A 114619-nucleotide genomic window follows, 5' to 3' on the forward strand; every position below is an offset into this window, starting at 1 on the left:
CCGCGGCGCCAGCGGTTGGTGATCGGCAGGCGGCGGTCCCGGCCGAAGTTCTTGGCCGAGATCTTCGGGCCCGGCGGGTACTGGCGCCGCTTGTACTCGGCGGTGTCGACCAGCCGGACCACCCGGTCCACCAGGGCCGGGTCGAAGCCGGCCGCCACGATCGCGTCCCGGCCCTCGTCGCCCTCGATGTAGCGGGTCAGCAGGCTGTCCAGCAGGTCGTAGTCGGGCAGCGAGTCGGTGTCCACCTGGTCCGGCCGCAGCTCGGCGGACGGCGGCTTGGTGATGGTGTGCTCCGGGATCGGCGGCACCTCGCCGCGCCGCCCGGCCTCCTCGTTGCGCCAGCGCGCCAGCCGGAAGACCAGCGACTTGTAGACGTCCTTGACGGGCCCGTAGGCGCCCACCGAGTCGCCGTACAGGGTCGAGTAGCCGACCGCCAGCTCGCTCTTGTTGCCGGGCGCGAGCACCAGGTGCCCCTCCTGGTTGGAGATCGCCATCAGCAGGGTGCCGCGCAGCCGGGACTGGAGGTTCTCCTCGGCCAGGCCGGTCAGCTCGACGGCGCCCAGGTAGGCGTCGAACATCGGGGCGATGGAGACGGTCCGGAAGCGCAGCCCGGTCCGGCGGGCCAGTTCGGCCGCGTCGTCCCGGGAGTGCTGGGAGGAGTAGCGGCTGGGCATCGAGACGCAGTGCACGTTCGGCGCGCCGACGGCGTCCACCGCGATCGCGGCCACCAGTGCCGAGTCGATGCCGCCGGACAGGCCGATCAGCACGGAGTCGAAGCCGTTCTTGGCCACGTACGCCCGGGTGCCGGAGACCAGCGCGGCCCAGATCTCGGCCTCGTCGGACAGCCGCGGCGCCACCCCGGCGGTGAGCGGTTCGGCGGGCGCGGCCTGCGGCTCGCCGCCCAGCTCGGTACGGACCAGGTGCAGCCCGTCGCTGAGCAGCAGGCCGTCGGTGTCGTCGCCGGCGGCGGCCGGCAGGTCGAGGTCCAGCACCAGCAGGTGCTCCTCGAACTGCGGGGCGCGGGCCAGGACTTCACCGTCCGCGCCGACCACGATCGAGTCGCCGTCGAAGACCAGCTCGTCCTGGCCGCCGACCATGTTGACGTACGCCAGGGCGCAGCCCGCCTCGGCGGCCCGGCGCCGCACCAGCTCCAGCCGCTGGTCGTCCTTGTTCCGCTCGTACGGGGAGCCGTTGACCACCAGGAGCAGCCCGGCGCCGGCCTCGCGGGCGGCGGTGACCCGGCCGCCGTCCTGCCAGATGTCCTCGCAGATCGCCAGCGCGACGTCCACCCCGTGCAGCCGCAGCACCGGCAGCTGGTCGCCCGGGACGAACCAGCGGAACTCGTCGAACACGCCGTAGTTGGGCAGGTGGTGCTTGGCGAAGCGGGTCACCACCTCGCCCCGGTGCAGCACGGCGGCGCAGTTCTGCGGGGAGCCGGCCGGGCGGTTGGAGCGCGGCGAGGCGTGCTCGGAGCGCCCGAGGTAGCCGACCACCACCGGGACCCCGCCCAGCCCCTCCGCCGCCAGCCGGGCGGCCAGGGCGACCAGCGCGGCGCGGGAGGCCTCGACGAAGGAGTGGCGCAGGGCGAGGTCCTCCACCGGGTACCCGGTGAGGGCCATCTCGGGGAAGGCGACCAGCTGCGCGCCGGCCTCCGCGGCCTGCTTGGTCAGGCGCACCACCTCGTCGCCGTTGCGGGCGAGGTCACCGACCCAGGGGTCGGTCTGGCACAGGGCGAGACGGAGATTGGGCATGCCCCGAGTGTAATCGTCTAACTGACGCAATGTCCTGGGCAGGGGTCGGCGGCGGGGGTCGGCACTGCCGGGCCGGGCGGGGATCGGCCATGATGGGGGCAACCGCTTTACGAGGTCTTTCCACGGCCTCCGGGGCGTAACACGAGCGTAAAGAGCAGAGGTGAGACTGTCCCCATGGGCAAGCAGCAGCAGTTCGTGCTTCGGACGCTCGAAGAGCGTGACATCCGGTTCGTCCGGCTGTGGTTCACCGACGTGCTCGGCTTCCTGAAGTCGGTCGCGGTGGCGCCGGCCGAGCTGGAGCAGGCCTTCGAGGAGGGCATCGGGTTCGACGGCTCGGCGATCGAGGGGTTCGCCCGGGTGTACGAGTCCGACATGATCGCCAAGCCGGATCCGACCACCTTCCAGATCCTGCCGTGGCGCTCGGAGACCCCGGGCACCGCCCGGATGTTCTGCGACATCCTGATGCCGGACGGCTCGCCCTCCTTCGCCGACCCCCGGTTCGTGCTCAAGCGCACCCTGGAGAAGGCCTCCGAGCAGGGCTTCACCTTCTACACACACCCGGAGATCGAGTTCTTCCTGCTGAAGAACCTGCCCGGCGACGGCACCCCGCCGATCCCCGCCGACCAGTCCGGCTACTTCGACCACACCCCGCGCGGGGTGGGCCACGACTTCCGCCGCCAGGCGATCACCATGCTGGAGTCGATGGGCATCTCGGTCGAGTTCTCGCACCACGAGGGCGCCCCCGGCCAGCAGGAGATCGACCTGCGCTACGCCGACGCGCTCTCCACCGCCGACAACATCATGACCTTCCGGCTGGTCATGAAGGAGGTCGCGCTGGAGCAGGGCGTGCACGCGAGCTTCATGCCCAAGCCGTTCTCCGAGCACCCCGGCAGCGGCATGCACACCCACGTCTCGCTGTTCGAGGGCGACCGCAACGCCTTCCACGAGTCCGGCGCCGAGTACCAGCTCTCCAAGGTCGGCCGGTCCTTCATCGCCGGGCTGCTGAAGCACGCCGCCGAGACGGCCGCCGTCACCAACCAGTGGGTGAACTCCTACAAGCGGATCTGGGGCGGCTCCCAGCGCACCGCCGGGGCCGGCGGCGAGGCGCCCTCGTACATCTGCTGGGGCCACAACAACCGCTCGGCGCTGATCCGGGTGCCGATGTACAAGCCGGGCAAGCAGGGCTCCACCCGGATCGAGGTCCGCTCCCTGGACACCGGCTGCAACCCGTACCTCGCCTACGCCGTCACCCTCGCGGCCGGCCTGAAGGGCATCGAGGAGGGCTACGAGCTCCCGCCCGGCGCCGACGACGACGTGTGGGCGCTGACCGACTCCGAGCGCCGGGCCCTCGGCATCCAGCCGATGCCGCAGAACCTCGGCGAGGCCATCGACCTGATGCAGCGCAGCGAGCTCGTCGCCGAGACCCTCGGCGAGCACGTCTTCGACTTCTTCCTGCGCAACAAGCACAAGGAGTGGGAGGAGTACCGCTCCGAGGTCACCCCGTTCGAGCTGCGGAAGAACCTCCAGGTGCTGTGAGCGGCTGACGGCCGCTCAAACCGTTTCCGGCCCGCTGTCGCCCGAAGGGACGACGGCGGGCCGTCCTATGGAGTGGATCTGCGACGGATCGCCGGTCGCGGTGGCGGAATGTGAAGCTTGTATGACCGGGTGTCATGGTCCGATGGGGCCTGAATGTCCGTTTCATCCTGAAAGAGGATCACATGACCTCCTCCGTCAGTCGCGCCGCCGCCACCCGACTGCTCGTCCGCCGGACCTGCGTCGTGGGTGCCGCCGTGGCCGCCGTCGCGGGCCAGCTGCTGGCCGTCCCGACCGTCGCCGACGCCCGCGGTTCGGGTACGGGCACCGGTGCGAACGCGGGTGCGCAGTACCCGCAGAACTCGCAGAACTCGCAGGCCCCGCAGAACTCGCAGAACTCGCAGGCCCCACAGAGCTCGCAGAGCCCGCAGAACTCGCAGAGCCCGCAGAGCCCGCAGAGCTCGCAGCTCCCGCAGCTCCCGCTGCACCCGAAGAACCCGCTGGAGCTGCTGCAGTCGTTGCAGTCGAAGAACCCGCTCCAGTCGTTCCAGGCGCTGCAGTCGCCGCAGCCGCACCGCCCGCAGCAGCGGGCCACCACGATCGCCGAGAACCAGCTGCCGTTCACCACCCGCTTCGAGGGCGACTTCCACGGCTCCATCACCCGGATCAGCAACTCGCTGATGACCTGCGACGAGACGAAGGCGCCGCTCGACCCGGAGCAGCCGCCCTGCGAGGACGCCCGCAAGGGCCTCGGCTCCCGGCCGATCAACAACAAGTACGAGATGAAGTACATCAACATCGACCCGGGCTCGGTCGGTCCGCTCGGCGACGGGATCTACTCCGCCAGCTCCGCCGACCTGGGCCTGATCGACGGCTCCCGGGTCAAGTACGCCCGGCTGTACTGGGGCGGCACCCGCGGCATCGACGACGTCGTGCTTCCGGAGAACCAGATCGACGAGGTGTACCTGAAGGTCCCGGGTGAGGGCCAGTACCGCAACATCGCCAACGACCAGCCCTCGATCGGCTACATCACCACCGACGTGGAGAGCAGCTACCAGGCCTCCGCCGACATCACCGACCTGGTCCGGCAGGCCGGCAACGGCACCTACACCGTCGCCAACATGGACTCGGTGGTGAAGCCGCACAGCTGGGGCGGCTGGACGATCGTGGTCGCGTACGAGAACGACTGCAAGCCGTACCGGCACATCCACCTGTGGGACGGCTTCCGGGTCGAGCTGCCGGACAGCCCGCCGCGCGAGTTCGACCTCACCGGGCTGCAGACCCCCGCCGCCGGCCCGGTCGCGGGCAAGCTCGGCTTCGTCGTCTACGACGGCGACCTCAAGTGGACCGGCGACACCCTCGCCATCAAGTCCACCAACGGCCCGCAGGCGCTCTTCTCGGACCTCAACCACGCCTCCAACGACGCGTTCAACTCCACCATCGAGGAGCTGACCCCGGCCGACCAGTTCATCCGCACCCCGTACAACCGCAACAACTTCGGCTACGACTCCAACCGTTGGGACATCTCGCCGTTCCTGCGCAACGGGGACACCGACATCAAGGTGCTGTTCGACACCGACAAGGACGGCTACGACCTGGGCGTCTTCTACGCCTACGTCAACCTGGACGGCTCCACCGAGGGCTGATCCGCCGAGGGCTGATCCACCGTCCGGCCACGGCGCCGCTGCCGCACCACCCGCACCGCGCGGGGCGGCAGCGGCGCCGCCGCGTCCCGGCCCCGCGGGGCACCGCGCAGCAGCCGCTCGCAGGGGCGCTCCACCCAGCGGTACAGGGCCCCCGCGGCCACCAGCGAGCCGCCCGCCAGCAGCAGCCAGACGCCGAGCGTCGCGGCCCCCGGCGCCGGGCGGCCCTGGACGGCCAGCCAGCAGCGGACGCCGATCTCGTGCACCAGGTACCAGGCGTACGACCACTCGCCGAGCCGCACGGCCGTCCGGCCCGCCAGCAGCCGGGGCGGGGCCCCGGCGGCGTCCCGCCGGGCGGCGGCCGCCAGCAGGGCGGCGAACAGCGGTGCGGACAGCAACTGGGAGGCGCTGTACGGGCCGTACCAGGAGGAGTCCGGGACGGCGGCGTGCCAGGGGACCAGCAGGACGTGGAAGAGCAGCACGGCGGCGGCCGCCGGGAGGAGCCCCGGCCGCAGGAGGCGCACCCGGGGGAGCACGCCGTGCCGCACGGCCAGGCCGGTGACCACGCCCAGGACGAACTGCGGGGTCCGGGCCGGCGGCAGGTAGTCCAGCAGCCAGCCGCGCACCGTCGGGTCGGCGGGCAGCAGGGCGCCGGCCGCCCACAGCACCGGGCCGAGCACGGCGCACAGGGCCGCGAGCGGCAGCCAGGCGCGCCGGCGCGGGGCCAGCAGGCGCAGCAGCGGCGGGAACAGCAGGTAGAACCAGGCCTCGGCGCCCAGCGACCAGGAGGCCGGGTTGCCGCCGTACAGGGTGGGCAGCGCCCACGGGTGCACCAGCGCCAGCGACCAGAGCGCCGCCGCCACCGGCAGCACCGCGCCGATCGCCGCGTCCGCGCCCAGGGACAGCGCGGTGGTCAGCACGTGCAGCGGCCAGATCCGGGCGAACCGGCGGCGGGCGAAGACCCACGGCCGGGCGGGCGAGGCCCCGTACGTCCAGGCCAGCACGAAACCGGAGAGCACGAAGAAGAACGTCACGCCCGAACGGCCGTACCAGGCGAGCGGGCTGAGCAGCGGCAGCTCGCCCACCTTGCGGGAGAGGTGGTAGAGCACCACCAGCAGGGCGGCCCAGAAGCGCAGCCCGGTGAGCGAGGGCAGGCGGCTGGGGCCGGTCGTGGGCATCGGCGCTCCGGGGACGGGGGCGGGGGACGGGGGCGGCGCCCGGGTGAACGAGCACGGCGGGGCCGAGGTCACGCCGACGGCGGCGGGCGGTCGCGTCCGGCGACCGGGTGCCGGGGCGCGTAACCTGCTAGGGCCCGGACGGACCTGCCAGGCCCGGACGGGCCCCTGGACGGACGGATGGAGGGGCCGATGGCGGTGGAGGAGCAGCGGGCCGGGAGCCGGGTCAGCCGGCCGGAGAACCGGCTGGTCCGGCGCGGGTTCACCGACCCGGCGCGGGCGGTGCGGCTGTTGGAGGGCCCCGGGCTGGAGGGCCTGGCCGACGACCCCGTGCTGCTGGACGCGCTCGGCGCCACCGCCGACCCCGACCTCGCGCTGCTCGGCCTGTCCCGGCTGCTGGAGGCCGCCGACGAGGCCGACCGGCACACCCTGCGCGACACCCTCACCACCTCCAAGCCGCTGCGCGACCGGCTGCTCGGCGTGCTCGGCGTCTCCACCGCGCTCGGCGACCACCTGGCCCGGCACCCGCACGACTGGCACGTGCTGGTCACCTTCGAACTGCGCGACATGCACCCCGGCCCGGAGGACTTCCGCCGCTCCCTCGCCGAGGGCGTCCGGGACGACACCCTCGGCCCCGCGAACGCGCTGCGCGTCGCCTACCGCCGCTGCCTGCTCGCCATCGCCGCCCGCGACCTCACCGGCACCACCGACCTCGCGCAGACCGCCGCCGAACTCGCCGACCTGGCCGGCGCCACCCTCCAGACCGCCCTGGACCTCGCCGCCGAGCAGGACCCGGAGGCGGCCGCGGCCTGCCGGCTCGCCGTGATCGGCATGGGCAAGTGCGGCGGCCGCGAGCTCAACTACGTCTCGGACGTGGACGTGGTCTTCGTCGCCGAGCCGCGCGAGGGCGTGGACGAGCACGAGGCGCTCAAGGCCGCCACCCGGCTGGCCGCCGCCCTCACCCGGCTGTGCGCGGACACCACCGGCGAGGGCACCATCTGGCCGGTGGACGCCAACCTGCGCCCCGAGGGCCGCAACGGCCCGCTGGTGCGCACCCTGGCCAGCCACCTCGCCTACTACCAGCGCTGGGCCAAGACCTGGGAGTTCCAGGCGCTGCTCAAGGCCCGCCCGGTCGCCGGGGACGCCGAGCTCGGCGCCGCGTACGTGGCGGCGCTCGCCCCGATGGTCTGGCAGGCCGCCGCCCGGGAGAACTTCGTCGCCGACGTGCAGCAGATGCGCCGCCGGGTGATCGACTCCATCCCGGCCACCGAGCTGGACCGCCAGCTCAAGCTCGGCCCGGGCGGGCTGCGCGACGTCGAGTTCTCCGTCCAACTGCTCCAGCTGGTGCACGGCCGCACCGACCCGGCGCTGCGCAGCGGCAACACCCTGGAGGCGCTGGCCGCGCTCTCCCGGGGCGGCTACGTCGGCCGGGCGGACGCCGCCTCGCTGGACGCCGCGTACCGCTTCCTGCGCTCGCTGGAGCACCGCATCCAGCTGTACCGGCTGCGCCGCACCCACCTGATGCCCACCGGGGCCGAGGACCTGCGCCGGCTGGCCCGCTCGCTGGCGGCGCTGATCAACGACGACACCCGCGCCGACCCGGTGGCCGCGCTGCAGCGCGAGTGGAAGCGGCACGCGATGGAGGTCCGGCGGCTGCACGAGAAGCTGTTCTACCGGCCGCTGCTCGACGCCGTCGCCGAACTTCCGCCGGGCGCCACCGGGCTCAGCCCGGAGGCGGCCCGGGCCCGGCTGGAGGCGCTGGGCTACGCGGACCCGGCCGCCGCGCTGCGGCACCTCAGCGCGCTCGCCTCCGGGGTGAGCCGCAAGGCGGCGATCCAGCGCACCCTGCTGCCGGTGCTGCTCGGCTGGTTCGCCGAGTCCGCGGACCCGGACGCCGGGCTGCTCAACTTCCGCCAGGTCTCCGACGCGCTCGGCCGCACCCCCTGGTACCTGAGGCTGCTGCGCGACGAGAGCGCCGCCGCAGAACAGCTGGCCCGGGTGCTGTCGGCCGGTCGGCTCGCCCCCGACCTGCTGCTGCGCGCCCCCGAGGCGGTGGCCATGCTGGGCGACCCGCACGGCCTGGAACCGCGCGGCCGGGCGGCGCTGCAGTCGGAGATACTGGCCGCCGTCGGCCGGGCCGGGTCCACCCACGCCGCGGTGGCCGCCGCCCGCTCGGTGCGCCGCCGCGAGCTGTTCCGCACCGCCGCCGCGGACGTGCTCGGGCGGCTCGGGGAGGACCCGGCCGAGGCGCTGGACACCGCGGGGGAGGCGCTCACCGCGCTCAACGCCGCCACCCTGGGCGGCGCGCTGCGCGCCTGCGTGGCCGGCTGGGAGGCCGAGCACGGGGACCTGCCGACCCGGATCGCGGTGATCGCGATGGGCCGCTTCGGCGGCCACGAGCTGGGCTACGGCTCGGACGCGGACGTGCTCTTCGTCCACGAGCCGCTGCTCGGCTCGCTGGAGGAGGCGGCCGCCCGGGCCGCCCAGGCGGTCTGCCACGAGCTGCGCGCCCAGCTGGGCGCGCCGTCCACCGAGCCGCCGCTGCTGGTCGACGCCGACCTGCGGCCGGAGGGCCGCAGCGGCCCGCTGGTGCGCACCCTGGCCTCGTACGCGGCGTACTACCGGCGCTGGTCGCACGCCTGGGAGAGCCAGGCGCTGCTGCGGGCCGAACCGGTGGCCGGGGACGAGGAGCTGGGCGCGCGGTTCCGGCAGCTGATCGACCCGCTGCGCTACCCCGGCGGCGGGGTGCCGGAGCGGGACCTGGTGGAGATCCGCCGGATCAAGGCGCGGATCGAGGCCGAGCGGCTGCCGCGCGGGGCCGACCCGACCACCCACACCAAGATCGGCCGGGGCGGGCTGGCGGACGTCGAGTGGACGGTGCAGCTGCTGCAGCTCCGGCACGGGTACGAGCTGCCGGCCCTGCGCACCACCCGGACCAGGGCGGCGCTGGCCGCGGCCGCGGAGGCCGGGCTGGTCGAGCCGGAGGACGCCGAGGTGCTGGACACGGCCTGGGTGCTGGCCTCCCGGGTGCGGGCGGCGGTGATGCTGGTGCGCGGGCGGCCCGGGGACAGCTTCCCGGGGGAGGCCCGGGAGCTGGCGGGGGTGGCCCGCTACCTCGGGTACGGCTCCGGGCACAGCGGCGAGCTGCTGGACGACTACCGGCGGACCACCCGGCGGGCCCGGGCGGTGGTGGACCGGCTGTTCTACGGCGCCGACTGACCGGTGCCGCGCACGGGGACGGCCCGCCCCGGGTACGCGAAAGGGGCCCCGGTCGGGGCCCCTTCGAAGACAGGCGCTAGCGGCGCGCGCTGCTGACCGCGGGCTCGCTCCACTGCTCCGGGACGGTGATCGGCCGGTCGGCCGGCGTCTCCCGGGCGGGCACCTTCGGCAGCCGGTAGACCCACTCGTGGTACATCCAGCGGGCGGTGAGGAAGCCCACCATCAGGCAGAGCTCGCCGCCGACGGCGTCCATCCAGAAGTGGTTGGCGGTGGAGACGATCACCACCAGGGTGGCGGCCGGGTACATCAGGCCGAGCACCCTGACCCAGGTGCGGCGGGCCAGGAAGAAGATCGCCAGACCGCACCACATCGACCAGCCGATGTGCATCGAGGGCATGGCCGCGTACTGGTTGGAGACGTGCGCGGCGGGCCCGGAGGCCATCGAGCCCCAGGTGCCGTGGACCTTCACGGTGTCGATGAAGCCGCCGTCGGTCATCAGCCGGGGCGGGGCCAGCGGGAAGAAGTAGAAGCCGACCAGGGCGATCCCGGTGGTCACGAACAGCACCGTGCGGGCCGCGACGTAGCGCCCGGGGTGGCTGCGGTAGAGCCAGACCAGCACGCCTATCGTGATCACGAAGTGCAAGGTCGCGTAGTAGTAGTTCATCCCCGTGATGAGCCACCCGACGCTGTCCACGGCGTGGTTGATCGAGCGCTCGACGGCGATGCCGAGGTGGTTCTCCAGGTCCCAGATCCAGCTCGCGTGCTTCTGGGCTATCGCTTCCTGTTCGGGAACCGCGTTGCGCACGATCGAGTAGACCCAGTAGCTGATCCCGATCAGCGCCAGCTCGAACCAGATCCGCGGCCTGGCCGGTGAGCGGCGCTGGGCGCTGATGCGGCTGCGCAGGGCGGCGGTACGGGACTGGGCGGCACGGGTGGCTCCATCGGGCAGGCGGCCGGGGACGGCCTTCGCTGCTTCGGAACCGCCACCGCTGGCCGCGTCGGCGCGCCGGGCGTCGCCTCGCTGGATCTCGGTCGGTTCCCCCATGGACGGCAAGTCTGCCAGACCGCTCGTAGCCGTCTGCTCATCCTCTGGAAGTGGATTCTTCACCGGCTGTCCCCCTTGAGGGGTAGGGGCCGGCGCCCACCGGGGTAGGGGGTGCTCGGGGGTTGGGTGCATACCGGTGGGACGGACATACGTCCCATTGTCACGCGCGTCGCTCCAGGGGAGTAATCGGGGTGGTCGGAGACGGTCCTCCACCTGGAACTTCCGGCGACGAAACGATTTCTGCATCTTGCTGAAACATATTGCAGGCCGCTAGCTTCCTGGGAAATCGATCGCCCCTTCCCCCTAAGGGAGCCCTCAGTGGCCGATGCCCCGCTCCGCCCCCGACGGAGCACTGCCGAACGAACCCCTGGCCGCCGCAGACCCCCGGGCCGCACGGCCGTCCTGCTGGCCGCGGCCCTGACCGCCGCCACCCTCGGCGGCGCCCCCGCGGCCCTCGCCGCCGCCCCGCCTGCCCCGCCCTCGGACGCCGCGCTGGCGGCCACCGCCGGGCGGCACGACCTCACCCGGGAGCAGTTCTACTTCGTCCTGCCCGACCGCTTCGCCAACGGCGACACCGCCAACGACACCGGAGGCATTACCGGGGGGCGGCTGGAGAACGGCTTCGACCCCGCGGACAAGGGCTTCTACCACGGCGGCGACCTGGCCGGGCTGATCCAGCGGCTCGACTACGTCCAGGACCTCGGCACCACCGCGATCTGGCTGGCCCCGATCTTCAAGAACAAGCCGGTGCAGGGCAGCGGGGCCGATGCCTCGGCCGGCTACCACGGCTACTGGATCACCGACTTCACCCAGGTCGACCCGCACTTCGGCACCAACGAGCAGCTCAAGGAGCTGATAGCCAAGGCGCACGCCCGCGGCATCAAGGTCTTCTTCGACGTCATCACCAACCACACCGCCGACGTCATCGACTACGCCGAGAAGCAGTACGGCTACCGCTCCGCCGGCGCCTACCCGACGCTCGACGCGGACGGGAACCCGGTGGACGAGACCGCCGTCGCCGACGCGGGCGCCCCCTGGCCGCGGACCACCAAGGACTCCTTCCCCTACACCCCGGTCTTCCGCACCCCGGCCGACGCCACGGCCAAGACCCCGTCCTGGCTCAACGACCCGGCGCTCTACCACAACCGGGGCGACTCGACCTTCGTCGGCGAGTCCGCCACCGAGGGCGACTTCAGCGGCCTGGACGACCTCGACACCCAGAACCCCAAGGTGGTGAAGGGCTTCGAGAAGGTCTACCAGCAGTGGGTCAAGGACGCCGGCGTGGACGGCTTCCGGATCGACACCGTCAAGCACGTCAACATGGCGTTCTGGCAGCAGTGGGCCCCCGCGCTCAAGGACTTCGCCGCCAAGCAGGGCAACAAGAAGTTCTTCATGTTCGGCGAGGTCTACTCCGGCGACCCGGCGGTCACCTCGCCGTACGTCACCAAGGGCAGGCTCCAGGCCACCCTGGACTTCCCGTTCCAGGGCGCGGCCCGCTCCTACGTCTCGCAGGGCGGCTCGGCGCGCGGCCTCGCCGACGTCTACGCCCAGGACTACCGCTACACCAGCGCCGACACCGACGCGTACGAGCTGCCCACCTTCCTCGGCAACCACGACATGGGCCGCTTCGGCTCCTTCCTGCTCGCCGACAACCCGGGCGCCGACGACGCCACCCTGCTCAGGAAGGACCGGCTCGGCAACGAGCTGCAGTTCCTCACCCGCGGCCAGCCCGTCGTCTACTACGGCGACGAGCAGGGCTTCACCGGCGCGGGCGGCGACAAGGACGCCCGGCAGGACCTGTTCGCCTCGAAGACGGCCTCCTACAACGGCGACCGGGTGCTCGGCGGCCCCTCCGGCCCGGCCGACCGGTACGGGCAGGGCGGCGAGCTCTACCAGGGCATCGCCGGGCTGGCCAAGCTGCGCCGCGACAACCCGGCCCTGGCCGACGGCGCCCAGATCGAGCGGTACGCCGCCGACGGCGCCGGCGTGTACGCCTTCTCCCGGATCGACGCCGGGCAGCAGGTCGAGTACCTGGTCGCGGTCAACAACGCCGCCGAGGCGAAGACCGTCACCCTGGACACCTTCTCGGCGGGGATGGGCTTCGACCCGGTCTACCCGGCGGCGGGCGCCCGCGTCACCAGCGGCGCCGACCGCAAGGTGACGGTCACCGTGCCCGCGCTGTCCTCGCTCGTCCTCAAGGCGGGCGGCCGGCTCGCGCCGGTGGCCGCCGCGCCGCAGCTCTCGGTGCAGCCGCCCGCGGACGGCTCGACCGGGCTCGTCACGGTCGGCGCCACCACGGACGGCGGCTTCAACCGGGTGAGCTTCGCCGCCCAGATCGGCAACGGGCCCTGGCAGACCCTGGGCACCGCCGACAACGGCGGGTACAAGGTCACCCAGGACCTGGCCGCCGTCGCCCCCGGCACGGTGGTCCGCTACAAGGCCGTCGTCCGGGACTCCAGCGGCCACCTGCGCTCCGCCACCGCGAGCTTCACCACCGGCACCCCCGCGCCCAAGCCCGCGCCCACCGCCGGCTCCCGCCCGTACGCCGTCGTCCACTACAACCGGCCGGACGGCGACTACGACGGCTGGAACCTCTACGCCTGGGGCGACCTCGCCGACGGCGAGGCCACCCCGTGGCCGGCCGGGCACGCCTTCACCGGGCGGGACGCGTACGGCGCCTTCGCGTACGTGAAGCTCAAGCCCGGCGCCTCGGACGTCGGCTTCATCGTGGAGAAGGACGGCGTCAAGGACGTCGACGCCGACCGGCACCTCGACGTCGGCAGCACCGGCGAGGTGTGGCTGAAGCAGGGGGACGCGACCGTCCGCACGGCGAACCCGGGGCCGCCGGCTGGGTCGACCGGTCCTGGCCAGCCGGCGAACACCGCCGTCATCCACTACAACCGGGCCGACGGCGACTACGACGGCTGGGGCCTGCACGACTGGACCGGCGCCGCCACCCCGACCGACTGGGGCAAGCCGCTGGCCCCGGCCCGCCGCGACGCCTTCGGTGCCGTCTTCGAGGTGCCGCTCGCCCCCGGGGCGACCAGCCTCAGCTACATCCTGCACAAGGGCAACGACAAGGACCTGCCCGCCGACCAGTCGCTGGACCTCGCCGTCAACGGCAGGGAGGTCTGGGTGCTCGGCGGCCGCGAGGGCTACCTGCTGCCGCAGAACCCGGCCGCCTCCTCGCAGATCGACCTCACCGGCGCCAAGGCCCAGTGGATCGACGCGAGGACCGTCGTCGTCCCGGCGAACTACGGCGCGGGCGACGACGCCCTGGCCGGCGGCACCAGTGCCCAGCTGGTCTACGACCCCGAGGGCGGCATCCGGGCGGACAAGGGCGCGCTGACCAAGCCCGGCAAGTGGCTGCGGCTCACCCCGGCCAAGGGCGGGCTGACCGACGCGCAGAAGGCCGAGTACCCGCACCTGGCGGGCTACCGGGCCTTCACCGTGGACCCCAGGGACGCCGCCCGCGTCCCGGCCGCGCTCCGCGGCCAGCTGCTGTTCACCGAACACCTGCCCAGCGGCGCCGTCCTGGCCGGCACCGGGGTGCAGACCCCGGGCGTGCTGGACGACCTGTACGCCGGGCGGACCGGCAAGGTCGACTTCGGCCCGGCCTACTACAACGGCAAGGTGGCGCTGTCGCTCTGGGCGCCGACCGCGCAGGAGGTCTCCGTCCAGGTCTTCGACAGCGCCACCGGGGGCACCCCGAGGACGCTGCCGCTGAAGCTCGACGACGAGACCGGCGTCTGGGAAGTCGTCCGCGACAAGGGCGAGTTGGACGGCAGGTACTACCTGTACCAGGTGAAGGTCTGGGCGCCGTCCACCCAGCAGCTGGTGGTCAACACCGTCACCGACCCGTACTCGGTGGCGCTGTCCACCGACTCCCGGCGCAGCCTGGTCGCCGACCTCGACGCCAAGGCGCTCAAGCCCGCGGGCTGGGACGACCACGCCCGCCCGCAGGCCGTCCCGCCGGCGCAGCAGCAGATCCAGGAACTGCACGTCCGGGACTTCTCGGTGGAGGACCCCACCGTTCCGGCCGCCGAGCGCGGCACCTACCTGGCGTTCACCGAGTCGGACTCGGCCGGCATGCGGCACCTGCGGGACCTGGCCAAGGCCGGGGTGACCACGGTCCACCTGCTGCCGACCTTCGACATCGCCACCGTCCGGGAGAACCGGGCCGACCAGAAGCTGCCGGCCTGCGACCTGAAGTCCCTTCCGGCGGACGGCCCGAAGCAGCAGGAGTGCGTGGCGGCCGTGGCCGCCGACGACGCGTACAACTGGGGCTACGACCCGCTGCACTACAACGTGCCGGAGGGCTCGTACGCCACCGACCCGAACGGGGTCGCCCGCACGGTGCAGTTCCGGCAGATGGTGCAGGCGATGCACGCGGCCGGGCTGCGGGTGGTGCTCGACGTGGTCTACAACCACACCGCCGCCAGCGGCCAGGCCGAGCACTCGGTGCTGGACAAGGTGGTTCCCGGCTACTACCAGCGGCTGGACGCCGACGGCAAGGTGACGGCGGACAGCTGCTGCGCCGACACCGCGCCCGAGCACGCCATGATGAACCGGCTGGTGGTCGACTCGGTGACGCTGTGGGCCCGCGAGTACAAGGTGGACGGCTTCCGCTTCGACCTGATGGGCCTGGACCCGAAGTCCACCATGCTGGACGTGCAGGCCGCGCTGCGGAAGATGACGCCGGACTCGGACGGCGTGGACGGGAAGAACGTGTTCCTCTACGGCGAGGGCTGGAACTTCGGCGCCGTCGCGAACAACGCCCGGTTCGAGCAGGCCACCCAGCAGAACATGGCCGGCACCGGCATCGCCACCTTCGACGACCGGATCCGGGACGCCGCCCGCGGCGGCAACTTCATGCTGAACTCCGCCCCGCAGCAGGGCTTCGCCTCGGGCCTGTACACCGACCCGAACGGCTCGGCCGCGAACGGCACCCCGGAGGAGCAGAAGGCCCGGCTGCTGCACCAGATGGACCAGCTGAAGGTCGGGCTGACCGGCAACCTGGCCGGCTACTCCTTCACCGACAGCTCCGGAAAGCCCGTCACCGGCGCCCAGGTCGACTACAACGGCGCCCCGACCGGGTACGCGGCCAAGCCCGGCGAGGCGGTGGAGTACGTGGACGCCCACGACAACACCGACCTCTTCGACGCGCTCGCGTACAAGCTGCCGACCGGCACCGCGCCCGCCGACCGGGCCCGGATGCAGGCGCTCGGGCTCTCGCTGACCGCGCTCACCCAGGGCGCGGGCTTCGCCCAGGCCGGCAGCGACCTGCTGCGCTCCAAGTCGCTCGACTCCAACTCCTACGACTCGGGGGACTGGTTCAACGCGATCCACTGGGACCCGGCCCAGGGCAACGGCTGGGGCCGCGGCCTGCCGATGGCGAAGGACAACCAGGAGCAGTGGCCGGCCGCCCGGTCCCTGCTGGCGAACCCGGAGCTGACCGTCGGCGCGGCCGACATCCGGTCGGCCTCGGCGCAGTACCAGGAGTTCCTGCGGATCAAGCAGTCCTCGCCGCTGTTCTCGCTGCCGAGCCTGGCCGCCGTCCAGCAGCGGCTCTCCTACCCGCTCTCCGGCACCGCCGGTGAGACGCCCGGGGTGATCACCCTGCACCTGGACGGCACCGGGCTGCCGGGGGCGGAGAAGGGCGTCACGGTGGTCTTCAACGCCACGCCCACGGCGCAGGCGCAGACCGTGCCGGCGCTGAAGGGCACCGGCCAGGCGCTGCACCCCGTCCAGGCGGGCGGGGCGGACCGGGTGGTGCAGCGGTCCGGCTTCGACGCCGCGACCGGCACCTTCACCGTGCCGGGCCGCACCGTGGCGGTGTTCGTCCAGCGCTGACCCGCCGTCGCCGACCGGTCGGCACCGGTTCGTTCCGGCGCCGACCCGTCCGACACTGATTCGTACACCCCGACAACTCCCGGGCCCCGTACCACTGTTCAGGTGGCGCGGGGCCCGGTCGCGGTCGGCGGGGGCACGGTTGCGTTCCGGACGCACGATGGCCGGAAACCGTTGATGGCACGGCCGGAACTGTGACGTGCCGGGTCTGCCGGGCGCTGTCGGCCACCCGCCGGGGCCGGAACCGGCCCTGAGTGCTGGTCACCGACTGCCGGTGGTGATCGAACTTTGTCCGGGGCCATGAAAACCGTGTTCACGAGTTCGTCGTGGGGTAACACAACTGACGGAGCGCCCTCCATACGGTTTCGGTAATGAATCGGCCAATCCGTGGCATGCATCTGTCATTAACGGCTCGTTTGCTGCCACGATTCCCCCGGCTGTAGACGAGGGGACCCCACCCCCCGGTGCAGCTGTTCCAGTTCAGGTGCAGCGCGTCCGACCCTGCAACGAGTTGTGAGCACCGCATCCGCACTCCCGTCGCACCCGGCGGGGGCCCCCACTGCGCCGCGACCCCGCGGCTCAGGTTTCTCTCCACCGTGCGCGACCCAGCGCCGGTCGGAAAAGGAGTCCGCATGTCCCGTTACGCTCACGCACGGAAGGCGGCGGTTGTCATGGCCGCCTCCACCGCGCTGCTGGTCACCGGCATACCGGTGATCGCCCAGGCGGCCACGCCGGACGCGCCGGCCGCCGTCGCGGCCCAGCAGGCGAACCGCGCCCAGCTGATCTCCGCCGCGAACCAGCAGACCACCAGCCTCGCCCAGAGCCTCGGGCTGAGCGGTGAGGAGAAGCTGGTCACCAAGGACGTCTTCCAGGACGCGGACGGCACCCGCCACCTGCGGTACGAGCGCACCCTCAACGGACTGCCCGTCCTGGGTGGGGACCTGGTGGTGCACCAGGCGCCCACCGGTGCGACCAAGAGCGTTGACCGGGCCAGCACCGCCCCGCTGAGCGGTGTCAGCACCACGCCGAAGCTGGCCGCCCCGGCCGCGCAGACCGCCGCGCTCGCCGCCGAGCAGGGCACCGCGGTCGACACCGCGCCGCGCCTGGTGGTCTGGGCCGCGGACAACAGCCCCCGGCTGGCCTGGGAGACCGTCGTCTCCTCGACCAAGTCCGACGGCACCCCGAGCAAGATGCACGTCGTCACCGACGCCACCAGCGGCCAGGTCATCCAGCAGTGGGACGGCATCGAGACCGGCTCCGGCAAGGGCGTCTTCGTCGGCAACGTCACCATCGGCACCACCCAGTCGGGTTCGTCGTACCAGCTGAAGGACGGCACCCGCGGTGGGATGTACACCACCAACCTGAACCACGGGACCTCGGGCACCGGCACGCTGTACAGCAAGTCCACCGACACCTGGGGCGACGGCACCGTCAACAACGGCGAGTCCGCCGCGGTCGACGCCCACTACGGCGTCGCGGCCACCTGGGACTACTACAAGAACACCTTCGGCCGCAACGGCATCCGCAACGACGGTGTCGGCGCCTACAGCCGCGTCCACTACGGCAACAACTACGTGAACGCGTTCTGGGACGACTCCTGCTTCTGCATGACGTACGGCGACGGCAGCAACAACACCGCGCCGCTGACCGAGCTGGACGTCGCGGGCCACGAGATGAGCCACGGCGTCACCGCGGCCACCGCCAACCTGACCTACTCCGGCGAGTCCGGCGGCCTCAACGAGGCCACCTCGGACATCTTCGGCACGATGGTCGAGTTCTACGCCAACATCCCGACCGACAACCCCGACTACCTGATCGGTGAGTTGATCAACATCAACGGGGACGGCACCCCGCTGCGCTACATGGACAAGCCGTCCAAGGACGGTGCCTCGGCCGACTACTGGTCCTCCACCGTCGGCAACAAGGACGTCCACTACTCGTCCGGTGTCGCCAACCACTTCTTCTACCTGCTGTCCGAGGGCAGCGGCGCGAAGACCATCAACGGCGTCAACTACGACTCGCCGACCCAGGGCAACATCGCGGTCACCGGCATCGGCCGGGACAAGGCGGCGGCCGTCTGGTACCGCGCGCTGACCACCTACATGACCTCCAGCACCAACTACGCCGCGGCGCGCACCGCGACGGAGAAGGCGGCCACCGACCTGTACGGGGCCGGCAGCGCCGAGCTGGCCGCGGTCGGCACCGCCTGGGCGGGCGTCAACGTCGGCACGGCGCCCAACCCGGGCGGCGTCACCGTCACCAACCCGGGCAACCAGTCCACCGCCGTCGGCGGCGCGGTCAACCTGGCGATCAAGGCCACCGGTGGCACCGCCCCGCTGACCTACTCGGCCACCGGCCTGCCCACCGGCCTGTCGATCAACGCCTCCACCGGCGCGATCACCGGCACCGCCTCCACCGCGGGCACCTACAACGTGACCGTCACGGCGAAGGACTCGGCCGGCAAGACCGGTACGACCAGCTTCACCTGGACCGTCTCCACCGGTGGCGGCGGCTGCACCCCGGCCCAGCTGCTGGGCAACGAGGGCTTCGAGTCGGGCACGGCCACGCCGTGGACCGCGTCGAGCGGCGTGGTGGACAGCAGCGCCTCGCAGGCGGCCCACAGCGGCTCCTGGAAGGCGTGGCTGAACGGCTACGGCTCCACCCACTCGGACTCGCTGTCGCAGACGGTGAGCATCCCGGCCGGCTGCAAGGCGACGCTGAGCTTCTGGCTGCACATCGACACCGCCGAGTCGGGCACCACCGCGTACGACAAGCTGACCGTCTCGGTGAACGGCACCGCGCTGAAGACCTACTCCAACGTGGACGCCGCGGCCGGCTACCAGCAGCGCACCTTCGACCTGTCGGCCTACGCGGGCCAGACGGTCACCGTGAAGTTCGCCGGGACCGAGGACGCCTCGCTCCAGACCAGCTTCGTGATCGACGACACCTCCATCCAGACCGGCTGAGCCCGGGCCGGCTCCTGACGGGCCGGTGAACCAGGACAGGTGAGGGGCCCGGCGGCTACGGCTGCCGGGCCCTTGTCGTGCCCGCTCCTCCTGGCCCGGCCCCGGCTCGTCCTCGGCTTCTCCTCGGCTCCTCCCGGGTCTGCTCCCGGGCTCGCTCCCCGGCTTCTCCCGGGCTTTCGACCAAGGTCTTGACGGCCCCCGCGGGTGCCTCTAGGTTCGGCGCTGCAAGTTTCCGGCAAGTTGCAGAAACTTCCTGCAGTTCCCCTGCGGCCCTTCCGCAGGCTCCCCCTCCGGCTGCCCCACCCCAGCCACCCCCAGGAGACGACGTGGTCACCACCGCCCCCGCCCGCCGGCCCGCCCGCGCGGCCGGTGCGCTCGCCGCCTCGGCGGCGCTCGCCCTCTCGCTCGGCACCTCCCTCGGTGCCCCCGCCGCCCAGGCCGCCCCGCCCGCCAACAACGGCAAGGACGTCACCGCCACCCTCTTCGAGTGGCGCTTCGACTCCGTCGCCCAGGCCTGCACCTCCACCCTCGGGCCCAAGGGCTACGGCTTCGTCGAGGTCTCCCCGCCGCAGGAGCACATCCAGGGCGCGCAGTGGTGGACCTCCTACCAGCCGGTCAGCTACAGGATCGCCGGACGGCTCGGCGACCGCACGTCCTTCAAGAACATGGTCGCCACCTGCCACGCGGCCGGGGTCAAGGTGATAGCCGACGCGGTGGTCAACCACATGTCGGCGGGCTCCGGCACCGGCACCGGCGGCACCGCGTACACCAAGTACAACTACCCCGGCACGTACCAGGACCAGGACTTCCACGGCTGCCGCCAGCCGATCACCAACTACCAGGACCGCGGCAACGTCCAGAACTGCGAACTGGAGAACCTCTCCGACCTGGACACCGGCAGCGCCTACGTCCAGACCACCATCGCGCACTACCTGGACGACCTGGCCTCGCTCGGCGTCGACGGCTACCGGATCGACGCCGCCAAGCACATCGCCGCCGCCGACCTCGCCGCGATCAAGGCCAGGATGGCCAACCCCAAGGCGTACTGGGTCCAGGAGGTCATCTACGGCGCCGGCGAGCCGGTCCAGCCCACCGAGTACACCGGCACCGGCGACCTGGACGAGTTCCGGGCCGGCACCGACCTCAAGCGGATGTTCACCACCGACAAGCTCGCCAACCTCAGCGGCTGGGGCGCCTCCTGGGGCTACCTGCCGAGCGGCCAGGCGCGCACCTTCGTCGACAACTGGGACACCGAGCGCAACGGCTCCACCCTCAACTCCACCTACGGCAACACCTACACGCTCGCCAACGTCTTCCTGCTGGCCTCGCCGTACGGCGCCCCCAACGTCCACTCCGGCTACTCCTTCGCCAACAAGGACGACGGCCCGCCGAACGGCGGCACCGTCAACGCCTGCTACCAGGACGGCTGGAACTGCACCCACGCCTGGCGGCAGATCGCCAACATGGTCGGCTTCCGCAACGCGGTGGCGGGCACCGGGGTGAGCAACTGGTGGTCCAACGGCGGCAACGCGATCGCCTTCGGCCGCGGCGGCAAGGGCTACGTCGCGATCAACCACGAGGGCGCCGCGATCACCCGGACCTTCCAGACCGGGCTGCCGGCCGGCACCTACTGCGACGTCCAGCACGGCGACCCGCAGGCCGGCGGCGGCTGCACCGGCCCGACGTACCAGGTGGGCGCCGACGGGCAGTTCACCGCGACGGTCGGCGCGGGCGACGCGGTCGCGCTGTACGTCCAGCCCGGCGCGAGCGTCTCCGGCGCCTCGTTCAACGTCAACGCGACCACCACGCCCGGGCAGAACATCTACCTGGTCGGCGACGCCGCGGCGCTCGGCGGCTGGGACCCGACGAAGGCGCTGCCGCTCTCCTCGGCGGGCTACCCGGTCTGGTCGCTGGCGCTGTCGCTGCCGGCCGGCACGTCCTTCCAGTACAAGTACGTCCGTAAGGACGCGAGCGGCGCGGTGACCTGGGAGTCCGGCGCCAACCGGACGGCGACGGTGCCCTCGGGCGGGACGGTCACGCTGAACGACACCTGGCGGCCGTGAGGCCGGAGCGGACCGGGGCCCCGTCGGCATCGACCGACGGGGCCCCTCCCGCGGCCCTCCGGGCCGGGGTTCAGCCCCGCCCGATGTAGGGCATGGCCGTCGCCATCACGGTGGCGAACTGCACGTTGGCCTCCAGCGGCAGCCCGGCCATGTGCCGTACGGTGCGTGCCACGTCGGCCACGTCCATGGTCGGCTCGGGGGCGATCCGGCCGTCCGCCTGTCGCACGCCCGCGCCCATCGCCGCCGTCATGTCGGTCGCCGCGTTGCCGATGTCGATCTGCCCGCAGGCGATCCGGTACGGGCGGCCGTCCAGCGACAGCGACCTGGTCAGGCCGGTCACGGCGTGCTTGGTCGCGGTGTAGGCGATCGAGTGCGGGCGCGGGACGTGCGCGGAGATCGAGCCGTTGTTGATGATCCGGCCGCCCCGCGGGTCCTGCTCCTTCATCCGCCGGAACGCGGCCCGGGCGCAGAGGAAGGCGCCGGTCAGGTTGAGGTCGACCACGGCCCGCCAGTCCTCGACCGCCAGCTCGTCCACCGGGACGGCCGGGCCGAAGGCGCCGGCGTTGTTGAACAGCAGGTCCACCCGGCCGTGGCGCTCGGCGGCCGCGGCGAACAGCGCGTCCACCGCGGCCGGGTCGGTGACGTCGGTCGGCACCACGTCGGCCGGGCCGGCGCAGAGCGCGGCGGTCTCCCGCAGCGGTCCGGACCGGCGGCCGGCCAGCACCGTCCGCCAGCCGTCCGCGGCCAGTTCCACCGCCACGGCCCGGCCGACGCCGCTCCCGGCTCCGGTGACGACGGCGATCCGCTGGTTCATGGCACCCTCCTCGATGACTGTTCCCGGTCGGCCCCGGCCTGGGCGTGCCCTGGGCATGGCCTGGGCACAGCCTGGGCAAGGCCTGGGCGTGCCCCGGAGATCTTCGCGGATCCGGGGGCCGCCGTCACTGGTCGAAGCCGCCGAGGAGCTGGTCGAATCACCAGAATCCGGACGATTCGACGGGGCTCCGACGGCCACCCCCGCCGACCGGCCCCCGCCGACCGGGGGGACGGGTGAAGGCTTTTACCTGATCGCGAACAAACATTGGATTTCCGGTGGCCACCGCGCAACCGGGCCACCCCGGCCTACGTCATAAGATCGCAGGAAGGCGCACCCCCGCGAAGGGGCGGCGCGCCATCACTCCGGGGGACGCGCCAGCGCTGTGCCCTCGGGCATGTCCGGCCCCACCGGGGGGCCGCCGCCCGGTCACGGACCGGGCGCGACATCGGTCGGAGAGTCCTCACCGTGCTTAGGCAGTCGTCCCGTTCCCGCGCCGTCCTGTCCGGCGCCGCCGTGCTCGCCCTGGCCGCCTCGCTCGCGGCCTGCGGGAGTTCCGGCGGTGGGAAGGGGGACAGCGCCACGGCGAGCGCCGGCGCGACCGGCGGCAGCTCGTCGGGCAGCCCGAGCACCACCGGCACCGGCCAGCCCGCGACCGGCAGCGCGACCCCGGCCGCCGCCTCCGGCAAGGTACTGATGCCCACCGGGCCCGCCGCCGCCCTCAGCAAGTCCCGGGACACCGGCGCCGGCCCGATCATGATGACCAAGGTGACCGGCGCGAAGTCCGGCGTCACCGGCCAGGTCTGGGTCTGGCTGCCGCCCGAGTACAACGACCCCAAGTTCGCCAAGACCGGCTTCCCGGTGCTCACCCTGTTCGCGGGCGGCCAGAGCAACGGCTACAACACCTGGACCGACAACCAGCTGCCGATCCAGGAGGAGAACGAGCGGCTGGTCAAGGAGGGCAAGTCCCACCCGTTCATCATGATCATGCCGGTGCAGAACTTCAACGGCGACGAGAAGAACGCGCTGGACTGCTCCGACATCCCGGGCCAGGCCAAGATGGCCACCTGGATGGCCGAGGACCTCCCGGACTTCGTCCGCGCCAACTTCCGCACCGTGAAGGGCCGCGACGGCTGGGGCGTGATGGGCGCCTCCACCGGCGGCTTCTGCAGCGCCAAGCTCGCCCTCCAGTACCCGCAGGTCTACAAGGCCGCGGTGCCGATCGACGGCTACTTCATACCGGACTCGGGGCTGTGGAAGGGCCACGACGCGGAGAAGGCCGCCAACAACCCGGACGTGCTGGTCACCCAGGGCAAGGCGGACGTGAGCATGCTGGTCACCGCGGGCGGTGCCAACCCGTACGAGACCAAGGTGGTCAAGAGCTGGGTGGAGAAGGCGGTGCCGCCGGTGAACCTCCAGTACCACGAGCAGCCCGGCGGCAAGCACCTGACCTCGGACTTCAAGAAGATGATCCCGGACACCCTGGTGTGGCTCACCGCCCACCTGGCGGGGCCGGCGGCCGACTGAGGCCCCTGCTCCGACCTGTTTCCCACCTGCTCCCACCGCTGCCGCCGGTGCCGGGACGCGTTCGCGCTCCCGGCACCGGCGGTTCTGCTTCCGGAGGGTCTGTGCGCGGGCCTTCCCCGGGTCTTCCGGCGGCTTCCCCGGCGGGCCCGCCGGGAGGGGTCCCGGTGCGGTTCCGCCGCCCGTCGGCAGCCCCGTGACCTGCGCGTCAATCGGACATTGATTCGCTTCTGATCGACTGCGAGCACCTTGGCTGGGGCGGTCCTCACCGGCCGCCGCCACCCGTCGTGCCCCAAGCAGTGAAGAGAGTCCCATGCCGATCCACCTGGTGCCCCAGCCCGTCCACACCGTGCCCGCCCAGGGCCAGTCCGGAGCCGACTCGCTGGGCGGGGACGCGTACGCGTACGGGCAGGTCGTGGACGACGAGCCGGCCACCCCGCGGTTCGCCGGCCTGCGCCTGGTGCACGCCGCGCTGCGCCGGGACCTCGCCCGGCTGCCCAACGCGCTGCGGCTGCTCCAGCCCGACGAGGACGACAAGGGCGAGGCGCTGCTGCGGCACTGGAACTTCATCACCGCCATGCTCACCTGCCACCACGAGCAGCAGGACACCCGGCTCTGGCCGATCGTGCGCCGCTTCGCGCCCGAGCTGCGGCTGCTGCTCAACTGGCTGGAGGACGACCACCACAACCTGGACCACTCCTTCACCCGGGTCACCACGCTGGTGCGGATAGCGAGCCGGGACACCGGCAGCGCCTGGCCGGTCGCGTACGCGATGGAGGACCTGGCGGCCCGGCTGGAGACCCACCTGCGGATCGAGGAGCGGCAGCTGCTGCCCCGGATGGAGCGGGTGGTCGCCGACGGCTCCCGGCTCGGCGGGCTGGGCGAGCTGCTGGACCTGCTGCGGCTGGCCGACGGCCCGGGCGTCGCGGACGCGCTGGCCTGGCTGCTGGAGGGCGTGGAGCCCGCGCTGGTCGAACGGCTGCTGGCCGAGTGCGACGACGACGTGGCCCGCAACTGGCCGCACTGGCACGCGACCTACCAGCGCTGCACCTCGCCGCTGTGGGGGCCGGTGGACGGTCCGGTCGGCGGTGCCGGCACGGGCACCGGCACCGGCACGGGCGCCGGCTTTGGCCTCGGCCCCGGCTTCGGCGGGCTGGGGAGCGTCGCCGACTGACCCCGGGGCCTCTTCTCGGGCCGTTGATCTACGCGCGTGGCATGGGCCTCCGGTACGGGCCTCCGGCATATGCCTGACGGCTCTCGAGGGCTGGCTGATATTCCAACTCTCCGTATTTCAAGGGGGATTGGGCCTATCGGCATCGGGTGCCGGCCGTCCTGCCCGCCGCTCCGGCCGCTTACTCCGGCAGGCGGTTGAGCCACTCCAGCGGTGCGACCCGGATCGCCGTGTGCGGCGAGCCGTCCCACTCCGCCGTCAGCCCGACGGCCTCCAGCGCGGCGACCACCGTCCGCCCGACCTCCGCCGTCCGGCGCTCCGAGACCTCGGTCGTCTCCTCCCCGGCGCGGAACCCGCCGTAGCGCAGCATCAGCCCCCGGCCGGCGGCCGCCGCCTCGGTGTCCTGCTGGTGGAAGAAGACGAAGCCGACCGAGCCCTCCCCGGCCTCGCCGCCGATCTCCGCGTAGCCGCAGCCCGCGCAGCAGGTGAAGTCCATCGCCGCGACGATGCCCTGGTCCTCCAGCGCGTCGAAGGCGTCCGCCAGCCGGTCCACGTCGGTGGTCTCCGGCCAGGCCGCCTGCTCGGCCAGCCGCGCGGCCCACAGCGGAGCGACGATCCGCTCCGCCTCCTCCTGCGTCAGCCCCTGGTCGTCGAGGTCCTCGACCAGGGACTCGGCTATCTCGTCCGGCTCCTGGAAGCCGCACCGGATCAACTCGCTTGCCCGCTCCTGTACTTCGCGCAGCACGTCGGGGGTGAGAACCGTCTCCTCGGTCATGCCCGCATCCTCGCACCCGCCACTGACACCGACGGCCGGGCGCGGGGGCGGGGACCGGCGCTTCGCCGCGGGCCGCCGTCCTGCTACCGTCCCGCCGGTGACCTCCCTGCTGCAACCACCGCTGCTCACCCGGCTGCTGGCCGCCGAGCGCATCCTGATCGCCGGAGCCGGCGGCGGGTTCGACGTGTACGCCGGGCTGCCGATCGCCCTCGCCCTGCGGGCCGCGGGAAAGGAGGTGCACCTGGCCAACCTCTCCTTCTCCCACCTCTACGGCCTGCCGCTCGACGTCTGGGCGGAGTCCGACGTGGCCCGGATCGGACCGGACACCGCCGCCCCCGAGGGCTACTTCCCGGAGCGCACCCTGGCCCGCTGGCTGAACCGGCACGGCATGCCCGACACCGTGTGGGCCTTCCCGTCGGTGGGTGTGCAGCCGCTGCGCGAGGCCTACCGCGCGCTGGTCGGCCGCCTGGGCGTGGACGCGGTCCTGCTGGTGGACGGCGGCACCGACATCCTGATGCGCGGCGACGAGGCCGGACTCGGCACCCCGGAGGAGGACATGGCGAGCCTGGGCGCGGTGGCCGGCCTGGACGAGGTGCCCGAGCGGCTGGTCGCCTGCCTCGGCTTCGGCATCGACGCCCACCACGGCGTCAACCACTCCCTGGTGCTGGAGAACCTCGCCGCGATCGACCGGGCCGGCGGCTACCTCGGCGCCTTCTCCGTCCCGCGCGACAGCCGGGAGGGGGTGCTCTACCTGGACGCCGTCGAGCACGCCCGGGCCGCCTTCCCGGAACACCCCAGCATCGTCAACGGCTCGGTGGCGGCGGCGCTGCGCGGCGAGTTCGGCGACGTCCGTTTCACCGAGCGGACCAAGGGCGAGCAGCTCTTCATCAATCCGCTGATGACGCTCTACTTCGGCGTCACGGTCGAGGCGCTGGCCGCCGAGCACCGGTACCTGGACCGGCTGGAGAACACCGTGGTGACCCGCCAGATCGCCACCGTCATCGCGGAGTTCCAGGACGAGCTGCCGCGTCAGCGGCCGCCCCGGCAGTTCCCGCACTGACCCGGGGCGCCTGGGCGGGCGGGGCCGGGGGTGGGCCGGTCAGAGCGGGGCGAGCCGGAACTCCAGGTTCCCGAACCGCACCTGGTCGCCGGGCCGGACCCGGACGCCGCCCGCTATCCGGCGCCCGTTCACATGGGTGCCGTTGGTCGAGCCGAGGTCGTACAGCATCCAGCCGTCCGGCTCGTGCCGCAGTTCGGCGTGGTTCCGGGACACCGAGGGGTCGTGCAGCCGCAGCCCCGAGCCGGGGAGCCGGCCGATCGTCAACTTCCCGGCCCCGGACTGCGGCAGGCTCAGCCCCGGCAGCCGCTCGGTGCGCCAGGCCTTGCCCAGCCGGTCGCCGAAGGCGGAGATCCGCCCGACCGTCCGCAGCACGAACCGCTCGACCGGCCCGCCGGTCGGCAGTCCGGCCACCGCCGCGTCCAACTCGCCGCGGCTGGTGGCCCGGAGGACGATGTCCATCCGGCCGAGGAAGGTGTCGTGCGAGAGCCGCCCGCTGCCCGCGCCGTCCCGCAGCACCCCGAGCGCCTCCTCCCGCTCGGCGTCGGAGGGCCGGACCGCGCCGGTCGGCCCGGCCGTGCCGGCGGGGAGCTCAGGAGGCGTCATGGCCACATTGTCCGCGCGGCCGATTCCGGCTGTCCAGATCACGCCGGGCGCGGGCGCGGGGTTCGTACGTCACGGCAGTCCAGACGCCCTTTCCGGCCGGGCGGTTCCGCGCGTTTCCGGTGTGCCGTACGGGCCGTTCCGGGACGCCGTACCGACGGCCCCCGGCCGCCGTCCGGGCCGTCCCCGGCTGTCGTCCGGGCCGTCAGGCCTTGCGGGCGGCGGCCAGGATCTTCTCCGTGGTGTGCAGGAACCGGGAGGTGACCGCGCCCCGGTAGGCCTTGCCGAACATCTCCTTGGTGACCCACTTGCCGTCCCGGAGGTGGACCACCACGTAGGCGGCCCCCGGACCGGCGCCGACCACCTCGACGTCGCCCTTCGGCGAGCGGTGGGGGAGGGCGAGTTCGGCGGGCAGCGGCTCGGAGAGGAAGGCGATGACCAGCCGGACGTCCGGCGTCACCTCGACGCCCCGGAACGGCTCGGCGGCCAGCAGGTCGGCCACCTCGTCCACCGTCCGCAGCAGCACCGGCACCGGGTACCCGAGCGCCTGCTCCAGGTGCTCCTCGATCCGCCCGGTCAGCGCGGCGCGGTCCGGCTCGGCGGTGGTGAAGAAGACGTTGCCGCTCTGGATGTAGGAGCGGACGTTCCCCAGCCCGAGCTCGGCGAAGAGCGCCCGCAGCCGCTCCATCCGCACCGTCCGGCCGCCGACGTTGATGGCCCGCAGGAAGGCGATGTACGTGGTCGTGGTGGTCACCCGGCCAGTCTGGCACCGGCCACCGACAGCGGCCCGGCGCTCCCGGCCCGCCGCCCCCGACCGGCCCGCCGCCCCTTCCCCGCATCCGCCCGACCGCCCCTGCCCGTCCGGTTGTCCGCGTCCGGCAGTTGTCGGTGCCGGGTGCCAGACTGGCGCCATGGCTACCTGGCAGGATTTCGAGCACGAGGCCCCCGACCTGGCGCCCCTGGTCCGGGCCCGGTTCGAGGCGAACAAGCACCACGTCCTGGCGACGCTGCGCAAGGACGGATCGCCCCGGGTGAGCGGGACGGAGGTCGAATTCGTCGGCGCCGACCTGTGGATCGGGTCGATGTACGGCGCGGTCAAGGCGCGTGAGCTCCAGCGCGACGCCCGCTTCGCGCTGCACGCGCACCCGGGGGACGAGACCATGGCCGGCGGGGACTCCAAGGTCTCGGGTCGGGCGGTGGAGGTCACCGACGAGACCGAACTCGCCGCCTTCGCCGCCGATCTGCCCGAGCCGCCGCCCACCCCGTTCCACGCCTTCCGGCTGGAGCTCGACCAGGTGGTGCACACTGCCCTGGAGGGCGACCACCTGCTCGTCTTCAACTGGCACCCCGGCCGGCCGGTGGAGCGGATCCAGATCCACTGACCGGCCGACCCGGCCGACCCGGATGAGTCGGCCGGGTGGGCCGGGTGGGCCGGGTTGGGCGCAACCGCCCTACGGCAGAACGGACTTGAGGGCGTCCGGGGTGCGGGCCACGACGGCGTGCCCGTCGTCCGCGGTGATGATCGGGCGCTGGATCAGGATCGGGTGCTCGGCCATCGCCGCGATCCAGCGGTCGCGCGAACCCTCCTCCCGGGGCCAGCCCTTCATCCCCAGGTCCTTCGCGGCCTGCTCGTCGGTGCGGGTGATGTCCCACGGCTCCAGGCCCAGGCGCTCCAGCACCCGCACCAGCTCGGCCGCGGTCGGCGGATCCTCCAGGTAGCGCCGCACGGTGTACTCGACCCCGGCGCCGTCCAGCTCGCCGAGCGCGGTCCGGCACTTGCCGCACCGGGGGTTGATCCAGATCTCCATGCCGGCCACCCTACCGAGCCGCCCGCGTCCGCCCCGGCAGCCGCCGCGCGCGATGTCGCCCCTGCCCCGGCGCGCGCTGTCCTCCCGGTCCGCCGCGCGCGATCCGTTCCGTACGGGAACTCCGCCCCGCCCACCGGTGGTTGACCGGTCAGGAAGTGTGAGCTCGGGAGGGGAGCACCGGATGGACGGCGCGGCGATCATCGAACAGCTGATGACCACGGAGGTCAGGACCGATCCGTACCCGCTGTACGCGAGGGCCCGCGAGCTGGGCCCGGTGGCCCCGGCCGGGGACGGCATGTTCGTGGTGACCGGCTACGCGGCGGTCAACAAGGTGCTGCGCACGCCCGCCTTCGGCGTCGCGACCGCCGAGATGATGGCCGGCTTGGCCCCCGAGTACGCCGTGCACTCCTCGCTCGCGCTGCTCGGCCGCTCGATCCTCCAGCGCAACGCCCCCGACCAGCCGCGGGTCCGCTCGCTGATCGCCTCGGTGTTCACCGCCCGCCGGGTCGCCGCGCTGCGCCCGGCCGTGGAGGCGGCGGTCGACCGGCTGCTGGACGGGATGGCCGAGCAGGGCGCCGACGGTTCGCCGGTGGACTTCATGGACGCCTTCGCCTTCCGGCTGCCGGTCGGGGTGATCTGCGAGCTGCTCGGCGTCCCCGAGCAGGACCGCTACCGCTTCCGCGGCCTCGCCTCCGACCTGACCATCGCGCTGGAGATCATCCAGGACCTGGACGAGCTGGCCGCCGCCGACGAGGCCGCCGACGAGCTGGCCGGCTACTTCACCGAGCTGGCCGCCGAGCGCCTGGCCCGCCCGCAGGACGACCTGGTCACCGACCTGGCCCGGATCGCCGCCGCCGACGACGAGCGGCTCTCCGCCCGGGAGCTGCTGGCCAACCTGGTGCTGCTGCTGGTGGCCGGCTTCGAGACCACCACCAACCTGCTCGGCAACGGCCTGGCCCTGCTGTTCCGCCACCCCGAGGCGGCCGCCGGGCTGCGCAGCGGCGCGATCACCCCGGCCGGGTTCACCGACGAGGTGCTGCGGTTCGACTCCCCGGTCCAGGCCACCGGGCGGGTCGCGCTGGAGTCGGGCCTGGCCGTCGAGGGCCTGCCGATCCCGCCCGGCAGCGGGCTGACCCTGCTGATCGGCTCGGCCAACCACGACCCGGACCGCTACGAGCGTCCCGAGGTGTTCGACCCGACCCGCACCGACAGCCAGCCGCTCAGCTTCGGCGGCGGCACCCACTTCTGCCTGGGCTCCCAGCTGGCCCGGATGGAGGCCGAGGTCGCGGTGCCCGCCCTGCTCGACCGCTTCCCCCGGCTCGCCCCGGGCGGCGTCCCGACCCGGCGCGACCGCCTGGTGCTGCGCGGCTACGAGACGCTGCCGGTGACCGTCCGCTGACGCTCCGCTCCCGGGGGCCGGGGATTTGGCTCCTCCGGCCCCGGGGGCCGGGACGTTCGGCCATTCGTGGCAGGGCCGTCCGTGGGAGAGCATGGAGGGACCAAACCGGCCAATCCGGGCGGATCGCCCGGAGCGGCCGCCTGCCAGGAGGTCCCGCCGTGCGCACAGCACCCCGCCCGCCGCGTCCCGCGGCGCTGGAGCCCAAGGCGCCGCGGTGGGTGCCCTGGCTGCCGGTGCTCCTGCTGGTGCTGGACCTGGTCGCCGAGGCCGTCGTCCCGGACGCCGTCGCCGCCGGCTTCCTGCTGACCGCGCTGCCCGTGGTGGCCGCGTTCAGCTACGGCCCGGTGCTGACCGCCGTCACCACGGCCGGCTCCCTGGGCCTCCAGCTCGTCCTGGCGCTGCGCGCGGACCACGTCGACGAGCAGCACCACGTCTGGGTCTACATCGCCACCCTGCTCTCCGGCGTCATGGGCACCGCCCTGTCCTGGCAGCGCACCCGGCAGAACCGCAACCTGCTCCAGGCCCGTACGGTCGCCGAGACCCTGCAGCGCACCGTGCTGCGCCCGGTGCCCGAGCGGGCCGGCGGGCTGCGGGTGGCCGGCCTCTACCGCCCGGCCCAGGCCGACGTCCTGGTCGGCGGCGACCTGTACGAGGTGTGCGACACCCGCTTCGGCGTGCGGGTGCTGCTCGGCGACGTCCGGGGCAAGGGCCTGGCCGCGGTCCGCACCGTCGCCGACGTCCTCGGCGCGTTCCGGGCGGCCGCGTACGACACCCCCGGGCTGGTCGACCTCGCCGACCAGCTGGACCGCGCGGTGCTGCGCGACGCCGCCGACCGCGGCGACGACGAACTGTTCGCCACCGCCGTCCTGCTCCAGTACCGGCCCGGCTCGGACTGCGTGGAGATCGTCAACCGCGGCCACACCACCCCGCTGCTCCTCGGCGGCGGGGGCATATCCCCGGTGTCCTGCGCCGACGAGCTCCCGCTCGGCCTCGGCCACCTCGGCCCCGCCGACGAGCGCAGCAAGGCGATCGCCGTCGCGCTGCCCCCGGGCCACACCGTCCTGCTCTACACCGACGGCGTCAGCGAGGCCCGCGACACCACCGGCGCCTTCTATCCGCTGGCCCCCCGCCTCGCCGCCCTCGGCACCACCGCCCCCGACCGCGTGGTCTCCTTCCTGGCCCAGGACGTCCACCGCTACGCCGGCCTCCTCGCCGACGACCTCGCCGTCCTCGCCCTCACCCCGGACACCCCGTAGCCCCGTCCCACTCCCAGAGGTTCGCGAACAGCTCCGCCTGCTCCCGGGCGTCGTCCAGCGCGTGGTGCGTATGGGGCAGGTCCGGCAGCAGCCCCGGCGGCATCGACCGCTTCCCGATCCCGGCGAACGGCACCCCGGCCCGCGCCGCGTACAGCGTCTTCAGGTCCAGGCAGCCGGAGTGCCCGAACGGGCTGGAGCCGGTGAACCGCACCAGGTACCAGTAGAGGAACTGCCAGTCGTACACGGCGGGGTAGCCCACCATCACCGGCCGGTACCGCTGCCCGCCCGGCCCGCCCCACACCCCCTCCACCCAGCGGCCGAACTCCCGCATCGCCGCCGCCGGATCGGCCCCGTCCGCCTCCAGCGCCGCCCGCTCCAGCCCCGACACCGCCAGCGCCTCCGGGACGTACTCCGCGCTGATCGGCCGCAGCTCCCGGTAGAACGCCGCCCCGCCCGCCCCCGCCCGCCGGAACCCCTCCCCGTCGTGCCACCCGGCCACCACCGCCCCGAAGCTCACCATCGAGTACGGCCCCGGGATCGGCCCGTCCGCCTCCACGTCCACCGACACGTACACCGTCGGCGTCACCTTCACCCTGCGTCCCATCCCCCCATCCAACCCACCCCCGCAACCCCGTTTCCCACCCACCGGCCGCCCCCTCACAACCGAAAGGGACCGGCGCCGCCCGGCACCGGTCCCTGTTCCGCACCCGAGGGCCGACGAGGGTCCTACAGGTCGTAGTAGAGCTCGAACTCGTGGGGGTGGGGGCGGAGGGCGATCGGGGCGATCTCGTTGGTGCGCTTGTAGTCGATCCAGGTCTCGATGAGGTCCGGGGTGAAGACGTTGCCGGCGAGGAGGTACTCGTGGTCGGCTTCGAGGGCCTCCAGGACGGCGGGGAGGGAGGAGGGGACCTGGGGGACGTTGGCGTGCTCCTCGGGGGCCAGCTCGTAGAGGTCCTTGTCGACGGGCTCCAGCGGCTCGATCTTGTTGCGGATGCCGTCGAGGCCGGCCATCAGCATGGCGGCGAAGGCCAGGTAGGGGTTGGAGGCCGGGTCCGGGGCGCGGAACTCGATGCGCTTGGCCTTGGCGTTGGAGCCGGTGATCGGGATGCGGATCGCGGCGGAGCGGTTGCGCTGCGAGTAGACCAGGTTGACCGGTGCCTCGAAGCCCGGCACCAGGCGGTGGTAGGAGTTCACCGAGGGGTTGGTGAAGGCCAGCAGCGAGGGGGCGTGCCGCAGCAGGCCGCCGATGTAGTAGCGGGCGGTGTCGGAGAGTCCGGCGTAGCCCTGCTCGTCGTAGAAGAGCGGCGAGCCCTCGGTCCACAGGGACTGGTGGACGTGCATGCCGGAGCCGTTGTCGCCGAAGATCGGCTTCGGCATGAAGGTGGCGGTCTTGCCGTTCCGCCAGGCGACGTTCTTGATGATGTACTTGAACAGCATCAGGTCGTCGGCGGCGTGCAGCAGGGTGTTGAACTTGTAGTTGATCTCGGCCTGGCCGGCGGTGCCGACCTCGTGGTGCTGGCGCTCGACCTCCAGTCCGGCCTTGGCGAGCTCCAGCGACATCTCGGCGCGCAGGTCGGCGAAGTGGTCGACCGGCGGCACGGGGAAGTAGCCGCCCTTGTACTTGACCTTGTAGCCGCGCACGTCGCCCTCGGCGGCGCCGCTGTTCCAGGCGCCGGCCTCCGAGTCGATGTGGTAGAAGGACGCGTTGGCGCTGGTCTCGAAGCGGACCGAGTCGAAGACGTAGAACTCGGCCTCGGGCCCGAAGTACGCGGTGTCGGCGATGCCGGAGGAGGCCAGGTAGGCCTCGGCCTTCCTGGCGACGTTGCGCGGGTCGCGGCTGTAGGCCTCGCCGGTGACCGGGTCCTGGATGAAGAAGTTGATGTTGAGGTGCTTCTCGGCCCGGAAGGGGTCGAGGCGGGCGGTGGCGAGGTCCGGCACCAGGGCCATGTCGGACTCGTGGATGGCCTGGAAGCCGCGGATCGACGAGCCGTCGAACATCAGGATCTCGGACGGGTCGAAGGTCGCCGCAGGTACGGAGAAGTGCTGCAAGACGCCCGGCAGGTCGCAGAACCGGACGTCGACGAACTTCACGTCGTTGTCCTGGATGTACTGCTTCACTTCGGCGGCGTTGTTGAACATCCATCCTCCTCGGCGTGCGAATTGGGCTCACCATAGGAATGGGTCGTTTCCAGCCGGTGACCCGCTCGTTTCCTAGATGTTAACCACGGTCGCCTCGCGGGCGGCAAAGATGTACGGGACGGTACAAATCGCCCCGCCCAGCTGCGCACCCTTCCGCAAGTGGTCTGGACCATTTGGAAAGGCGCCGGGATGACGATTCACCCGGTCGGGGGTGATGCCCCGGCCGGAGGGGAGCCGGTGGCGGTGCGACCCGTCAGCCCGGTTAGTGTGGATTCGTGGACACCAGAGAAGCGTTGGGATCGTGGATCGACGGCCCCCGGGCGGCCGCCGAGAAGATGGGCGCCGACTTCGGCCACCGCGGCGAGCGCCTCGGGCTGCCCAAGGAGGGCCCCGGCTCGATCGCTGGCCCCGGCCGCCGGATCGGCGCGCTGTTCGTGGACGGCTGGCTCGTCGCCCTGATCTCGTACGGGCTGATCGCCCGCGGCGACCAGGCCGAGGCCAACCTGTGGACCAGCCCGCTGTACTTCCTCGTCGCGGCCCTGATGCTGTCCACCACCGGCACGACGGTCGGCAAGCGGCTGTTCGGCCTCCGGGTGGTCCGGCTGGACGGCCGCCGCGCGACCATCCCGCAGGTCCTGCTGCGCACCCTGCTGCTCTGCCTGGTGGTGCCGCCGCTGGTCTGGGACCGCGACACCCGCGGCCTGCACGACAAGGCGGTCGGCACGGTCGAGGTCCGGATCTAGCACGGTCCGGACAAGCCCGGCAGCAGATGCCGGACGACGCCGAAACGGCCCCGCTGAGGATTCAGCGGGGCCGTTCTCGTGTCGTGAGGGGCGGGGGAGGGGTCAGCGGGCCTGGCCGCCCTTGGGCATCCGGGCGCCCTTCGGCATCGGACCCTTGGGGATCGGCGCCTTGGAGAGCAGGTCGCCCAGCGCGCGCAGGCGGTCGTTGGTCTCGGTGACCTGGGCGGCGGTGATGGCGCGGGGCAGGCGCATCAGGTGGATCTGGAGCTTCTTCAGCGGGATCTCGCCCTCGCCGTTGCCCACCACGATGTCGTGCACCGGCACGTCGCCGACCACACGGGCCATCTTCTTCTTCTCGGAGGCCAGCAGCTGGCGGACCCGGTTCGGGTTGCCCTCGCCGATCAGCGCGATGCCGGCCCGGCCCACGGCGCGGTAGACCGCGTCCTGGCTACGGGTGACCGCGACCGGGGTGCTGTTGGAGCTCCAGCCGCGCCGGATGTTGTTCAGCACCGCCGCGACGGCGCCCGGCTGCCCCTCCATCTGCCCGAACGCGGCGCGCTCGGCCCGGCGCCCGAAGACGATCGCCATGGCCAGCACGGCCACGATGAAGCCCAGGATGCCCAGGTAGACGGGATGCTCGATCGCGAAGCCGATGGCGAGGAACACGCCGAAGGTCAGCAGGCCGACGCCGGCGATGATCAGGCCGATCTTGGTGTCGACCTTCTTGGTCATGGTGTACGCCAGACGGATCTGCTTCAGCCGTCCGGGGTTCTCGGATGTTTCCCTCGCCATAACGCTCATGGTACGTGGCACGGGTACGGGATATCCAAGCCCGGGTACCCGTTCGCCCCAACCGTGACCCGTGCGCCGGTGCACCGTCGCGCACAGCGACGCCGGGGGCTCACTTCCGTGGCGTGGAACGGGTCCGTGGCGCGGGACGGCCCGGGGGCGTGGAGAGGGGCTGCGGCGTGGTCCGGGCGGCCTCCGCGTCGTCGTGCCGGCGGTCCGCCGCGTACCGGCGGTTCTCGCACACCGCCGCCCACGCGTTGCGGCGCGCGTGCTGTTGGCCGGGGGCCAGCAGGACGCTCTCGGCGTACCGCAGTGCCACTCCGACCGATCGGATCCGCATCCGCATGCCGAACAGCTCCTCTCCGGGCTGATGGGGGCCGAGCCGGCCGAGCCGGGTGAGACGGCCGTGGTGGCCGTGGTGACCGAGCCGGCCGTGGTGGCCGAGGTGGCCGAGAAGAATCGAACGCTCACCAGGCGTCCAGCGTCCCCACCCCGTGTTACCAGCCCGTGACCAGGCCGTCAAAGCGTGGTGAAACCGAAAGGGCGGAGCCGAAGCTCCGCCCTTTCCCTGGCTTGAACAGCACGGCCGGACCGAACGGTCCGACCGGCCCGATCGGACCGTTCCGGTCAGGAGACCGTCAGACCGCGGCCTGCTCGCGCCGCTCCAGCGCCTGCCGGTACAGCCGGCCGGCCCGGTACGAGGACCGCACCAGCGGGCCCGACATGACGCCCGCGAAGCCCAGCTCCTCGGCCTCCTGCTGGAGCTCGACGAACTCCTGCGGCTTCACCCAACGCTCCACCGGGTGGTGGCGCAGCGAGGGGCGCAGGTACTGGGTGATGGTGATCAGCTCGCAGCCGGCGCCGACCAGGTCGGCCAGCGCCTGGCTGACCTCCTCGCGGGTCTCGCCCATGCCGAGGATCAGGTTGGACTTGGTCACCAGCCCGGCCGCGCGGGCCTGGGTGATGACGTCCAGCGAGCGCTCGTAGCGGAAGGCCGGGCGGATCCGCTTGAAGATCCGCGGCACCGTCTCGACGTTGTGCGCGAGCACCTCGGGGCGGGAGGAGAAGACCTCGGCCAGCTGCTCGGGCACCGCGTTGAAGTCGGGGATGAGCAGCTCGACGCCGGTGCGGCCGGCCGCGCGGTCGGCGGTCATCGCGTGCACCTGGCGCACGGTCTCGGCGTACAGCCAGGCGCCGCCGTCCTCCAGGTCGTCGCGGGCGACGCCGGTGATGGTGGCGTAGTTGAGGTCCATGGTGACGATGGACTCGGCGACCCGGCGCGGCTCGTCGCGGTCGAACTCGGCGGGCTTGCCGGTGTCGATCTGACAGAAGTCGCAGCGGCGGGTGCACTGGTCACCGCCGATGAGGAAGGTCGCCTCGCGGTCCTCCCAGCACTCGAAGATGTTGGGGCAGCCGGCCTCCTGGCAGACCGTGTGCAGCCCCTCCTTCTTCACCAGCGACTGGAGGGCGTTGTACTCCGGGCCCATCTTCGCGCGGGTCTTGATCCACTCGGGCTTCCGCTCGATGGGGGTCTCGCTGTTGCGGACCTCCAGGCGGAGCAGCTTCCTGCCGTCGGGCGCGACAGCGGACACGTGCGACTCCTAGAACTAGACGGGGTACCCCCAGGGTACGCCTGTGGTTGTACGGCCTTCGTCGGGCCTGTTGCCCTGCAATCGCAGGGCAACATGGCTACCGGTCGGTAGATTCCCAGCGGTCGCCGGGATTTCCGACGGCCGTCAGGACAGCGGGGCGGACGGCTGCCGGGGCGGACGGCCGTCAGGGCACATCAGGTTGGGTGTCCGGCGGTGCGCCGGAGCCGGGCGGCGGGGCTCAGCGGCTGAGCGCCGGCTCCGGCAGCTCGGCGAGGACGGCCGCCAGGTGCCGCTCGACCACCGGTGCCGCCTCGGCGGCGGACAGCCCGCGCCGCAGCTCGCCGGTGAGCGAGGCGACGCCCGCGTCCCGGATGCCGCACGGCACGATCTTGTCGAACCAGGTCATGTCCGGGTCGCAGTTGAGCGCGAAGCCGTGCATGGTGACCCCGCGGGCGACCCGCACGCCGATCGCGGCGAGCTTGCGGTCGTCCCCGCGCTGGCCGGCGTTGGAGGGCGCGTACTCGGGGCCGGCCAGGCGCGGGTCGATGCCGAGCGGCAGGCCCATCCGCAGGGTCAGCTTGCCGATGTCCACGACCTGCGCCGGGTCCACCACGGCGTCCGGGATGGACTCGCCCAGCACCCAGACCCCGCTGCGGCCCTCGACCCGGGTGGAGTCGATGCCGAACTCGCCGGCGGTGCGGATCAGCGCCTCCTCCAGCCGGCGGACGTAGGCGATGACGTCGATCGGGTCGGGCAGCTTGACGATCGGGTAGCCGACCAGCTGGCCGGGGCCGTGCCAGGTGATCTCCCCGCCGCGGTTGACCTCGACCACCGGGGTGCCGTCCAGCGGCAGGTCGGCGGGGTTGGTGCGCTTGCCCATGGTGTACACCGACTGGTGCTCCAGGAGCAGGACGGTGTCGGGGATCTCGTCCGCGACCCGCAGCGTGTGCAGCCGCTGCTGCTCCTCCCAGGCCTCCTGGTAGGGCACGGTCCGCTCACCTATGCCCATGCGAACAAAACGCACGTTCTCGCTCACCGCTGCCGCTCCTTGCCAGGCGTTCGAGACCAACCTCGCCACTGTACGCCCAGCCCGTCCGAACCCCTTCAGCCGCCTGCGGGCAGCGGCCCCGGCGTGAGCAGCCGCCCCGCCCAGCCGCCCCGCCCCCGCTCAGCCCCCCGCGAGCAGCTGCAGCCGCAGCGCGAGCTGGAGCTCCAGCGACCGCTCCGGCTGGTTCCAGTCCCGCCCGAGCAGCGCCTCGACCCGGTCCAGCCGCTGGACCACGGTGTTCACGTGGACGTGCAGCTCGTCCTTGGCCCTGGTCAGGCTGCCGCCGCAGTCGAAGTAGGCGCGCAGGGTGCGGACCAGCTCGGTGCCGCGCCGGGCGTCGTAGGCCAGCAGCGGGCCGAGCGTCGCGCCGACGAAGCCGTCCACGTCGTGGCCGTCGCCGAGCAGCACGCCGAGGAAGCCGAGCGCCCGGGCGGAGGCGCCCTCCCCGGCCCGGCCGAGCACCCGCAGGGCCCGGAGGCAGCGCAGGCCCTCGCCGTAGGAGGCGGCCAGCGCGGACGGCCCGGCGGCCGGGCGGCCCGCGCCGACGGTGACCGGGAACCCGGCCAGCCGGGCCAGCCGTTCGGCGGCCTGCCGGGCGGTCTCCTCGGGATCGCCGGCGCCGACCGCGCCGCCGCTGCCGCCGCTGCCGCCGCTGCCGCTCTCGACGGGCGTCAGCAGCACCACCGTCTCGGCGTGCTCGGCGCTGACGCCCCGGGAGCCGAACAGGTAGCGCCGGGCCGCGCCGGCCAGCCGTCCGCGCTCGTCGGTCTTCCCGTCGGCCGGCTCCGCGACCAGCACCAGGTGCGGCCGGGCGAGGTCGACGCCGAGCCGGCGGCCGCGGGCGGTGAGCCCGGCCGGGTCGCGCTCGGGGGCGGTCAGCAGGTCGGTGAGCAGGTCGCCGCGGATCCGGTTCTCGGTCTCGGCGACCGAGCGGCGCAGCAGCAGGAGCAGGGCGGTGACCACGCTGGCCCGCTCGAACAGTCGCCGGTCGGCGTCGTCGAGGTCGGGGCGGCCGCGCAGCACCATGGTGCCGAGCGCGTCGTGCCCGGCCAGCACCGCGCAGACCCACTGCTCGCGGTGGCGTACGGACCGGCCCTCGGCGCGGGAGGCGGCGACCGCCTCGGCGAGTTCGGCGGCGGGGGCGGAGCGTCCGGCCAGCGGCTCGCCCTCGGCGTCCAGGACCGCTATCTCCCCGCCCAGCAGGGCGGCGACGGCGGCGGCGACGTCCGGTACCTCGGCGCCGCGCAGCACCAGGTCGGTGAGCCGGTCGTGGGCCTGCTCGGCGCGCTGGACAGCGGCGGAGTGGGCCCGGACCAGCTCGTTGGCGGCGTTCAGCTCGGCGAGCGCGGCCCGGGTGTCGGCCAGCGACTTGGCGGTGTCCAGGGCGATCGCGGCGTGCGCGGCCAGCGAGCAGAGCAGCGCGACCTCGTCGGGGGAGAAGGCGCGCGGCGAGCGGTCGGCGGCGAACAGGACGCCGATGACCTGCCCGCCGAGCAGCAGCGGCACCCCGATGATCGCCACCAGGCCCTCGTCCAGCACGCCCGCGTCGATCGTGCCGGTGTGGTGGAAGCGCTCGTCGGTGCGGTAGTCGGGGGTGGCGTACGGGCGGGCGGTCTGGGCGACCAGCCCGCCCAGGCCGTGGCCGAGGCTGAGCCGCAGGGTCTGGAACAGGACGGAGACCGAGCCGTCGGTGACCCGCATGTAGGTGTCGCCGGCGGCCTCGTCCGGCAGGGTCAGGTAGGCGGTGTCGGTGCCGAGCAGCATCCGGGCCCGGCGGACGATCGCCTGGAGCACGGTGTCCAGGTCCCGGGAGGCGGCGAGGTCCCCGGCGGTGTCGAACAGGGCGGTCAACTCGGCTTCGCGGCGCCGGTGTTGACGCAGGGTGCGGTGGACCCGCAGGGCCTGCCAGGTGGCGTCGTCGATCTCGGCGAGGACGGCGGCCGGCGCCCCGCGGCGGCGGGCGTCGGCCAGCACGTCGGCGAAGTCCTCGGTGGCGGCGCCGGAGGCGAGCAGGTCGAGCAGTCGCCGCAGCGCGGGCGCGGCGCTTTCCTGAGGGTGGTTCATGGTGCGTGCTGCCAATCGGCGTCGGTTCCGTCGGTTCCGAGAAAGCGCGATCGTACCGGCTCGGCCCTCAGACGACGGCGGGCCTTCCGGCCGCGGCGGCGTCCGGCTCCGGGCCGTCCTGGCCGGCCTGCCCCTCGACCTCCGCGAGGTCCAGGCCCCTGGTCTCCCGGCCGCAGAGCACCGCCAGGACGGTGACCGCCGCCGCGATGGCGACGTACACCGCGATGGGGGTGGCGCTGCCGTAGTCCTTGAGCAGTGCGGTGGCGATCAGCGGCGCCGGGGCGCCGGCCGCCACGGAGGAGAACTGGGCCCCGATCGAGGCGCCCGAGTACCGCATTCGGGTCGCGAACAGCTCGGAGAAGAAGGCGGCCTGGGGCGCGTACATGGCGCTGTGGAAGAGCAGTCCGACGGTCACGGCGGCGAGCAGCGAGCCGAAGGACCTCGTGTCGACCAGGCCGAAGAAGACGAAGGCCCAGGCGCCCACCCCGACCGCGCCCACCAGGTAGACCGGCCTGCGCCCGACCCGGTCGGACAGCGCGCCGAACAGCGGGATCAGCGCGAACTGGATCGCGGAGGCGATCAGCACGGCGTTCAGCGCGGTCTGCTTGGAGAAGTGGGCGTGGTTGACGGCGTACACGAGCACGAACGTCGTCATCACGTAATAGGAGATGTTCTCCGCCATCCGCGCGCCCATGGCCACCAGCACCTCCCGCCAGTGGTTCCGCAACACCTCGACCAGCGGCGGCCGTTCGGGAGCCCTCCGGGACTGCTGCGCCGCCAGCGCCTGCTTGAACAGCGGCGACTCGTCCACCGCGAGCCGGATCCACATCCCGACCGCGACCAGCACCGCCGACAGCAGGAACGGCACCCGCCAGCCCCAGGCCAGGAACGCCGCGTCCGACTGCACCGCCGTCATCAGCGACAGCACCCCGGCCGCCAGCAGGTTCCCGGCCGGCGCCCCGCCCTGCGGCCAGGACGCCCAGAAGCCCCGCCGCCGCTGGTCCCCGTGCTCCGACACCAGCAGCACCGCGCCGCCCCACTCGCCGCCGAGCGCGAAGCCCTGCACCAGCCGCAGCACCGTCAGCAGCACCGGCGCCGCGACCCCGATCGAGTCGTAGGTCGGCAGCAGCCCGATCGCCGTGGTCGACCCGCCCATCAGCAGCAGGCTCACCACCAGCAGTTTCTTCCGCCCCACCCGGTCCCCGAAGTGCCCGAACACCAGCGCCCCGAGCGGCCGCGCCGCGAAGCCGATCGCGTAGGTCAGGAAGGACAGCAGCGTCCCGGTCAGCGGATCGCTGTGCGGGAAGAACAGCTTCCCGAACACCAGGGCCGCCGCCGTTCCGTACAGGAAGTAGTCGTACCACTCGATCGTCGTGCCGATCAGGCTCGCAGCCACCACTCTCGGGAGTGAACTGCTCGCCGCCGTACCTCGTGCGGAGGTGCTCATGGCCACCACTTCCAGAACCAGGGGGGAGACGATGTCGCCACAAGGTAGGAAGCGGCCGACCCCGGGACTATGTGGGCGGCCCACACAGTCCCGGGGTCGAATGTGCCCGCTCTCCCTATGAGAGGGATGGCCGGACCACGGAGCGCCCGCCGCTCAGTGCGCCGTCCAGCCGCCGTCGACGGGGAGGCTGGCGCCGGTGATGTAGGAGGAGGCGGGGGAGCAGAGCCAGAGGGCGAGCTGGGCGACCTCGTCGGGTTCGATGAGGCGCTTCACGGCGGTGCGGTCGAGCATGATCCGCTCGACCACCTCGTCCTCGGGGATGCCGTGGGCGAGTGCCTGGGCGGCGATCTGCTTCTCCACCAGGGGGGTCCGGACGTAGCCCGGGTTGACGCAGTTGCTGGTGACGCCGTACGGCGCGCCCTCCAGGGCGACGGTCTTGCTCAGGCCCTCCAGCGCGTGCTTCGCGGTGACGTACGCGGACTTGAACGCGCTGGCGCGCAGGCCGTGGACGGAGGAGATGTTGACGACCCGGCCCCACCCCTGCTCGTACATGTGCGGCAGGGTGCGGCGCAGGATGCGGAAGGGGGCCTCGACCATGACGCGCTGGATGAGGGTGAAGCGGTCGGGCGGGAACTCGTGCACGGGGGCGACGTGCTGGAGGCCCGCGTTGTTGACGACGATGTCGGCGTCGTCCGGGAGGGCGTCCACGGCCCCGGGGTCGGCGAGGTCGGTGACGATCGCGCGGCCGCCGATCCGCTCGGCGAGCTCCTCGGCCGGGCCGGCCGCGAGGTCGACGACGTAGACCCGGGCGCCGGCCCCGGCGAAGGCCTCGGCGCAGGCCCGGCCGATGCCCGAGGCGGCCCCGGTGACCATGGCCGTGCGCCCGGCGAGCGGGCGGGCAGTAGAGGTGTCCATGGCCCAGAACGGTAGGAATCCGGCGGCCCCGCTCCCATGTGGCGGACCGCCACAGCATCCCGCCAGGTTGTGGCGTCGTCCGCCATGACGGCGACCCGCGGCCCGAACGGCGGATCGACCCTCGGAGAGGTCCTCGGGGAGGCCCCCGGAACCACCGACGGTTCGGCTACGGAAGACCAAACCCCTCCCGGCTCCGCTTCCCCACAATGGGCGCGGTTGCTTCACCCGTTCGGTGGATTGCTCGGTCAGATCCACCCATAGCGCCCGAATGCTCGCTACATTCACGCCGATTCCCGACAGGGGGCGCCGCCCCAGGCCGCCGAAGTGCTGGTGAGGCCCGGTGCGACGTCCGAGAGGTGTTGACAGACATGCCCCAACGGCCTGCAACCGACAGCCCGGCGTACGGACCGCTCGACCCGCTCGGCCAGCACCGAGGTCCGGTCGGCCGGACCCTTCCGGACGCCCCCGACGCCCTGACCGCCGACGCCATGACCGCCGACACGCTGACGGCCGACGCCATGACCGCCGACGCGTCGACCACCGACACGTTGACCGCCGACGCCCCGGACGCCGACGACCTGCGGCTGCCGGTGCAGGCCACACCCGACCGGCACGAGAACCCCGTCGCGCCCGCCCCGGCCCGCGGCGCCGGCCACTCCGGCCCGGCCCCGCAGAACGGCCAGCTCGCGGCGCTGATCGAGGAGGCCGGCTTCTCGCACGCGGGCCTGGCCCGCCGGGTCGACCAGCTCGGCCTGGAGCACGGCCTCGACCTGCGCTACGACAAGACCTCGGTCACCCGCTGGCTGCGCGGCCAGCAGCCGCGCGGGGCCACCCCGGCGCTGATCGCCGAGGTCTTCACCCGTCGGCTCGGCCGTCGCCTCACCGCCCAGGACCTCGGCCTGGACGCCTGCGCCCCGGTCTACGCGGGCCTGGAGTTCGCCGAGACGCCGCAGGAGGCGGTGGACATCGTGGCGAGCATGTGGCGCAAGGACAACGGCCCGCAGTCCGAGCTGCGCCGGATCGCCTTCACCCCGGCCGGCCTGGTCGTCCCCAGCCGGGACTGGCTGATCGGCCGCACCGACGAGCGGGTCGCCCGGGACGGCTCCACCCTGGCCCGGCCGGACACCGCCACCGGTCCACCTTCCGGCAGCGCCACCTCCGCGGCCATCACCGGCGCCCCGGTGCCGGGTGCGCCCGGCGCGTCCCCCGGGAGCCCGTTGCGCGGCCCGGCCCCCGGCGTCCCCGGGGCCCCCACCGCGCGCAGTACCGCCGGGACGACCGGCACCGCCCCCACCATCGGCCGGGTGCCGATCCAGAGCCGCCGGCCGCCGGTCGCCGTCGAGCCGCCGTACACCGACCCGGCCCGCGAGTCCCGCCCCACCCTGCGGGTCGGCCGCGGCGACATCGCCGCCATCCGCGCCGTCGGCGACCTCTTCCGCGCGCTCGACCACGCCTACGGCGGCGGCCACGCCCGCCAGGCGCTGGTCCGCTACCTGGAGAGCGAGGCCGAGCCGATGCTGCGCGGCCGCTACGGCGAGCAGATCGGCCGGGCCCTGTTCGGCGCCGTCGCCGACCTCACCAGGCTGGCCGGCTGGACGTCCTTCGACATCGCCGCGCACGGCCTCGCCCAGCGCTACTTCGTCCAGGCGCTGCGCCTCTCCCAGGCCGCCGGGGACCGCGCGCTCGGCGGCTACGTGCTGGTGACGATGAGCCAGCAGGCCGTCCACCTCGGCCACGGCCGGGAGGCGGTCCAGCTCGCCAGGGTCGCCCAGCAGGGCGTGGGCACCGCCGTGCCGCCGGTCGTCCAGTCGCTGATGCACGCCGCCGAGGCGCGCGGGCACGGCCTGCTGGGCGACGTCCGGTCCTGCACCACCGCCCTGGTGCGCGCCGAGCGCGCCCTGGCGGCGGCCCGGACGGGCGACGAACTGCCCTCCTGGGCGCGGTACTTCGACGAGGCCCAGCTCTCCGACGAGTTCGCCCACTGCTACCGCGACCTCCAGCAGTGGCGGACGGCCGCGCAGCACGCCGAGAAGTCGCTGCGGCTGCGCTCGCCCGCCTACGCCCGCAGCCGGATCTTCTGCCGCCTGGTGCTGGCCACCGCCCGGCTCGGCATGGGGGACCTCGACGAGGCGTGCACCATGGCCACCGACGCGCTGCGGGCGGCGGGGGAGATGCGCTCGGCCCGCTCGCTGGAGTACGTCCGGGACTTCCACCGCCGCCTCACCCCCTACCGCGGCAGCCCGGTGGCCCGCGCCTTCGAGGAGACGGCCCGGCAGGCGGGAGTGATCTGAGCGCGGAGGTGAACTGACCGACGGAGTGCGTGGGGACGGGCCTCACGCACCCGGCGTACGGAGGCCCGGGCCTACCAGCTCTCGGCCCGGACCCTCGGCTGATCCGCGTCGGCCGCCACCGGCGGCCGCGCGCCGCCGCGCACCCGCTGCGCCGCCAGCGGGAACACCAGCACCGACAGCATCCCGGCGCCGACCAGCGCCGCCGCGGTGGAGGACGGCAGGTGCCCGGCGTCCACCTCGATGGTGGTGATCACCACGACCAGCGGCAGCGCCGTCGCCCCGTACAGCGCGAGCGCCGCGCGGTCGCGCAGGCCGAGCCCGGCCGGGGCGAGCAGCGCGGCGGGCAGCCCCCGCACGGCCAGGAAGAGCAGCAGGAACACCGGGACCAGCAGCAGCGTGCCCGGGTCGTCCAGCAGGGCGTCCAGGTCGAAGTTCATCCCGCTGACCACGAAGAACACCGGCACCAGGAAGCCGAAGCCGATGCCCTCCAGCTTGGCCTCGATCACCTCCTCCTCGGCCTGCCGGACGCCGGCCAGCAGCAGCCGGGAGACGATCCCGGCGACGAAGGCCCCGAGCAGCATGTCGAGGTCCAGCCAGAGCGCGGCGGCGACCATGGCGGCCAGCACCAGGATCACCGCGCGGATCGCGAACTGCCCGGAGGTGTGCAGGGTCCGTTCGATCAGCCGGGTGGTCCAGGCCGGGCGGGGCCGGCGCGCGCCGAACACGGCGAGCACGGTGATCACCGCGAAGGCCCCGAGGATGACCGCCGTGCGGGCCGGGGAGTTGCCGCTGAGCAGGGCGGCGATCGCGATGATCGGCCCGAACTCGCCGACCGCCCCGGTGGCCATCACCAGGGAGCCGAAGGGCGTGGGCAGTTCACCGGAGTCGCGGAGGATGGGCAGGATGGTGCCGAGCGCCGTGGTGGTGAGCACCAGCCCGGCGAAGGCGCCGTCCAGCGGGTCCCGGTTGACCAGCGCGCCCACGCCGAGCCCGACGGCCACCGAGACCAGCCACGCGGTGCCCGCCCGTTTCAGCGGGCCGCCGCGCAGCTTGGCGAAGTCGATCTCGTAGCCGGCCAGGAACATCAGCATGGCCAGGCCGAACTGGGAGAGCGCGTCGACCAGGCCGTCGACGTGCGCCCAGCCCAGGACGTCCGGGCCGATCAGGACGCCGAGCACGATCTCGAACACGACGGTCGGGACGGCGATCCACCGCAGCAGCCGGTCGGCGAGCAGCGGGGCGGCCACGGCTGCGGCGGGGATCAGGATCAGGGTCAGCGGCTGGGCGGCGGCGCTCACCGCGCAACCGGCCGAACGGTCGAAACCATCCGATGAACGGTCAGAGCAGGCACCCCGGCATCCTGGCACGCCGTCGGTCTGTCACCCCGGCAGACCGCTGGTGTGTCCCGGTGCCCCGATGCGCTCCGGTGGTGGCAACGGCCGCCCCTGCCGCCCCGCCGCTCGGACCGCCCCGACGGCCACCCGTGCCGCCGTCAGGCCGCCGCCTCCGCCTCCCGGGCGTCCGCCGGGACGCCGAGGTCGCCCAGGACCGCCTGCGCCGCCCGCCGCCCGGAGACCAGCGCGCCCTGCACGGTGCTGGTGTCCCGGTGGTCCCCGGCGACGTACAGCCCGGCCAGCAGCCGCACCGGGCGGCGGGGGTTGTGCGGCGGCGGCATCGCGGGCAGCGCGTCCGGGACGTGCCGTACGCCGAGGAACTGCCAGCCCGAGGTCGGGACGTCGTACAGCTCGGTCAGCCGGGCCCGGACGGCCGGCTCCAGCCCGGCCGGGCCGCCCACGTCGAAGGCGCGCCGCCCGAGCACGGTGGTGGCGATCAGCGCCTGGCCGGCCGGGGCGTAGGACGGGTGCAGCTCGCTGAGCACCAGCGAGTGCGAGACCAGTGGCGGGTGCCCGTTCGGCCGGTCGCCGTCGAGCAGCAGGACGGCCTCGCCCAGCGGGGCGGTGTCGGCCGCGTGGTAGAAGGTCGTGACGGGGTGGAAGTCCGGCAGCCGCAGCCCGGGCAGCAGTCCGGCGGCGGAGCGGGCGTCGGTGGCGACGATGACGGCCTGGGCGCCGATCCGTCCGTGCGCGAGGGTCTCGACGCCGTCCGCGGCGATCGAGGTGACCTGCACCCGGGTGCGGACGGTTCCGGCGGGCAGAGCGGCGGCCAGCTGGGCCGGTACCGCCGCGATCCCGCCGGCGGGCAGACAGAGCCGCCCGCGCGCGTACGAGCGCAGCACCAGGTCGGCGATCCGGCTGCTGGTGCCGAGGGCCGGATCGGAGAGCAGCGCGCTGAGCAGCGGGCGCAGGAAGCCGTCCACGGTGCGCTGGGCGAGGCCGTGGCCAGCCAGTGCGCGGGCGGCGGTGGTCTCCGGGCGGGCCTGGAGCCGGCCGACCGGGGTGGTGGCGAGCCGGCCGAGCCGGCCGGCCAGCCGGGCCTTGTCCAGCGGGCTGCCGAGCGGGGCCCGGGCGGCGGCCTGCCGGGCGACGGCGAGCTGGGGGTCCCCGGCGCGGTACCGGCGGCCGGCGCTGTGCACCAGCACGCCGGGCGCGAGCGGGCGCAGGTCGAGGCGGTCGAGGTCGAGCGTGCGGCGCAGCTCGGGGAAGGCGGTGTTCAGCAGGTGACTGCCGTCGTCGAGCCGGAATCCGTCCTGCTCGCGGGTGGCCATCCGGCCGCCGATCCGGTCGGTGGTCTCCAGGACCTGGACGTCGAGGCCGTGGCCGGTGAGCGCGCGGGCGGCGGCCAGGCCCGCGAGTCCGGCGCCGACCACGACGACGTCCGGGTCGGACGGCCGGCGGGCGCGGCGGGTGAAGTCGTACGTGGGCACTGGGGTGCTCCCTCCCTGGTCCCGGGGCTCCGGCCGACGCAGGCAGCGGGGTGCCGGGACACGGTCCGTGGAGGGTGATGCCCAGTCAGTACGAGCATCAGACAAGCGCATCGGGCCGGATCCGAGGGCCGGGGAGGGTTGTGCGGCACCGGGCGGGGGCGCGGTCACGGACAGTGCGCCGTGGCGGCCGGGTTCGGGGGTCGGCGGGCGCGTACGGTCACCGGGGGCGTGCGACGCGCCCACCATGTGCTCCCGTGCGCCCCCTCCTCGGGCCCCCTCGGGCCCGGCCCGGCATATGCCGCTGGCCAGGGTGGATGCCGCGGTCGGAGTACGCACGGCTCCGCACGCCCCGCGCGCACACCCACGCGTCACATGCCCGCGCGCACGCCCACGCGTCACATGCCCGCGCGCACACCCATCCGTCACACCGCCGCGCGCACGCCCAGGCGTCGCGCCCCCGCGCGCACGCCCACCGGTCACATCGCCGCGAGCACCGCCACACGCACGCCGGCCCGTCACATCGCCGCGAGCACCGCCGAGTACACGTCCGGGTGGGTGAAGCGGAAGCCCGCGTCCAGCAGCCGCCGCGGCACCACCCGGTGGCTGCCGACCACCTCGACCGCCAGCTCGCCCAGCACCGCCTTGAGCACCGCCTCCGGCACCGGGAACGGCGTCGGCCGCCGCAGCGCCCGCCCGAGCGCGGTGGTCAGCTCGGCGTTGGTCGCCGGGTTCGGCGCGGTGAGGTTGAAGGCGCCGGAGAGGCCGTCGTGGTCGATCAGGAACCGCAGCGCGGCCACCTCGTCGTGCAGCGAGATGAAGCTCCAGTACTGCCGCCCGTTGCCGAGCCGCCCGCCGAGGCCCAGCTTGAAGAGCGGGAAGAGCCGTCCGCCCGCCCCGCCGGCCGCGGACAGCACCATCCCGGTGCGGGGGTGGACGACCCGGATCCCGGCCCGTTCGGCCGGCCTGGCGGCGTCCTCCCACTCCCGGCAGACCTCGGCCAGGAAGTCGTCCCCGGCGGGGGAGTCCTCGTCGATCACCCGGTCGCCGGTCTGTCCGTACCAGCCGACCGCGGAGGCGCTCACCAGGACCTGCGGCGGCGCCTTGAGCGCGGCCAGGGCGACGGCCAGCGTCTCGGTGCCGTACGCCCGGCTCTCCCGGATCTCCCGCTTGTAGGAGTCCGTCCAGCGGCGGTCGCCGACCCCGGCGCCGGCCAGGTGCACCACGGCCTGGACCCCGGTCAGCCCGTCCCGCTCGACCTCGCCGAGCAGCGGGTTCCAGCCGATCGCCGTGCTGCCGTCCGGCCGGGGGCCGGTCTTGGAGCGGTGCCGGACCAGCCGGACCACCTCGTGGCCGTCCGCCAGCAGGGAGCGGACGAGCGCCGAACCGATCAAACCCGTGGAACCCGTGACAGCGATGCGCATGCGCCCATCCTCGCAGCTCCCGCCCGCTCCCGCGGTGTTCCCGACCGCCCGTCACCTTCGCATGCGTCCCGTTAGCATGACGCGCATGCCTGACGACGATCTGATCATCCGTACGGCGCGGAGCGAGGACGAGCGCGAACTCGCCGTCCTCAACCACGCCGCCTGGTCCGTCCTGTCCGACGTCTCCCCGCGACCGCCCGTCGAGGACCCGGTCTTCGACGAGCGGCACCCGGCCGAGCAGTACCTGCTGGCCGTGCTGGACGGCCGGATCGTCGGCTACGTCCGTCAGGTCCCGGCCACCCCGCTGGCGAGCAACCGGCACGTCCGGCAAATCCAGGGCCTGGCCGTCGACGACACCGTCCGCGGCCGGGGCATCGGCCGCCGGCTGGTCGAGGCGGCCTGCGCGGCGGCCCGGGCCGAAGGCGCCCGCAAGCTGACCCTGCGGGTGCTCGGCTGGAACGCCCCGGCCCGTCGGCTCTACGAGAGCTGCGGCTTCGTCGTCGAGGGCTCGCTGGCCGAGGAGTTCCTCATCGACGGCCGGTACGTGGACGACGTCTGGATGGCCCGCCGCCTGGCCGACTGAGCCCCGGACGGCACCCCGCCGAGCCCGCCCGGGCCCGCGCCGAAGATCCGAACAGGCTTGCCGCGAGCGGATGTTCGGCGTTCCGGGCTGGTGCCGAGTCGTGACGGTTCCGCGCTGTCTGGACCGCCGCCGCGCCGGGTACCGTACGCCCGTGAGCAACTCGACGCCTCCCGGGTGGTACCCGGTCCCGGGTGCGGACGGCACCCCCGGTCACGAGCGCTGGTGGGACGGCAACGCCTGGAGCAGCGAGGTCCGACCGCTCCAGGACGGCGTCGCGGGCGGGCTCGCCGACGCCCCCACCCAGACCCGGCCGCCGTCCGACCAGCGGCCCGGCTACGGCTACCCCGGCGGCCCGGCGGCGCCCTACGGCCACCCGGGCCAGGACGCCCACCAGGCCCCGGCCTACGGCTACCCGGGCCAGGACGCCCACCAGCTCCCGCCCCACGGCTACCCGGGTCAGGACGCCTATCAGGCCCAGGGCCAGGCCCAGGGCCAGGCCCAGGGCGGCTACCCGGCCCAGGGCGCCTACCCCGGCCAGGGCCCCGGCTACGGCTACCCGGGCCCGGGCTACCCGCCGCCCCCGACGGCCAAGGCCAGGCCGCAGACCGGCCTGGTCATCGGCATCGCGGTCGCCGTGCTGGCCGTGGGCGGGATCGTCGCCGGGATCGCGTTCAGCGGCGGCGGCGACCGGAGGGCGGACCCGACCCCGGACCCCACGGTCACCGTGACCCAGAGCGGCAGCCCCACGTCGAGCCCCAGCCCCACCGTGCCCACGCCCACCCCCAAGCCCAAGCCCCTGCCGGTGGTCAAGAGCACCGTCCCCGACCCGCAGCACGCGATCACCGTGCCGGTCTTCGACGGCTGGGACGTGTCCACCGACCCGCCGCACTCGACGGTCTACCTCGGCACCGGCCGCTACAGCTGCCCGGACGGCAGCTCCTGTATCCGCGGCCAGTTCTCGGTCGAGAAGGACACCGTCCAGGGCACCACCCCCAAGGCGGCCGCCGACGCCCAGATCCCCGTCTACGCCGGGCAGATCTTCTCCGGGGTCAGCTCGCACACCGACGCGGGATCCGGGTACGTCAGGGTGGCCGGGGTGCTCGGCTACGCCACCCGCTGGCACATCCGCACCACGGACGGCACCCAGGGCTACGTCCTGCTGGCCGCCCTCCCGGCCAAGGGCGGCGGCTACGTGGTCATGGAGGGCGGCGTGGACGACAGCCCGGCCGCGCCGGACTTCTCGGCGCTGGACCAGATCCTCAACGGCATCCAGCAGGACAGCTCCTCCGGCAGCAGCACCTGACGAAACCGCGAGGGCCGGTCCGCCGGCCCGTCCGGTCCGCCCTAATCCCCGTACCGCTCCCAGAGCTTGGGGTAGCGCTTGGCCATCACGTCCGGGTCGTCGAAGTCCAGCGCCGGCCCGGACGGCTGCTCGGCCTGCCGCCCGCCCACCTCGGGCAGCGGCAGCCCGGTCAGCCGCTCGTACGCCTCGTCGGCGGCGTAGCCGAGGTCCTCGGCGTCGCCGTCCTCCTCCTCGTCGAACTCCGGCAACAGGTCCGCCAGGTCGTCCGGTTCGGCCAGTCCGCCCTCGAAGACCTCGCGGCCCTGGCCGATCAGCCAGAAGCGGAAGTAGTCGAAGGAGTCGTCCGAGGCGCCGTCGAGCAGCAGGTAGGCCGCGCCCCACAGGTCGTTGCGGTAGGCGCGCCGGAACCGCGCCTGGAACAGCCGGGCGAAGTCGATCACGTCGTCCGGGGTCAGCTGGAGGAGCCGTTCCACCAGGAGGTCGGCCTGTTCGTCGGGGTCGCCGTCGGCGGCGTCCCGGGTGTCGTCGATGATCTGCCAGAAGTCCGTCTCGTCCATCACCGCTCAAGCATCCCCGTTCGGCCGCCTCCGCGCATGCCACGACTCGACACGGGCCCGTGCCCGGTGTGCCCGGGGGCCGGGAACGGCGGAACCCCGCGCCGTCCGGGGACGACGCGGGGTTCCGTACGCGGGGTGCCGCGGGGACCCGGTGGGGTCAGAGGCCGAGCTCGACCTCGAACTCGCCGGCCTCCAGGATCTCCTTGACCGCGACCAGGTAGCGGGCGGCGTCGGCGCCGTCCACCAGGCGGTGGTCGTAGGAGAGCGACAGGTAGGTCATGTCGCGGATGCCGATGGCGGTGCCGCCGTCGGCCTCGATGACGACCGGGCGCTTGACGGTGGCGCCGATGCCCAGGATGGCGACCTGGTTCGGCGGCACGATCACGGTGTCGAACAGCGCACCGCGCGAGCCGGTGTTGCTGATGGTGAAGGTGGCGCCGGACAGCTCGTCCGGGGTGATCTTGCTGTCGCGGACCTTGCTGGCCAGCTCGGCGGTCTTCTTCGAGATGCCGGCGATGTTGAGGTCGCCCGCGCCCTTGATGACCGGGGTCATCAGGCCCTTCTCGGAGTCCACCGCGATACCGATGTTCTCGGTGTCGAAGTAGGTGACCGTGCCCTCGGCGTCGTTGATCCGGGCGTTGACGACCGCGTGGACCTTCAGCGCCTGGGCGGCGGCCTTGACGAAGAACGGCATCGGGGAGAGCTTGACGCCCTCGCGGGCCAGGAAGCCCTCCTTCGCCTTGGCGCGCAGCGACATGATCTTGGTGACGTCCACCTCGACCACGCTGGTCAGCTGGGCCTGCTCGTGCAGCGCCTTCAGCATGTTGTCGCCGATGACCTTGCGCATGCGGGTCATCTTGACGGTCTGACCGCGCAGGGCGGACGGCGCGGCGGCGGCCTTCGGCGCGGCGGCCGGGGCGGCAGCGGCGACCGGGGCCGGAGCGGCCTTGGCGGCCTCCGCGGCGGCGATGACGTCCTGCTTGCGGATGCGGCCGCCGACGCCGGTGCCGGCGACGGAGGACAGCGCGACGCCGTGCTCGGCGGCGAGCTTGCGCACCAGCGGGGTGACGTAGGCGTCACCGCTGTCGGCCACCGGGGCGGCCGGGGCGACCGGAGCCGGGGCGGCAACGGGGGCCGGAGCGGCAACCGGGGCGGGGGCGGCAACCGGAGCCGGGGCGGCGACCGGAGCGGCCGGAGCGACGGGGGCCGGGGCAGCGACCGGAGCCGGGGCGGCAACGGGAGCCGGAGCGGCAACCGGGGCCGGGGCCGGAGCGGCAACCGGAGCCGGAGCGGCGACCGGAGCCGGGGCGGCGGCGACGGCACCGGCGGCACCGATCAGCGCGAGCTGGGCGCCGACCTCGGCGGTCTCGTCCTCGGCGACCAGGATCTTCACCACGGTGCCGGCGACCGGCGACGGGATCTCGGTGTCGACCTTGTCGGTCGACACCTCCAGCAGCGGCTCGTCGACCTCGACGGTGTCGCCCTCGGCCTTCAGCCAGCGGGTGACGGTGCCCTCGGTGACCGACTCGCCCAGCGCGGGCAGCAGCACCGGGGTGGCGTCGGCGGCCGGAGCGGCGACCGGAGCCGGGGCGGCAACGGGGGCCGGAGCGGCGACCGGAGCCGGGGCAGCGACCGGAGCCGGGGCGGCGACCGGGGCCGGCGCGGCCTCGACGGCCGGAGCCGCGGCGGCGACCGGGGCGCCCGAGCCGTCGTCGATGATCGCCAGCTCGGCGCCCACCTCGACGGTCTCGTCCTCGGCGACCTTGATCGAGGCCAGGATGCCGGAGGCCGGGGCCGGGATCTCGGTGTCGACCTTGTCGGTCGACACCTCCAGCAGCGGCTCGTCGACCTCGACACGCTCACCCTCGGCCTTCAGCCAGCGGGTGACGGTGCCCTCGGAAACGCTCTCGCCCAGCGCGGGCAGTGTTACTGAGACCGCCATGGTTTCAGCGACTCCTATCAAGTCTTGCGTACGGGAAGTACTTGCGTACGGGAAGTACCGGGAAAGGGGGTGGGGCGTGATCAGTCGTGCGCGTGCAGCGGCTTGCCGGCCAGCGCCAGGTGCGCCTCGCCCAGGGCCTCGGACTGGGTCGGGTGCGCGTGGATGAGCTGCGCGACCTCGGCCGGGAGCGCCTCCCAGTTGTAGATCAGCTGGGCTTCACCGACCTGCTCGCCCATGCGGGCGCCGACCATGTGGACGCCGACCACGGCGCCGTCCTTGACCTGGACGAGCTTGATCTCGCCGGCGGTCTTCAGGATCTTGCTCTTGCCGTTGCCGGCCAGGTTGTACTTCAGGGTGACGACCTTGTCCTTGCCGTACAGCTCGACGGCCTTGGCCTCGGAGATGCCGACGGAGGCCACCTCGGGGTTGGAGTAGGTCACCCGCGGAACGCCGTCGTAGTCGATCGGCACCGGCTTGAGGCCGGCCAGGCGCTCGGCGACCAGGATGCCCTCGGCGAAGCCGACGTGGGCCAGCTGGAGGGTCGGGGCGAGGTCGCCGACGGCGGAGATGGTGGGCACGTTGGTGCGCATGTACTCGTCGACGAGGACGTAGCCGCGGTCCATCGCGACGCCGTTCTCCTCGTAGCCGAGGCCGGCCGAGACGGGGCCGCGGCCGATGGCGACGAGCAGCAGGTCGGCGTCGATCTGCTTGCCGTTCTCGGTGGAGACGCGGACACCGGTCTCGGTGTACTCCACGCCCGAGAAGCGGGCCTTCAGCTCGAACTTGATGCCGCGCTTGCGGAACGCGCGCTCCAGCAGCTTGGAGGAGTTCTCGTCCTCCAGCGGGACGAGGTGCGGCAGCGCCTCGACGATGGTGACCTCGACGCCGAAGGACTTCCAGACCGAGGCGAACTCGACGCCGATCACGCCGCCGCCGAGGATGACGACCGACTTCGGGATGCGGTCGAGCTTGAGGGCGTGGTCCGAGGAGATCACGCGGTTGCCGTCGATCTCCAGGCCCGGGATCGAGCGCGGCACGGAGCCGGTGGCCAGGACGATGTGGCGGCCTTCGATGCGCTGGCCGTTGACGTCCACCGAGGTCTGCGAGGAGAGCTTGCCCTCGCCCTGGATGAAGGTGACCTTGCGGGAGGCCACCAGGCCCTGGAGGCCCTTGTACAGGCCGGCGATCACGTCGTCCTTGTACTTGTGGACGCCGTTGATGTCGATGCCCTGGAAGGTGGCCAGGACGCCGAACTCGGCGGCCTCCTTCGTCTCGTCCGCGATCTCCGCGGCGTGCAGCAGCGCCTTGGTCGGGATGCAGCCGCGGTGCAGGCAGGTGCCGCCCAGCTCACCCTTCTCGACCAGGGCAACACTCAGGCCCAGCTGAGCGGCGCGGAGCGCCGCGGCGTAACCGCCGCTTCCGCCTCCGAGAATGACTACGTCGAAAACGGTGCTGGCGTCGTTCGCCACGTCACGTCCTCCATGCATGGGGTGGGTCGCCGGGCCGGTCGCGGTCCGGTGGGTCGGAAGCCTTTGTGGGGCGCCCAGTCGTGCCGGAAATACATCTTCGCACTTGTTCACGGTGGCTGATGTCCGGGTCCGCCCCAGGGGTGTCCCGCGGAGTGGTCACCGGGGCGGGAACGCCCCCGACGGAAGGGCATCATCGCAGCTCAGAGCGGTGTTGACAGCCGCCGGACGGGCGTCTTCCGCGCCATCCGCCACGGCTTCTTCCGCACTGTGGAACAAAGTTTCGCCCGCAGCGAACAGGCGTGCGTCGCGGCGCTCCGGCCTACTCGCGGGTAACCGGGCCGGAACGCCGACGGGGCCCGGCGCACACGCGCCGGGCCCCGTCGCAGCGGGTCCTGGACCGGGGGACGCCCCGGGTCAGGGGTGTCCGGGTCAGGCCTTGCCGTTCGCCCGCTGCTCGGCGAAGCGGACCAGGGTGCGCACCGCGCTCGCGGTGCCGCCCTTCGGGGTGTAGCCGTACGGCGCGCTCTCGTGGAACGCCGGACCGGCGATGTCCAGGTGCGCCCAGTCGGTGCCCTCGGCCACGAACTCCTTCAGGAACAGGCCGGCCACCAGGCCGCCGCCCATCCGCTCGCCCATGTTGGCCAGGTCGGCGATGGTCGACTCGGTCATGCCCTTGCGCAGGTCGGCCGGCAGCGGCATCGGCCAGGACTGCTCGCCCACCTCGCCGGCCAGGGCGTGCAGGCCGTCGCGCAGCTCGTCGTTGTTCGACATCACACCGAAGGTGCGGTTGCCCAGGGCCAGCACCATGGCGCCGGTCAGGGTGGCCACGTCGACGATGACGTCCGGGTTCTCCTCGCCGGCCCGCACGATCGCGTCGGCCAGCACCAGGCGGCCCTCGGCGTCGGTGTTCAGCACCTCGACGGTCTTGCCGCCGTACATCCGCAGCACGTCGCCGGGGCGGGTGGCGGAGCCGGACGGCATGTTCTCGGCCAGCGCCAGCCAGCCGGTGACGTTGACGGCCAGGCCCAGGCGCTTGGCGGCCACCACGGCGGCGAACACGGCGGCGGCGCCGGCCATGTCGCACTTCATGGTCTCGTTGTGGCCGGCCGGCTTCAGCGAGATGCCGCCCGAGTCGTAGGTGATGCCCTTGCCGACGAACGCCAGGGTGGCCTTGGCCTTCGGGTGGGTGTAGGCCACCTTCACCAGGCGGGGCGGGTTCGCCGAGCCGATGCCGACGCCGATCAGGCCGCCGAAGCCGCCCTTGGTCAGCGCCTTCTCGTCCAGCACCTCGACCTTGAGGCCGTGCTCCTTGCCGGCCGCCTGGGCGATCGCGGCGAAGCTCTTCGGGTTCAGGTCGTTCGGCGCGGTGTTGACCAGGTCGCGGGCCCGGTTCATCTCCTCGCCGATCGCGGTGGCGCGCTCCACGGCGGCCTTGGCGTCCTTGCTGCCCTTGCGGGCGGCCAGCACGACCAGCTCGCCGACCGGCTCCTTGCCGTTGCCGTCGCCCTTGTAGGTGCCGAAGGCGTACGAGCCGAGCAGGCCGCCCAGCGCGACCGCCTCGATGTCCGCCGCGGACTCGGCCGGCAGGGCCAGCGCGGCCTTCTTGGCACCGGCCAGGGTGCGGGCGGCGACACCGGCGGCGCGGCGCAGCGTCTCCAGCGCGTAACCGTCCTCGGCGGCCTCGCCCAGGCCGACCGCGAGCACGAGCGCGGCCTTCAGGCCGGCGGGGGAGGGGACCTTGACGGCCTCGCCCTCGGCGCCGGTCGCGCCCAGGGTGCTGAGGACCTCGGTCAGCTTGCCCTCGAACGCCTCGTTCACGGCCTCGGCACCGGGGGCCAGCACGATGCCCTTCGGGCCCTTCGCGACACCGACCACCAGGGCGTCCGCGCGCAGCGAGGCGGCGGAGGAGGTGCTCACAGACAATGCAGTCACGTAATGCGTCCTGTTCTTTCGCGGTCCACGGCCGGCCACGGCGAGGCTGCCGCACCGGCGCAGCCCGCGCCGTCGCAGGCCGTCCGCCGGCGGGCCTCCGGGTCCGGGCCCCCTGGCTGCGCGCGTCCGCCGGGGTGGCCGCGTACACCAGAGGCCCCGGCTCCTCGGTACGCGCCGGGCGGGCAGGACCTGCCACGGTGCAGGGCTGCGGTGCTCCACGCATGGTAGTCCGCATGGTGGGATCACGCGCCGCCCGGTGTCAGCCGAGCAACGCCAGGGCGAACAGCGAGGCGGTCGCGGCGGTTTCGGCCATCGCGCCGAGCACGTCCCCGGTGATCCCGCCGAACCTGCGCACGCACCGCCGGAGCAGCAGCCAGGAGCAGCCCGTGCCGACCGCAACGGCCAGCGGGAGGCGGAGAACTGACCATCCGTCGAGCAGTCCGGCCGCGGCCAGGGCGAGCGCGGCGGCGGCCGTCGCGGCGGCGGCCCCGGCGGGCGGCACGGTGCCCGCGACCATCGCCCCCAGCCCGCCCGGCCGGGCGGCCGGCACCGAGCGCAGACAGCCCCAGGCGAGCGCGCAGCGGGCGGCCGTCGCCGAGGCGAGCACCGCGAGGGCGCCGCGCAGCGGGGAGTGGCCGAACTGTCCGGCCAGCGCGGCCACCTGGGCGAGCAGGACGAGGACCAGGGTCAGGACGCCGAACGGACCGATGTCGGACTGCTTCATGATGCGCAGCGCGTCCTCGGCCGGCTTCCCGCTGCCCAGCCCGTCGGCGACGTCCGCCAGGCCGTCCAGGTGCAGACCCCGGGTCAGCCCGGCGAGCACCCCCACCGCGGCCACCGCGCCGAGCGGCCCGCCCGCCCGCCAGGCCACCAGGGCGCCGGCCGCGGCCGCCAGGGCGCCCAGCACCAGCCCGACCACCGGGGCCGCCACCATCGCCCGGGCCGCCGCGGCCCGGTCCCAGCGCTCCACCCGCACCCGCAGCACGGACAGCGTCCCGAACCCGAACCGCAGGCCCTCGGCCCAGCCGGCCCGGTCGCCGCGGTCCGTCATGTGCGCGTTCCTCTCGAAGGTCAGACAGCAGGACAGTCAGACAGAAGGACAGTAGGAGAGGGCGGGAAAGCAAGAACGCCCCGGCGAAGGGGCGTTCTCCGGACGGCCGGGGCCGCCGCTACAGCTTCCGCAGCAGGTCCGCCGCCGAGGGCAGCCTCGGCTGCTCCTTCGGCGCGCCCGGCGCCGCCGGCACGAAGGGCTTCGGCGCCTCGTCCGCGAGCACGTCCCCCGCGGCCTGGAGCAGCGGCAACGCCAGCAGCGCGCCGACGCCCTCGCCCATGGTGATGCCCTGGTCCTGCAGCGGCGTGAGGGTCAGCCGGTCGTACGCCTTCGCCTGGGCCGGCTCGCCGCTGGACTGCCCGGCGCGCCACCACTCCGGCGCCCGGAAGGCGATCCGCTGCGCGACCAGCGCGCAGGCCGCCGAGACCACGCCGTCCAGCACCACCGGCAGCCGTCGGACGGCCGCCTGGAGCAGGAAGCCGGTGATCGCGGCGAAGTCGGCGCCGCCGGTGGCGCCGAGCAGGGCCAGCTGGTCGCCGAGCACCGGCCGGGCCCGCCGCAGCGAGTCCCGGATGGTGGCGCACTTGACCATCCACACCCGGTCGTCGATCCCGGAGCCGCGCCCGGTCACCGCCGCCGCGTCGGTCCCGCAGAGCGCGCCGACCAGCACGCCGGCCACCGTGGTGGCGCCGACCCCGAGGTCGCCGAGCAGCACCAGGTCGGTGCCGGCGTCGGCCTCCTCGTCGGCGACGGCCATGCCGGCCCGGAACGCCCGGACGGTCTCCTGGGCGGTGAGCGCGTCCTCGACGTCGATCCGCCCGGAGCCGCGCCGGATCCGGTGGGCGACCACCTCGTCCGGGAAGTCGGTCGGGTCGGCGTCCACGGCGACGTCGACGACCCGCACCTGGGCGCCGTAGCGCGCGGCCAGCCGGGACACCGGCGCGCTGCCGTCGAGCACGGCCCGCACCCGGGCCGCGGTGCCGCCCCGGGCGGGCATCCGGGAGACCCCGAGCGCCGCCACGCCGTGGTCGGCGGCGAACAGCAGCACCTTGGGGGCGGAGACGGGCAGCACCGGCGAGCGCCCCTGTACGGAGGCCAGCCAGCTGCCCAGCTCCTCGAGCCGGCCGAGCCCGCCGCGCGGCCGGTCGGCCGCCTGCCAGCGCTCCTCGGCGGCCCGCCGGGCGCTCTCGTCGGGGCGCTCGACGAGCGAGGAGAACGTATCGAGATCCACGGTCGTGTCCATCGTCCGGAAGGCTACACGGCGCGGGTGTTCAGCCAACGGCTGGCTTGACGGTCAGCACCTGACCGGCCACCACCAGCAGGACCCGCTCGGAGGCGTCGGCCACGGCCATGTTGAGCCGGCCCAGGGTGTCGCGGAAGCGGCGGCCCGCGGCGGTGGCCGGGACGACGCCCATGCCGACCTCGTTGCTCACCGCGACGGCGGTCCGTCCGGTGGCCGCCCAGGCCCGCGCCAGCGCCTCGCAGCGGCGCTGCACGGCGGCCTCGCCGCCGGCCGCCCAGACCTCGTCGTCCCAGGCGCCGCACTCGTCCATCACGGCGGTCAGCCACAGGGCGAGGCAGTCGACCAGCACCGGTGCCGGGTCGGCCGGGTCGGCCAGCACGGCCTCCAGGTCGCAGGTCTCGGCGGTGCGCCAGCTCGCCGGCCGGCGCTCCCGGTGCAGCGCGACCCGCTGGGCCCACTCGGCGTCGCCGTCGCGGGTGCCGCCGGTGGCCACGTACAGGACGTCCGGACGGTCGGCGAGCAGCTGCTCGGCGCGGGTGGACTTGCCGGAGCGGGCGCCGCCGAGCAGCAGGGTGCGGGGCAGCGGGGGACGGGTGGGCTCGGATCGGGTCGCCATGCCGTCCATCCTGCCGGAGCAGGCATACGGAAGATCGGGCCGGGCAGGCTATGGTGCGCAGCAACACAGGCAGCGTGGTCAGTGGGAGGAGCCGGCATGGTCTGGACGTGGCGGTACGAGAAGGCGGACGGCAGCGCGGTGACGCCGGGCGCCGGCCAGGAGGAGTTCGCCGGCCAGGGGGACGCCGAGACCTGGATCGGGGAGACCTGGAAGCAGCTCGCGGAGGACGGTGTGGACACCGCGGTGCTGCTGGAGGACGACCGGGTCGTCTACTCGATGAGCCTGGGCGAGGAGTAGCGCGGACGGGGTGGAGCGGCCGCGGCGCGGCTACTTCGCCCCGATCACGTGCAGGAGCGCGGCGACCTGCCGGTACGGGTCGGTGCGGCCGGCCCGGTCCTCGGCTTCCAGGAGCTGGGCCAGCTGCCGCCCGTCCACCGGCGGGGCCGCGTCGTCCGGGGCGCTGTCGGTGAAGACCCGCACGCCGTACCAGTGCCGCAGCGGGACGGACACCTCGGAGAGGGTGACGGTGAGGTCGGCGAGCCGGTCGGCCCGTGCGGCCAGTCCGAGCCGGTTGTAGTACCGGTCGCTCTCGAAGGCGTGCAGGGCGGCCCGCCAGTCCCCGGCGGCGGCCGGCCGCAGGGCGAGCGCGTCGCGGTTGCGGACCAGCAGCGAGAGCAGCCCCCCGGGCGCCAGCAGCCGGGCCAGCGAGGCGATCATCGGGTCCGGGTCGGGCAGGTACATCAGGACGCCGTGGCAGAGCACCACGTCGAAGCTGCGCGGGCCGAACCAGCGCCCGCACTGGTGGCCGTCGCCGCTGAGCAGCTGCATCCGGCCGCGGACCTCCGGCGGCTCCTCGGCGAGCGCCCCCTGGGCGACGCCGAGCGCGACCGGGTCCGAGTCGATCCCGGTGACGTAGTGGCCGGCCCGGGCCAGCCGCAGGGCCTGGGTGCCCTGGCCGCAGCCGATGTCGAGGACGCGCTGCCCGCTGCGGCCGGCCAGCTGTTCGGCGAGCTGGCGGGCGACGAGCTCCTGGCGGACGAAGTTGCGCAGCCCGCCGAGCCGGTCCAGCCAGGCGCCGGTGCCGCCCGCGAAGGAGCCGCTGCGCGAGGGCAGCCGGCGCTCCTGGGCGAGGCGGTCGTGGCCGCCGTCGCCCTGCCCCGGCAGCGCGCCGCCCTGCCCGGGGAGTGCGTAGAGGCCGGGCCCCTCCCAGGAGGGCGGGGCCCAGCCGGAGCCGACCGGTTCGGCGGTCAGGGCTTCTCCCCGCGCCGCACCTGCGGCTTGGGCAGGCGCAGCCGGCGCATCTGGAGGGTGCGCATGATGCCGTACGCGACGGCGCCGCGGGTGTTCTGGTCGGCGAAGCGCTCGGCCAGCTGCTTGCGCAGGCCGAAGCCGAGGCGGACGAAGTCCAGGATCACCAGCACGAAGAACAGCAGGAACAGCAGCGTGGAGAGCAGCTGGAGCGCCGGCACCTTGACGATGCTGAGCACCAGGATGACCACGGCGGCCGGCAGGAAGAACTCGGCCAGCGACCAGCGGGAGTCCACGTAGTCGCGGGCGAACTTGCGCACCGGGCCCTTGTCACGGGCCGGCAGGTGGCGCTCGTCGCCGTTCATCAGCGCCTGGCGCTGCTTCTCGCGCTCGGCGCGCATCCGCTCGCGCCCCTGGCGGGCGGCCTCCTTGCGGTCCTTGGGCACGGTCACCCGGGTACGCCGGTTGGCCTCGGCCTCACTGCGCTTGGGGGTGGGGCGGCCCTTCTTGGCCTGCGGATCGCGGGCCTGGGTCGTCTCGTCCTGCTTCTCCAGCACGGTGGCGGAGGCGGCGGCATCATCTGAACGGCGTCGGAACACACCACCAGCGTACGGGGTGCGACGCGGCTTCCACGGGCGCCCTCGGAACCGAACACATATCGATACCGCCAGGTCGCCGTCCGAAGCGGGTTTCCCGGGCCCTTCCCGTAGGGGATCAGTCGGATGGACGATGGGGGGGATGAGGGGCGGATCCACCCGGGGGAGGAGGAAACGCCACTGGTCGCTGTAGCAGTCTTGTTGCAGGCAGGTGCACTGCGGCGAAGGGCTCGCTGCACATACACTCGTCGTGTCTGGTAACGAGATAGAGACCGCAGGCCGGAGAAGGGGGCACCCGAGGCCCATGAGCGACGGAATCATGAAGCGTATGGGGCTGATCTTCCGCTCCAAGGCGAACAAGGCCTTGGATCGGGCGGAGGATCCGCGTGAGACGCTTGACTACTCCTACCAGAAGCAGCTTGAGCTGCTCCAGAAGGTACGGCGTGGTGTCGCGGATGTCGCGACCTCGCGCAAGCGGCTCGAACTCCAGCTGACGCAGCTCCAGCAGCAGTCGGCGAAGTACGAGGACCAGGGCCGCAAGGCGCTGTCGCTCGGCCGGGAGGACCTCGCCCGCGAGGCGCTGACCCGCAAGGCCAACATGCAGTCGCAGATCAACGACCTGGAGACGCAGTACCAGCAGCTCCAGGCCGAGGAGGAGAAGCTCACCCTCGCCTCCCAGCGACTTCAGGCCAAGGTGGACGCCTTCCGCACCAAGAAGGAGACCATCAAGGCGACGTACACCGCCGCCCAGGCGCAGACCCGCATCGCCGAGTCCTTCTCCGGGATCTCGGAGGAGATGGGCGACGTCGGCCTGGCGATCCAGCGTGCCGAGGACAAGACCGCCCAGATGCAGGCCCGGGCGGGCGCGATCGACGAGCTGCTGGCCTCCGGTGCGCTCGACGACGCGAGCGGTCTCGGCCGCAAGGACGACATCGAGGCCGAGCTGGAGCGGGTGGCCGGCGGTTCCGACGTCGAGCTGGAGCTGGCCCGGATGAAGGCCGAGCTCTCCGGTCCCTCCTCGGCCGGCCCCGCCGCGATCGAGCAGGGCAAGCAGGACGTCCAGCCGCAGCCGCAGCAGGACACCCCGCGCATCAACTACAACAAGTGATCTGAGCTCGACCCCACGAACCAGGGAGACGCACGGCATGATCATGAGGGTCATGGGTGAGGGGCAGTACGAGGTGGGCGACGACCACCTGAACCTGCTCAACGAGCTCGACGCCGAGCTCGTCACCGCAGTGGAGTCGGGGGACGAGGCGCTCTTCCGTGAGGCCTACGGCAAGCTCATCGAGGCGGTGAAGCAGTACGGCACCCCGGTGCCGCTGGATTCGCTGGAGCCGTCCGAGCTGATCCTGCCGAGCGCCGACGCGACGATCGACGAGGTCCGCGAGCTGTTGATGGCCGACGGCGAGGGCGTGATCCCGGGCTTCCCGGAGTAGGGCCGCGGCCGCTGCCAGACGAAAGGGCGGGCCCCCTCCACCACGGAGGGGGCCCGCCCTTCGGCTGTTGTCCGCGGACGGCTACGGCAGGGCCAGCATCCGGTCCAGCGCCGCCTTGGCGTAGGTCTCGGTCTCCGGGTCGACGGTGATCACGTTCGGCACCCGGCCCTCGACCAGCGACTCCAGCGCCCAGACCAGGTGCGGCAGGTCGATCCGGTTCATGGTCGAGCAGAAGCAGACCGCCCGGTCCAGGAAGACGATCTCCTTGTCCGGGTGCGCCTTGGCCAGGCGGCGGACCAGGTTCAGCTCGGTGCCGATGGCCCACTTGGAGCCGGGCTCGGCGGCGTCCAGCGCCTTGATGATGTACTCGGTCGAGCCCACCATGTCGGCGGCCGCGACGACCTCGTGCTTGCACTCGGGGTGCACCAGGACGTTCACGCCGGGGATCCGCTCGCGGACGTCGTTCACCGAGTCCAGGCTGAACCGGCCGTGCACCGAGCAGTGGCCGCGCCAGAGGATCATCTTGGCGTCCCGCAGCTGCTCGGCGGTCAGGCCGCCGTTCGGCCGGTGCGGGTTGTAGACGACGCAGTCGTCCAGCGAGAAGCCCATGTCCCGTACGGCGGTGTTGCGGCCGAGGTGCTGGTCGGGCAGGAAGAGCACCTTCTGCCCCTGCTCGAAGGCCCACTCCAGGGCGCGCTTGGCGTTGGAGGAGGTGCAGATGAGGCCGCCGTGCCGGCCGGTGAAGGCCTTGATGTCGGCGGAGGAGTTCATGTACGAGACCGGGACGGTGACGTCGGCTATGCCGGCGTCGGTCAGCACGTCCCAGCACTCGGCGACCTGCTCGGCGGTGGCCATGTCGGCCATCGAGCAGCCGGCCGCGAGGTCCGGCAGGACGACCTGCTGGCGGTCGCTGGTGAGGATGTCCGCAGACTCGGCCATGAAGTGCACGCCGCAGAAGACGATGTACTCGGCCTCGGGGCGGGCGGCCGCGTCGCGGGCGAGCTTGAAGGAGTCGCCGGTGACGTCGGCGAACTCGATCACCTCGTCGCGCTGGTAGTGGTGGCCGAGGATGAAGACGCGGTCGCCGAGCGCGGCCTTGGCCGCGCGGGCGCGCTCGACGAGGTGGGGGTCGGAGGCCGGGGGGAGGTCACCGGGGCATTCGACGCCGCGCTCGCTGTTCGGGTCGGCCTCGCGGCCGAGCAGCAGCAGAGCGAGCGGCGTCGGAGTGGGGTCGACGCCGTGGGTCTCGGTGATGGTGGTGGTCACGGGCGGGTGCCCTTCTGTGCGGCCGAGCTAGCGGTGGGGCCTTTTCGTCTAACTGACGCTATCTATTCTAACCGCTTAGCGTCAGAGTGACGATGGCCATCCTGTCGATGTGACGAGAACCGCTCGTCGAATCGGATGCTTCCGGGCGTGGCCGAATCGATACTTCGAAGCCGACGGGTATGGCTGAGCCCATGAAAGCAATCGCGATCAACCGCTACGGCGGCCCCGAGGTGGTCGAGTACACCGACCTGCCCGACCCCAAGGTCGGGCCCGACTCCGTACTGGTCGAGGTCCGGGCGGCCGGGGTGAACCCGGTGGACTGGAAGGTCCGGGACGGCGCCCTGGACGGCATCCTCGACGCGCACTTCCCGCTGGTCATGGGCTGGGACGTGGCCGGCGTGGTCCGCGCGGTCGGCGGCGGGATCACCGAGTTCGCCCCGGGCGACGAGGTGTACGGCTACGTCCGCAAGGACGCCGTCGAGCACGGCACCTACGCCGAACTGGTCTCCGCCCCGGTCCGCACCCTGGCCCGCAAACCGGCCGCGCTGGACTGGGCGCAGGCCGGCGGCCTGCCGCTGGCCGGGCTCACCGCCCTGCAGGGCCTGCGGGCGCTGCGCCTCGCCGAGGGGGAGACCGTCCTGGTGCACGCCGCCGCGGGCGGGGTCGGCCACCTGGCGGTGCAGGTGGCCCGGGCCCGCGGCGCCCGGGTGATCGGCACCGCGGCCGAGCGCAACCACGACTTCCTGCGCGGCCTCGGCGCCGAGCCGGTGGTGTACGGCGAGGGCCTGGCCGACCGGGTCCGCGCGCTCGCCCCCGACGGGGTGGACGCCGCCCTCGACCTGGTCGGCCACGGCGCCGTCCAGCTCTCGGCCGGCCTGGTGGCGGACCCGGGCCGGATCGCCTCGATCACCGACTACGGGGTCAAGGCGCTCGGCGGCCGGTACGTCTGGGTCCGCCCGGACGCCGACGACCTCGCCGAGCTGGCCGCGCTCGCCGACGACGGCCGGCTGACCGTCACCGTCGCCTCCACCTTCCCGCTGGCCCAGGCCGCCTCCGCCCAGGCGCTCAGCGCCGAGGGCCGCACCCGGGGGAAGATCGTGCTGCTCGTCCCGTGACGGCCGCCCGCCCGTCATCCGACGGCGGTGAACTCGTCCAGGTCATCCGCCAGAATGGTGGCGAACCGTTTCGGCAGTGGCAGCCCACCGCCGGAGCGCCCCGCCGAACCCCCCCGTACGACCCGTGGAGCCCCTCACCCATGACCAGCAGCCGAGCGCACGAGGTGGTCGGGGCCGACCTGGACGAGACCGACCGGCTCCTGCTCGCCCGGCTCGGCAGCGACGGCCGCGCCTCGTACGCCGAGATCGGGCTGCAGGTGAACCTCTCCGCCACCGCCGTGCGCCGGCGGATCGACCGGCTGCGGGCGCGCGGCGTGGTGCGGGGCTTCACCGTGGTGCTCGACCCGTCCGTGCTGGGCTGGCAGACCGAGGCCTTCGTCGAGGTCTACTGCCGCGAGCGCACCGCCCCCGAGGAGATCCTCGCCAGCCTGCGGCAGTTCCCCGAGGTGGTCGCCGCCTGGACGGTCACCGGCGACCCGGACGCCCTGGTGCACCTGCGGGCCGCCGACATGCGCCACCTGGAGGCCGTCATCGAGCGCATCCGGCGCGAGCCCGGAGTGCAGCGCAGCCGCTCCTCGGTGGTCCTCTCCCAGCTCATCGGCTGACCGCCCGCCGGCCGCCCCCGGACCGTACGCAGGAATCCTGCGCGGACCCGCCCGAAGACGCCCGAAACCTGCCTGACCAGCCGCGTTCCGACGCGCGGGGAGGGCCCGGTGCTGCCTACGCTGATCACGTCCGGTCGTCGCGGTGAAGCGTCCCGCCGACCGGACGCCCCCCGACACCCCCACGCCGAGAGGGACCGCCGTGTCCGCAGCACCCGACCGCATGCACCGGCCCGACAACGAGCTGGTCGACCTGGTTTTCGACTACATGCGGGAGCGGCTGCAGTACGACCCCGTCCCGCTCGACCACCCCGGTGACGGCGAGCACCTGCGCACCCAGCTGGCCGGCCTGCTGAACCAGGACGGCAACAACCCGGTCGACGTGCTCAAGCTCTACGACCACGAGCTGTCCCGGGCGGTCATCTCCGCCGACAGCCCCCGCTACCTGTCCTTCATCCCGTGCGCCCCGACCAAGGCCGCGCTGCTGTTCGACATGGTCGTCTCCTGCGCCTCCCTCCAGGGCATCTCCTGGCTGGAGGCGGCCGGCGCGATCGCCGCCGAGAACCAGGTGCTGCGCCTGATCGCCGACCGCGCGGGCCTGCCCCAGTCGGCCGGCGGCTGCTTCGTGTCCGGCGGCTCGGCGGGCAACCTCTCCGCCCTCGTCGTCGCCCGCGACACCGCCCGCCGCAGGCTCGGTGTCGGTCCGGAGGCCCGGCTGCGGATAGCCGTCGCCGACCAGGTGCACTCCTCGGTCAAGAACACCTTCAACATCATCGGCGTCGAGGCCTTCAAGGTCCCGACCGTCAACCGGCGCTTCACCGGCGAGGCGCTGCGCGCCGCCCTGGCCGCCGACCCGAACCCGGAGACGGTGATCGCCGTCGTCGGCACCGCCGGCACCACCAACGAGGGCATCGTCGACGACCTGGCCGGCCTGGCCGAGGTCGCCCGCGAGCGCGACCTCTGGTTCCACGTGGACGGCGCCTACGGCGGCGCGGGCCTGTTCGCCCCCTCGGTGCGCGAGCGCTACAACGGCATCGAGCACGCCGACTCCTTCGTGGTCGACCCGCACAAGTGGCTGTTCGCCCCCTTCGACTGCGCCGCGCTGATCTACCGCAACCCGCAGCTCGCCCGCGCCGTGCACACCCAGGACGCCTCCTACCTGGACGTCCTGCACACCGAGGGCGACGAGTGGAACCCCACCGACTACGCCTACCACCTGACCCGGCGCGCCCGCGGCCTGCCGCTCTGGTTCTCGCTGGCCGTCCACGGCGTCCAGGCCTACACCGACGCCATCGAGGCCGGCCTCACCCTGGCCCGGGAGACGGCCCAGCTGATCCGCGAGAGCGAGCACCTGGAGCTGCTGTTCGACCCGCAGCTCTCGGCGGTCTGCTTCAAGCGCAGGGGCTGGACCAACGACGACTACTACCGCTGGTCGCAGCAGCTGCTCGCGGACCAGATCGGCTTCGTCACCCCCACCGGCTGGGACGGCGAGACGGTCGCCCGCTTCGCCTTCCTGCACCCGGGCACCACCATGGAGATGGTCAAGGAGATCCTGGACACCATGGTCTGAGCACCCTGACGTCCGTACGGCCCCCCTCCGGAGCGCTCCGGAGGGGGGCCGTACGCGTGCCCGTCTACAGGAACGCCCCGTTCGGCAGGTACGGCGCCGGCGGCCGCATCCCGCGCACCCCGACGAAGCCGCCGGTCTCCGGCGTCAGCCCGACCTCCAGCCCGACGTCCAGCGCCCACTCCTGCTCGGCGGTCAGGTACTCCACCCGCGCCTCGGCCCCGTCCGGCACCCGGGCCAGCGCCTCGCGCAGCAGCCGGGCCCCGATCCGCTTGCTGGTGGCCGCCAGCAGCCGCACCGTGCCGCCGTCCCGGTAGCAGTAGCCGCTGCCGGCCAGCGCGTCCGCGACCAGCAGCTCCTCGAAGTGCCCGAGCATCAGCTCGTGGTCCGGCCCGTGCGCGGACCCGCGCAGCCGGCGGTCCACCGAGTCCAGCAGGTGCAGGTGGGTGGCGTTGCCGCGGTGCACCGGTATGTCGCCCGGATCGATCAGCCCCTGCCGGTCCACCGTCCCGGTCAGCCGCATCGCCGGGTGCAGGGTGAACCCGGCCAGCCGGTAGCGGCGGGCCGCCGCCGGGGAGCCGGAGGCGCAGACCATCCCGCGCAGGCAGCCCCGGGCGTGCGCCATCGCCCGTTCGAACAGCAGCCGCCCCACCCCCCGGCCCTGCGCGGACGGCCGGACGGCGAACAGCGAGGGCGTCCACAGGCCCTCGCGGCGCATCGACAGCACCACCCCGACCGCCTGCCCGCTGCTCTCCGCCAGCCAGCAGCCCCCGGGATCGGTGCGCGCCAGGTGCCTGGTCCGGGCCAGCTGCAGCGGCGTCGGCCGCGCGGGGTCGTCGGACGGTGCGGCGAACGCGGCGAAGGACAGTTCCCGGACGACCTCCGCGTCCGCTGCGGTGTCCCTGACCTGGCGAAGGATCATGCCGACCATCCTGGCGTCCGACGGGCGGCCGTGGGGCCCGTTCACCCGGATCCGTGCCTCGGGCGGTGACCGGCCCTCCGGGGGTGTGCGAGCATGGGGAGCGTAGGGGACGCGGGTGGCACACCCGGCCTACGGACAACCAGCCGCGAACAGGCCGCAGAAATCGATCGCCGCCCGGGAAATGAAACCGGACGGCCGTTGGTTGGCACTGGCGGCAGACCGTCGTCAAGACCGGGAGAAAGCAGATGACCGTCCAGGACGAGACCACCGTCGAGAGTGGCATCCTCCTCACCGATGCCGCCGCGGCCAAGGTCAAGGCCCTGCTGGAGCAGGAAGGCCGCGAGGACCTCGCGCTGCGCGTCGCCGTCCAGCCCGGTGGCTGCTCCGGCCTGCGTTACCAGCTGTTCTTCGACGAGCGCTCGCTCGACGGTGACGTGATCAAGGACTTCGACGGTGTCAAGGTCGTCACCGACCGGATGAGCGCCCCGTACCTGGGCGGCGCCACCGTCGACTTCGTCGACACCATCGAGAAGCAGGGCTTCACCATCGACAACCCGAACGCCACCGGCTCCTGCGCCTGCGGCGACTCGTTCAGCTAAGCCCGCTGCGGAAGGCGGCCCCGGGGTGATCCCCGGGGCCGCCTTTCCGTTTCCGCCCGCGGGCGTCGCGGCGCCTACCGCCCGGCGACGTCCGGGGTGACCGGGTCCGGCCCCATGTGCGGGTCGCCCTCCAGCGGCAGCTCCTGACCGCTCGTCCTGTCGACCACCGTCCGCCCGGCCAGCGGCGAGCGCAGGTCGGCCGCGACCGACTGCCGCTTGGCCAGCGCGTTGCACACCTGCCCCGGCTGGACGGTGGGCGGGCCCGGCACGACCAGCACGTCCACCCGGCCCGGCTGCGACTCGTCCGCCTTCAGCGCGTACGTGGTGCAGACCCCGCCGAAGAAGTAGACGGTCAGCTTGGTGGTGCCGTCCACCCGGTAGGCGACCGGCGGACGGACGGGCGCGTCCGAACCGTTCGGGTTCGGCTCGCCCACCGCGATCCCGTTGCCCGGGGGAGTGGCCGGGGCCGGCTGCCCGGGCGGGGGCGAGGCCGGGCTGGGTGTGAAGCCGGTCGGCGGCTGGGCCGGCTGCGCGGCCCCGGAGGAACTCCCGGTCGGAGCCGCCGAGGACGGGCTCGCGGAGTCCGCCGGGGCCTGCGGCGAGGCACTGGCCGAGGCGGACGCGGCGGCCGAGCCGCTCGTCGCCGCGTCCGAGGCGGGCTTGCCGCCGCCGCTGCCGCAGCCGGCCACCGTCACCACCGCCGCCAGCACCAGACCCGTCAGGGCCACCGCTCGCCGACCGCGCCGGGGCATCGTCTCCAGATCCATCTGCACATCCTCCCGAGGGTTCAGCGGTGCCGCCTCCTCGCCGCTCCGCGCGGATGTGACGTGCTCCGGTCGGATCCGGTTCCACAGTGGTTCCGCGGCGGTTCCACGCGGGGCCGATCCGGTCCGGCGCGGGCTCAGAAGCCGTACTCGGCCATCCCGGCGACCACCCGCTGGGCCCCGGAGGACACCCGGAAGCCGGTCGAGGCGGGGGCGACGGGCTCCGGGCCGGCCGCGAGCTGCGGCCAGAACCGGCGCAGCCGCCGGGAGGAGTCCAGCAGGGCGTCGAGCGTCTCGCCGTCCTCGGTCCGCAGGACGGGCAGGGCACAGTGGTCGGTCATCATCCGGTATCGCTCCGATCCAGGGCCGCGGCCACGCTGCCGCGGTCGACGACGGGGCCCGCACGACGGGCCCCCCACGGCCGACCCTAGGCAGGGGCCCGGCCGCCCACCAGTGCTACCGGGAGGTAGTACACGGAGGAGGGCGACGGGTGCCACCATGGCCGTGGGGCGGCAACTTGCGGCACTCTTGCCGGGCGCTCCCCGGGGCCGGGTACCGTAGGCGGGTTCGTCCCCGCCTGCCCGCTGGCCCCGCAGCCACCCTGAGGAGACCCCCCGTGCGTATCGCCGTCGCCGGCTCGATCGCCACCGACCACCTGATGACGTTCCCCGGCCGGTTCGCCGACCAGCTCGTCGCCGAGCAGCTGCACACCGTGTCGCTGTCCTTCCTGGTCGACACCCTGGACATCCGCCGCGGCGGCGTCGCGCCGAACATCGCCTTCGGCATGGGTGTGCTCGGCCTGCGCCCGGTCCTGGTCGGCGCCGCCGGTGCGGACTTCGCCGAGTACCGCAGCTGGCTGGAGCGCAACAACGTGGACTGCGACTCCGTCCACATCTCCGAGACCCGGCACACCGCGCGCTTCATGTGCACCACGGACGAGGACCACAACCAGATCGCCTCGTTCTACACCGGTGCCATGGCCGAGGCCCGCAACATCGAGCTGAAGCCGATCGCCGACCGCGTCGGCGGCCTGGACCTCGTCCTGGTCGGCGCCGACGACCCGCAGGGCATGGTCCGCCACACCCAGGAGTGCCGCACCCGCGGCTACGCCTTCGCCGCCGACCCCTCCCAGCAGCTGGCCCGCCTGGAGGGCGAGGACATCCGCGAGATCGTGGACGGCGCCGCGTACCTCTTCACCAACGAGTACGAGGCCGCGCTGATCGAGACCAAGACCGGTTGGGGCGCCGAGGAGCTGCTCACCCGCGTCGGCACCCGGATCACCACCCTGGGCAGCAAGGGCGTCCGGATCGAGCGCAAGGGCGAGGCGCCGATCGTGGTCGGCTGCGCCAAGGAGGAGGCCAAGGTCGACCCGACCGGCGTCGGCGACGCCTTCCGCGCGGGCTTCCTGGCCGGCCTGTCCTGGGACCTCGACCTGGAGCGCTCCGCCCAGATCGGCTGCATGCTCGCCACCCTGGTGATCGAGACCGTCGGCACCCAGGAGTACGAGCTGCGCCCGGCCGCCTTCCTGAAGCGCTTCGAGGAGGCCTACGGCGCCGAGGCGGCCACCGAGATCAGCGCCCGCCTGGTCAAGTAGTCCGCCGGACGACGAGGTAGGCCGAGCCCCGGTCGCCGCCGTACTCGGCGGCCGGGGCCTCGCCCGCGTACTCCTGTCCGCGCATCCCGCACCAGGCCGGGATGTCCAGCCGGGCCGCCTCGTCGTCCGCCAGCACGACGACCGTGCCACCCGGCGGCACCTCGCCGATCCGCTTCGCCAGCTCGATCACCGGCAGCGGGCAGCGCTTCCCCAGCGCGTCGATCACTGTGACCCGCCCGCTCGCCTCCGGGCGCTCTGACCCGGCGCCGACGCTCCTCGCTCCGGCACTCCCTCCTCCGTCGGTCGCTTGTCGCTCCTCGCTTTCGGCACCGGCGCGCCCTTCGGCTCGGGGCGCAGCCCCGATCGCGGCCGGCGCCGGCCCGGGAGCCGGCAGGTCCAGCCCGAGCGGCGCCCGGACGCCGGCCACCAGGTCCGGCAGCACCGCGAGGAAGCGCTCCACGTCCGCCTCGGCCGTCCCGTACGGCAGCGAGACCCGGACGTTCCCCTCGGTGAGCACCCCCATCGCCGCCAGCACATGGCTGGGCGTCAGCGTGGACGAGGTGCAGGAGGAGCCGGAGGAGACCGCGAAGCCGGCCCGGTCCAGCTCGGTCAGCAGCACCTCCCCGTCGACGTACAGACAGGAGAAGGTGACGATGTGCGGCAGCCGCCGCACCGGGTCGCCGACCACCTCGACCTCGGGCACCAGCCGCGGCACCCGGGTGCGGATCCGCTCCACCAGCGCGTGCAGCCGGGCGTTCTCCCGCTCGGCCTCGGCCCGTACGGCGCGCAGCGAGGCGGCCGCGGCCACGATCGCCGGGACGTTGACGTAGCCGGGCACCCGGCCGCCCTCGCGCTCGTCGGCCGGCAGCGGCGAGGCGTACCGGACGCCCTTGCGCACCGCCAGCACCCCGACCCCGGGCGGGCCGCCCCACTTGTGGGCGCTCGCGGTCAGCAGCGACCAGCCCGCCGGGACGTCCGCCCGACCGGCGCTCTGCGCCGCGTCCACCAGCAGCGGGACGCCGGTCCCGGCGCACAGCGCGGCGACCTCGCCGACCGGCTGCACCGTCCCGACCTCGTGGTTGGCGCTCTGCAGCGCGGCCAGCGCGGTATCCGGTCGCAGCAGCGCGGCGAAGGCCGCCGGGTCGGCCCGGCCGCCCCGGTCGACCGGCGCCACCGACACCTCGCCCCCGGCGGCCTCGTGGCGTTCGGCGACGTGCAGCACGCTGGAGTGCTCCACCGCGGAGTGCACGAAGTGGCCGCCGCGCCGCCGGTTCCCGGCCAGCGCGCCCAGCAGGCCGAGCTGGACGGCCTGGGTGCCGCTGGCGGTGAAGGAGATCTCGTCCGCCCGGGTGCCCAGCACCGCGGCCACCGTCTCGCGGGCGGCGTCCAGCAGCATCCGGGCCTGCCGGCCGGAGCGGTACAGCCGGGCCGGATCGGCCCAGCCCTCGTCCAGGGCGGCGGTCAGCGCCTGCCGGGCGACGGGGTGCAGAGGGGCCGTCGAGGCCGCGTCGAAGTACACGGTCACATTTAACGACACACCCGGCCGCGTCCCCGGTCGGTCGCGCGGCTCACCCACCGTCAGTCGATCATCCCGAATGTCCGCTTCGTCCGCGCCCGACGGGCCGTCACGGGTGTCGCCCGAGGTCATCCCCCGATCGGGCGTACGGACCTCGAATGCCTACGATGACCTGCGGCGCAGCCCCCACCGGGCCTGATCGGGCTAGCGGGCGGCGCGTTACCGGGGGCTGCCCGTCAGGAGCGCATAAGGCTGGAGTAGGGTTTGGCCCGCATAAGCATTCAAACCGTGCCCGTGGACGGGTCGCCGGGGAGGCTCACACTCCTCCCCGGGGCGACGCGAAGGCGGGCGAGACTTCGGGAAGGCGCTACGTGAGTCCCAACGGCTCCGACCGCTCGCCGCGGCGCACGATGCGGCGGAAGCTGCCTCAGGCGCTGGCACTGGGCCTCGTCATCGCGACCGCCACCGGCTGCTCGGCCAACGACCTCCCCAGGCTTGGCCTCCCGAGCCCCGTCACCAAGGAAGGGCCCATGGTCCTCCAGATGTGGCAGGGCTCCTGGATCGCGGCGCTGGTGGTCGGCGTACTGATGTGGGGTCTGATCATCTGGAGCGTGATCTTCCACCGGCGCAAGCGCACCGGTGTGGAGGTCCCCCCGCAGACCCGGTACAACGTGCCCATCGAGGCGCTCTACACCGCGGTCCCCATCATCATCGTCTCGGTCCTCTTCTACTTCGTCGCCCGCGACGAGTCGAAGCTGACGGCCACCTCCGAGAAGCCGCAGCACTACGTCAACGTGGTGGGCTTCCAGTGGAGCTGGGCGTTCAACTACGAGAACACCGAGACCCCCGACCCGGCCAACAAGGACGCCGCGTACGACGTCGGAACCCCCAAGGAGGTTCCGACGCTGTGGCTGCCGGTCAACGAGTCGGTGCAGTTCCGCCTCACCTCGCGTGACGTCATCCACGACTTCTGGCCCGTCAACTTCATGATGAAGATGGACGTCGTGCCGGGCGTGGTGAACAAGTTCGAGGTCACGCCGACCGTCAAGGGCGAGTACATGGGCAAGTGCGCCGAGCTCTGCGGCGTCGACCACTCGCGCATGCTGTTCAACGTCAAGGTCGTCGACCGCGCCGACTACGACAAGCACCTGGCCGAGCTTCGCGCCAAGGGCCAGAACGGCTGGGTGCCCTCCGGCCTCATCGGCATGGGAAGTGAAGAGAAGTGACCATCCTCAACGAGCCCGCCGCGGCCGGCGGGGGCGCCGATGCCGTCACGGTCGGGGCGCAGCGGACCCGGAAGCCGGGTTCCACCATCATCAAGTGGCTGACCACCACTGACCACAAGACGATCGGCACCCTGTACCTGGGCACGTCGTTCGCCTTCTTCCTGATCGGTGGCATCCTCGCCCTGGTCATGCGTGCCGAGCTGGCTCGTCCCGGGACCCAGATCCTGTCGAACGAGCAGTTCAACCAGGCGTTCACGATGCACGGCACGATCATGCTGCTGATGTTCGCGACGCCGCTCTTCGCCGGCTTCGCGAACTGGATCATGCCGCTCCAGATCGGCGCACCGGACGTGGCGTTCCCGCGTCTGAACATGTTCGCGTACTGGCTGTACCTCTTCGGCTCGACCATCGCGGTGGCCGGCTTCGTGACCCCGAACGGCGCCGCCGACTTCGGTTGGTTCGCCTACTCCCCGCTGTCCGACGCGGTGCACTCGCCCGGCGTCGGCGGCGACATGTGGATCATGGGTCTGGCCTTCTCCGGCTTCGGCACGATCCTCGGTGCGGTCAACTTCATCACCACGATCATCTGCATGCGCGCTCCGGGCATGACGATGTTCCGGATGTCGATCTTCGTCTGGAACGTCCTGCTGACCTCGGTGCTGGTCCTGCTGGCCTTCCCGGTGCTGGCCGCCGCGCTGTTCGCCCTGGAGGCGGACCGCAAGTTCGGTGCCCACGTCTTCGACCCGGCCAACGGCGGGGCGATGCTCTGGCAGCACCTGTTCTGGTTCTTCGGCCACCCCGAGGTGTACATCATCGCGCTGCCGTTCTTCGGCATCGTGTCGGAGATCATCCCGGTCTTCAGCCGCAAGCCGATGTTCGGCTACTCCGGCCTGATCGCGGCCACCATCGCGATCGCCGGTCTGTCCGTGACGGTGTGGGCGCACCACATGTACGTCACCGGACAGGTACTGCTGCCGTTCTTCTCGTTCATGACCTTCCTGATCGCGGTCCCGACCGGTGTGAAGTTCTTCAACTGGGTCGGCACCATGTGGAAGGGCTCGCTGAGCTTCGAGACCCCGATGCTCTGGACGGTCGGCTTCCTGGTCACCTTCCTCTTCGGTGGTCTGACCGGTGTCCTGCTGGCCTCCCCGCCGATCGACTTCCACGTCTCGGACTCGTACTTCGTCGTCGCCCACTTCCACTACGTGGTCTTCGGCACCGTCGTGTTCGCGATGTTCGCCGGCTTCCACTTCTGGTGGCCGAAGATGACCGGCAAGATGCTGGACGAGCGCCTCGGCAAGATCACCTTCTGGACGCTGTTCTTCGGCTTCCACACCACCTTCCTGGTGCAGCACTGGCTCGGCGCGGAGGGCATGCCCCGCCGCTACGCCGACTACCTGGCCTCGGACGGCTTCACCACCCTGAACACCGTCTCGACCATCGGCTCCTTCGTGCTCGGCCTGTCGATCCTGCCGTTCCTCTACAACGTCTGGAAGACCGCCAAGTACGGCGAGAAGGTCACCGTGGACGACCCGTGGGGCTTCGGCCGCTCGCTGGAGTGGGCGACCTCCTGCCCGCCGCCGCGGCACAACTTCCTCACCCTCCCGCGGATCCGCTCCGAATCCCCGGCCTTCGACCTCCACCACCCGGAGATCGCCGCGCTGGACTACCTGGAGAACCACGGTGAGCCGGCCAAGCACCTCGCCGGCGTGACCCCGGCGAAGTACGACGCCCCGAAGCTGGGCAAGGGCAACAAGGAGGGCGACGCCTGATGAAGGAACAGGGAAAGATCTTCCTGGGCCTGTCGGTCTTCGTGCTGGCCATGGCCATCACCTACGGCCTGTGGACCAACTCCGACACCAACGGCCCGGGTCTGGAGGCCGCCGGTACCACGGCGCTGTTCCTGGCCTTCGCGCTGTGCGCCTTCATCGGGTACTACCTCGCCTTCACCGCCCGCCGGGTGGACAGCGGCGCGGGTGACAACCCCGAGGCCGAGGTCGCGGACGACTCCGGCGAGCTGGGCTTCTTCGCCCCGCACAGCTGGCAGCCGCTCTCGCTGGCGCTCGGTGGCGCGCTCGCCTTCCTGGGCGTGATCTTCGGCTGGTGGCTGATGTTCTGGGCCGCCCCGATCATCATGATCGGCATCTTCGGATGGGTCTTCGAGTTCTACCGCGGCGAGAACCAGAACCAGTAGGGTTCGCGCTCGTGCACCAGGGCCGGTCCTCCCGTACGGGAGGACCGGCCCTGCCGCGTTCCCGGACGCCGCGGCGTCCCCGGGATGACGGCCTCACTCAGCTGGGTGAACCGGATGTCCCTCGGATGTCGCTTCACCGGGGGCGTTCCTACGATCTGATCAATCGTGCGAAACCTTCGGAGGCGGCCATGGCCGACAGGCGCGGAATCGCAGCTCTCGGCGGCATCTCGCTGGCCCTCGCCGTGCTGGCCCCGCTGGCCGGCTGCACGGCCCGGGACGAGGCGCCCGTCGGACCGCACCGGGTCGACGCGGCCCCGCTGGTCCACCTCTCGGCGGACGCCAAGGCGGACCCCTCCCAGCCGGTCACCGTGACGGCCGTCCAGGACAGCCGGCTCACCGACGTCACCGTGGTCGGCCCGGACGGCCGGGTGGTCGCCGGGAAGCTCGCCGAGGACCAGCGCAGCTGGCAGACCACCGGCCGGCTGAAGGCCGCCACCGCATACACGGTGCGGATCTCCGCCGACGACGGCAAGGGCGGCCGCGGCGACACCACCGCGAGCTTCAGCACCCTCGCCGCCGAACGCCTGCTCACCGCCAAACTCGGCCCGGACTCCTCCGGCAGCGGCGTCTACGGGGTGGGCCAGCCGCTCACCGTGGAGCTCTCCGAGGCGGTGAAGGACCCCCAGGCCCGCCAGGAGGTCGAGCACGCCCTGACCGTCGGCTCCCAGCCCGCCGTCACCGGCGCCTGGTACTGGGTGGACGACAAGAACCTGCACTTCCGTCCGGAGGAGTACTGGCCGGCCGGGACGACCGTCTCGCTGGCCTTCGACGGCACCGGCAGCCGGATCGCCGACGGCCTGTACGGCGGTGACCGCAGCTCGCTGAAGCTGCGGATCGGCGAGCGGGTGGAGTCGGTGATCGACGCGGCCGCCCACGAGCTCACCCTGAAGCGTGACGGCGAGGCGCTGCGGACCATCCCGGTCACCACCGGCAAGCCCGGCTTCGACACCCGCAACGGCGTCAAGGTGGTGCTCGGCCAGGAGCGGTCGGTCCGGATGAACGGCGAGACGATCGGGATAGCGCCGGGCAGCACGGAGTCCTACGACCTCGACGTGCTCTGGGCCACCCGGGTGACCTGGAGCGGCGAGTACGTCCACGCGGCGCCCTGGTCGGTCGGCTCGCAGGGCGTAGAGAACGTCAGCCACGGCTGTACCGGCATGAGCACCGGCAACGCCGAGTGGTTCTTCCAGCACACCCGGGTGGGGGACCTGGTGACGGTGGTGAACAGCCGCGGCGGCCGGATGGAGCCCTTCGGCAACGGCTTCGGGGACTGGAACATCGCCTGGACGGACTGGGTCAAGCACAGCGCCTCCGGACAGCCCGTCAGCACCACCGCACCGGCCTCCCAGGCCCCCGCCGCCGGGATGGTCCGCCCCGAGCTCTGAGACCCCCTGAGGCGCCCTCCGGGGCGCCTCAGCCCTGCGGGTAGGCCAGCCGCAGGGCGGTGTCCACGGCGGCCAGGGCCTCCGCGCGGGAGACGCCCAGGCGGCTCGCCCGGGCGGCGTACTCGGCGGCGGCCTCGGCGGCCAGCCGGTGCGCGGCGTCCCCGGTGGCGGCGATCAGCGTGCCGCGCCGGCCGTGGGTCTCCACCACGCCGTCCGCCTCCAGCTCGCGGTAGGCCCGGGCGACGGTGCCGGCCGCCAGCCCCAGCTGCTCGGCCAGGGCGCGGACGGTGGGCAGCCGCAGCCCGGTCGGCAGCTCGCCGGAGCGGGCCCGGTCGGCGATCTGGGCGCGGATCTGCTCGTACGGGGGAGTGGCCGAGGCGGGGTCGACGGACAGCTGCACGGGGGCTCCTGAGGACGCGGGCGGCGAGTACGGGAAAGCCAGCGGGCCTGTCCGGCACATCTTTGCCGGGCCCGCGACGCCCGAGCACGCACCTCGCGGCGTTGTCGTCGGTCGCCAATGCTCCGCAGTGGCTCCCTCCTCCGCCTTGCGATGCACGCACTCAGACGCCGCGGTCTGATCCGACAAGATGCGCCGGACAGGCCCGAGGGCCGCCGACCAGAACTCTGGTCAGCGGCCCTCGGGGTGACGCGGTGGTGCCTACGGGATCAGTGGTGGCCGTGGCCGCTGGTGATCTCGTGGTGCTCCTCGGCGGTCGGCTTGGGGATCTGGCTGCCCTCGCCGTAGAAGCCGCGGGAGAGCTTGGCCCGGGTGCGGGTGACGACGCCGGCCTTGCGGGCCACGCCGTTCTCGTCCGTCTGGGCCGGCAGCTCGACCGGCTGGTTCTGGTCGTGCGCGGTGAGCTTGTACAGGTCCTTCTGCGGCAGCTGGGTGTGCACCTCGACGAACTCGCCGTGCGGCAGGCGCTTGATGACGCCCGACTCGCGGCCGTGCAGCACCTTCTCCTTGTCACGGCGCTGGAGGCCGAGGCACCAGCGCTTGGTGATGATGAAGACGACGACCGGGACGACGAAGAAGCCGACGCGGACGAAGTAGGTGACCGAGTTGATCGACAGGTGCAGGTGGGTGGCGAACAGGTCGTTGCCACCGGCCATCAGCAGGATCAGGTAGAGGCTGATCCAGGCGGCGCCCAGGGCGGTGCGGACCGGGGCGTTGCGCGGGCGGTCCAGGATGTGGTGCTCGCGCTTGTCGCCGGTGATCCAGCCCTCGATGAACGGGTAGGCCGCGATCGAGACCAGGACCAGCGGGAAGATCGCCAGCGGGACCATGACACCCAGGTTGAGGGTGTGGCCGCCCCAGACGCTGATCTCCCAGCCGGGCATGATCCGGATCAGGCCCTCGGAGAAGCCCATGTACCAGTCGGGCTGGGCGTCGGTGGACACCTGGTCGGGACGGTACGGGCCGTACGCCCAGATCGGGTTGATCGTGGCGATCGCCGAGATGACGGCGATGAGGCCGAACACCAGGAAGAAGAAGCCACCGGCCTTGGCCATGTAGACCGGCATCAGCGGCATGCCGACGACGTTCTTCTCGGTCTTGCCCGGGCCCGCCCACTGGGTGTGCTTGTGGTAGAAGACCAGGATCAGGTGGGCCACCAGCAGGCCGAGCATGATGCCCGGGATCAGCAGCACGTGGATGGTGAAGAACCGCGGCACGATGTCGTGGCCGGGGAACTCGCCCCCGAACAGGAACATCTGGACGTAGGTGCCGATCAGCGGGACGGCGAGGATCGCGCCTTCCATGAAGCGGATACCGGTGCCCGACAGCAGGTCGTCCGGCAGGGAGTAGCCGAAGAAGCCGTCGAACATGCCCAGGATCAGCAGCAGGAAGCCGAAGACCCAGTTGATCTCACGCGGCTTGCGGAACGCGCCGGTGAAGAACACGCGCATCATGTGGACGAGCATCGCGGCCACGAAGACCAGGGCGGCCCAGTGGTGGATCTGCCGGATCAGCAGACCGCCGCGGACCTCGAAGCTGATGTCCACCGTGGAGGCGTAGGCCTCCGACATCGGGATGCCCTTGAGCGGCACGTACGAGCCGTCGTAGACGACCTCGGCCATCGAGGGCTTGAAGAACAGCGTCAGGTAGACGCCGGTCAGGATGATGATGACGAAGGTGTAGAGGCAGATCTCGCCCAGCATGAAGGACCAGTGGTCCGGGAAGATCTTCCGCAGGTTGGCCTTGGCGAGGGAGTAGATCCCCAGCCGGCCGTCAGTCCAGTCAGCCGCGGCTTCCCACTTGTTGGCGGGCTTTTCACGCGTGCTGGAGGGCTTGGCGGCACCGGTCGTGGTGCTGCTCGCGCTACTCATCGAGCACGCTCCCAGTAGCTCGGGCCGACGGGCTCCGCGAAGTCGCCGGTGGCGACCAGGTTGCCCTTCTCGTCAGTGATGATCTTCAGCTGCGGCAGCGGGTGGCCGGCCGGGCCGAAGATCACGCGGGCGCCGTCCGCCAGGTCGAAGGTCGACTGGTGGCAGGGGCAGAGCGCGTGGTGGGTCTGCTGCTCGTACAGGCTGATCGGGCAGCCGACGTGGGTGCAGATCTTGGAGTAGGCGAGGATGCCCTCGAAACCCAGCTCCTTGGACTTGTCGTCCTTGATGTCCTCGGGCGCGATGCGGACCAGCATCAGGGCGTCCTTGGCGATCCGCTGCTGGAAGTCCTCGCTGTGCGTGGACAGGCCCTCCGGCATGGCGAACGTGAGCGAGCCGACGATGATGTCCTCGGGCTTCATCGGCTGCATGGTGTTCATGTTGATGAGCTGCAGCGGCTTGGTCTCGGTCGCCTCCTTCCAACCGGTCTCCTTGAGCTTCTTCTCGGGAAGCGGGCCAAGGTCACGGAGCAGGACCACGCCGGAGAGCGGGACCAGCGCCATGGAGCCGATCAGGGTGTTGCGGATCATCTTGCGGCGGCCGAAGCCGGACTCGGCGGCACCGGTCTTGAACTGCTCGATGACGTCGTTGCGGACCTCGTCGGAAGCCTCGATCGGGTGACGCTCGGCGGGCAGCTCGACGTCCGACATCAGCGTGCGGGCCCAGTGGACCGCACCCGCGCCGATCATGAACAGCGCGACGCCCAGGGTCAGGCCGAGCGCGAAGTTCAGCGCGCTGACGTGACCGAGCGGGAAGATGTAGACGATCTTGTCCGGGTCGATGGCCACGTACGAGGCGATGAACCCGACGGTGGCGAGCATCGAGACCACGAACATCAGCGAGACCTGGCGCTCGGCACGCGACGCGGCCTTCTCGTCGATGTCGGTGCGACGGGGCTCGTGGGCCGGCAGGCCCGGGTCGGCGAACGGGCTGCCGTGGTCGGCCACCTCGCCGGCGGAGCCGTGCGGCTCCGGGAGCTTCTCTTCTGACATGTCGTGGCTCATGACTTCTTGGCCTTGGTGGTGTGGGCGGCGACCCAGATCGCGACCGCGATGAGCGTGCCGAGGCCGAAGATCCAGCCGAACAGACCCTCGGTCACCGGACCGAGGCTGCCCAGGGTGAGACCGCCGGGGTTGGGCTCATCGTTGGTGGTGTGGCGGACGAAGGCCACGATCTGCTTCTTCTGCTCCTCGGGCATGGTGGTGTCCGGGAACGACGGCATGTTCTGCGGGCCGGTCTGCATGGCCTCGTAGATGTGCTTGGCGTCCACGCCCTCCAGCGAGGGGGCGTACTTGCCCTTGGTCAGGGCACCACCCTGGCCGGCGAAGTTGTGGCACTGGGCGCAGTTGGTGCGGAACAGCTCGCCACCCTTGGAGACGTCCTCGGGGTTGGTCGAGGTGAACTGCTCCTCCGTCGGGGTCACCGGGCCGGGACCGAGGGAGGCGACGAAGGCGGCGAGCTGGTCGATCTCCGCCTGCGAGTAGATGTTCTTCTTGCGCGGGACCTGGGCGCCGGGCTGCTGGGCCGGCATGCGGCCGGTGCCGACCTGGAAGTCGACAGCGGCGGAGCCGACGCCGACCAGGCTCGGACCGTCACTGCTGCCCTGGCCGTTCAGGCCGTGGCAGGAGGAGCAGCCCACGGCGAAGAGCTTCTTGCCCTCATCGATCGCGAGCGACTGCGCGGCGACGTCGGCCTGCGCCTTGTCGGCGGGCGCGAACGCGGCGTACAGCCCCCCGGTTGCCGCCAGGGCGAGAAGTAGGACGACCAGCGCCGCCAATGGGTGGCGCCGTCGTGCGGAGAGCTTTTTCACGGAATAACCCCGGTGTCAGGATCTGGTCGACTGGTGGGTGCACCCGGCGGCCGGTCTGGCCGGCACGAGGCTGCCTGTCTAGGGCTGCGCGCGCGGTCGGTCGGTGGGAGCGTCGGCACCGGCAGAAGCGGCCCGTCGCCGGTGAGGGCGGGGGCCGCAGCCGGTGGCCAGCGACCTGATCAGCTGGTTACTTGATCAGGTAGATGGTCGCGAACAGGCCGATCCACACGACGTCGACGAAGTGCCAGTAGTACGACACGACGATCGCGGCGGTGGCCTGCTCGTGCGTGAAGCGCTTGGCTGCGTACGTCCGTCCCAGGACCAGCAGGAAGGCGATCAGACCACCCGTCACGTGCAGCCCGTGGAAGCCGGTGGTCAGGTAGAACACCGTGCCGTACGGGTCGGAGGACAGCGACAGGCCGTCCTTCTTGACCAGCTCGGTGTACTCGAAGACCTGGCCGCCGATGAAGACCGCGCCCATGGCGAACGTGAGGATGAACCACGCCCGGAGCTTCTTCACGTCTCCGCGCTCGGCGGCGAACACGCCGAGCTGACAGGTCAGCGAGGAGAGCACCAGGATCGTGGTGTTGACCGAGGAGAAGGGCACGTTGAGGGCGTGGGCCTTCTCGGTCCAGAACTCCGGCTCCTTGACGGAGCGGAGCGTGAAGTACATCGCGAAGAGGGCCGCGAAGAACATCAACTCGGAACTGAGCCAGACGATCGTTCCGACGCTGACCATGTTCGGCCGGTTGACCGATCCGTGCGCGTGCCCGGTTTCTACTGCTGTTGCTGTCGCCACGACGGACATTATGTCGGTCCCTTATTCCGTCTTCACGTCGGGGGGTGTCCCTCGGAGTGTCCGGTGCGTGCGGTATGCCCGCTTGGGGGGCGACGGGGTGTCCGTACGGGGGGTGAGCAGCGGCGTGTCCCTTTTCTGATGGTTCCTCGGAGGAGCCTGGACCCCGTTGCCCGGCGCGCCGGTGCACGGTCGGAGTAGCCGAGGGAGGTAGGGGGGAGGGCGTCCGGGTGAGCCGTACGGGTGGACCGGGCGGGGTCGGGTGACGGGCCGTCCTCCAGGCGGGTGAGTCCAGGGCACGGCGGCTTGAGGAGGAACGTGCGCGAGGGGGACTCGGCGGGGGGTGATCGGGAGTAGCATCCGGATCAGGCGAACGTGGTCCGGATCACACTTGAGGGAGCAGGGCCCATGGCGTACACGACCGATGAGACGCTCACCGTCCTCGTCTACAGCGACGACCGCAACACCCGCGAGCAGGTGCTGACGGCGCTCGGCCGCCGCCCTGCCGAGGACCTTCCGGAACTGTCCTACCTGGAGTGCGCGACCACCCCCGCGGTGCTCAAGGCACTGGAGAAGGGGGGAGTGGACCTCTGCGTGCTGGACGGCGAGGCCGTTCCGGCCGGCGGGCTGGGCCTCGGGCGCCAGCTCAAGGACGAGATCTACGGCTGCCCGCCGGTCCTGGTGCTGATCGGCCGGCCGCAGGACTCCTGGCTGGCCGCCTGGAGCCGGGCCGACGCCGCGATCTCCCGTCCGGTGGAGCCGGTGGCGCTGGCCGGGGCGGTCGCCACCCTGCTGCGGGACCGGCTGGCGAAGCGGACTCCGGCCGTCCGCTGAAATCCGCGCCAGGAGTAGGAAAGACAGGGGTAGAAGCGGGCGCTCCGCTCGATAGGCTGGCTCCATCCGTACGGACGTCCCCGGAGCGGGGAACCGACAACAGCTGGAGTCAGCCATGGTGAACGTGAACCCTGCGAACGGCGGTAGCGACCCCGCGCAGGTGGTCCGCACCTGGCCGGACCTCCTGGCGGCACTGTTGCAGGGGGAGGACCTCGACCGCTCGTCCACCGCGTGGGCGATGGACCGGATCATGAGCGGCGAGGCGTCCCCCGTCCAGGTGGCCGGGTTCATGATCGCGCTGCGGGCCAAGGGCGAGTCGGTCGAGGAGATCGCCGGCCTGGTCGACGCGATGTACGCGCACGCCGAGCCGCTGGAGATCCCCGGCCCGGCGGTGGACATCGTCGGCACCGGCGGGGACCGGGCGAAGACCGTCAACATCTCCACCATGTCGGCGATCGTCGCGGCGGCCGCCGGCGCCAAGGTGGTCAAGCACGGCAACCGGTCGGCCTCCTCGACCAGCGGCTCCTCGGACGTGCTGGAGAAGCTCGGGGTGGCGCTGGACCTCTCCCCCCGGCGGGTCGCCGAGGTGGCCGAGGAGGTCGGGCTGACCTTCTGCTTCGCGGCGAAGTTCCACCCCTCGATGCGGCACGCCGCCACCGCGCGGCGCGACCTCGGGGTGCCGACCGCCTTCAACATCCTCGGCCCGCTGACCAACCCGGCCAAGGTCACCGCGCACGCCATCGGCTGCTTCGACACCCGGCTGTCCGGGCTGATCGCCGGGGTGCTGGCCCGGCGGGGCGCCACGGCGCTGGTCTTCCGCGGCGACGACGGGCTGGACGAGCTGACCATCACCACCACCTCGCAGGTCTGGCTGGTGCGCGACGGGGTCGTCACCGAGTCCACCTTCGACCCGCGGGACGTGGGCATCGAGCTGGTCGGCATCGAGGCGCTGCGCGGGGCGGACGCCTCGTACAACGCCGAGGTCGCGCGGCGGCTGCTGGCCGGCGAGCACGGGCCGGTGCGGGACGCCGTCCTGCTGAACACGGCGGCGGCGCTGGTCGCGCTGGAGCTGGGCGACGCGCCGCTCACCGAGCAGCTGGCGGCCGGCATGGAGCGGGCCGCGAAGGCGATCGACTCCGGTGCCGCGCAGGACCTGCTGCGGCGCTGGTCGGAGGCCACCAGCCGGGCCTGAGGCGGTAGTTGGGGAGCCCGTGCCGGTACGCCGGTGCGGGCTCCCGTGCTGTCCGGATGCTGGATGCCCGTTTGACCACCCGGTGGACCCGGCCTAGAGTCTTCGCCAGGTCATGAGTGACAGCGCCAAGCCCCAGCTGGCTGTCCGGCAACCCTCCGTCCGTGGCGGGGTGCCCTGGGTGAGGACCGGGTCGTCACGGCAAGCCGTCCGTGCGACAAGCGCGGACGCCCGACGACTAGCACTCCCGGGGTCCCTTGCCCCAGAAGGAGTGCATCCCCATGTCTCTGGCCACCGAAATCCGCACCCCGCTCGCCGTCCTCGGCGCCGACGTCCAGGTCCCGCTCGCCAGCGGTGAGAAGGTCGGCTACGCGGCGCTCGACTACGCGGCGAGCTCGCCGGCGCTCCAGCGGGTGTGGGACGACGTCGCCGCCTACGCGCCGTACTACGGCAGCGTCCACCGCGGGGCCGGGTACCTCTCCCAGCTGTCCACCGACCTGTTCGAGCAGAGCCGCCGCACCGTCGGCGAGTTCCTCGACCTGCGCGAGGGCGACCAGGTGGTCTTCACCCGGGCCACCACCGACTCGCTCAACCTGCTGGCCTCCGCCGTCCCGGCCGGCACCCGGGTGTTCGCCTTCGAGACCGAGCACCACGCCTCGCTGCTGCCCTGGGCGCACGCCGGACTGGACGTCACCTACCTGCGGGCGCCGCGCTCGCGGGCCGAGGCGGTGGCCGCGCTGGACGCCGCGCTCGCCGAGACGCCCGAGGGCCCCAAGCTGCTCTGCGTCACCGGCGCCTCCAACGTGACCGGCGAGCTGTGGCCGGTCGCCGAGCTGACCGCGACCGCGCACCGGCACGGCGCCCGGGTGGTGCTGGACGCCGCCCAGCTGGCGCCGCACCACCGGGTCTCGGTGCGTGAGCTGGACGTCGACTGGATCGCCTTCTCCGGCCACAAGATCTACGCGCCGTTCGGCGCCGGGGTGCTGGCCGGCCGGGCGGACTGGCTGGACGCGGCCGAGCCGTACCTGGCCGGCGGCGGGGCGACCCGGACGGTGGCCCGGGAGGCCGACGGCTCGGTGGCCGTGCAGTGGCACACCGGCCCGGCCCGGCACGAGGCCGGCTCGCCGAACGTCATCGGCGCCTACGCGATCGCCTCGGCCTGCCGGGCGCTGACCGAGGCCGGCTTCGACGGGCTGGAGGCCCGCGAGCAGCAGCTGATCGCCCGGCTGACGGCCGGGCTGGCCGAGATCCCGCAGGTCAAGGTGCTGAACCTGTTCGGCGAGGGCTCCGCCCGGGTGGGCGTGCTGTCCTTCGTCGTCCGGGACTGGAACAGCTCGCACTTCTCCGCCGCGCTGTCCGCCGAGTACGGCATCGGGGTGCGCGACGGCCTGTTCTGCGCCCACCCGCTGGTGCGCACGCTGCTGGGCGACGAGGACGAGGCACCGTCCGAGTGTGGTGCGCCCGAGCCGTCGCTGCCGGGCGAGCGCAGCCTGAACGCGATCCGGGTGAGCTTCGGTGCCGGGACGCCGGACGAGCACGTCGACCGTTTCCTGACCGCCGTCCGGGAGCTGGTCACGGAGGGCGCGGCGTGGAACTACCGCAACGAGGGCGGGCGCTGCGTCGCCACCGTGCAGGTCGAGCGGGGCCGGCGCGCCGAGGGCTGACCGCTACTCGTCCAGGCCGAGGGCGAAGGCGGCCTCCAGGTCGTGCTGGGAGTAGGTGCGGAAGGCGATCTGGGTCTCGGTGTGGGCCACGCCCGGGACCTTGTTGAGCCGGCCCGGGATGACCTCGGCCAGGTCGTCGTGCCGGCGCACCCGCACCATCGCCACCAGGTTGTAGCCCCCCGTCACCGAGTAGACCTCGCTCACGCCGTCGATGGCGGCGATGGATTCGGCGATCTCCGGGATGCGGTCGACACTGGTCTTGATCAGGACGATGGCGGTGATCACAGTTCGGGCTCCTTTGTGGGGTGCCGCCAGCGTATCGGGCGTCAGCCCGGTCGTCGCGGGGGGTGGCGGACCACGGTGCAGGCGTAGAGGAACCCGGCCGAGAAGCCGATCACGTGGACCAGGTACGCCACCCCGGGGCCGGCCGCGTGCACCGACCACCACTGCAGGACGAACCAGAGGCCGAGCACCAGCCAGGCCGGGAAGCGCAGCGGCAGGAAGAACAGCAGCGGGACGAGGGTGGTCACCCGGGCCCGGGGGTGGAGGCGCAGGTAGGCCCCGAGGGCGGCGGCGATCGCCCCGGAGGCCCCGATGAGCACCCGGGTGGAGTTCGGCGAGTGCGCCTCGGCGAGCGCGAAGCCGTACGTGGTCAGGCTGCCGGCGGCCAGGTAGAAGACGGCGTACCGGGCCCGGCCCAGCCGCCGTTCGACGGTGGGGCCGAAGACCTGGAGGAAGAGCAGGTTCCCGAGCAGGTGCAGCCAGCCGGCGTGCAGGAAGAGCCCGGTGAGGACGGACAGCGCCGGGCGCTTGCCCGGGGTCGGGGCGGCCGGGCAGCCGGGGACCGGGTCGGGGGCCTCGGCGAGCTGTTCGGCGGTCAGCGGCCGTCCGGCCAGCACCTCGGCCGGGACGGCGCCCCAGCGCTGCTCGTACCGCTGCTCCGCGCAGACCCGGGCCTGGCCCGTGCCGTACAGCGGGTTGAGCCCCGCGGCCGGGCCGAGCAGGAAGACCAGGGTGTTGAGGGCGATCAGGGCGTAGCTGACCACGGGGGCGGTCGCCGCCGGGCGGCCGCCCCGGGCGGCGGTGTGGTCGGGGACCGCGAGCGCCATGCGGCCAAGCATCCCTCCGGGCGCCGCAGGTGACACGGCGGTTTACGGCAGGTGGACTAGCCCGGGTGTTCAGGCAACCGGTGGTCGCGACGGTTGCCCCAGGCAATAGGCTTGGGGCGGGCATTCCCGCCTCCCGCCGCCGACGCCGGGGCTCCGGGGGGAGCGCCTGCCCCACCCAGGGACCACCCGAGAGGACCCCCGATGACCGTCCCCGCTCTGACCGCCGAGACGCGCTGGCGCTGCACCCTGTGCGGCAACCTCACCCGCTTCGACGTGACCCGCACCGCGCGGGTGACCGAGTTCCTGCACTTCGACCTGGCCGGCGAGTCCAAGGTCGAGGAGACCGAGGTGCTGAGCGAGACCGTCGAGTCGGTGCGCTGCCGCTGGTGCAACGCGGTGGACCAGGTCGAGCTGGTGGCCCGTCCGGGCGCCGAGGAGACGCAGGCCCCCGCCGACCAGGGCTGATCCCCGCCGCGGCGGCGGGGTGGATGCGCGGCGCACCCGCCCGCGCCGCACGGGACAATACAGAACAGGACGCACGGAGCGTGCCGACGGGGGGCGGCCGCGGCCGTGCCCCGCTGGACCAGGATCGGAGCCGAGGACGTGGTGGACGCAGCGAAGGAGCCCGGCGCAGCCCAGGGGCTTCAGCCCGCTGCGGCCGAGGCCCCGGCCGAGGCTGCCGGGACGGCGGACGGCGCCTCCGGGTCCGCGGCGGAGCGCGCCGTCGAGAAGCTCGACCGGCCGCTGCCCGAGGGCGTGCGCCGTCGGGTGGTCGGCCTGGCCTCGGACGCGCTCGGCGGGGTGCCGCCGGCCGAGCTCCCGCAGAGCCTGCGTCAGTACGTCAAGTTCACCCCGGCGCGGCGGGCCAAGTACGCGGCCACCGCGCTGGCGGCGGCGCTGGAGGCGGAGCCGGCCTTCCGGGTGCGGATAGCGGAGCGGCTGCGTCTCGGGCAGCCGGACCTGGTGAAGGCGCTGGAGTCGGGCACCGTCCCGAGCGCGGCCGATCCGATGGACGTCGCGGCCGCCGCCTACCTGGTGCGTTCGACGGGCTGGAGCCGGCTGGTGGCCGAGGCCGGCGAGGAGGCCGAGCGGGCCGGTGCCGAGGACGCGGCCGCGGAGGCGGTCCGGCTGGTGGAGAAGCTGCAGGCCGAGCTGGCCGAGGTGCGGGCCTCCGCGCGGGCGGACGCGGACCGGCAGCGGGCCGAGTCCGACGGCGTCCGCAGGGAGGCCGAGTCGCTGCGCAAGAGGGTGCGGTCGCTGGAGAGCGACACCCGCCGGGCCCAGGCCGAGACCCGCCGGGTGGCCGGCGAGCTGGACGCGCTGAAGGCGCAGGCCGCGGCCGAGCGCGGCGCGGCCGAGAGCGAGGCGCGCCGGCTCCGGCACCGGGTCCTGGAGCTGGAGAACGCGGCCGAGCAGGGTCGCCGTTCGGCCCGCGAGGGGCGCAGCGTCGAGGACATGCGGCTGCGGCTGCTGCTGGACACCGTGCTGCAGTCGGCCCAGGGGCTCCAGCGGGAGCTGGCGCTGCCGGTCGCCCAGATCCGCCCGGCGGACCTGGTGGAGGCGGTGGTGCCGGGGGCGGCCTCGCCGCACGACGTGGCCCGGCGCGGGCTGGCCGAGGACGATCCGGCGCTGCTGGACCAGCTGCTGGCGATCCCCCAGGTGCACCTGGTGGTGGACGGCTACAACGTGACCAAGACCGGTTATCCGACGCTGCCGCTGGAGCAGCAGCGGATCCGGCTGCTGGGCGGGCTGGCGATGCTGGCCCAGCGGACCCAGGCGGAGGTCACCTGCGTGTTCGACGGGCAGGACCTGGACGTCCCGGTGATCATGGCGCCACCGCGCGGGGTCCGGGTGCGGTTCAGCCGGACCGGGGAGACGGCCGACGAGCTGATCCGCCGTCTGGTGCGGGCCGAGCCGCAGGGCCGTCCGGTGGTGGTGGTGTCCACCGACCGGGAGGTCGCGGAGGGCGTGCGGAAGGCGGGCGCGCGCCCCGTGGCGTCGGTGCTGCTGCTGAACCGGCTGGCCCGGCCCTGAACCCGGGGAGGTTCGCATGATGCCTGGTCAGGGCCTGTTTCGGAGCATTGTGCGAGTCCGGTGAAGTCAGTGTGGGGACCGGAGTTCACGCCTTCGGGGGAGTGGCAAAACGGATAGATCTTCACTAGGGTCTGGCGTCAAACCTATTTTCCGGAATCTCATCCCATCAGGTGAGCCCGTTGGAAGAAGGAGCCGGTCCCTTGGCCTCCCACCGCCGTCCCAAGCAGCCGAGCCGCGCACGGATCTCCGTGCTCACCGCGGCCGCTGCGACCGCGGTCGCCCTCTCCGCCCAGGTGGCCGCGCACGCCGCGCCGCAGCCGAACAAGACGGACGTCAAGGCGCAGATCGACCAGCTCCAGGAGGAGCAGGAGCAGGCGGCCGAGAAGTACAACGGCGCCAAGGAGCGGGCCGACCAGCTGCGCAAGCAGGCCGACCAGCTGCAGGACCAGGTGGCCCGCGGCCAGGAGCAGATGACCCAGCTCCAGGGCGGCCTCGCCGAGGTGGCGGGCGAGCAGTACCGCAGCGGCGGCATCGACCCGTCCGTCCAGCTGATGCTCTCCTCGGACCCGTCCGGCTACCTGGACAAGGCCTCCACCGTCCAGCAGGCCAGCACCAGTCAGGCCGAGGCGCTCAAGGGGCTGCTGGACCAGCAGCGCCGGCTGGACCAGGAGAAGACCGAGGCGGCCGCCGTGCTCGCCTCGCTGGACACCACCACCAAGGACCTGAACCAGGCCAAGTCGGACGTCAACACCAAGCTGAAGGCCGCCCAGGACCTGCTGAACTCGCTGAGCTCCGCCGACCGCGCCGCGCTGCGGGCCCAGCAGGCGCAGGACGACCGCGCCTCGCGCGGCAGCGACCGGGTCGACCTCGGCAGCCTGCCGCCGGCCAGCGGCTACGCGGCCACGGCGCTGGCCAAGGCGATGAGCAAGCAGGGCTCGCCGTACGTGTGGGGCGCCACCGGGTCGACCACCTTCGACTGCTCGGGCCTGATGGTCTGGGCGTACGGGCAGGCGGGCGTCTCGCTGCCGCGCACCTCGCAGGAGCAGGGCCACTACGGCACCCGGATCCCCTCGCTGGACCAGGCCCAGCCGGGCGACCTGGTGATCTACGGCCCCGACATGCACCACGTCGGGATGTACATCGGCAACGGCATGGTGGTCCACGCGCCGCACACCGGCGACGTGGTGAAGGTGATGAAGGCCGACGCGATGTCGATCAACACCATCCGCCGGGTCTGACGGCCCGACACGCCCGAGGGGCTTCCGCGGGGGCCTGTGAAAAGCGCCACCCCCGTTCGGGGTGGCGTTTCGGGTTTCCGGCCCTTCGACGACCACATGGTGAGAATCGATCAGCCTTGTGTGCGTCAATGGTCACCATCGGTCATTTTCACAAAGGAACTTGGGTAATCTTCTGTCTTTTTTCTGACAAGGATTTGAACCGATCACGGTTCAGTTACTAGGGTCATGCTCCGAACCACCGCACTGTCGATCGCCCAGCCAGGGTGGCGGCGGTGGTTACCGTCGAGTTCGCAAGGCAGCGGGACAGGTCGAAGCGACTGTCCGACAGGGGAGCCCAGTGGTAGGGGGCGCTGCGGAGCGGAGCCGGGGAACCACGTTCCTCCGGGGTGAATCGGCGCCAGGTCGGCCGGTGGAACGGCCGTGAGGCGTCGTAGGGCATGCTTCCGGCCCGAACCCGTCAGCTCACCCGGTAGGCGGCCGTAGGAAGAAGGAGTCCGCCTTCGTGGCGTCCCATCGTCGTCCCAAGCCCGCCGGCCGCGCCCGGGTCTCGATCCTGACCGGCGTCGCCGCCGCAGCCGTCGTCCTCTCCGCGCAGGGTGCCCACGCGGACCCGCAGCCGACCAAGGAACAGGTCAAGGGGCAGGTCGACCAGCTCAACGAGCAGGCCGAGGTCGCGACCGAGAACTACAACGCCGCCCAGGCCAAGCAGCAGGACCTGGAGAAGCAGGTCTCCGGCCTGCAGGACCAGGTGGCCCGTCAGCAGGCCCAGGTCACCGAGCTCCAGGGCGGCCTCGCCGAGATCGCCGGCGAGCAGTACCGCAACGGGGGGATATCCCCCACCGTCCAGCTGATGTTCTCCTCCAGCCCGGACAGCTTCCTCAGCCAGGCCGACGCGCTGAACCAGGCCGGCAGCACCCAGAAGGGTCAGCTGAAGGAGCTCCAGGAGCAGCAGCGCAAGCTCGACCAGGACCGCAACGAGGCCCAGGGCAAGCTCGCCGAGCTGGAGTCGACCACCCAGCAGCTGAAGGCCTCCAAGGACGAGGTCCAGGGCAAGCTGAAGGCGGCCCAGGACCTGCTCAACACGCTGACCGAGCAGGACCGCCAGGCGCTGCGCCAGGCCGAGGAGAAGGCCGCCGCCGAGGCCAAGGCCAAGGCCGACGCCGCCCAGGCCCAGCAGCAGCAGGCCGACCGCGCCTCCCGCGACAACAGCCGCGGCAGCCTCTCGGCCCCCACGACCACCGCTCCGGTGAACGTGGCCCCCGGCAGCTCGCGCGGTGCCGCCGCGCTGTCCGCCGCCGCCTCCAAGATCGGCAGCCCGTATGTCTGGGGCGCCACCGGCCCGGGCTCCTTCGACTGCTCCGGTCTGATGGTCTGGGCGTACAACCAGGCCGGCGTGTCGCTGCCGCGCACCTCGCAGGCGCAGGCCTCGGCCGGCACCCGGCTCGGGACGGACCTCTCCAAGGCCCAGCCCGGCGACCTGCTGATCTTCTACACCGACGCCCACCACGTCGGCATCTACGCCGGCAACGGCCAGGTGCTGCACGCGCCCAAGCCGGGCGCGTCGGTGCGCTACGAGGCGGTCACCAACATGCCGCTGACCGGCATCGTGCGGGTCTGATCCCCGCTCGGACGTCTCCAGGCCCGGTCTCCCCCAGGGGAGGCCGGGCCTGCGGCTTTTCCGGCGGCTCGATCTGATGTCCGATTAGGGAGTGAATATTCGGGTTGGGAGGGGTTTGGACTCGCTTGCCCGGACTCGCTAACGTCTGCCACCGGACTCCCGCTCGACGGCCGCCCGTCCCGGTGCGGCGGCGGGGGCCGCGCCGCAGGATTGGAGCCGCTGCCGCCATGCCCGTGCACCGCCGTTCCCAACTGCTCACCCGGGCGCTGGTGCTGACCGCGGCCGCCGCCACCGCGTTGGGCGCGGCCACCGGAGGCAGCGCCCAGGCGGCCCCCGCCAGCCCCGACCCGGGCGACCGTCAGGACGTCAAGACGCAGGTCGAGCAGCTGTACGACGAGGCCGAGCAGGCGTCCGAGAGGTTCAACGCCGCGCAGGAGGCCCAGCGGCGGCTCCAGGGCGAGACCACGATCCTCCAGGGCGAGATCGCCCTCGCCCAGGACCAGCTCAACGGGCTGCGCGGCGACCTGGCGATGGTGGCCGGGGCCGAGTACCGCGGCGGCGGGATGACCCAGACCGCCCAGCTCATCCTCTCGCCCGACCCGGAGGGCTACCTGGCCCGCGCCCGCACCCAGGGCCAGGCCGCCGTGCGCCAGCAGGAGACCCTGCACGAGCTGATCACCCGCCAGCGCCGGCTCGACCAGCGCCGTACCGAGGCGGCCGACAAGCTCGCCGAGCTGGACCGGACCCGGCGTTCGCTCGCCGACAGCAAACAGCAGGTCCAGCAGCGGCTGGCCGGGGCGCAGAAGCTGCTGAACGGCCTGGGCGCCGTCGAGCGGGCCCGGCTGGCGGTCCAGGACGCCCGGGACGCCGAGCAGCGCGCCACCCGGGGCACCGACCGGCTGGACCTCGGTACCGCCCCGCCCGCCTCCGAGCGCGGGGCGGCCGCGCTGGCCGCCGCGGTGCGGATGATCGGCTCCCCGTACGTCTACGGGGCCACCGGCCCGCACGCGTTCGACTGCTCCGGTCTGATGTACTACAGCTGGCGGCAGGCCGGAGTGACCCTGCCGCGCACCTCGCAGGCCCAGGCGTACGCCGGGCAGCGGATCAGCCTGTCCGAAGCGCGACCGGGAGACCTGGTGATCTTCTACCGGGACATGCACCACGTCGGCATGTACGCCGGCGGCGGCGTGATCGTGCACGCCCCCCGCCCGGGCGCCAGGGTCCGCTACGAGAGCGTCACCGCCATGCCGGTCTCCGGGGTGGTCCGGCTCTGAGCGCCCCGTCGTCCGGCCCCGCCGGACCCGCCGCCATACGTCGCCCCCGCCGCGTGCTGTCCCGGCGGGGCGCGCTGCTGCTCGCGGCCGGCGGGCTGGCCCAGCTGTCGCTGCCGCCGGCCGCCCCGCCGGCGCCCGCGGGGCGGCCGGTGGACCGGCGCGCCGAGGTGGCCGCCGCGCTGGCGGAGCGGGCGCGCTCGGCCCCGCCCTGGGCCGGGCTGCCGGTGGCCGAGGCCGGGTACCGCAACCTGGTGCTCGGCGCCGCCGGCGGGGAGCGGGTGACCGCCGCCGCCGACCTGGCGGTGCGGATCGCCGGGTACGACGAGCACCCGGTGGTGTACCCGCGCCGGATCGGGCTGGTACGGGCCGGGGACGGCTGGCGGGTCGAGCGCGAGGAGAGCGCGTCCGGGCCGCCCGCGCCGTGGGACTTCGGGCCGCTCCGGTCCTCGCCGGGCGCGCACTGCCTGGTGGTCGGGCCGGCCGCGGGACCCGACCAGGCCGAGCTGGTCGCGGTGGGGGACCGGGCGGTGCCCGCCGTCACCGAGGTCTGGGGCGGTGCCTGGCCGGAGCGGCTGCTGCTGGAGCGGCCGGCCACCGAGGAGCAGTTCGCCCGGCTGCTGGAGGGCGACCCGGCCGGCTGGACGGGCATGGCGGCGGTCACCGTGGCCGCCCCCGGCGCGCCCTGGCACACCCCGGCGGACCGGGTGCTGGTCAACCCGGAGGCGTACGGGCGGCTCAGCGGCTTCGGCCGCCAGGTGGTGGTCACCCACGAGGCCACCCACGTCGCGACCAGGGCCGACACCCGGGCCTGGACCCCGCTGTGGCTCTCCGAGGGCGTCGCCGACTGGACGGCGTACCGGGACTCGGGCCGCGGCCCGCAGCAGATCGCGCCCGAGCTGGCCCGGGACGTGGCCGCCGGGAAGCTGCCCGCCGCGCTGCCCGCCGACCGGGACTTCGCCGCCGGGGCCACCGGCATCGCCCAGGCCTACGAGCAGTCCTGGCTGGCCTGCGAGCTGATCGGCCGCACCCACGGGCCGCAGCGGCTGGTCGCCTTCTACCGGGCGATCGGCGCGGCCGACGGGCAGGGCGAGGAGCGGGAGCGCCGCACCGACCGGCTGATGCGCCGCGAACTGGGCGTCGGCCTGGCGGAGTTCACCCGGCTCTGGCTGGAGCAGGTGGCGGCGCTGAAGGGTTGACCGGCCGGGGAGGGCAGGTCAGCGGCGCTGTTCGGCCGGGGTGCCCGGGTGGTCGATGCCGTCCAGCAGGTCCTGCTCGTAGGCGATGCCCGGGCGCACCGGGTAGCCGGCGGACGGCAGCGCGGCGGGCTCGCGGTCCAGCACCACGGTCGGCGGCAGCGGCGCCTCGCCGCGGGTGGAGCGCCAGAGCCGCACGCAGGAGAGCACGGCGGCGGCCAGCAGCAGCAGGTTGCGTGCGGCCAGGACGGCGACCGCCGCCGGCTCGCTGGCCAGGACCTGGGTGAACATGGTCGGGAACTCGACCAGGGTCAGCGGGCAGGCGAGCAGGATCAGCACCGCCACCGGCCGCTGGCTGCTGTTGCGCACGGTCAGGCAGACCGCCGCGACGCCGACCAGCCAGACCAGGTACTGCGGGCTGATCACCCGGCTGGTCACCACGAAGATCAGCAGCGCGCACAGCGCGGCGTCGTACATGGTGGCCGCGCTGCGGCGCTTGGAGGTGTAGCGCCACAGCAGCAGCCAGGCGAAGCCCAGCAGGGTGCCGGCCAGCATGACCTTGCTGATCACGTCGACCCACGGCCCGAGCATCTCGGGGGAGCCGTAGTTCATGGTGACCTTGCCGTCCCAGGCGTCGGCGATCCGGGCGAAGTGCAGCGGCAGCGCGCCGAGCGACTCCACCTCGATGCCGCGGTCCTTCTGGAACGCCAGGAACTCGAAGGCGCCGTTCATCCCGGCCGTCAGCAGGAAGCCGATCGAGACGGCGGTGGCCGCCGCCAGCGTCCAGGAACGGCGGGTGCGGCGGCCCGACGGGGTGCCGATCAGGCCGATCAGCGGCCAGATCTTGACGATGCCGCCCAGGCCCAGCAGCAGCCCGCCGACCGCCGGGCGGCGGATCAGCGCCAGCAGGCCGGCCAGGGCGACCGCGGTGACGATGACGTCGAAGCGGTTGTAGATCATCGGGCCGAGCAGCGGGACGCCCACCACCCACATCCAGGCGCCGGTCAGCGCCCGGCCCCGGCGCAGGCCGGTGCGCACCAGCAGCGCGGCCGCGGCGGCGTCGGCGATCCCGCAGATCACCCAGAACGAGACCAGGTACGACCAGGGCAGCAGGCCCGGCAGCAGGATCACCAGGGCGGCGCCCGGCGGGTACTGCCAGGTCACGTCGTCGAACGGGAAGGTGCCGGTCTGGAGCACGCCGTACCAGGCGTGGTAGATCATCCAGACGTCCGCCGTGACGTCGCCGCCGGGCGCCTTCAGCACACCCGTCGCCAGCAGCACCAGCAGGGCGCGGGTGGCGACCCAGGTCGCGCCGAGCGCGGCGAGCGCCCCGAGCGGGCGGCCGAGGCGGCCGCGCGAAGAACCGGGCTCGGTGGCCGGGGCCAATTCCACTGCGCTCCCTCGTTCGTCTCGGACGTCCCCACCGGAGGCGTCGTACCGACGGACGCCCGGGCCGCGTGCTGGACGACGGCCTAGGTACTAGGACTGACCCGGGGGTCAAACGGTTGCCGTGCGCGGTTCCGTTCCCGGCGGGTCATGGTGTTGACCTATCGTACGGATCACCCAGCGGTACACCGCGCACCCCCCGACCGAGCGAGCCGTGGCCTGATGCACAGAACCTTGATCGTCACCAACGACTTCCCGCCCCGCCCCGGTGGCATCCAGGCCTTCGTGCACAACATGGCCGTGCGTCAGCCCGCAGGCAGTGTCGTGGTCTACGCCTCGACCTGGCGGGACGGCACCGAGGTGGCCCGGTTCGACGCCGAGCAGCCGTTCCCGGTGATCCGGGACCGGACGAAGGTGATGGTTCCCACACCGCGGGTCACCCGGCGGGCCGCCGAGATCCTGCGCGCGGAGAAGTGCGACTCGGTCTGGTTCGGCGCCGCCGCCCCGCTCGGGCTGATGGCGCCCGCGCTGCGCCGGGCCGGCGCCGGGCGGCTGCTCGGCATGACCCACGGGCACGAGGCCGCCTGGGCCCAGCTGCCGGTCTCCCGGCAGCTGCTGCGCCGGATCGGCGCGGGCACCGACGTGCTGACCTACCTGGGCGAGTACACCCGCTCCCGGATCGCCGCCGCGGTCGGGCCGCAGGCCGCGGCCCGGATGGTCCAGCTGCCGCCGGGCGTGGACGAGACGACCTTCCACCCGGGCTCCGGGGGCGCCGAGGTGCGCCGCCGGCTCGGGCTGGCGGACCGGCCGGTGGTGGTCTGCGTCTCCCGGCTGGTGCCCCGCAAGGGCCAGGACACCCTGATCGAGGCGATGCCGCAGATCCTCGCCGACGTGCCGGACGCGGTGCTGCTGATCGTCGGCGGCGGCCCGTACCGGGCGGACCTGGAGAAGCTCGCGGACGCCACGGGCGTCCGGGACTCGGTGCGGTTCACCGGCTCGGTGCCGTGGGAGGAGCTGCCCGCCCACTACGGGGCCGGGGACGTCTTCGCGATGCCGTGCCGCACCCGGCGCGGGGGGCTGGACGTCGAGGGCCTGGGCATCGTCTACCTGGAGGCCTCGGCGACCGGCCTGCCGGTGGTCGCGGGGGACTCCGGCGGCGCGCCGGACGCGGTGCTGGAGGGCGAGACCGGGTACGTGGTGCCCGGCGGCTCGGCCCCGGCGGCGGCCGAGCGGATCGTACGGCTGCTGCGCGACGAGGAGCTGCGGCGGCGGATGGGCGAGGCCGGGCGGCGCTGGGTGGAGCGCTCCTGGCGCTGGGACCTGCTGGCCGGGCGGCTGACCTCGCTGCTGGCCGGCTGACGCGGGTACGCCGAAGGGCCCCGGGGAGTCCCCCCGGGGCCCTTCGGCGTACCGGTGCGGCCCTACTTCCGGTACAGGGCCTCGATCTCGGCGGCGTAGTCCTTCAGCACGACGTTGCGCTTGAGCTTGAGCGAGGGCGTCAGGTGGCCGCTCTCCTCGGAGAACTCGGTGTCCAGCAGGCGGAACTTCTTGACCGCCTCGGCGTGCGAGACGGCCGCGTTGCCGTCGTCCACCGCGCTCTGGAGGGCGGCCAGCAGGTCCGGGTCGGCGGCGAGGTCGGCGACGGTGGCGTCGGCGGGCTTGCCGTTGAGCTCCTTCCACTTCGGGAAGAAGTCCGGGTCGACGGTGATCAGGCAGGCGATGAAGGGCTTGCGGTCGCCGACCACCATGACCTCGCCGACCAGGGCGTGGGCCCGGATCCGGTCCTCGATCACGGCCGGGGCGACGTTCTTGCCGCCGGCCGTGACGATGATCTCCTTCTTGCGGCCGGTGATCGTCAGGTAGCCCTCGGAGTCCAGCGAGCCGAGGTCCCCGGTGGCGAACCAGCCGTCCTTGAAGGCGTCCGCGGTGGCCTGCGGGTTGTTCCAGTAGCCGGTGGAGATGTGCGGGCCCTTGAGGAGGACCTCGCCGTCCTCGGCGATCCGGACGGAGCAGCCGGGCGTCGGCTGGCCGACCGTGCCGATCTTCGGTTTGGCGCACTCGTTGAAGGCGGTGGCGGCGCAGGTCTCCGTCAGGCCGTAGCCCTCCAGGACGGTGAAGCCGATGCCGCGGTAGAAGTGGCCCAGGCGCTCGCCGAGCGGGGCGCCGCCGGAGATGGCGTGGGTGGCCCGGCCGCCGAGCGCGGCGCGCAGCTTGCTGTAGACGAGCTTGTCGAAGACGGCGTGCTTGAGCCGCAGGACCAGGCCCGCGCCGCCCGCGTCCAGCGCCCGGCTGTAGGCGATCGCGGTGTCGGCGGCCTTGTCGAAGATCTTGCCCTTGCCGTCGGCCTGGGCCTTGGCGCGGGCGGTGTTGTAGACCTTCTCGAACACTCTGGGCACGCCCAGGATCAGGGTCGGCTTGAAGGAGGCCAGCTCGGCGGTGACGTTCCGGACGTCGGAGACGTGGCCGAGCTTGATCGGCGCCATGATCGGGGCGATCTCGACGATCCGGGCGAACACGTGGGCCAGCGGCAGGAAGAGCAGCACGGAGCTCTCGCCGGTGTGGAACAGCGGGGCCAGGCGCTCGACCACGTTGCCGCACTCGGCCAGGAAGTTGCCGTGGGTCAGCTGGCAGCCCTTCGGGCGGCCGGTGGTGCCCGAGGTGTAGACGATGGTGGCGATGTCGTCGGGGCCGGCGGTCCGGCGGCGCTCGTGGACGGTCGCGTCCGGGACGTCCTGCCCGGCGGTGGCCAGCGCGGCGATCGCCCCGCCGTCGATCTGCCAGGTGTGCTCCAGCCCGGGCAGCCGGTCGCGGACCTCGGCGACCACCCCGACGTGCTGGTCGGTCTCGGTGATCACGGCGACCGCGCCGGAGTCGCCGAGGATCCACTCGACCTGCTCGGCGGAGGAGGTCTCGTACACCGGCACGACGATCGCGCCGGCCGTCCAGATCGCGAAGTCCAGCAGCGTCCACTCGTAGCGGGTGCGGGACATGACGGCCACCCGGTCGCCGGGCTCGATGCCCGCGGCGATCAGGCCCTTCGCGGCGGCGTGCACCTCGGCCAGGAATTGGACCGACGTCAACTCCTGCCAGTGGCCGTCCACCTTGCGGCTGAGCACGGCGACGTCCGGGTGCTCCTCGGCGTTCCGGTGCACCGGGTCGGCGAGGTTGCCGCCGCTCGGTACCTGGTAGAGGGCCGGAAGGCTGAAGTCGAGCAAGACTGCTCCTCGTTCGCGACGCTGCGGGACGGCAGGACGTTACTGCCCGGTAGGCAGCTTCGACCAGGGGGGTCGGCTCCGGTGTTCGAAGTGTCACACCCGGCCGGGTCCGACCTGGCCGTGACCGGGTCGTTCGAATGGCACCCTACGACAGCGCAGGGCGACCGGCCGGTAACATGCCCGGCCGTCCGGCGCCCGCCCGCACCTCGGCCGCCCCGCGCCGCCGCGCCGCCCACCGGGCGCGATAGCCTGCTCCGGGCGGACCGGGCCGAGCGCGCCCCGGCCGGACCGGCAGGCAGATGGACGAGGCGGAGGGCCATTCCATGGCGGAGCACACCAGGTCGAGCATCACCATCGACGCGACCCCGGCCACGGTCATGGCGGTGATCGCCGACTTCGCCGCCTACCCGGCCTGGACCGGCGAGGTCAAGGAGATCGAGGTCCTCGGCACCGGCGAGGACGGCCGCGCCGCCGAGGTCCGGCTGCTGCTCGACGCCGGCGCCATCCGCGACGAGCACGTCCTCGCCTACACCTGGGACGGCGACCGCGAGGTCTCCTGGACCCTCGTCCGCAGCCAGATGCTCCGCTCGCTGGACGGCTCCTACACCCTCGCCCCGCTCGCCGGCGGCCGCACCGAGGTGACCTACCAGCTCGCCGTGGACGTCAAGATCCCGATGCTCGGCATGATCAAGCGCAAGGCCGAGAAGGTCATCATCGACCGCGCCCTGGCCGGTCTGAAGAAGCGCGTCGAAGGCTGACACGACCGAACGGGGGCCGGACGGCATGACGGCGACACGCACCATCCTGGTCAGCGGCGACGCTGGCGCACCCACGGTGGCCGCCGCCACCGCCCTGCACGCCGCCCGGCGCGGCCACCGCACCTGGCTGCTGGCCGCCGACGACCCGCACCGTGCCCTGGACTCCGCCCTCGGCACCCGGCTGGAGCCCGAACCGCTCCACCACGCACCGGGCCTGACCGTCTCCCGGATCGACGAGCAGGCCGCCTTCCGCTACGCCGTCGGCGCGCTCACCGGCCGGCTCAAGCCCGCCCTCGACCTGCTCGGCGCCGAACAGCTCGACCCCGAGGAGCTCACCGCCCTCCCCGGCATCGCCCGGCTCGCCCTGCTGCGCGCCCTGCCCGCCGCCGACCAGGACGTCCTGGTCGTGCTCGCCCCGCCGCCCGCCGAGCTGATCGCCGCCCTCGCCCTGCCCGAACAGCTCGCCCGCTACCTGGACCGGCTCGTCCCCGAGCAGCGGCAGGCCGCCCGGGCGCTGCGCCCGCTGCTGGCCGGGCTGGCCGGCGTCCCGATGCCCGCCGACTGGCTGTACGAGGGGCGTACCAAGGCCGCCGCGGCACTGGCCGAGTCCCGCGCCGCGCTCACCGACCCCGGCACCAGCGTCCGGCTGGTCGTCCGGGCGGACGGCCACCCGTACACGGAGCTGCGCCGGATCCGGGCCGGGCTCGCCCTGCACGGGCACCGGCCGGACGCCGTGGTGGTGCACGGCGCGCTGCCCGCGGCCGCCGCCTCCTCGCCCGACCCGTGGCTGGCCGCCCTGGCCCGCCGCCGGCAGGAGGAGCTGACCGGGCTCGCCGCCGAGACCGACGCCCCGGTGCTGGTCGCCGGCCTGGACGACGCCACCCTGGAGGCCGTCGCCGACCGGCTCTACGGCGACGGGGACGGGCCCGAGCGGCTCGCCCCCGAGCCCTGGCCGGTCGAGGACCGGCTCGCCGAGGAGGGCCTGCTGGTCTGGCACCTCGACCTGCCCGGCGCCGACCGCTCCGAGCTGGACCTGGTCCGCCGGGGCGACGACCTGGTCGTCGGGGTCGGCACCCACCGCCGGGTGCTCACCCTGCCGTCCGCGCTGCGCCGCTGCACGGTGGCCGGGGCGGGGCTGCACGACGGCGTGCTCTCGGTGCGGTTCGCGCCGGACCCGGCGCTCTGGCCCCGGGGCTGACGGGGGTTCGGCGGGGGGACCGGCCGGATTCGGTCAGGGCTCTGGCGGGCCCTGGGCCGGGTTCGGCGGCTTTCCGGGCGGCCCGGCCGGTCGGGTAGCGTCGGGCCGGAGGGCCGCGGGGTGCGGCCACGGCTGAGGAGGCGCCCGCGATGACCAGCACCGACGACCGCACCGAGCCCGGCGGCCGGCCGGACGGCGAGCAGGGCGGCCAGGGGCACCCGTTCGGCCCGGAGCTGGGCCCGCTGGTGGACGAGGTGCGCCGGTTCGCCGGTGCGCTCGGCGACAAGGCCCAGGAGGCGAGCGCCACCACCCTGATCACCCTCTCCGGGCTGGCCGACAAGCTGCGCACCCAGCAGCCGGAGGTCTACTCCCACCTCGCCGCCGCCGGCACCGGGCTCGCCGCCGCGGGCAGTGAGCTGCTGGCCGCCTACCGCGCCGCCGTGGCCGGGCACGAGAGCCGCTGGACCGCCGGGCAGGGCGCGCCGACGGAGAAGATCGACCTCGACGGCGACGGCGACGGCGATGGCGGCCGTGACTCCGGCTTTGACGAGGCTGACGGGCCGTCCGCCAAGCAGTGAAACCGTGACTTCCGGAGGGTGATCGCGCTGCTCTCGTACGTCACGAAGAAGGAGATTAGATACGACTTTTGAAGCATCCCGGCCGCGTCGGCCCAGAGTTGTCTTCGGATAATGTATGCGAGGCTGTGTACGGGGGCCGGGTTGGGCGGTAGCGTTCCGTCCAGCGGAACGAGTGAATAGCTGAGGGACACATGGCTCTGACCATCGGCGTCGATGTCGGCGGGACCAAGATCGCGGCAGGCGTGGTCGACGAGGCGGGCGCGATCCTGGCCCGGACCAGGGTGCCCACCCCGGCCGACCCGCAGTGGGCGGTCGACGCCATCGCGCAGGCCGTGCGCGAGCTCAAGGAGGAGCACCCCGACGTCACCGCGGTGGGCGTCGGCGCCCCCGGCTTCGTCGACAGCAACCGCTCCACGGTGATCTTCGCCCCCAACATCGACTGGGAGAACGAGCCGCTGCGCGGGCGGGTCGAGGAGCTCACCGGCCTGTCCACCGTCGTCGAGAACGACGCCAACTGCGCGGCCTGGGCCGAGTTCCGCTTCGGCGCGGCCGCCGACCACCAGGACATGGTGCTGATCACCGTTGGCACCGGCATCGGCGGCGGCATCGTCCTGGACGGCCGGCTGCACCGCGGCCGCTTCGGCGTGGCCGGCGAGATCGGCCACCTCAACATGGTCCCCGACGGCCTGGCCTGCGGCTGCGGCGGCAAGGGCTGCTGGGAGCAGTACGGCTCCGGGCGCGCGCTGCGCCGCTACGGCCGGGAGAAGGCCGCCGCCGACCCGCGGCGCGGCCACCGGATGCTGGAGCTCAACGACGGCGTGGCCGAGACCATCCGCGGCATCCACATCACCCAGGCCGCCGAGGAGGGCGACCCGCTCGCCCTGGAGTGCTACGCCGAGCTGTCCGACTGGCTGGGCCGCGGCATGGCCGACCTCGCCGCGCTGTTCGACCCGGCCGTCTTCGTGCTCGGCGGCGGCGTCTCCGACTCCGGCCGACTGCTGCTCGACCCGGTCGCCAAGGCCTTCGAGCACTACCTGACCGGCGGGGTGCACCGGCCGCGCGCCGAGGTCGTGCTGGCCTCGATGGGCTCCGCCGCCGGCATCGTCGGCGCGGCGGACCTCGCCCGCGTCCCGTAACCGCCGTACCCCTTCGAGCCCGCCGGCGGCGGTGCGACCGGGCCCCGACCGCTCCCGGACGCGCCGCCGCCGTCGCACGTCCCGGCCCGGCCGCGTACGGTCGGAGCGTTCCGGTGACCGCCCAGGGGAGGACCATGAGCGCCGTGACCACGACCGCCGCCGAGGCCGGGCCCGGCGCCGCGACCGCCGTATGGGCCGAGCCGCTGCCGCCGCCCGGCCCGGGCCGGCTGCGCCTGCTCAGCTACAACATCCGCTCGCTGCGCGACGACCGGCGGGCGCTGGCCCGGGTGATCCGGGCCTGCGAGCCCGACCTGGTCTGCGTCCAGGAGTCCCCGCGCTACTGGCGGCCCGAGGGCCAGGCCGCCTGGCTGGCCCGGAGCACCGGGACGGCCGTCCTGGCCGGCGGCGGCCGCACCGCCGCCGGTCCGCTGCTGCTCGGCCGGCCCGGCGCGGTGGAGCTGCTGGGGGTGCACGACCGGCTGCTGCCCAAGACCCGCGGCCTGCACGCCCGGGGCTTCGCCGGCGCGCTGCTGCGGCTGCCCGGCACGGCGCCGTTCACCGTCACCAGCTGCCACCTCAGCCTGGACCAGGAGGAGCGGTACGGGCAGTTCGAGCTGCTGCTCGACCAGCTCGGGATCACCGAACTCGGCATCGTGGCAGGGGACTTCAACGAGCACCCGGACGGGCCGGGCTGGCGGCTGCTGGCCTCCCGGCTCCAGGACGGGTACCCGACCGCGCCCTGGGGAGGCGAGTTCACCTCCGTGCCGGAGCGCCCCTACCAGCGGATCGACGCCGTCTTCGCCACACCCGGGATCACCGTCCTCGGCTGCGGGGTGCCGCACGGGCTGCCCGGTGTCACCGAGGCCGACCTGCGGGCCGCGACCGACCACCTGCCGGTGCTCGCCGTCCTCGAACTGCCGCCCGGCCGACCGGACGGCGCGACGGGCGGCCGGACGGACGGTTAGACCACGGCGCCGTGGTCCGGGTCCTCCGGCTCGTCCTCGTCGCGGTCCTTCATCCGCGCGACCAGGGTGACGAAGCCGCCGAGGAAGGCGGTGATCCCGACCCAGGCGGGCCAGCCGGAGATCTCCCGCCAGACCACCGCGTCGACCAGCAGCAGCGCCGGGCCGCCGAGCACCGCCAGCCAGGCGAACTTGGCGGTCACGTCGGCGGGCGGCAGCGGCGGGGGCTCCGGCGGGACGAAGTGGCCCTCGTCGGTCTCCTCGGCCAGCTCGAAGTCGCGCGGGCCCGCGCCGCCCGCCGGCATCACCGGCCGGCCGGAGCGGGGGCGGGGCTGGGGGGCGAGGTCGGAGAGGTCGTCCTGGTCGCCGCGACCGCCGGGGCCGCCCTCCTTGTGGCCGCCCTTGAGCTCGTTCTGCGCCCGGAGGTTCTCGACCTCGGGCCAGTTCGGGTTGTTGAGGTCGACCGGGTCGTCGAACTGGGCCACCAGGGCGGCGAAGATCGCGTCCTGCTCGGCCTGGCTGCGCTCGGGCGCGCGGCGCGGGCGGCGTTCGGCGGCCTCCCCCGGGGCGCCCTCGGCGGTGTTCCCGGCGGAGCCCCCGGCGACGTCCTGGACGGGCGGGGGCGTCGGGGTGCCGTCCGGGCCGGTACGGTCCGTCGGCGCACCGCCCGGGGCGGCGGCGTTCGTCCCGCCGTCCTTGGTCGCGCCGTCCTCGCGGGGAGTCTCGTCCCCGCCGCCCGCCGTGCTGCTCTCGTGCACTTCCGGCCCTTCAGCCATGGTGATCGTCGGATTCGACCCGGGTGACGCCCGCCGCGTGCGCGGGAGCCAGCCGTCGGATGAAGTCCTGGCCGGCCGCGAATATTTCCGCCGCGTCGTGGTCCAGCGTCGCGACGTGGAAGCTGCGCTGGCACAGCCGCTCCGTCACGTCCGTCGAGGATATCCGGGCCAGCACCAGTTCCGAGTTGGCCGGCGAGACGACGTGGTCCTGCGGGCTGTGGAACAGCAGCACCGGCTGGGTCACCTCCGGCAGCAGCCGCTGGACCTCCCGCCACAGCAGGCTCAGCGACCAGGCGGCGTGCAGCGGGGTGCGGTCGTAGCCGACCTCGGTCACGCCGGCCCGGGCGATGTCATCGGCGACCCCGGGCAGGCTGGGGACCAGGTGGCGCAGCACCGGCAGCAGCGCGCTCGCGGGGGTGTCCGAGCGCACCGACGGGTTGACCAGCACCAGGCCGGAGACCGTCGGCCCGTGCAGCGCCGCGAGCCGCAGCGCCAGCGCGCCGCCCATCGACAGCGCGCAGACGAAGACCTGCTCGCACTCCTCGGCGAGCGCCAGCAGCTCCCGCTCGACCTCGGCGTACCAGTCCTCCCAGCGGGTGAGCTGCATGTCCTGCCAGCGGGTGCCGTGCCCGGGCAGCAGCGGCAGCGACACGGTGTGACCGGCCGCCGCCAGCTCGTCGGCCCACGGCCGCAGCGACTGCGGCGAGCCGGTGAAGCCGTGGCAGAGCAGCACCCCCACCGGTCCGCCGCGGTGGCGGTACGGCTCGGCACCGGGCAGCAACGGCATGGCGGACTCCTTCGCGGGCGGGTGGCGCTGGGGGAGGGGACGCTGGAGGGGAGGTGCTGCGAATTCGCATCGTCCCACGCTCCGCGCCGGGTCGTACACCCCCTACGAGCAGGCCGGGTACGGCCGCTACGGCGGGGCCGGGCACAGCGGGCGGCCGCGGGGCATTAGGATCGACCGGTCCGCATAACAGGAGGCCCGGGTTGTTCTACCGACTGATGAAGATGATCGTCGCGCCACTGCTTCGGATCTTCTTCCGGCCCTGGATCGAGGGCGAGGAGAACATCCCCACCGAGGGTGCGGCGATCATCGCGAGCAACCACCTGTCCTTCTCGGACTCGTTCTTCTTCCCCGCGCTGATCAAGCGCCGGGTCACCTTCATCGCGAAGGCCGAGTACTTCAACACCCCGGGCCTCAAGGGCCGGTTGACCGCCGCGTTCTTCAAGGGCGTCGGCCAGCTGCCGGTGGACCGCTCGGGCGTGCGCGGCGCCGGCGAGGCCGCGATCCGCAGCGCCATCGCGGTGCTGGAGGAGGGCGAGCTGTTCGGCGTCTACCCCGAGGGCACCCGTTCGCCCGACGGCAAGCTGTACCGCGGCAAGGTCGGCGGCCTGGCCCGCGTCGCGCTGGCCACCGGCGCCCCGGTGATCCCGGTCGCCATGATCGACACCGAGAAGGTGCAGCCGCCCGGCCAGGTGGTCCCCAACTTCGGCATCCGCCCCGGCATCCGGATCGGCCGCCCGCTGGACTTCTCCCGCTACCACGGCATGGAGAACGACCGCTTCATCCTCCGTTCGGTGACGGACGAGGTGATGTACGAGATCATGCGGCTCTCCGGCCAGGAGTACGTGGACATCTACGCGACCGCCGCCAAGCGGCAGATCGCCGAGGACAAGAAGAAGGCCGACGCCGAGCGCCGGGCCGCCGCCAAGGCGGAGAAGGCGGAGGCGGCCGAGGCCGAGAAGGCGGAGAAGGCCGAGCGGGCCGCCGAGGCGGAGAAGGCGGCCGAGGCCGAGAAGTCCGCCGGGGCGGGCACCGCGGAGAAGCCGGAGAAGCCGGAGTAGGCGTCCGGGCGGCCGCTCCGAGCGGCCGCCCGGACAGGCCCGGGGAGGGGCGGGGCGGATGACGGACGACGGCGGCAGAGCCGGCGCGGTCGGCGGCACGGTGGCGGCCGGCGGCATGTCCGTCGAACTCCCGCTCTGGAAGGCGATCTCCTACTTCCGGGTGCTGGCCCTGTGCTACGCGCTGCTGCGGTACTTCAACTCGTACCTGCACTTCCTGCACCCGGTGGCCGGCTGGATCTTCCTCGGCGCGCTGACCCTGTGGACCCTGGCCAGCACCCGGGCCTTCGCCAACCCGCAGCGCTGCACCCGGTTCGTCCTGGGCACCGACCTCGCCCTCGCCGTCACCGGCATCGTGATGAGCGGCATGACCGACTCCCCGGCCCGGATCAGCCACGGCGCGCCCACCCTGCCGACCATCTGGGCGGCCGGCACGGTGCTGGGCTTCGCCGCGAAGGGCGGCTGGCGCCCGGCGGCGGCCTCGGGCTCGGTGATCGGCGTCGCCAACATCCTCGGCCACGGCGGGCCGACCGGCGACAACATCCACAACATCGTGCTGCTGATGGTGGCCGGCTGCGCGATCGGCTACGTGATCGAGCTGGCCCGGGCCAGCGAGGCCACCCTCACCCGGGCGCTCCAGGTCGAGGCGGCCACCCGGGAGCGCGAGCGGCTCTCCCGGGACATCCACGACGGCGTGCTCCAGGTGCTCGCCCTGGTCCAGCGGCGCGGCGCGGAGCTGAGCGGTACGGAGCCGGGCGGCGGGACGGGCTCCGGTACGGACTTCGCCGAGCTCGGCCGGCTGGCCGGTGAACAGGAGCGCGCGCTGCGGGCCCTGATGACGGGCGGTCCGCTGCCGGAGCAGCGCGCGCCGCGGTCCGACGCCGCCGAGCCGCCGGACCCGGACGCCCCGCGCGACCTCACCGCGCTGCTGCGCCCGTACGCGGACGAGCGGATCACGCTCTCCGCCCCCGGCACCCCGGTGCCGCTGCCCGGTGCGGCGGCGGGCGAGCTCGCGGCGGCGGTCGGCGCCGCCGTCGACAACGTGCGCAAGCACGCGGGGGAGCGGGCCCGGGCCTGGATCCTGGTCGAGGACGAGCCGGAGGCCGTCACGGTCAGCATCCGCGACGACGGCCCCGGCTTCGCCCCCGGCCGGCTCGGCGAGGCGGAGCAGGCCGGGCGGCTCGGCGTCTCCCAGTCCATCCGCGGCCGGCTGCTGGACCTCGGCGGCACGGCCGAGCTGTACTCGGCGCCCGGGGAGGGCGTCGAGGTCGAACTGCGCGTCCCGAGGAAGGCCACTCCATGACCGACCAGCCGATGACCGACCAGCCGACCGCCGACCGGCCGGTGCGGGTGATGGTGGTGGACGACCACCCGATGTGGCGGGACGCCGTCTCGCGCGACCTCGCCGAGGCCGGACTGGACGTGGTGGCCACCGCGGGCGACGGCGAGGAGGCCGTGCGCCGGGCCCGTGCCTGCACGCCGCAGGTGGTCGTGCTGGACCTCAACCTGCCCAGCCTGTCCGGCGCGGAGGTGTGCCGCCAGGTTGTCGCGCACGACCCGGCGGTCCGGGTGCTGGTGCTGTCGGCCAGCGGCGAGCACCAGGACGTGCTGGAGGCGGTGAAGTCCGGCGCGACCGGCTACCTGGTGAAGTCGGCCGGGCGGGAGGAGCTGCTGGACGCGGTGCGCCGCACGGCCGTCGGCGACGCGGTGTTCACCCCGGGCCTGGCCGGGCTGGTGCTCGGCGAGTTCCGCCGGCTGGCCGCCGAGCCGGCCCCGGCCTCGGCGCCGGCCGCCCCGCAGCTGACCGCCCGGGAGACGGAGGTGCTCCGGCTGGTGGCCAAGGGACTGTCGTACCGGCAGATAGCCGACCGGCTGGTGCTGTCGCACCGGACGGTGCAGAACCACGTGCAGAACACGCTCGGGAAGCTGCAGCTGCACAACCGGGTGGAGCTGGTCCGGTACGCCATCGAGCAGGGCCTGGACGACGAGATCTGAGCGCCGCCCGGCCTGCTCCACGGCGCCGCCGGCTCAGCGCAGCGCGGCCGTCGCCTCGCGCAGCAGGCCCGCCACGATGCCGACCCCGTCACGGGTGAGCACCGACTCCGGGTGGAACTGGAGCCCCGCGAAGCCGTGCCCGCGCAGCGCGTGCACGTCGCCGGTGGCGGCGTCCCGGGAGACCTCGACGCCCTCGCCGAGGAGCCGCGCCGCGTCGGCCTCCGAGCAGCGCGCGGTGAAGGTGTTGTAGAAGCCGACCGTGCGCTTGGCGCCGAACAGGTCGATGCGCTCCTGCGCCCCCTGGTACGGGACGGCCTTGCGGCCCAGCGGGAGCCCGAGTTCGGCGGCCAGCAGCTGGTGGCTCAGGCAGACCGCGAGCAGCGGCGAGGTGCGGGCGCCGGAGCGGACGGCGGCCAGCGCGTCCGCGACGATCGGCCGCAGCAGCACCATCTTGGGGTCGTCGGCGAGCGCCGGGTCGCCCGGGCCGGGGCCGAGCACCAGCGCGCCCCGGTGCGCCGCGACCCGCTCGCGCAGCCCCGGCTCGTCGTAGCGGGCCACCGTCACCCGGTGGCCGAGCGAGCCGAGCAGGTGGGAGAGCATCGAGGTGAAGGTGTCCTCGCCGTCCACGACCAGGGTCGGCTCGGCCTCGGTGATCTCGGCCGGCTGCTGCATCCGCAGCCAGAACGGCGCGAGGTCGGCCCGGCGGGAGTCCAGGGCGGCCTGCACCCGGTGGTCGTCGGCGAGCCGGGGCCCGGTCGGGTGGGGCAGCCGGGTGGGCGCGGGCCGGGCGCCGATCGCGGTGAGCACGCCGGCGGCCTTGGCGTGGGTCTCGGCGACCTCGGACTCCGGGACGGAGTGGCGCACCAGGGTGGCGCCGACCCGGACGACCAGTCGGCCGGTGGCCGGGTCGATGTCGGCGGTGCGGATGCAGATCGGCGAGTCCAGCAGCTGCCCGCCGCTGGCGGCGCGGCCGATCAGGGCGAGCGCGCCGGAGTAGTAGCCGCGTCCGGTGGGCTCGTAGCGCTTGATCACCCGGGTGGCGTTCTCGACCGGGCTGCCCGTGACGGTGGCCGCGAACATCGTCTCGCGGAGCACGTCGCGGACGTCCAGCGAGGTGCGCCCGCGCAGCTCGTACTCGGTGTGGGCGAGGTGGGCCATCTCCTTGAGCCGGGGCCCGAGCACCTGGCCGCCGAGGTCGCCGACCGTGCACATCATCTTGAGCTCCTCGTCCACGACCATGGTGAGCTCCTCCAACTCCTTGGGGTCGTGCAGGAACTGGAGTAGCGAGTCGAGGTCGGAGCCGCCGGCCGGGTAGCGGTAGGTGCCGGAGATCGGGTTCATCACGACGGTGCCGCCGCTCTGCCGGACGTGCACCTCGGGGGAGGCGCCGACCAGGACCCGGTCGCCGGTGTGCACCAGGAAGGTCCAGTACGCGCCGCGCTCCTGCTCCAGCAGCCGCCGGAAGAGCGTCAGCGCGAGCTCGGGGGAGAAGTCCTCCATCGTCGCGTGGAAGTCGCGCCGGATGACGAAGTTGGCGCCCTCGCCGTTCCCGATCTCGTCCTGGATCACCCGGCGGACGATCGCGGCGTACGCGTCGTCGTCCACATCGAACCCGCCACCGGCAAGTGAGACCGGCAACTTCGGTAGGGCGTAGGTGAATTCGGCCAACGGCAGGGCGTGCTGCTCGGTCACCGAGAGGGCCTGGAGCGGGGTGTCGTCGTCGTGCGCCTCGAAGCCGCGCTCGCGGATCTGGCGGTACGGGACGAGTGCGAGCAGGTCGTGCACCGGGCCGCCGCCGGCCGGTGGGCCGCTGCGTACGGGCAGGTCGGCGAGGTGCTCGTAGCTGTCGACGGTGCCCAGCAGCACCTCGACGGTGTCCGGGCTGAGCCGGGGCGTGCGGCGGTGCAGCAGGGCGAACGCGGGGGCATCGGGGCCGGTGAGACGGGCGAGCAGGTCGACAGCGGTGGTCACGGGAACGGCTTCCTTCCGGGTGGACTGGTGAGAGGCGGTGCAAGGTCCGCTCCCGGAGGGCCGTCTGCTCAGACGCCGACGGCCGCCCCGAGGGGCGGCCGTCGTGTTCGTCTAGGAACGCGCCAGTTGTGGGCCACCCTGGGGGGAGGCCCACCACCAGGAGTGGCTGTGGGGCGCGTGCATGGTTCGAGACTAGCGGATGCGTCGGGGCGGGTGAGGGGCATCACGTCTTTGTCCGAGATGTGTCTCATTCCTCGGGCAATAGGCACGAGTCACTCCTGCCACCCCGTAGCCTTGGCGGTGTGACCGCTACGACTGAGACATCGAGGGCTGCCCACTCCTGGCAGTCCCTGCCCGCGGCGCAGCAGCCTGAATGGCCGGACCAAGAGGCTCTGCGCAAGACCCTTGCCGAGCTCGCGTCCTATCCGCCGCTCGTCTTCGCCGGCGAGTGCGACCAGCTGCGCGCCCGGCTCGGAGCCGTGGCGCGCGGGGAGGCCTTCCTCCTCCAGGGCGGTGACTGTGCCGAGGCCTTCGACGGCGTTTCGGCGGAGCACATCCGCAACAAGCTGAAGACGCTGCTCCAGATGGCCGCCGTACTGACGTACGCGGCCTCGGTGCCGGTGGTGAAGGTCGGCCGCATCGCCGGCCAGTACTCCAAGCCGCGCTCCAAGTCGACCGAGACCCGCGACGGCGTGACCCTGCCGGTCTACCGGGGCGACTCGGTGAACGGCTTCGAGTTCACCCCCGAGTCCCGCATCCCGAACCCCGAGCGCCTGAAGCGGATGTACAACGCGTCCGCCGCGACGCTCAACCTGGTGCGCGCCTTCACCACCGGTGGCTACGCGGACCTGCGCCAGGTGCACGCCTGGAACCAGGACTTCGTCCGCAACTCGCCGGCCGGCCAGCGCTACGAGCAGCTCGCCCGGGAGATCGACAACGCCCTGGCGTTCATGAGCGCCTGCGGCGTGGTGCCGGAGGAGTTCAAGGCGGTCGAGTTCTTCTCCTCGCACGAGGCGCTGGTCCTGGACTACGAGACCGCGCTGACCCGCGTGGACTCGCGCACCGGCGAGCTGTACGACGTCTCCGGCCACATGGTGTGGATCGGCGAGCGCACCCGGCAGCTGGACCACGCGCACATCGAGTTCGCCTCGAAGATCCGCAACCCGATCGGCGTCAAGCTCGGCCCGACCACCTCGGTCGACGACGCGCTCGCCCTGATCGAGAAGCTGGACCCGGAGCGCGAGCCCGGCCGCCTGACCTTCATCACCCGGATGGGCGCGGGCAAGATCCGCGAGCACCTGCCCACCCTGGTGGAGAAGGTCACCGCCTCCGGCGCCCGGCCGGTGTGGATCTGCGACCCGATGCACGGCAACACCTTCGAGGCCTCCAGCGGGCACAAGACCCGCCGCTTCGACGACGTCCTGGACGAGGTCAAGGGCTTCTTCGAGGTGCACCGCGCGCTCGGCACCCACCCGGGCGGCATCCACGTGGAGCTGACCGGCGACGACGTCACCGAGTGCGTCGGCGGCGGCGACGAGGTCCTGGTGGACGACCTGCACCAGCGCTACGAGACGGCCTGCGACCCGCGCCTCAACCGCAGCCAGTCGCTGGACCTGGCGTTCCTGGTGGCGGAGATGTACCGCGGCCAGTAGGCCCGGTGCCCGTCCGATGTGACGAAGGCCCCTCCGGATTCGGTGTCCCCGAGCCCGGAGGGGCTTTTTCGTACCCGTTTCGCCGGGTAAGGTAAGCCTCAGTGAACTAAGGCTGACCTTAGTCAAGATCCACTCCGCTTCACTCCCGGGAGAGACCGCGATGTACGTGTGCATGTGCCATGCGGTCACCGAGGACCAGGTGAAGAAGGCGATCGACGGCGGTGCCAACACCCCGCGCCAGATAGCGAAGGGCTGCCGGGCCGGCACCGACTGCGGGTCCTGCGTGCGGCGCATCCAGGCGCTGCTCGGCGAGCACGGCGCCCGCCCCTGCCCGACCGCCCGGCTGGCCGCGAAGCTCGGCCTCGCGGACCCGGAGGACCCGGCGGCGCCGTCGGCTCCGGCCCCGGAGGCCGCCCCGGTGGTCCCGCTGCGGGTGACCCGGGCGAACCGGGCGGCCTGACCGGACCGGGCTGCCTGACCGGGCCGGGTGGGCCGCGGCCTCAGGACTCCGGCTGCTCGATCACCGTGGCGAGGTAGAGCGCCTCGCCGAGCTTCTCCAGCAGCTCCAGCTGGGTGTCGAGGTAGTCGATGTGGTGCTCCTCGTCGGCCAGGATGTCCTCGAAGATGTTCGCCGAGGTGACGTCGTTCTTGGCCCGCATCACCACGATCCCGCGCTTGAGCCGGTCGATCGCCTCGACCTCGATCTGGCGGTCCGCCTCGAACATCTCCTTGACCGTCTGGCCGATCCGGACGTGGAACAGCCGCTGGTAGTTGGGCAGCCCCTCCAGGAACAGGATCCGGTCGGTGAGCGTCTCGGCGTGCTTCATCTCGTCGAAGGACTCGTGCCGGGTGTACTTGGCGAGCTTCGTCCAGCCGAAGTTCTCCTGCATCTTGGCGTGCAGGAAGTACTGGTTGATCGCGGTCAGCTCGGCGGTGAGCTGCTCGTTGAGGAACTCGATGACCTCGGGATCGCCCTGCATGGTGATGCCTCCTGCACTCGTGCTGCCGTGTGTCCTGCGCTGAGTCCTGCGTGAAGTCCTGCGGTGGGTCCGGTACTGAGTCCTGCGCTGCGCATCCTGGCACCGCTTTGGGAGGAAATTCCAGTAAGTTCACACTCACTAGGACATGTGTCGGAATATCCGATTCATGGTGAAACGTGCTGGTGGGCGGCCGACCGCTGGGCCGTACGGGCAGGGGCGCGGATCCGCGCAAAGGGGCGCGCGCCGAGGCTCGTCCGCCGTCTGTCACCATGGATCCATGGGTCAGTCGAAACACGAACCGCTTCCGCCGTCTGACCCGAGGCTCCCCCCGGGACAGCGCGCGCAGCGCGGCTGGCCCGCCCTGCACTACGGGCCGGTGCCCCGCTTCAAGCCGCTGACCTGGGACCTCCAGGTGTTCGGCGCCACCGCCTCGGCGGAGAAGCACAGCTGGGACTTCGAGGCCTTCGGCGCCCTGCCGCGCAGCACCGTCGTCGGGGACCTGCACTGCGTGACCAAGTTCTCGGTGCTCGGCAACGAGTGGACGGGCGTGTCGGCCGCCGCCGTGCTCGACCTGGTGCCCCCGGCGCCGGGCGTCACCCACGTCATGGTCTGGGCCGAGTACGGCTACAGCGCCAACCTGCGCCTGGCCGACTTCGCCGACCCGCGCACGCTGCTCGCCACCCACCGCAACGGCGAGGCGCTCACCGCCGAACACGGCTTCCCGGTCCGGCTGGTGGTGCCGCGGCTGTACGCCTGGAAGGGCCCCAAGTGGGTGCGCGCGGTCGAGTACATGCGGGCCGACCGGCGCGGCTTCTGGGAGGAGCGCGGCTACCACAACCTCGCCGACCCCTGGGGCGAGCAGCGCTACTCCTACCAGGAGGAGCCCGGCGACGGGCCGCTGCGCTGAGCCCGCCCGGGGCCTAGAACAGCGAGAACTTGACGGTCACCACGCTGCGCTGCGGGCGCCGCTCGCCCGCCGCCGGGCTCTGGCCGGAGGAGGTGACCGCGCCGAACACGTCCCAGCCGCTGGTCTGCATGGTGAAGCCCGCGGCCTGGAGCGCCTTCTGCGCCTCGTCCTTGCCCATCCCGGTGACGTTCGGGACCGGCACCATGCCCTTGCTGACCACCAGCGACACCGCGCTGTTCTCCTGCAGCAGCTGCCCGGCCGCCGGCGAGCTGCTGATCACCGAGCCCTCGGGCACCGTGTCGTCGTAGGTCTCGGTCACGCCGCCCCTGGTCAGCTGGGCGCCGGTCAGGGCCGCGGCGGCGTCGGCGGCGCTCTTCCCGGTGAGGTCCGGCACCGCGATCCGCTTGG

The 114619-nt window shown here is 73.1% G+C and carries 96 protein-coding genes, 1 pseudogene and 2 riboswitches (2 of these 99 only partly in view); of the genes and pseudogenes, 49 read left to right on the forward strand and 48 right to left on the reverse strand.

The features are described 5' to 3' along the window. Positions 1–1751, reverse strand: the 5' portion of a protein-coding gene (locus ACLWS4_RS04420; RefSeq protein ID WP_416873409.1) for an NAD+ synthase. It extends 4 nt beyond the left edge of the window; 1751 of the gene's 1755 nt are visible here — the first part of the coding sequence; it begins with the start codon at positions 1749–1751; its stop codon lies beyond the left edge, outside the window. A gap of 174 nt (positions 1752–1925) precedes the next feature. Here ACLWS4_RS04420 and glnA (ACLWS4_RS04425) point away from each other — a divergent pair, with 174 nt between their 5' ends. Both glnA (ACLWS4_RS04425) and ACLWS4_RS04430 read left to right on the forward strand, forming a co-directional pair. Then, complete coding sequence (gene glnA, locus ACLWS4_RS04425; protein WP_049652796.1) at positions 1926–3287, forward strand: type I glutamate--ammonia ligase; 1362 nt, start codon at positions 1926–1928, stop codon at positions 3285–3287. Between the two features lie 182 nt (positions 3288–3469). Beyond that, complete coding sequence (locus ACLWS4_RS04430) at positions 3470–4930, forward strand: hypothetical protein (protein ID WP_416873410.1); 1461 nt, start codon at positions 3470–3472, stop codon at positions 4928–4930. On the opposite strand, the gene ACLWS4_RS04435 is transcribed toward ACLWS4_RS04430, so the two are convergent. Further along, the gene (locus ACLWS4_RS04435; protein WP_416873411.1) at positions 4897–6105 is read right to left on the reverse strand and encodes an acyltransferase family protein; all 1209 of its coding nucleotides are present in this window, start codon (positions 6103–6105) and stop codon (positions 4897–4899) included. The genes ACLWS4_RS04430 and ACLWS4_RS04435 overlap by 34 nt on opposite strands. Before the next feature lie 189 nt (positions 6106–6294). Here ACLWS4_RS04435 and ACLWS4_RS04440 point away from each other — a divergent pair, with 189 nt between their 5' ends. Then, positions 6295–9321, forward strand: coding sequence for a bifunctional [glutamine synthetase] adenylyltransferase/[glutamine synthetase]-adenylyl-L-tyrosine phosphorylase (locus ACLWS4_RS04440; RefSeq protein ID WP_375874044.1), 3027 nt, complete (start codon positions 6295–6297; stop codon positions 9319–9321). A 76-nt stretch (positions 9322–9397) separates the two neighbouring features. Here ACLWS4_RS04440 and ACLWS4_RS04445 read toward each other — a convergent pair whose 3' ends face one another. Next, entirely contained in the window at positions 9398–10366 is a 969-nt protein-coding gene (locus tag ACLWS4_RS04445) for a phosphatase PAP2 family protein (protein WP_416873412.1), read from the reverse strand. 318 nt (positions 10367–10684) lie between these two features. Here ACLWS4_RS04445 and pulA point away from each other — a divergent pair, with 318 nt between their 5' ends. The 3 genes from pulA to ACLWS4_RS04460 all read left to right on the forward strand — a co-directional run bounded on the left by pulA (position 10685) and on the right by ACLWS4_RS04460 (position 21245). After that, on the forward strand, positions 10685–16219 hold the full coding sequence (gene pulA, locus ACLWS4_RS04450) for a pullulanase-type alpha-1,6-glucosidase (RefSeq protein WP_416873413.1): 5535 nt from the start codon (positions 10685–10687) through the stop codon (positions 16217–16219). A 629-nt stretch (positions 16220–16848) separates the two neighbouring features. Then, a complete protein-coding gene (locus ACLWS4_RS04455) occupies positions 16849–19182 on the forward strand; it encodes a M4 family metallopeptidase (protein WP_117487480.1) in 2334 nt (777 codons plus the stop codon). 326 nt (positions 19183–19508) lie between these two features. Continuing rightward, a complete protein-coding gene (locus ACLWS4_RS04460; RefSeq protein ID WP_416873414.1) occupies positions 19509–21245 on the forward strand; it encodes a carbohydrate-binding module family 20 domain-containing protein in 1737 nt (578 codons plus the stop codon). A 70-nt stretch (positions 21246–21315) separates the two neighbouring features. Here ACLWS4_RS04460 and ACLWS4_RS04465 read toward each other — a convergent pair whose 3' ends face one another. Continuing rightward, positions 21316–22059, reverse strand: a complete 744-nt coding sequence (locus ACLWS4_RS04465) for an SDR family oxidoreductase (protein ID WP_416873415.1) — start codon at positions 22057–22059, stop codon at positions 21316–21318. A gap of 465 nt (positions 22060–22524) precedes the next feature. Here ACLWS4_RS04465 and ACLWS4_RS04470 point away from each other — a divergent pair, with 465 nt between their 5' ends. Both ACLWS4_RS04470 and ACLWS4_RS04475 read left to right on the forward strand, forming a co-directional pair. Further along, entirely contained in the window at positions 22525–23583 is a 1059-nt protein-coding gene (locus tag ACLWS4_RS04470) for an alpha/beta hydrolase (RefSeq protein ID WP_079271752.1), read from the forward strand. 310 nt (positions 23584–23893) lie between these two features. Beyond that, a complete protein-coding gene (locus ACLWS4_RS04475; RefSeq protein ID WP_416873416.1) occupies positions 23894–24754 on the forward strand; it encodes a hemerythrin domain-containing protein in 861 nt (286 codons plus the stop codon). A gap of 178 nt (positions 24755–24932) precedes the next feature. Here ACLWS4_RS04475 and ACLWS4_RS04480 read toward each other — a convergent pair whose 3' ends face one another. After that, complete coding sequence (locus ACLWS4_RS04480; RefSeq protein WP_074000866.1) at positions 24933–25526, reverse strand: DUF6891 domain-containing protein; 594 nt, start codon at positions 25524–25526, stop codon at positions 24933–24935. A 97-nt stretch (positions 25527–25623) separates the two neighbouring features. On the opposite strand from ACLWS4_RS04480, the gene ACLWS4_RS04485 reads away from it, so the two are divergent. Next, entirely contained in the window at positions 25624–26586 is a 963-nt protein-coding gene (locus ACLWS4_RS04485; protein ID WP_074000867.1) for a DUF1152 domain-containing protein, read from the forward strand. A 39-nt stretch (positions 26587–26625) separates the two neighbouring features. Here the strand turns inward: ACLWS4_RS04485 and ACLWS4_RS04490 are convergent, their stop codons facing one another. Both ACLWS4_RS04490 and ACLWS4_RS04495 read right to left on the reverse strand, forming a co-directional pair. Then, a complete protein-coding gene (locus ACLWS4_RS04490; RefSeq protein ID WP_416873417.1) occupies positions 26626–27189 on the reverse strand; it encodes an FHA domain-containing protein in 564 nt (187 codons plus the stop codon). Between the two features lie 202 nt (positions 27190–27391). Then, positions 27392–27940 carry a DUF1697 domain-containing protein gene (locus tag ACLWS4_RS04495; protein WP_416873418.1) on the reverse strand — a complete coding sequence of 183 codons (549 nt, stop codon included), beginning with the start codon at positions 27938–27940 and terminating at the stop codon, positions 27392–27394. A gap of 157 nt (positions 27941–28097) precedes the next feature. Here ACLWS4_RS04495 and ACLWS4_RS04500 point away from each other — a divergent pair, with 157 nt between their 5' ends. Beyond that, a complete protein-coding gene (locus tag ACLWS4_RS04500; RefSeq protein ID WP_074000870.1) occupies positions 28098–28568 on the forward strand; it encodes a pyridoxamine 5'-phosphate oxidase family protein in 471 nt (156 codons plus the stop codon). 69 nt (positions 28569–28637) lie between these two features. Here ACLWS4_RS04500 and ACLWS4_RS04505 read toward each other — a convergent pair whose 3' ends face one another. Continuing rightward, positions 28638–28994: an arsenate reductase family protein gene (locus ACLWS4_RS04505; protein ID WP_049650761.1), complete on the reverse strand. Its 357-nt coding sequence runs from the start codon at positions 28992–28994 to the stop codon at positions 28638–28640. A 181-nt stretch (positions 28995–29175) separates the two neighbouring features. Here ACLWS4_RS04505 and ACLWS4_RS04510 point away from each other — a divergent pair, with 181 nt between their 5' ends. Further along, a complete protein-coding gene (locus ACLWS4_RS04510) occupies positions 29176–30393 on the forward strand; it encodes a cytochrome P450 (protein ID WP_416873419.1) in 1218 nt (405 codons plus the stop codon). A gap of 158 nt (positions 30394–30551) precedes the next feature. After that, entirely contained in the window at positions 30552–31649 is a 1098-nt protein-coding gene (locus ACLWS4_RS04515) for a PP2C family protein-serine/threonine phosphatase (protein ID WP_159028402.1), read from the forward strand. Here ACLWS4_RS04515 and ACLWS4_RS04520 read toward each other — a convergent pair. After that, a complete protein-coding gene (locus tag ACLWS4_RS04520; protein WP_416873420.1) occupies positions 31630–32253 on the reverse strand; it encodes an exonuclease in 624 nt (207 codons plus the stop codon). The genes ACLWS4_RS04515 and ACLWS4_RS04520 overlap by 20 nt on opposite strands. A gap of 122 nt (positions 32254–32375) precedes the next feature. Continuing rightward, positions 32376–33788, reverse strand: coding sequence for a type I glutamate--ammonia ligase (gene glnA / locus ACLWS4_RS04525; protein ID WP_049656821.1), 1413 nt, complete (start codon positions 33786–33788; stop codon positions 32376–32378). Positions 33789–34063: 275 nt separating this feature from the next. Between glnA (ACLWS4_RS04525) and ACLWS4_RS04530 the strand changes: the two genes are divergently transcribed. Next, on the forward strand, positions 34064–34531 hold the full coding sequence (locus tag ACLWS4_RS04530; protein ID WP_074000874.1) for an RDD family protein: 468 nt from the start codon (positions 34064–34066) through the stop codon (positions 34529–34531). A 102-nt stretch (positions 34532–34633) separates the two neighbouring features. On the opposite strand, the gene ACLWS4_RS04535 is transcribed toward ACLWS4_RS04530, so the two are convergent. The 7 genes from ACLWS4_RS04535 to ACLWS4_RS04565 form a co-directional block, all read right to left on the reverse strand. Beyond that, a complete protein-coding gene (locus tag ACLWS4_RS04535; RefSeq protein ID WP_049656816.1) occupies positions 34634–35323 on the reverse strand; it encodes a DUF4191 domain-containing protein in 690 nt (229 codons plus the stop codon). Positions 35324–35432: 109 nt separating this feature from the next. Next, positions 35433–35666, reverse strand: coding sequence for a hypothetical protein (locus tag ACLWS4_RS04540; RefSeq protein ID WP_074000875.1), 234 nt, complete (start codon positions 35664–35666; stop codon positions 35433–35435). A 292-nt stretch (positions 35667–35958) separates the two neighbouring features. Then, complete coding sequence (lipA, locus tag ACLWS4_RS04545; RefSeq protein WP_049656812.1) at positions 35959–36912, reverse strand: lipoyl synthase; 954 nt, start codon at positions 36910–36912, stop codon at positions 35959–35961. Positions 36913–37150: 238 nt separating this feature from the next. Beyond that, positions 37151–37921, reverse strand: a complete 771-nt coding sequence (gene lipB, locus ACLWS4_RS04550) for a lipoyl(octanoyl) transferase LipB (RefSeq protein WP_416873550.1) — start codon at positions 37919–37921, stop codon at positions 37151–37153. Positions 37922–38080: 159 nt separating this feature from the next. After that, complete coding sequence (locus tag ACLWS4_RS04555; RefSeq protein ID WP_416873421.1) at positions 38081–40024, reverse strand: helix-turn-helix domain-containing protein; 1944 nt, start codon at positions 40022–40024, stop codon at positions 38081–38083. 67 nt (positions 40025–40091) lie between these two features. Continuing rightward, positions 40092–41471 carry an MFS transporter gene (locus ACLWS4_RS04560; protein ID WP_416873422.1) on the reverse strand — a complete coding sequence of 460 codons (1380 nt, stop codon included), beginning with the start codon at positions 41469–41471 and terminating at the stop codon, positions 40092–40094. A 153-nt stretch (positions 41472–41624) separates the two neighbouring features. Further along, the gene (locus ACLWS4_RS04565) at positions 41625–42386 is read right to left on the reverse strand and encodes a 3-hydroxybutyrate dehydrogenase (RefSeq protein WP_049659106.1); all 762 of its coding nucleotides are present in this window, start codon (positions 42384–42386) and stop codon (positions 41625–41627) included. 368 nt (positions 42387–42754) lie between these two features. Between ACLWS4_RS04565 and ACLWS4_RS04570 the strand changes: the two genes are divergently transcribed. Then, a complete protein-coding gene (locus tag ACLWS4_RS04570; protein WP_388043694.1) occupies positions 42755–44677 on the forward strand; it encodes a regulator in 1923 nt (640 codons plus the stop codon). Between the two features lie 71 nt (positions 44678–44748). On the opposite strand, the gene ACLWS4_RS04575 is transcribed toward ACLWS4_RS04570, so the two are convergent. The 3 genes from ACLWS4_RS04575 to ACLWS4_RS04585 form a co-directional block, all read right to left on the reverse strand. After that, the gene (locus ACLWS4_RS04575; RefSeq protein ID WP_416873423.1) at positions 44749–45975 is read right to left on the reverse strand and encodes a cation:proton antiporter; all 1227 of its coding nucleotides are present in this window, start codon (positions 45973–45975) and stop codon (positions 44749–44751) included. Positions 45976–46169: 194 nt separating this feature from the next. Beyond that, positions 46170–47501, reverse strand: a complete 1332-nt coding sequence (locus tag ACLWS4_RS04580) for an FAD-dependent oxidoreductase (RefSeq protein WP_380737822.1) — start codon at positions 47499–47501, stop codon at positions 46170–46172. Positions 47502–48016: 515 nt separating this feature from the next. Next, positions 48017–48922, reverse strand: a complete 906-nt coding sequence (locus ACLWS4_RS04585) for a TIGR01777 family oxidoreductase (protein ID WP_416873424.1) — start codon at positions 48920–48922, stop codon at positions 48017–48019. 76 nt (positions 48923–48998) lie between these two features. Between ACLWS4_RS04585 and ACLWS4_RS04590 the strand changes: the two genes are divergently transcribed. After that, complete coding sequence (locus ACLWS4_RS04590) at positions 48999–49505, forward strand: GNAT family N-acetyltransferase (RefSeq protein ID WP_049658978.1); 507 nt, start codon at positions 48999–49001, stop codon at positions 49503–49505. A 151-nt stretch (positions 49506–49656) separates the two neighbouring features. Then, positions 49657–50808 (forward strand): DUF2510 domain-containing protein, encoded by a 1152-nt coding sequence (locus tag ACLWS4_RS04595; RefSeq protein ID WP_416873425.1) that lies wholly within the window; start codon positions 49657–49659, stop codon positions 50806–50808. Positions 50809–50849: 41 nt separating this feature from the next. Here ACLWS4_RS04595 and ACLWS4_RS04600 read toward each other — a convergent pair whose 3' ends face one another. The 7 genes and pseudogenes from ACLWS4_RS04600 to cobU all read right to left on the reverse strand — a co-directional run. Next, positions 50850–51365: a DUF4240 domain-containing protein gene (locus tag ACLWS4_RS04600; protein WP_049658975.1), complete on the reverse strand. Its 516-nt coding sequence runs from the start codon at positions 51363–51365 to the stop codon at positions 50850–50852. 157 nt (positions 51366–51522) lie between these two features. Further along, the gene (sucB, locus tag ACLWS4_RS04605; protein ID WP_416873426.1) at positions 51523–53307 is read right to left on the reverse strand and encodes a 2-oxoglutarate dehydrogenase, E2 component, dihydrolipoamide succinyltransferase; all 1785 of its coding nucleotides are present in this window, start codon (positions 53305–53307) and stop codon (positions 51523–51525) included. A gap of 80 nt (positions 53308–53387) precedes the next feature. Beyond that, a complete protein-coding gene (gene lpdA, locus ACLWS4_RS04610; RefSeq protein ID WP_107086631.1) occupies positions 53388–54794 on the reverse strand; it encodes a dihydrolipoyl dehydrogenase in 1407 nt (468 codons plus the stop codon). A 411-nt stretch (positions 54795–55205) separates the two neighbouring features. After that, entirely contained in the window at positions 55206–56708 is a 1503-nt protein-coding gene (locus ACLWS4_RS04615) for a leucyl aminopeptidase (protein WP_049659339.1), read from the reverse strand. 259 nt (positions 56709–56967) lie between these two features. After that, positions 56968–57759, reverse strand: coding sequence for an adenosylcobinamide-GDP ribazoletransferase (locus tag ACLWS4_RS04620; protein ID WP_416873427.1), 792 nt, complete (start codon positions 57757–57759; stop codon positions 56968–56970). A gap of 118 nt (positions 57760–57877) precedes the next feature. Further along, on the reverse strand, positions 57878–59002 hold the full coding sequence (locus tag ACLWS4_RS04625; RefSeq protein WP_049651854.1) for a nicotinate-nucleotide--dimethylbenzimidazole phosphoribosyltransferase: 1125 nt from the start codon (positions 59000–59002) through the stop codon (positions 57878–57880). Between the two features lie 28 nt (positions 59003–59030). Further along, positions 59031–59591: pseudogene (cobU, locus tag ACLWS4_RS04630) on the reverse strand (bifunctional adenosylcobinamide kinase/adenosylcobinamide-phosphate guanylyltransferase); the annotation flags it as partial. A gap of 123 nt (positions 59592–59714) precedes the next feature. Here cobU and ACLWS4_RS04635 point away from each other — a divergent pair. Continuing rightward, positions 59715–59915 carry a hypothetical protein gene (locus tag ACLWS4_RS04635; protein WP_049651853.1) on the forward strand — a complete coding sequence of 67 codons (201 nt, stop codon included), beginning with the start codon at positions 59715–59717 and terminating at the stop codon, positions 59913–59915. Positions 59916–59945: 30 nt separating this feature from the next. On the opposite strand, the gene ACLWS4_RS04640 is transcribed toward ACLWS4_RS04635, so the two are convergent. After that, positions 59946–60686: a class I SAM-dependent methyltransferase gene (locus ACLWS4_RS04640; RefSeq protein WP_181970803.1), complete on the reverse strand. Its 741-nt coding sequence runs from the start codon at positions 60684–60686 to the stop codon at positions 59946–59948. A 179-nt stretch (positions 60687–60865) separates the two neighbouring features. Then, positions 60866–61465 (reverse strand): DUF3043 domain-containing protein, encoded by a 600-nt coding sequence (locus ACLWS4_RS04645; protein WP_241852715.1) that lies wholly within the window; start codon positions 61463–61465, stop codon positions 60866–60868. Between the two features lie 301 nt (positions 61466–61766). Between ACLWS4_RS04645 and ACLWS4_RS04650 the strand changes: the two genes are divergently transcribed. Both ACLWS4_RS04650 and pspAA read left to right on the forward strand, forming a co-directional pair. Further along, positions 61767–62570 (forward strand): PspA/IM30 family protein, encoded by an 804-nt coding sequence (locus ACLWS4_RS04650; RefSeq protein ID WP_074000884.1) that lies wholly within the window; start codon positions 61767–61769, stop codon positions 62568–62570. 37 nt (positions 62571–62607) lie between these two features. Then, complete coding sequence (gene pspAA, locus ACLWS4_RS04655; protein WP_049651850.1) at positions 62608–62901, forward strand: PspA-associated protein PspAA; 294 nt, start codon at positions 62608–62610, stop codon at positions 62899–62901. A gap of 81 nt (positions 62902–62982) precedes the next feature. Here pspAA and nadA read toward each other — a convergent pair whose 3' ends face one another. Beyond that, complete coding sequence (nadA, locus tag ACLWS4_RS04660; RefSeq protein WP_234348387.1) at positions 62983–64167, reverse strand: quinolinate synthase NadA; 1185 nt, start codon at positions 64165–64167, stop codon at positions 62983–62985. A 191-nt stretch (positions 64168–64358) separates the two neighbouring features. On the opposite strand from nadA, the gene ACLWS4_RS04665 reads away from it, so the two are divergent. The 3 genes from ACLWS4_RS04665 to ACLWS4_RS04675 all read left to right on the forward strand — a co-directional run bounded on the left by ACLWS4_RS04665 (position 64359) and on the right by ACLWS4_RS04675 (position 67454). Beyond that, a complete protein-coding gene (locus tag ACLWS4_RS04665) occupies positions 64359–65282 on the forward strand; it encodes an NADP-dependent oxidoreductase (protein WP_074000885.1) in 924 nt (307 codons plus the stop codon). Positions 65283–65422: 140 nt separating this feature from the next. Continuing rightward, positions 65423–65887, forward strand: coding sequence for an Lrp/AsnC family transcriptional regulator (locus ACLWS4_RS04670; RefSeq protein WP_049651848.1), 465 nt, complete (start codon positions 65423–65425; stop codon positions 65885–65887). Between the two features lie 199 nt (positions 65888–66086). Further along, on the forward strand, positions 66087–67454 hold the full coding sequence (locus tag ACLWS4_RS04675) for a pyridoxal phosphate-dependent decarboxylase family protein (protein WP_416873428.1): 1368 nt from the start codon (positions 66087–66089) through the stop codon (positions 67452–67454). 64 nt (positions 67455–67518) lie between these two features. On the opposite strand, the gene ACLWS4_RS04680 is transcribed toward ACLWS4_RS04675, so the two are convergent. Further along, entirely contained in the window at positions 67519–68373 is an 855-nt protein-coding gene (locus ACLWS4_RS04680; RefSeq protein WP_416873429.1) for a GNAT family N-acetyltransferase, read from the reverse strand. A gap of 245 nt (positions 68374–68618) precedes the next feature. Here ACLWS4_RS04680 and erpA point away from each other — a divergent pair, with 245 nt between their 5' ends. Next, positions 68619–68972, forward strand: a complete 354-nt coding sequence (erpA, locus tag ACLWS4_RS04685) for an iron-sulfur cluster insertion protein ErpA (protein WP_049651846.1) — start codon at positions 68619–68621, stop codon at positions 68970–68972. A gap of 74 nt (positions 68973–69046) precedes the next feature. Here erpA and ACLWS4_RS04690 read toward each other — a convergent pair whose 3' ends face one another. Both ACLWS4_RS04690 and ACLWS4_RS04695 read right to left on the reverse strand, forming a co-directional pair. Then, positions 69047–69739, reverse strand: a complete 693-nt coding sequence (locus ACLWS4_RS04690; RefSeq protein WP_117487461.1) for a hypothetical protein — start codon at positions 69737–69739, stop codon at positions 69047–69049. 134 nt (positions 69740–69873) lie between these two features. Beyond that, positions 69874–70080, reverse strand: a complete 207-nt coding sequence (locus tag ACLWS4_RS04695) for a hypothetical protein (RefSeq protein WP_049651844.1) — start codon at positions 70078–70080, stop codon at positions 69874–69876. 272 nt (positions 70081–70352) lie between these two features. Here ACLWS4_RS04695 and ACLWS4_RS04700 point away from each other — a divergent pair, with 272 nt between their 5' ends. Beyond that, positions 70353–71330, forward strand: coding sequence for a carbohydrate kinase family protein (locus tag ACLWS4_RS04700; RefSeq protein WP_049651843.1), 978 nt, complete (start codon positions 70353–70355; stop codon positions 71328–71330). Here ACLWS4_RS04700 and ACLWS4_RS04705 read toward each other — a convergent pair. Further along, entirely contained in the window at positions 71323–72849 is a 1527-nt protein-coding gene (locus ACLWS4_RS04705) for a cysteine desulfurase/sulfurtransferase TusA family protein (RefSeq protein ID WP_416873430.1), read from the reverse strand. The genes ACLWS4_RS04700 and ACLWS4_RS04705 overlap by 8 nt on opposite strands. A 368-nt stretch (positions 72850–73217) precedes the next feature. Here ACLWS4_RS04705 and coxB point away from each other — a divergent pair, with 368 nt between their 5' ends. The 4 genes from coxB (at position 73218) to ACLWS4_RS04725 (ending at position 77711) form a co-directional block, all read left to right on the forward strand. Continuing rightward, the gene (gene coxB, locus ACLWS4_RS04710; RefSeq protein ID WP_049651842.1) at positions 73218–74072 is read left to right on the forward strand and encodes a cytochrome c oxidase subunit II; all 855 of its coding nucleotides are present in this window, start codon (positions 73218–73220) and stop codon (positions 74070–74072) included. Next, positions 74069–75844, forward strand: coding sequence for a cytochrome c oxidase subunit I (gene ctaD, locus ACLWS4_RS04715; RefSeq protein ID WP_074000888.1), 1776 nt, complete (start codon positions 74069–74071; stop codon positions 75842–75844). Before coxB ends, ctaD begins: the two co-directional genes overlap by 4 nt. After that, entirely contained in the window at positions 75844–76266 is a 423-nt protein-coding gene (locus ACLWS4_RS04720) for a cytochrome c oxidase subunit 4 (RefSeq protein WP_049651840.1), read from the forward strand. Before ctaD ends, ACLWS4_RS04720 begins: the two co-directional genes overlap by 1 nt. A gap of 188 nt (positions 76267–76454) precedes the next feature. Continuing rightward, positions 76455–77711, forward strand: coding sequence for an Ig-like domain-containing protein (locus tag ACLWS4_RS04725; RefSeq protein ID WP_416873431.1), 1257 nt, complete (start codon positions 76455–76457; stop codon positions 77709–77711). 28 nt (positions 77712–77739) lie between these two features. On the opposite strand, the gene ACLWS4_RS04730 is transcribed toward ACLWS4_RS04725, so the two are convergent. From ACLWS4_RS04730 to ACLWS4_RS04750, 5 genes are all read right to left on the reverse strand, one after another. Beyond that, on the reverse strand, positions 77740–78171 hold the full coding sequence (locus tag ACLWS4_RS04730; protein WP_416873432.1) for a GntR family transcriptional regulator: 432 nt from the start codon (positions 78169–78171) through the stop codon (positions 77740–77742). A 206-nt stretch (positions 78172–78377) separates the two neighbouring features. Then, positions 78378–80039 carry a cytochrome b gene (locus ACLWS4_RS04735; RefSeq protein WP_074000891.1) on the reverse strand — a complete coding sequence of 554 codons (1662 nt, stop codon included), beginning with the start codon at positions 80037–80039 and terminating at the stop codon, positions 78378–78380. Continuing rightward, the gene (locus ACLWS4_RS04740) at positions 80036–81088 is read right to left on the reverse strand and encodes a ubiquinol-cytochrome c reductase iron-sulfur subunit (protein ID WP_049651837.1); all 1053 of its coding nucleotides are present in this window, start codon (positions 81086–81088) and stop codon (positions 80036–80038) included. Before ACLWS4_RS04740 ends, ACLWS4_RS04735 begins: the two co-directional genes overlap by 4 nt. An 8-nt stretch (positions 81089–81096) precedes the next feature. Next, entirely contained in the window at positions 81097–81906 is an 810-nt protein-coding gene (locus ACLWS4_RS04745) for a c-type cytochrome (RefSeq protein ID WP_049651836.1), read from the reverse strand. 187 nt (positions 81907–82093) lie between these two features. After that, entirely contained in the window at positions 82094–82714 is a 621-nt protein-coding gene (locus tag ACLWS4_RS04750; protein WP_416873433.1) for a cytochrome c oxidase subunit 3, read from the reverse strand. 396 nt (positions 82715–83110) lie between these two features. Here ACLWS4_RS04750 and ACLWS4_RS04755 point away from each other — a divergent pair, with 396 nt between their 5' ends. From ACLWS4_RS04755 to ACLWS4_RS04765, 3 genes are all read left to right on the forward strand, one after another. Further along, positions 83111–83536 carry a hypothetical protein gene (locus ACLWS4_RS04755; protein WP_049651834.1) on the forward strand — a complete coding sequence of 142 codons (426 nt, stop codon included), beginning with the start codon at positions 83111–83113 and terminating at the stop codon, positions 83534–83536. 115 nt (positions 83537–83651) lie between these two features. Beyond that, positions 83652–84728 carry an anthranilate phosphoribosyltransferase gene (gene trpD / locus ACLWS4_RS04760; RefSeq protein ID WP_107086441.1) on the forward strand — a complete coding sequence of 359 codons (1077 nt, stop codon included), beginning with the start codon at positions 83652–83654 and terminating at the stop codon, positions 84726–84728. A 108-nt stretch (positions 84729–84836) separates the two neighbouring features. Continuing rightward, a riboswitch (SAM riboswitch) is annotated at positions 84837–84955 on the forward strand. Positions 84956–85006: 51 nt separating this feature from the next. Beyond that, the gene (locus tag ACLWS4_RS04765; protein WP_416873434.1) at positions 85007–86389 is read left to right on the forward strand and encodes an aminotransferase class V-fold PLP-dependent enzyme; all 1383 of its coding nucleotides are present in this window, start codon (positions 85007–85009) and stop codon (positions 86387–86389) included. 3 nt (positions 86390–86392) lie between these two features. On the opposite strand, the gene ACLWS4_RS04770 is transcribed toward ACLWS4_RS04765, so the two are convergent. Together ACLWS4_RS04770 and ACLWS4_RS04775 are read right to left on the reverse strand one after the other, a co-directional pair. Further along, complete coding sequence (locus ACLWS4_RS04770) at positions 86393–86674, reverse strand: Lrp/AsnC family transcriptional regulator (protein WP_049651832.1); 282 nt, start codon at positions 86672–86674, stop codon at positions 86393–86395. A 41-nt stretch (positions 86675–86715) separates the two neighbouring features. Continuing rightward, positions 86716–87498, reverse strand: a complete 783-nt coding sequence (locus ACLWS4_RS04775) for a rhomboid family intramembrane serine protease (RefSeq protein ID WP_049651831.1) — start codon at positions 87496–87498, stop codon at positions 86716–86718. Between the two features lie 201 nt (positions 87499–87699). Between ACLWS4_RS04775 and ACLWS4_RS04780 the strand changes: the two genes are divergently transcribed. The 6 genes from ACLWS4_RS04780 (at position 87700) to ACLWS4_RS04805 (ending at position 94858) form a co-directional block, all read left to right on the forward strand. Continuing rightward, positions 87700–87963, forward strand: coding sequence for a hypothetical protein (locus tag ACLWS4_RS04780; protein WP_049651830.1), 264 nt, complete (start codon positions 87700–87702; stop codon positions 87961–87963). A 138-nt stretch (positions 87964–88101) separates the two neighbouring features. Beyond that, the gene (locus tag ACLWS4_RS04785; protein ID WP_375874017.1) at positions 88102–89532 is read left to right on the forward strand and encodes an NYN domain-containing protein; all 1431 of its coding nucleotides are present in this window, start codon (positions 88102–88104) and stop codon (positions 89530–89532) included. A gap of 200 nt (positions 89533–89732) precedes the next feature. Next, positions 89733–90770 (forward strand): C40 family peptidase, encoded by a 1038-nt coding sequence (locus tag ACLWS4_RS04790; protein WP_049651829.1) that lies wholly within the window; start codon positions 89733–89735, stop codon positions 90768–90770. Between the two features lie 338 nt (positions 90771–91108). Continuing rightward, positions 91109–91262, forward strand: a riboswitch (cyclic di-AMP (ydaO/yuaA leader). Positions 91263–91272: 10 nt separating this feature from the next. Next, positions 91273–92388 carry an NlpC/P60 family protein gene (locus tag ACLWS4_RS04795; RefSeq protein ID WP_049651828.1) on the forward strand — a complete coding sequence of 372 codons (1116 nt, stop codon included), beginning with the start codon at positions 91273–91275 and terminating at the stop codon, positions 92386–92388. Positions 92389–92615: 227 nt separating this feature from the next. Continuing rightward, positions 92616–93662: a C40 family peptidase gene (locus ACLWS4_RS04800; protein WP_049651827.1), complete on the forward strand. Its 1047-nt coding sequence runs from the start codon at positions 92616–92618 to the stop codon at positions 93660–93662. A 53-nt stretch (positions 93663–93715) separates the two neighbouring features. Beyond that, positions 93716–94858: a hypothetical protein gene (locus ACLWS4_RS04805; protein WP_416873435.1), complete on the forward strand. Its 1143-nt coding sequence runs from the start codon at positions 93716–93718 to the stop codon at positions 94856–94858. An 18-nt stretch (positions 94859–94876) separates the two neighbouring features. On the opposite strand, the gene ACLWS4_RS04810 is transcribed toward ACLWS4_RS04805, so the two are convergent. Beyond that, on the reverse strand, positions 94877–96247 hold the full coding sequence (locus tag ACLWS4_RS04810; protein WP_079271759.1) for a glycosyltransferase 87 family protein: 1371 nt from the start codon (positions 96245–96247) through the stop codon (positions 94877–94879). Between the two features lie 216 nt (positions 96248–96463). Between ACLWS4_RS04810 and ACLWS4_RS04815 the strand changes: the two genes are divergently transcribed. Then, complete coding sequence (locus ACLWS4_RS04815) at positions 96464–97600, forward strand: glycosyltransferase family 4 protein (protein ID WP_049657557.1); 1137 nt, start codon at positions 96464–96466, stop codon at positions 97598–97600. A gap of 62 nt (positions 97601–97662) precedes the next feature. On the opposite strand, the gene ACLWS4_RS04820 is transcribed toward ACLWS4_RS04815, so the two are convergent. Then, positions 97663–99456, reverse strand: coding sequence for an AMP-dependent synthetase/ligase (locus tag ACLWS4_RS04820; RefSeq protein WP_117487455.1), 1794 nt, complete (start codon positions 99454–99456; stop codon positions 97663–97665). A gap of 323 nt (positions 99457–99779) precedes the next feature. Between ACLWS4_RS04820 and ACLWS4_RS04825 the strand changes: the two genes are divergently transcribed. The 5 genes from ACLWS4_RS04825 (at position 99780) to ACLWS4_RS04845 (ending at position 104091) form a co-directional block, all read left to right on the forward strand. Beyond that, a complete protein-coding gene (locus ACLWS4_RS04825) occupies positions 99780–100214 on the forward strand; it encodes an SRPBCC family protein (protein WP_049657553.1) in 435 nt (144 codons plus the stop codon). 25 nt (positions 100215–100239) lie between these two features. Then, complete coding sequence (locus ACLWS4_RS04830; RefSeq protein ID WP_074000897.1) at positions 100240–101412, forward strand: ArsA family ATPase; 1173 nt, start codon at positions 100240–100242, stop codon at positions 101410–101412. 149 nt (positions 101413–101561) lie between these two features. Continuing rightward, complete coding sequence (locus tag ACLWS4_RS04835) at positions 101562–101990, forward strand: DUF5304 family protein (RefSeq protein ID WP_416873436.1); 429 nt, start codon at positions 101562–101564, stop codon at positions 101988–101990. A 191-nt stretch (positions 101991–102181) separates the two neighbouring features. Further along, the gene (locus ACLWS4_RS04840; protein WP_416873437.1) at positions 102182–103126 is read left to right on the forward strand and encodes an ROK family glucokinase; all 945 of its coding nucleotides are present in this window, start codon (positions 102182–102184) and stop codon (positions 103124–103126) included. A gap of 134 nt (positions 103127–103260) precedes the next feature. Then, positions 103261–104091, forward strand: a complete 831-nt coding sequence (locus ACLWS4_RS04845; RefSeq protein ID WP_416873438.1) for an endonuclease/exonuclease/phosphatase family protein — start codon at positions 103261–103263, stop codon at positions 104089–104091. On the opposite strand, the gene ACLWS4_RS04850 is transcribed toward ACLWS4_RS04845, so the two are convergent. Next, positions 104088–104846, reverse strand: a complete 759-nt coding sequence (locus tag ACLWS4_RS04850; protein WP_053112481.1) for a hypothetical protein — start codon at positions 104844–104846, stop codon at positions 104088–104090. The two genes, ACLWS4_RS04845 and ACLWS4_RS04850, sit on opposite strands and share 4 nt — an antisense overlap. 10 nt (positions 104847–104856) lie before the next feature. After that, complete coding sequence (locus ACLWS4_RS04855; protein WP_049659385.1) at positions 104857–105651, reverse strand: alpha/beta hydrolase; 795 nt, start codon at positions 105649–105651, stop codon at positions 104857–104859. Between the two features lie 200 nt (positions 105652–105851). Here ACLWS4_RS04855 and ACLWS4_RS04860 point away from each other — a divergent pair, with 200 nt between their 5' ends. Genes ACLWS4_RS04860 through ACLWS4_RS04870 form a run of 3 tightly spaced genes read left to right on the forward strand, consistent with a single transcriptional unit; the run spans position 105852 to position 108701 of the window. Next, complete coding sequence (locus ACLWS4_RS04860) at positions 105852–106709, forward strand: lysophospholipid acyltransferase family protein (protein WP_074000901.1); 858 nt, start codon at positions 105852–105854, stop codon at positions 106707–106709. A gap of 58 nt (positions 106710–106767) precedes the next feature. Then, entirely contained in the window at positions 106768–108009 is a 1242-nt protein-coding gene (gene macS / locus ACLWS4_RS04865; RefSeq protein ID WP_387819661.1) for a MacS family sensor histidine kinase, read from the forward strand. Beyond that, positions 108006–108701, forward strand: coding sequence for a response regulator (locus tag ACLWS4_RS04870; protein WP_369808377.1), 696 nt, complete (start codon positions 108006–108008; stop codon positions 108699–108701). The genes macS and ACLWS4_RS04870 overlap by 4 nt, the downstream gene beginning before the upstream one ends. A 33-nt stretch (positions 108702–108734) precedes the next feature. On the opposite strand, the gene ACLWS4_RS04875 is transcribed toward ACLWS4_RS04870, so the two are convergent. After that, positions 108735–110672, reverse strand: a complete 1938-nt coding sequence (locus ACLWS4_RS04875; protein WP_074000902.1) for an anthranilate synthase family protein — start codon at positions 110670–110672, stop codon at positions 108735–108737. 302 nt (positions 110673–110974) lie between these two features. On the opposite strand from ACLWS4_RS04875, the gene ACLWS4_RS04880 reads away from it, so the two are divergent. After that, entirely contained in the window at positions 110975–112324 is a 1350-nt protein-coding gene (locus ACLWS4_RS04880; protein WP_049655382.1) for a class II 3-deoxy-7-phosphoheptulonate synthase, read from the forward strand. 172 nt (positions 112325–112496) lie between these two features. Then, complete coding sequence (locus ACLWS4_RS04885) at positions 112497–112784, forward strand: (2Fe-2S)-binding protein (protein ID WP_416873439.1); 288 nt, start codon at positions 112497–112499, stop codon at positions 112782–112784. 40 nt (positions 112785–112824) lie between these two features. On the opposite strand, the gene bfr is transcribed toward ACLWS4_RS04885, so the two are convergent. After that, on the reverse strand, positions 112825–113304 hold the full coding sequence (gene bfr / locus ACLWS4_RS04890; RefSeq protein WP_049655380.1) for a bacterioferritin: 480 nt from the start codon (positions 113302–113304) through the stop codon (positions 112825–112827). Positions 113305–113581: 277 nt separating this feature from the next. On the opposite strand from bfr, the gene ACLWS4_RS04895 reads away from it, so the two are divergent. Continuing rightward, positions 113582–114211 (forward strand): molybdopterin-dependent oxidoreductase, encoded by a 630-nt coding sequence (locus ACLWS4_RS04895; RefSeq protein WP_375877453.1) that lies wholly within the window; start codon positions 113582–113584, stop codon positions 114209–114211. A 13-nt stretch (positions 114212–114224) separates the two neighbouring features. Here ACLWS4_RS04895 and pknB read toward each other — a convergent pair whose 3' ends face one another. Then, positions 114225–114619, reverse strand: partial view of a Stk1 family PASTA domain-containing Ser/Thr kinase gene (gene pknB / locus ACLWS4_RS04900; protein ID WP_416873551.1) — the 3' end only. It continues 1390 nt past the right edge of the window; the window shows 395 of its 1785 coding nt (coding positions 1391–1785); its start codon lies beyond the right edge, outside the window; its stop codon occupies positions 114225–114227.

The organism is Kitasatospora sp. SC0581, from assembly GCF_048159585.1.
In the GTDB taxonomy this organism is placed as follows: domain Bacteria; phylum Actinomycetota; class Actinomycetes; order Streptomycetales; family Streptomycetaceae; genus Kitasatospora.

Bases quoted from the DNA above. Each gene is read 5' to 3' on its own strand.
- ACLWS4_RS04455 (WP_117487480.1), top strand. From the start codon at position 16,849: ATGTCCCGTTACGCTCACGCACGGAAGGCGGCGGTTGTCATGGCCGCC.
- ACLWS4_RS04440 (WP_375874044.1), top strand. From the start codon at position 6,295: ATGGCGGTGGAGGAGCAGCGGGCCGGGAGCCGGGTCAGCCGGCCGGAG.
- ACLWS4_RS04780 (WP_049651830.1), top strand. From the start codon at position 87,700: ATGACCGTCCCCGCTCTGACCGCCGAGACGCGCTGGCGCTGCACCCTG.
- ACLWS4_RS04740 (WP_049651837.1), bottom strand. From the start codon at position 81,088: ATGTCAGAAGAGAAGCTCCCGGAGCCGCACGGCTCCGCCGGCGAGGTG.
- ACLWS4_RS04555 (WP_416873421.1), bottom strand. From the start codon at position 40,024: ATGAACCACCCTCAGGAAAGCGCCGCGCCCGCGCTGCGGCGACTGCTC.
- lpdA (WP_107086631.1), bottom strand. From the start codon at position 54,794: ATGCATGGAGGACGTGACGTGGCGAACGACGCCAGCACCGTTTTCGAC.
- ACLWS4_RS04650 (WP_074000884.1), top strand. From the start codon at position 61,767: ATGAGCGACGGAATCATGAAGCGTATGGGGCTGATCTTCCGCTCCAAG.
- ACLWS4_RS04800 (WP_049651827.1), top strand. From the start codon at position 92,616: ATGCCCGTGCACCGCCGTTCCCAACTGCTCACCCGGGCGCTGGTGCTG.
- ACLWS4_RS04465 (WP_416873415.1), bottom strand. From the start codon at position 22,059: ATGAACCAGCGGATCGCCGTCGTCACCGGAGCCGGGAGCGGCGTCGGC.
- ACLWS4_RS04500 (WP_074000870.1), top strand. From the start codon at position 28,098: ATGGCTACCTGGCAGGATTTCGAGCACGAGGCCCCCGACCTGGCGCCC.
- ACLWS4_RS04635 (WP_049651853.1), top strand. From the start codon at position 59,715: ATGGTCTGGACGTGGCGGTACGAGAAGGCGGACGGCAGCGCGGTGACG.
- ACLWS4_RS04510 (WP_416873419.1), top strand. From the start codon at position 29,176: ATGGACGGCGCGGCGATCATCGAACAGCTGATGACCACGGAGGTCAGG.
- ACLWS4_RS04855 (WP_049659385.1), bottom strand. From the start codon at position 105,651: ATGCCGTTGCTGCCCGGTGCCGAGCCGTACCGCCACCGCGGCGGACCG.
- ACLWS4_RS04730 (WP_416873432.1), bottom strand. From the start codon at position 78,171: ATGTGCCGGACAGGCCCGCTGGCTTTCCCGTACTCGCCGCCCGCGTCC.
- pspAA (WP_049651850.1), top strand. From the start codon at position 62,608: ATGATCATGAGGGTCATGGGTGAGGGGCAGTACGAGGTGGGCGACGAC.
- ACLWS4_RS04825 (WP_049657553.1), top strand. From the start codon at position 99,780: ATGGCGGAGCACACCAGGTCGAGCATCACCATCGACGCGACCCCGGCC.
- ACLWS4_RS04870 (WP_369808377.1), top strand. From the start codon at position 108,006: ATGACCGACCAGCCGATGACCGACCAGCCGACCGCCGACCGGCCGGTG.
- ACLWS4_RS04540 (WP_074000875.1), bottom strand. From the start codon at position 35,666: ATGCGGATGCGGATCCGATCGGTCGGAGTGGCACTGCGGTACGCCGAG.
- ACLWS4_RS04445 (WP_416873412.1), bottom strand. From the start codon at position 10,366: ATGGGGGAACCGACCGAGATCCAGCGAGGCGACGCCCGGCGCGCCGAC.
- glnA (WP_049652796.1), top strand. From the start codon at position 1,926: ATGGGCAAGCAGCAGCAGTTCGTGCTTCGGACGCTCGAAGAGCGTGAC.
- ACLWS4_RS04565 (WP_049659106.1), bottom strand. From the start codon at position 42,386: ATGGACACCTCTACTGCCCGCCCGCTCGCCGGGCGCACGGCCATGGTC.
- ACLWS4_RS04520 (WP_416873420.1), bottom strand. From the start codon at position 32,253: ATGGGACGCAGGGTGAAGGTGACGCCGACGGTGTACGTGTCGGTGGAC.
- ACLWS4_RS04475 (WP_416873416.1), top strand. From the start codon at position 23,894: ATGCCGATCCACCTGGTGCCCCAGCCCGTCCACACCGTGCCCGCCCAG.
- ACLWS4_RS04845 (WP_416873438.1), top strand. From the start codon at position 103,261: ATGAGCGCCGTGACCACGACCGCCGCCGAGGCCGGGCCCGGCGCCGCG.
- lipB (WP_416873550.1), bottom strand. From the start codon at position 37,921: ATGGGCATAGGTGAGCGGACCGTGCCCTACCAGGAGGCCTGGGAGGAG.
- ACLWS4_RS04570 (WP_388043694.1), top strand. From the start codon at position 42,755: ATGCCCCAACGGCCTGCAACCGACAGCCCGGCGTACGGACCGCTCGAC.
- ACLWS4_RS04430 (WP_416873410.1), top strand. From the start codon at position 3,470: ATGACCTCCTCCGTCAGTCGCGCCGCCGCCACCCGACTGCTCGTCCGC.
- bfr (WP_049655380.1), bottom strand. From the start codon at position 113,304: ATGCAGGGCGATCCCGAGGTCATCGAGTTCCTCAACGAGCAGCTCACC.
- ACLWS4_RS04670 (WP_049651848.1), top strand. From the start codon at position 65,423: ATGACCAGCAGCCGAGCGCACGAGGTGGTCGGGGCCGACCTGGACGAG.
- ACLWS4_RS04435 (WP_416873411.1), bottom strand. From the start codon at position 6,105: ATGCCCACGACCGGCCCCAGCCGCCTGCCCTCGCTCACCGGGCTGCGC.
- ACLWS4_RS04725 (WP_416873431.1), top strand. From the start codon at position 76,455: ATGGCCGACAGGCGCGGAATCGCAGCTCTCGGCGGCATCTCGCTGGCC.
- erpA (WP_049651846.1), top strand. From the start codon at position 68,619: ATGACCGTCCAGGACGAGACCACCGTCGAGAGTGGCATCCTCCTCACC.
- ACLWS4_RS04720 (WP_049651840.1), top strand. From the start codon at position 75,844: ATGAAGGAACAGGGAAAGATCTTCCTGGGCCTGTCGGTCTTCGTGCTG.
- ACLWS4_RS04835 (WP_416873436.1), top strand. From the start codon at position 101,562: ATGACCAGCACCGACGACCGCACCGAGCCCGGCGGCCGGCCGGACGGC.
- ACLWS4_RS04505 (WP_049650761.1), bottom strand. From the start codon at position 28,994: ATGGAGATCTGGATCAACCCCCGGTGCGGCAAGTGCCGGACCGCGCTC.
- glnA (WP_049656821.1), bottom strand. From the start codon at position 33,788: ATGTTCAACAACGCCGCCGAAGTGAAGCAGTACATCCAGGACAACGAC.
- ACLWS4_RS04830 (WP_074000897.1), top strand. From the start codon at position 100,240: ATGACGGCGACACGCACCATCCTGGTCAGCGGCGACGCTGGCGCACCC.
- ACLWS4_RS04895 (WP_375877453.1), top strand. From the start codon at position 113,582: ATGGGTCAGTCGAAACACGAACCGCTTCCGCCGTCTGACCCGAGGCTC.
- sucB (WP_416873426.1), bottom strand. From the start codon at position 53,307: ATGGCGGTCTCAGTAACACTGCCCGCGCTGGGCGAGAGCGTTTCCGAG.
- macS (WP_387819661.1), top strand. From the start codon at position 106,768: ATGACGGACGACGGCGGCAGAGCCGGCGCGGTCGGCGGCACGGTGGCG.
- ACLWS4_RS04765 (WP_416873434.1), top strand. From the start codon at position 85,007: ATGTCTCTGGCCACCGAAATCCGCACCCCGCTCGCCGTCCTCGGCGCC.
- ACLWS4_RS04585 (WP_416873424.1), bottom strand. From the start codon at position 48,922: ATGCGCATCGCTGTCACGGGTTCCACGGGTTTGATCGGTTCGGCGCTC.
- ACLWS4_RS04815 (WP_049657557.1), top strand. From the start codon at position 96,464: ATGCACAGAACCTTGATCGTCACCAACGACTTCCCGCCCCGCCCCGGT.
- trpD (WP_107086441.1), top strand. From the start codon at position 83,652: ATGGTGAACGTGAACCCTGCGAACGGCGGTAGCGACCCCGCGCAGGTG.
- ACLWS4_RS04840 (WP_416873437.1), top strand. From the start codon at position 102,182: ATGGCTCTGACCATCGGCGTCGATGTCGGCGGGACCAAGATCGCGGCA.
- ACLWS4_RS04620 (WP_416873427.1), bottom strand. From the start codon at position 57,759: ATGACGGACCGCGGCGACCGGGCCGGCTGGGCCGAGGGCCTGCGGTTC.
- ACLWS4_RS04750 (WP_416873433.1), bottom strand. From the start codon at position 82,714: ATGTCCGTCGTGGCGACAGCAACAGCAGTAGAAACCGGGCACGCGCAC.
- ACLWS4_RS04600 (WP_049658975.1), bottom strand. From the start codon at position 51,365: ATGGACGAGACGGACTTCTGGCAGATCATCGACGACACCCGGGACGCC.
- ACLWS4_RS04535 (WP_049656816.1), bottom strand. From the start codon at position 35,323: ATGGCGAGGGAAACATCCGAGAACCCCGGACGGCTGAAGCAGATCCGT.
- ACLWS4_RS04690 (WP_117487461.1), bottom strand. From the start codon at position 69,739: ATGGATCTGGAGACGATGCCCCGGCGCGGTCGGCGAGCGGTGGCCCTG.
- ACLWS4_RS04735 (WP_074000891.1), bottom strand. From the start codon at position 80,039: ATGAGTAGCGCGAGCAGCACCACGACCGGTGCCGCCAAGCCCTCCAGC.
- ACLWS4_RS04490 (WP_416873417.1), bottom strand. From the start codon at position 27,189: ATGACGCCTCCTGAGCTCCCCGCCGGCACGGCCGGGCCGACCGGCGCG.
- ACLWS4_RS04590 (WP_049658978.1), top strand. From the start codon at position 48,999: ATGACGCGCATGCCTGACGACGATCTGATCATCCGTACGGCGCGGAGC.
- ACLWS4_RS04625 (WP_049651854.1), bottom strand. From the start codon at position 59,002: ATGGACACGACCGTGGATCTCGATACGTTCTCCTCGCTCGTCGAGCGC.
- ACLWS4_RS04695 (WP_049651844.1), bottom strand. From the start codon at position 70,080: ATGATGACCGACCACTGTGCCCTGCCCGTCCTGCGGACCGAGGACGGC.
- ACLWS4_RS04885 (WP_416873439.1), top strand. From the start codon at position 112,497: ATGTGCCATGCGGTCACCGAGGACCAGGTGAAGAAGGCGATCGACGGC.
- ACLWS4_RS04560 (WP_416873422.1), bottom strand. From the start codon at position 41,471: ATGAGCACCTCCGCACGAGGTACGGCGGCGAGCAGTTCACTCCCGAGA.
- ACLWS4_RS04755 (WP_049651834.1), top strand. From the start codon at position 83,111: ATGGCGTACACGACCGATGAGACGCTCACCGTCCTCGTCTACAGCGAC.
- ACLWS4_RS04480 (WP_074000866.1), bottom strand. From the start codon at position 25,526: ATGACCGAGGAGACGGTTCTCACCCCCGACGTGCTGCGCGAAGTACAG.
- ACLWS4_RS04665 (WP_074000885.1), top strand. From the start codon at position 64,359: ATGAAAGCAATCGCGATCAACCGCTACGGCGGCCCCGAGGTGGTCGAG.
- ACLWS4_RS04680 (WP_416873429.1), bottom strand. From the start codon at position 68,373: ATGATCCTTCGCCAGGTCAGGGACACCGCAGCGGACGCGGAGGTCGTC.
- ACLWS4_RS04775 (WP_049651831.1), bottom strand. From the start codon at position 87,498: ATGGCGCTCGCGGTCCCCGACCACACCGCCGCCCGGGGCGGCCGCCCG.